This window comes from Stenotrophomonas sp. Ker107b (assembly GCF_053847245.1).
Genome location: NZ_JBSPHX010000001.1, coordinates 732,713 through 844,658, shown reverse-complemented (window position 1 = coordinate 844,658; position 111,946 = coordinate 732,713). Strand labels below are relative to the sequence as shown.

At 66.8% G+C, this 111,946-nt stretch carries 105 protein-coding genes, 1 tRNA gene and 1 other RNA gene (1 of these 107 only partly in view); 37 read left to right on the top strand and 70 right to left on the bottom strand.

Annotated features, from left to right (window positions below):
- Nucleotides 1-112: 112 nt before the first annotated feature.
- Nucleotides 113-322, bottom strand: a complete 210-nt coding sequence (locus ACWV8V_RS04065) for a cold-shock protein (protein WP_017356920.1) — start codon at nt 320-322, stop codon at nt 113-115.
- A gap of 300 nt (nt 323-622) precedes the next feature.
- Between ACWV8V_RS04065 and ACWV8V_RS04060 the strand changes: the two genes are divergently transcribed.
- On the top strand, nt 623-1,099 hold the full coding sequence (locus tag ACWV8V_RS04060) for a YaiI/YqxD family protein (RefSeq protein ID WP_455898995.1): 477 nt from the start codon (nt 623-625) through the stop codon (nt 1,097-1,099).
- A gap of 128 nt (nt 1,100-1,227) precedes the next feature.
- On the opposite strand, the gene ACWV8V_RS04055 is transcribed toward ACWV8V_RS04060, so the two are convergent.
- The gene (locus tag ACWV8V_RS04055) at nt 1,228-2,112 is read right to left on the bottom strand and encodes a pseudouridine synthase (RefSeq protein ID WP_455898994.1); all 885 of its coding nucleotides are present in this window, start codon (nt 2,110-2,112) and stop codon (nt 1,228-1,230) included.
- A gap of 41 nt (nt 2,113-2,153) precedes the next feature.
- Between ACWV8V_RS04055 and ACWV8V_RS04050 the strand changes: the two genes are divergently transcribed.
- From ACWV8V_RS04050 to ACWV8V_RS04040, 3 genes are all read left to right on the top strand, one after another.
- Complete coding sequence (locus ACWV8V_RS04050; RefSeq protein WP_123729025.1) at nt 2,154-2,705, top strand: YaeQ family protein; 552 nt, start codon at nt 2,154-2,156, stop codon at nt 2,703-2,705.
- Nucleotides 2,702-3,886 carry an NAD(P)/FAD-dependent oxidoreductase gene (locus tag ACWV8V_RS04045; RefSeq protein ID WP_455898993.1) on the top strand — a complete coding sequence of 395 codons (1,185 nt, stop codon included), beginning with the start codon at nt 2,702-2,704 and terminating at the stop codon, nt 3,884-3,886. The genes ACWV8V_RS04050 and ACWV8V_RS04045 overlap by 4 nt, the downstream gene beginning before the upstream one ends.
- Before the next feature lie 92 nt (nt 3,887-3,978).
- A complete protein-coding gene (locus ACWV8V_RS04040) occupies nt 3,979-6,048 on the top strand; it encodes an EAL domain-containing protein (protein ID WP_455898992.1) in 2,070 nt (689 codons plus the stop codon).
- A 149-nt stretch (nt 6,049-6,197) separates the two neighbouring features.
- Here the strand turns inward: ACWV8V_RS04040 and fabV are convergent, their stop codons facing one another.
- The 6 genes from fabV to queA form a co-directional block, all read right to left on the bottom strand.
- Complete coding sequence (fabV, locus tag ACWV8V_RS04035; RefSeq protein ID WP_455898991.1) at nt 6,198-7,457, bottom strand: enoyl-ACP reductase FabV; 1,260 nt, start codon at nt 7,455-7,457, stop codon at nt 6,198-6,200.
- Between the two features lie 764 nt (nt 7,458-8,221).
- Nucleotides 8,222-9,196 carry a protein translocase subunit SecF gene (gene secF, locus ACWV8V_RS04030; protein ID WP_121042091.1) on the bottom strand — a complete coding sequence of 325 codons (975 nt, stop codon included), beginning with the start codon at nt 9,194-9,196 and terminating at the stop codon, nt 8,222-8,224.
- Between the two features lie 19 nt (nt 9,197-9,215).
- On the bottom strand, nt 9,216-11,069 hold the full coding sequence (gene secD / locus ACWV8V_RS04025; protein ID WP_455898990.1) for a protein translocase subunit SecD: 1,854 nt from the start codon (nt 11,067-11,069) through the stop codon (nt 9,216-9,218).
- A gap of 58 nt (nt 11,070-11,127) precedes the next feature.
- The gene (gene yajC, locus ACWV8V_RS04020) at nt 11,128-11,472 is read right to left on the bottom strand and encodes a preprotein translocase subunit YajC (protein ID WP_019183141.1); all 345 of its coding nucleotides are present in this window, start codon (nt 11,470-11,472) and stop codon (nt 11,128-11,130) included.
- A 154-nt stretch (nt 11,473-11,626) separates the two neighbouring features.
- A complete protein-coding gene (tgt, locus tag ACWV8V_RS04015; protein WP_121042085.1) occupies nt 11,627-12,757 on the bottom strand; it encodes a tRNA guanosine(34) transglycosylase Tgt in 1,131 nt (376 codons plus the stop codon).
- A gap of 66 nt (nt 12,758-12,823) precedes the next feature.
- The gene (gene queA / locus ACWV8V_RS04010; protein WP_455898989.1) at nt 12,824-13,891 is read right to left on the bottom strand and encodes a tRNA preQ1(34) S-adenosylmethionine ribosyltransferase-isomerase QueA; all 1,068 of its coding nucleotides are present in this window, start codon (nt 13,889-13,891) and stop codon (nt 12,824-12,826) included.
- A gap of 212 nt (nt 13,892-14,103) precedes the next feature.
- On the opposite strand from queA, the gene ACWV8V_RS04005 reads away from it, so the two are divergent.
- Together ACWV8V_RS04005 and ACWV8V_RS04000 are read left to right on the top strand one after the other, a co-directional pair.
- Nucleotides 14,104-15,600, top strand: coding sequence for an aminotransferase class III-fold pyridoxal phosphate-dependent enzyme (locus ACWV8V_RS04005; RefSeq protein ID WP_455898988.1), 1,497 nt, complete (start codon nt 14,104-14,106; stop codon nt 15,598-15,600).
- A gap of 188 nt (nt 15,601-15,788) precedes the next feature.
- Nucleotides 15,789-16,382 carry an LOG family protein gene (locus tag ACWV8V_RS04000; RefSeq protein WP_123729018.1) on the top strand — a complete coding sequence of 198 codons (594 nt, stop codon included), beginning with the start codon at nt 15,789-15,791 and terminating at the stop codon, nt 16,380-16,382.
- Between the two features lie 21 nt (nt 16,383-16,403).
- On the opposite strand, the gene ACWV8V_RS03995 is transcribed toward ACWV8V_RS04000, so the two are convergent.
- Nucleotides 16,404-19,283, bottom strand: a complete 2,880-nt coding sequence (locus ACWV8V_RS03995; protein WP_455898987.1) for an EAL domain-containing protein — start codon at nt 19,281-19,283, stop codon at nt 16,404-16,406.
- Between the two features lie 203 nt (nt 19,284-19,486).
- Between ACWV8V_RS03995 and ACWV8V_RS03990 the strand changes: the two genes are divergently transcribed.
- From ACWV8V_RS03990 to ACWV8V_RS03970, 5 genes are all read left to right on the top strand, one after another.
- A complete protein-coding gene (locus ACWV8V_RS03990; protein ID WP_259260448.1) occupies nt 19,487-20,041 on the top strand; it encodes an RNA polymerase sigma factor in 555 nt (184 codons plus the stop codon).
- Nucleotides 20,038-21,006 carry a hypothetical protein gene (locus tag ACWV8V_RS03985; protein WP_455898986.1) on the top strand — a complete coding sequence of 323 codons (969 nt, stop codon included), beginning with the start codon at nt 20,038-20,040 and terminating at the stop codon, nt 21,004-21,006. The genes ACWV8V_RS03990 and ACWV8V_RS03985 overlap by 4 nt, the downstream gene beginning before the upstream one ends.
- A 44-nt stretch (nt 21,007-21,050) precedes the next feature.
- On the top strand, nt 21,051-21,659 hold the full coding sequence (locus ACWV8V_RS03980) for an IMPACT family protein (protein WP_259260397.1): 609 nt from the start codon (nt 21,051-21,053) through the stop codon (nt 21,657-21,659).
- The gene (locus tag ACWV8V_RS03975) at nt 21,652-23,418 is read left to right on the top strand and encodes an ABC transporter transmembrane domain-containing protein (protein ID WP_259260396.1); all 1,767 of its coding nucleotides are present in this window, start codon (nt 21,652-21,654) and stop codon (nt 23,416-23,418) included. The genes ACWV8V_RS03980 and ACWV8V_RS03975 overlap by 8 nt, the downstream gene beginning before the upstream one ends.
- Before the next feature lie 67 nt (nt 23,419-23,485).
- Nucleotides 23,486-23,680 carry a hypothetical protein gene (locus ACWV8V_RS03970; protein ID WP_259260395.1) on the top strand — a complete coding sequence of 65 codons (195 nt, stop codon included), beginning with the start codon at nt 23,486-23,488 and terminating at the stop codon, nt 23,678-23,680.
- Between the two features lie 147 nt (nt 23,681-23,827).
- Here ACWV8V_RS03970 and ACWV8V_RS03965 read toward each other — a convergent pair whose 3' ends face one another.
- The 6 genes from ACWV8V_RS03965 to hrcA all read right to left on the bottom strand — a co-directional run bounded on the left by ACWV8V_RS03965 (nt 23,828) and on the right by hrcA (nt 31,105).
- On the bottom strand, nt 23,828-24,940 hold the full coding sequence (locus tag ACWV8V_RS03965) for a prephenate dehydrogenase (RefSeq protein WP_455898985.1): 1,113 nt from the start codon (nt 24,938-24,940) through the stop codon (nt 23,828-23,830).
- Entirely contained in the window at nt 24,937-25,845 is a 909-nt protein-coding gene (gene pdxY / locus ACWV8V_RS03960; RefSeq protein ID WP_455898984.1) for a pyridoxal kinase, read from the bottom strand. Before pdxY ends, ACWV8V_RS03965 begins: the two co-directional genes overlap by 4 nt.
- A 189-nt stretch (nt 25,846-26,034) precedes the next feature.
- Nucleotides 26,035-27,171, bottom strand: coding sequence for a molecular chaperone DnaJ (gene dnaJ / locus ACWV8V_RS03955; protein WP_121042065.1), 1,137 nt, complete (start codon nt 27,169-27,171; stop codon nt 26,035-26,037).
- A 164-nt stretch (nt 27,172-27,335) separates the two neighbouring features.
- The gene (gene dnaK / locus ACWV8V_RS03950; protein ID WP_123729010.1) at nt 27,336-29,264 is read right to left on the bottom strand and encodes a molecular chaperone DnaK; all 1,929 of its coding nucleotides are present in this window, start codon (nt 29,262-29,264) and stop codon (nt 27,336-27,338) included.
- A 175-nt stretch (nt 29,265-29,439) separates the two neighbouring features.
- On the bottom strand, nt 29,440-29,955 hold the full coding sequence (gene grpE / locus ACWV8V_RS03945) for a nucleotide exchange factor GrpE (RefSeq protein WP_259260392.1): 516 nt from the start codon (nt 29,953-29,955) through the stop codon (nt 29,440-29,442).
- Nucleotides 29,956-30,037: 82 nt separating this feature from the next.
- Nucleotides 30,038-31,105: a heat-inducible transcriptional repressor HrcA gene (gene hrcA / locus ACWV8V_RS03940; protein WP_088433152.1), complete on the bottom strand. Its 1,068-nt coding sequence runs from the start codon at nt 31,103-31,105 to the stop codon at nt 30,038-30,040.
- 125 nt (nt 31,106-31,230) lie between these two features.
- On the opposite strand from hrcA, the gene recN reads away from it, so the two are divergent.
- Nucleotides 31,231-32,892: a DNA repair protein RecN gene (recN, locus tag ACWV8V_RS03935; protein WP_455898983.1), complete on the top strand. Its 1,662-nt coding sequence runs from the start codon at nt 31,231-31,233 to the stop codon at nt 32,890-32,892.
- Between the two features lie 125 nt (nt 32,893-33,017).
- On the opposite strand, the gene fur is transcribed toward recN, so the two are convergent.
- The gene (gene fur, locus ACWV8V_RS03930) at nt 33,018-33,425 is read right to left on the bottom strand and encodes a ferric iron uptake transcriptional regulator (protein WP_070470227.1); all 408 of its coding nucleotides are present in this window, start codon (nt 33,423-33,425) and stop codon (nt 33,018-33,020) included.
- A gap of 104 nt (nt 33,426-33,529) precedes the next feature.
- On the opposite strand from fur, the gene ACWV8V_RS03925 reads away from it, so the two are divergent.
- Complete coding sequence (locus tag ACWV8V_RS03925) at nt 33,530-33,922, top strand: outer membrane protein assembly factor BamE (RefSeq protein WP_123729007.1); 393 nt, start codon at nt 33,530-33,532, stop codon at nt 33,920-33,922.
- A 16-nt stretch (nt 33,923-33,938) separates the two neighbouring features.
- Here the strand turns inward: ACWV8V_RS03925 and ACWV8V_RS03920 are convergent, their stop codons facing one another.
- Together ACWV8V_RS03920 and ACWV8V_RS03915 are read right to left on the bottom strand one after the other, a co-directional pair.
- Entirely contained in the window at nt 33,939-34,199 is a 261-nt protein-coding gene (locus tag ACWV8V_RS03920) for an RnfH family protein (protein WP_259260390.1), read from the bottom strand.
- A 3-nt stretch (nt 34,200-34,202) separates the two neighbouring features.
- Nucleotides 34,203-34,631 (bottom strand): type II toxin-antitoxin system RatA family toxin, encoded by a 429-nt coding sequence (locus tag ACWV8V_RS03915; RefSeq protein ID WP_026069778.1) that lies wholly within the window; start codon nt 34,629-34,631, stop codon nt 34,203-34,205.
- Between the two features lie 57 nt (nt 34,632-34,688).
- On the opposite strand from ACWV8V_RS03915, the gene smpB reads away from it, so the two are divergent.
- Nucleotides 34,689-35,192, top strand: coding sequence for an SsrA-binding protein SmpB (smpB, locus tag ACWV8V_RS03910; protein ID WP_123729005.1), 504 nt, complete (start codon nt 34,689-34,691; stop codon nt 35,190-35,192).
- Between the two features lie 58 nt (nt 35,193-35,250).
- Here the strand turns inward: smpB and ACWV8V_RS03905 are convergent, their stop codons facing one another.
- On the bottom strand, nt 35,251-35,976 hold the full coding sequence (locus tag ACWV8V_RS03905; protein ID WP_455898982.1) for a hypothetical protein: 726 nt from the start codon (nt 35,974-35,976) through the stop codon (nt 35,251-35,253).
- A gap of 191 nt (nt 35,977-36,167) precedes the next feature.
- Here ACWV8V_RS03905 and ACWV8V_RS03900 point away from each other — a divergent pair, with 191 nt between their 5' ends.
- The gene (locus ACWV8V_RS03900) at nt 36,168-36,521 is read left to right on the top strand and encodes a hypothetical protein (RefSeq protein WP_121042052.1); all 354 of its coding nucleotides are present in this window, start codon (nt 36,168-36,170) and stop codon (nt 36,519-36,521) included.
- A 107-nt stretch (nt 36,522-36,628) separates the two neighbouring features.
- Nucleotides 36,629-37,031: a transfer-messenger RNA gene (gene ssrA / locus ACWV8V_RS03895) on the top strand.
- Between the two features lie 89 nt (nt 37,032-37,120).
- Here ssrA and ACWV8V_RS03890 read toward each other — a convergent pair.
- The 4 genes from ACWV8V_RS03890 to ACWV8V_RS03875 all read right to left on the bottom strand — a co-directional run bounded on the left by ACWV8V_RS03890 (nt 37,121) and on the right by ACWV8V_RS03875 (nt 40,489).
- Nucleotides 37,121-37,972: an alpha/beta hydrolase gene (locus ACWV8V_RS03890; RefSeq protein ID WP_455898981.1), complete on the bottom strand. Its 852-nt coding sequence runs from the start codon at nt 37,970-37,972 to the stop codon at nt 37,121-37,123.
- Nucleotides 37,973-38,060: 88 nt separating this feature from the next.
- Nucleotides 38,061-38,357, bottom strand: a complete 297-nt coding sequence (locus ACWV8V_RS03885) for a hypothetical protein (protein ID WP_455898980.1) — start codon at nt 38,355-38,357, stop codon at nt 38,061-38,063.
- 70 nt (nt 38,358-38,427) lie between these two features.
- Nucleotides 38,428-38,979, bottom strand: a complete 552-nt coding sequence (locus ACWV8V_RS03880) for a TetR/AcrR family transcriptional regulator (protein ID WP_455898979.1) — start codon at nt 38,977-38,979, stop codon at nt 38,428-38,430.
- A 4-nt stretch (nt 38,980-38,983) separates the two neighbouring features.
- Nucleotides 38,984-40,489, bottom strand: coding sequence for an MFS transporter (locus ACWV8V_RS03875; RefSeq protein ID WP_455898978.1), 1,506 nt, complete (start codon nt 40,487-40,489; stop codon nt 38,984-38,986).
- A 277-nt stretch (nt 40,490-40,766) separates the two neighbouring features.
- Here ACWV8V_RS03875 and ACWV8V_RS03870 point away from each other — a divergent pair, with 277 nt between their 5' ends.
- Nucleotides 40,767-40,970 (top strand): hypothetical protein, encoded by a 204-nt coding sequence (locus tag ACWV8V_RS03870; RefSeq protein ID WP_455898977.1) that lies wholly within the window; start codon nt 40,767-40,769, stop codon nt 40,968-40,970.
- A 4-nt stretch (nt 40,971-40,974) separates the two neighbouring features.
- Here ACWV8V_RS03870 and ACWV8V_RS03865 read toward each other — a convergent pair whose 3' ends face one another.
- Complete coding sequence (locus tag ACWV8V_RS03865; protein ID WP_260232182.1) at nt 40,975-41,310, bottom strand: hypothetical protein; 336 nt, start codon at nt 41,308-41,310, stop codon at nt 40,975-40,977.
- 160 nt (nt 41,311-41,470) lie between these two features.
- Between ACWV8V_RS03865 and ACWV8V_RS03860 the strand changes: the two genes are divergently transcribed.
- Together ACWV8V_RS03860 and ACWV8V_RS03855 are read left to right on the top strand one after the other, a co-directional pair.
- Nucleotides 41,471-41,881, top strand: coding sequence for a g-type lysozyme inhibitor (locus ACWV8V_RS03860; protein WP_455898976.1), 411 nt, complete (start codon nt 41,471-41,473; stop codon nt 41,879-41,881).
- A gap of 55 nt (nt 41,882-41,936) precedes the next feature.
- Nucleotides 41,937-42,605, top strand: a complete 669-nt coding sequence (locus ACWV8V_RS03855; protein ID WP_455898975.1) for a hypothetical protein — start codon at nt 41,937-41,939, stop codon at nt 42,603-42,605.
- On the opposite strand, the gene ACWV8V_RS03850 is transcribed toward ACWV8V_RS03855, so the two are convergent.
- Nucleotides 42,568-43,155, bottom strand: coding sequence for a GNAT family N-acetyltransferase (locus ACWV8V_RS03850; protein ID WP_455898974.1), 588 nt, complete (start codon nt 43,153-43,155; stop codon nt 42,568-42,570). The genes ACWV8V_RS03855 and ACWV8V_RS03850 overlap by 38 nt on opposite strands.
- Nucleotides 43,156-43,341: 186 nt before the next feature.
- Here ACWV8V_RS03850 and ACWV8V_RS03845 point away from each other — a divergent pair, with 186 nt between their 5' ends.
- Nucleotides 43,342-44,214: an endonuclease/exonuclease/phosphatase family protein gene (locus tag ACWV8V_RS03845; protein WP_455898973.1), complete on the top strand. Its 873-nt coding sequence runs from the start codon at nt 43,342-43,344 to the stop codon at nt 44,212-44,214.
- 81 nt (nt 44,215-44,295) lie between these two features.
- Here the strand turns inward: ACWV8V_RS03845 and ACWV8V_RS03840 are convergent, their stop codons facing one another.
- The 6 genes from ACWV8V_RS03840 to ACWV8V_RS03815 all read right to left on the bottom strand — a co-directional run bounded on the left by ACWV8V_RS03840 (nt 44,296) and on the right by ACWV8V_RS03815 (nt 52,328).
- Nucleotides 44,296-44,568 carry a hypothetical protein gene (locus ACWV8V_RS03840; protein ID WP_455898972.1) on the bottom strand — a complete coding sequence of 91 codons (273 nt, stop codon included), beginning with the start codon at nt 44,566-44,568 and terminating at the stop codon, nt 44,296-44,298.
- A gap of 160 nt (nt 44,569-44,728) precedes the next feature.
- A complete protein-coding gene (locus ACWV8V_RS03835; RefSeq protein WP_259260372.1) occupies nt 44,729-46,159 on the bottom strand; it encodes an efflux transporter outer membrane subunit in 1,431 nt (476 codons plus the stop codon).
- Entirely contained in the window at nt 46,153-46,890 is a 738-nt protein-coding gene (locus ACWV8V_RS03830; protein WP_455898971.1) for an SDR family oxidoreductase, read from the bottom strand. Before ACWV8V_RS03830 ends, ACWV8V_RS03835 begins: the two co-directional genes overlap by 7 nt.
- A gap of 25 nt (nt 46,891-46,915) precedes the next feature.
- Nucleotides 46,916-50,086, bottom strand: a complete 3,171-nt coding sequence (locus tag ACWV8V_RS03825) for an efflux RND transporter permease subunit (RefSeq protein WP_123728991.1) — start codon at nt 50,084-50,086, stop codon at nt 46,916-46,918.
- Between the two features lie 160 nt (nt 50,087-50,246).
- Complete coding sequence (locus ACWV8V_RS03820; RefSeq protein WP_455898970.1) at nt 50,247-51,461, bottom strand: efflux RND transporter periplasmic adaptor subunit; 1,215 nt, start codon at nt 51,459-51,461, stop codon at nt 50,247-50,249.
- Nucleotides 51,462-51,554: 93 nt separating this feature from the next.
- Nucleotides 51,555-52,328 (bottom strand): SDR family NAD(P)-dependent oxidoreductase, encoded by a 774-nt coding sequence (locus ACWV8V_RS03815; protein ID WP_123728989.1) that lies wholly within the window; start codon nt 52,326-52,328, stop codon nt 51,555-51,557.
- Between the two features lie 366 nt (nt 52,329-52,694).
- Between ACWV8V_RS03815 and ACWV8V_RS03810 the strand changes: the two genes are divergently transcribed.
- Entirely contained in the window at nt 52,695-53,717 is a 1,023-nt protein-coding gene (locus tag ACWV8V_RS03810; protein WP_121041912.1) for a LysR family transcriptional regulator, read from the top strand.
- A gap of 242 nt (nt 53,718-53,959) precedes the next feature.
- Here the strand turns inward: ACWV8V_RS03810 and ACWV8V_RS03805 are convergent, their stop codons facing one another.
- The gene (locus ACWV8V_RS03805) at nt 53,960-54,655 is read right to left on the bottom strand and encodes an OmpA family protein (RefSeq protein ID WP_123728987.1); all 696 of its coding nucleotides are present in this window, start codon (nt 54,653-54,655) and stop codon (nt 53,960-53,962) included.
- 151 nt (nt 54,656-54,806) lie between these two features.
- Complete coding sequence (locus ACWV8V_RS03800) at nt 54,807-56,222, bottom strand: cryptochrome/photolyase family protein (RefSeq protein ID WP_259260366.1); 1,416 nt, start codon at nt 56,220-56,222, stop codon at nt 54,807-54,809.
- 167 nt (nt 56,223-56,389) lie between these two features.
- Between ACWV8V_RS03800 and ACWV8V_RS03795 the strand changes: the two genes are divergently transcribed.
- Nucleotides 56,390-57,019, top strand: coding sequence for a superoxide dismutase (locus ACWV8V_RS03795; protein ID WP_259260365.1), 630 nt, complete (start codon nt 56,390-56,392; stop codon nt 57,017-57,019).
- 31 nt (nt 57,020-57,050) lie between these two features.
- Nucleotides 57,051-57,377, top strand: coding sequence for a tetratricopeptide repeat protein (locus tag ACWV8V_RS03790; RefSeq protein ID WP_455898969.1), 327 nt, complete (start codon nt 57,051-57,053; stop codon nt 57,375-57,377).
- Between the two features lie 24 nt (nt 57,378-57,401).
- On the opposite strand, the gene ACWV8V_RS03785 is transcribed toward ACWV8V_RS03790, so the two are convergent.
- From ACWV8V_RS03785 to ACWV8V_RS03770, 4 genes are read right to left on the bottom strand one after another with little or no spacing between them, the layout of a single operon-like run.
- On the bottom strand, nt 57,402-58,037 hold the full coding sequence (locus ACWV8V_RS03785; protein WP_455898968.1) for an inorganic diphosphatase: 636 nt from the start codon (nt 58,035-58,037) through the stop codon (nt 57,402-57,404).
- 49 nt (nt 58,038-58,086) lie between these two features.
- Nucleotides 58,087-59,436, bottom strand: coding sequence for a metallophosphoesterase (locus ACWV8V_RS03780; protein ID WP_455899602.1), 1,350 nt, complete (start codon nt 59,434-59,436; stop codon nt 58,087-58,089).
- A 32-nt stretch (nt 59,437-59,468) separates the two neighbouring features.
- A complete protein-coding gene (locus tag ACWV8V_RS03775; protein ID WP_455898967.1) occupies nt 59,469-60,593 on the bottom strand; it encodes a phytase in 1,125 nt (374 codons plus the stop codon).
- Nucleotides 60,593-63,163, bottom strand: coding sequence for a TonB-dependent receptor (locus tag ACWV8V_RS03770; protein WP_455898966.1), 2,571 nt, complete (start codon nt 63,161-63,163; stop codon nt 60,593-60,595). The genes ACWV8V_RS03775 and ACWV8V_RS03770 overlap by 1 nt, the downstream gene beginning before the upstream one ends.
- Before the next feature lie 162 nt (nt 63,164-63,325).
- Here ACWV8V_RS03770 and upp point away from each other — a divergent pair, with 162 nt between their 5' ends.
- Nucleotides 63,326-63,961, top strand: coding sequence for a uracil phosphoribosyltransferase (gene upp, locus ACWV8V_RS03765; RefSeq protein ID WP_455898965.1), 636 nt, complete (start codon nt 63,326-63,328; stop codon nt 63,959-63,961).
- Between the two features lie 194 nt (nt 63,962-64,155).
- Here the strand turns inward: upp and ACWV8V_RS03760 are convergent, their stop codons facing one another.
- From ACWV8V_RS03760 to rsmD, 6 genes are all read right to left on the bottom strand, one after another.
- Entirely contained in the window at nt 64,156-65,043 is an 888-nt protein-coding gene (locus tag ACWV8V_RS03760; RefSeq protein WP_259260356.1) for an MBL fold metallo-hydrolase, read from the bottom strand.
- 96 nt (nt 65,044-65,139) lie between these two features.
- Nucleotides 65,140-66,876: a gamma-glutamyltransferase gene (gene ggt, locus ACWV8V_RS03755; protein WP_455898964.1), complete on the bottom strand. Its 1,737-nt coding sequence runs from the start codon at nt 66,874-66,876 to the stop codon at nt 65,140-65,142.
- Nucleotides 66,873-67,157, bottom strand: a complete 285-nt coding sequence (locus tag ACWV8V_RS03750; RefSeq protein ID WP_123728977.1) for a YfhL family 4Fe-4S dicluster ferredoxin — start codon at nt 67,155-67,157, stop codon at nt 66,873-66,875. Before ACWV8V_RS03750 ends, ggt begins: the two co-directional genes overlap by 4 nt.
- Nucleotides 67,158-67,282: 125 nt before the next feature.
- Complete coding sequence (locus tag ACWV8V_RS03745; protein ID WP_019183240.1) at nt 67,283-67,774, bottom strand: hypothetical protein; 492 nt, start codon at nt 67,772-67,774, stop codon at nt 67,283-67,285.
- Nucleotides 67,775-67,821: 47 nt separating this feature from the next.
- Nucleotides 67,822-68,331, bottom strand: coding sequence for a pantetheine-phosphate adenylyltransferase (gene coaD / locus ACWV8V_RS03740; protein WP_123728976.1), 510 nt, complete (start codon nt 68,329-68,331; stop codon nt 67,822-67,824).
- Nucleotides 68,332-68,338: 7 nt separating this feature from the next.
- The gene (gene rsmD / locus ACWV8V_RS03735; RefSeq protein WP_259260352.1) at nt 68,339-68,941 is read right to left on the bottom strand and encodes a 16S rRNA (guanine(966)-N(2))-methyltransferase RsmD; all 603 of its coding nucleotides are present in this window, start codon (nt 68,939-68,941) and stop codon (nt 68,339-68,341) included.
- A gap of 429 nt (nt 68,942-69,370) precedes the next feature.
- Between rsmD and htpG the strand changes: the two genes are divergently transcribed.
- On the top strand, nt 69,371-71,269 hold the full coding sequence (gene htpG / locus ACWV8V_RS03730) for a molecular chaperone HtpG (protein ID WP_455898963.1): 1,899 nt from the start codon (nt 69,371-69,373) through the stop codon (nt 71,267-71,269).
- Nucleotides 71,270-71,360: 91 nt separating this feature from the next.
- On the opposite strand, the gene ACWV8V_RS03725 is transcribed toward htpG, so the two are convergent.
- Nucleotides 71,361-71,657, bottom strand: a complete 297-nt coding sequence (locus tag ACWV8V_RS03725) for a hypothetical protein (RefSeq protein WP_259260350.1) — start codon at nt 71,655-71,657, stop codon at nt 71,361-71,363.
- Between the two features lie 172 nt (nt 71,658-71,829).
- On the opposite strand from ACWV8V_RS03725, the gene ftsY reads away from it, so the two are divergent.
- The 3 genes from ftsY to ACWV8V_RS03710 all read left to right on the top strand — a co-directional run bounded on the left by ftsY (nt 71,830) and on the right by ACWV8V_RS03710 (nt 74,851).
- Complete coding sequence (gene ftsY / locus ACWV8V_RS03720) at nt 71,830-73,305, top strand: signal recognition particle-docking protein FtsY (RefSeq protein ID WP_455898962.1); 1,476 nt, start codon at nt 71,830-71,832, stop codon at nt 73,303-73,305.
- Nucleotides 73,306-73,437: 132 nt separating this feature from the next.
- Nucleotides 73,438-74,577, top strand: a complete 1,140-nt coding sequence (mutY, locus tag ACWV8V_RS03715; protein ID WP_455898961.1) for an A/G-specific adenine glycosylase — start codon at nt 73,438-73,440, stop codon at nt 74,575-74,577.
- 4 nt (nt 74,578-74,581) lie between these two features.
- Nucleotides 74,582-74,851 carry an oxidative damage protection protein gene (locus tag ACWV8V_RS03710; RefSeq protein WP_019183247.1) on the top strand — a complete coding sequence of 90 codons (270 nt, stop codon included), beginning with the start codon at nt 74,582-74,584 and terminating at the stop codon, nt 74,849-74,851.
- Between the two features lie 103 nt (nt 74,852-74,954).
- On the opposite strand, the gene ACWV8V_RS03705 is transcribed toward ACWV8V_RS03710, so the two are convergent.
- The 10 genes from ACWV8V_RS03705 to ACWV8V_RS03660 form a co-directional block, all read right to left on the bottom strand.
- Nucleotides 74,955-75,419 (bottom strand): DUF6491 family protein, encoded by a 465-nt coding sequence (locus ACWV8V_RS03705; RefSeq protein WP_259260346.1) that lies wholly within the window; start codon nt 75,417-75,419, stop codon nt 74,955-74,957.
- 104 nt (nt 75,420-75,523) lie between these two features.
- Nucleotides 75,524-76,237, bottom strand: a complete 714-nt coding sequence (gene lolD / locus ACWV8V_RS03700) for a lipoprotein-releasing ABC transporter ATP-binding protein LolD (RefSeq protein ID WP_121041874.1) — start codon at nt 76,235-76,237, stop codon at nt 75,524-75,526.
- Nucleotides 76,230-77,471: a lipoprotein-releasing ABC transporter permease subunit gene (locus ACWV8V_RS03695; RefSeq protein WP_088432207.1), complete on the bottom strand. Its 1,242-nt coding sequence runs from the start codon at nt 77,469-77,471 to the stop codon at nt 76,230-76,232. Before ACWV8V_RS03695 ends, lolD begins: the two co-directional genes overlap by 8 nt.
- A gap of 23 nt (nt 77,472-77,494) precedes the next feature.
- Complete coding sequence (locus ACWV8V_RS03690) at nt 77,495-77,854, bottom strand: hypothetical protein (RefSeq protein ID WP_455898960.1); 360 nt, start codon at nt 77,852-77,854, stop codon at nt 77,495-77,497.
- A 40-nt stretch (nt 77,855-77,894) separates the two neighbouring features.
- Nucleotides 77,895-78,143 carry an FAD assembly factor SdhE gene (locus tag ACWV8V_RS03685; protein WP_019183252.1) on the bottom strand — a complete coding sequence of 83 codons (249 nt, stop codon included), beginning with the start codon at nt 78,141-78,143 and terminating at the stop codon, nt 77,895-77,897.
- Nucleotides 78,144-78,293: 150 nt separating this feature from the next.
- Nucleotides 78,294-79,079, bottom strand: coding sequence for a succinate dehydrogenase iron-sulfur subunit (locus ACWV8V_RS03680; protein WP_088432210.1), 786 nt, complete (start codon nt 79,077-79,079; stop codon nt 78,294-78,296).
- A gap of 163 nt (nt 79,080-79,242) precedes the next feature.
- Nucleotides 79,243-81,033, bottom strand: a complete 1,791-nt coding sequence (gene sdhA / locus ACWV8V_RS03675) for a succinate dehydrogenase flavoprotein subunit (RefSeq protein WP_121041870.1) — start codon at nt 81,031-81,033, stop codon at nt 79,243-79,245.
- 31 nt (nt 81,034-81,064) lie between these two features.
- Nucleotides 81,065-81,451, bottom strand: a complete 387-nt coding sequence (sdhD, locus tag ACWV8V_RS03670) for a succinate dehydrogenase, hydrophobic membrane anchor protein (protein WP_123728966.1) — start codon at nt 81,449-81,451, stop codon at nt 81,065-81,067.
- Nucleotides 81,448-81,840 (bottom strand): succinate dehydrogenase, cytochrome b556 subunit, encoded by a 393-nt coding sequence (sdhC, locus tag ACWV8V_RS03665; protein ID WP_046273608.1) that lies wholly within the window; start codon nt 81,838-81,840, stop codon nt 81,448-81,450. The genes sdhD and sdhC overlap by 4 nt, the downstream gene beginning before the upstream one ends.
- 56 nt (nt 81,841-81,896) lie before the next feature.
- Nucleotides 81,897-82,070: a DUF1674 domain-containing protein gene (locus ACWV8V_RS03660; RefSeq protein WP_080341549.1), complete on the bottom strand. Its 174-nt coding sequence runs from the start codon at nt 82,068-82,070 to the stop codon at nt 81,897-81,899.
- A gap of 39 nt (nt 82,071-82,109) precedes the next feature.
- Here ACWV8V_RS03660 and ygfZ point away from each other — a divergent pair, with 39 nt between their 5' ends.
- A complete protein-coding gene (ygfZ, locus tag ACWV8V_RS03655) occupies nt 82,110-82,979 on the top strand; it encodes a CAF17-like 4Fe-4S cluster assembly/insertion protein YgfZ (protein WP_455898959.1) in 870 nt (289 codons plus the stop codon).
- An 86-nt stretch (nt 82,980-83,065) separates the two neighbouring features.
- Here the strand turns inward: ygfZ and ACWV8V_RS03650 are convergent, their stop codons facing one another.
- Nucleotides 83,066-84,157: an ABC transporter ATP-binding protein gene (locus ACWV8V_RS03650; protein ID WP_259260340.1), complete on the bottom strand. Its 1,092-nt coding sequence runs from the start codon at nt 84,155-84,157 to the stop codon at nt 83,066-83,068.
- Nucleotides 84,158-84,477: 320 nt separating this feature from the next.
- Here ACWV8V_RS03650 and zwf point away from each other — a divergent pair, with 320 nt between their 5' ends.
- The 5 genes from zwf to ACWV8V_RS03625 all read left to right on the top strand — a co-directional run bounded on the left by zwf (nt 84,478) and on the right by ACWV8V_RS03625 (nt 90,464).
- Nucleotides 84,478-85,917, top strand: a complete 1,440-nt coding sequence (gene zwf / locus ACWV8V_RS03645; RefSeq protein WP_123728963.1) for a glucose-6-phosphate dehydrogenase — start codon at nt 84,478-84,480, stop codon at nt 85,915-85,917.
- Nucleotides 85,914-86,921, top strand: a complete 1,008-nt coding sequence (gene glk, locus ACWV8V_RS03640; protein WP_259260338.1) for a glucokinase — start codon at nt 85,914-85,916, stop codon at nt 86,919-86,921. The genes zwf and glk overlap by 4 nt, the downstream gene beginning before the upstream one ends.
- A complete protein-coding gene (gene pgl / locus ACWV8V_RS03635) occupies nt 86,918-87,640 on the top strand; it encodes a 6-phosphogluconolactonase (RefSeq protein WP_123728961.1) in 723 nt (240 codons plus the stop codon). The genes glk and pgl overlap by 4 nt, the downstream gene beginning before the upstream one ends.
- Before the next feature lie 45 nt (nt 87,641-87,685).
- On the top strand, nt 87,686-89,602 hold the full coding sequence (edd, locus tag ACWV8V_RS03630) for a phosphogluconate dehydratase (RefSeq protein WP_259260337.1): 1,917 nt from the start codon (nt 87,686-87,688) through the stop codon (nt 89,600-89,602).
- 202 nt (nt 89,603-89,804) lie between these two features.
- Nucleotides 89,805-90,464, top strand: coding sequence for a bifunctional 4-hydroxy-2-oxoglutarate aldolase/2-dehydro-3-deoxy-phosphogluconate aldolase (locus ACWV8V_RS03625; protein ID WP_019183264.1), 660 nt, complete (start codon nt 89,805-89,807; stop codon nt 90,462-90,464).
- 55 nt (nt 90,465-90,519) lie between these two features.
- On the opposite strand, the gene ACWV8V_RS03620 is transcribed toward ACWV8V_RS03625, so the two are convergent.
- From ACWV8V_RS03620 to ispG, 3 genes are all read right to left on the bottom strand, one after another.
- Entirely contained in the window at nt 90,520-91,167 is a 648-nt protein-coding gene (locus tag ACWV8V_RS03620; protein ID WP_019183265.1) for a response regulator, read from the bottom strand.
- Between the two features lie 222 nt (nt 91,168-91,389).
- A complete protein-coding gene (locus ACWV8V_RS03615) occupies nt 91,390-92,097 on the bottom strand; it encodes a phosphatase PAP2 family protein (RefSeq protein WP_259260336.1) in 708 nt (235 codons plus the stop codon).
- Nucleotides 92,078-93,343: a flavodoxin-dependent (E)-4-hydroxy-3-methylbut-2-enyl-diphosphate synthase gene (gene ispG, locus ACWV8V_RS03610; protein ID WP_259260335.1), complete on the bottom strand. Its 1,266-nt coding sequence runs from the start codon at nt 93,341-93,343 to the stop codon at nt 92,078-92,080. Before ispG ends, ACWV8V_RS03615 begins: the two co-directional genes overlap by 20 nt.
- Nucleotides 93,344-93,487: 144 nt before the next feature.
- Between ispG and ACWV8V_RS03605 the strand changes: the two genes are divergently transcribed.
- Nucleotides 93,488-94,714 carry an ATP-binding protein gene (locus tag ACWV8V_RS03605; RefSeq protein WP_455898958.1) on the top strand — a complete coding sequence of 409 codons (1,227 nt, stop codon included), beginning with the start codon at nt 93,488-93,490 and terminating at the stop codon, nt 94,712-94,714.
- Nucleotides 94,711-95,295 carry a response regulator transcription factor gene (locus ACWV8V_RS03600; protein ID WP_019183269.1) on the top strand — a complete coding sequence of 195 codons (585 nt, stop codon included), beginning with the start codon at nt 94,711-94,713 and terminating at the stop codon, nt 95,293-95,295. Before ACWV8V_RS03605 ends, ACWV8V_RS03600 begins: the two co-directional genes overlap by 4 nt.
- Before the next feature lie 84 nt (nt 95,296-95,379).
- Here ACWV8V_RS03600 and ACWV8V_RS03595 read toward each other — a convergent pair whose 3' ends face one another.
- The 8 genes from ACWV8V_RS03595 to pcnB all read right to left on the bottom strand — a co-directional run bounded on the left by ACWV8V_RS03595 (nt 95,380) and on the right by pcnB (nt 105,631).
- A complete protein-coding gene (locus tag ACWV8V_RS03595) occupies nt 95,380-96,942 on the bottom strand; it encodes a sodium/sugar symporter (RefSeq protein WP_259260334.1) in 1,563 nt (520 codons plus the stop codon).
- A 98-nt stretch (nt 96,943-97,040) separates the two neighbouring features.
- Complete coding sequence (locus ACWV8V_RS03590; RefSeq protein WP_455898957.1) at nt 97,041-99,647, bottom strand: glycoside hydrolase family 3 protein; 2,607 nt, start codon at nt 99,645-99,647, stop codon at nt 97,041-97,043.
- Nucleotides 99,648-99,981: 334 nt separating this feature from the next.
- On the bottom strand, nt 99,982-101,496 hold the full coding sequence (gene pgi, locus ACWV8V_RS03585; RefSeq protein WP_265310061.1) for a glucose-6-phosphate isomerase: 1,515 nt from the start codon (nt 101,494-101,496) through the stop codon (nt 99,982-99,984).
- Nucleotides 101,493-101,873, bottom strand: a complete 381-nt coding sequence (gene panD, locus ACWV8V_RS03580; RefSeq protein WP_019183273.1) for an aspartate 1-decarboxylase — start codon at nt 101,871-101,873, stop codon at nt 101,493-101,495. The genes pgi and panD overlap by 4 nt, the downstream gene beginning before the upstream one ends.
- A gap of 212 nt (nt 101,874-102,085) precedes the next feature.
- Complete coding sequence (gene panC / locus ACWV8V_RS03575) at nt 102,086-102,928, bottom strand: pantoate--beta-alanine ligase (RefSeq protein WP_346467491.1); 843 nt, start codon at nt 102,926-102,928, stop codon at nt 102,086-102,088.
- Nucleotides 102,925-103,740, bottom strand: a complete 816-nt coding sequence (gene panB / locus ACWV8V_RS03570; protein ID WP_455898956.1) for a 3-methyl-2-oxobutanoate hydroxymethyltransferase — start codon at nt 103,738-103,740, stop codon at nt 102,925-102,927. Before panB ends, panC begins: the two co-directional genes overlap by 4 nt.
- A gap of 31 nt (nt 103,741-103,771) precedes the next feature.
- Nucleotides 103,772-104,260 carry a 2-amino-4-hydroxy-6-hydroxymethyldihydropteridine diphosphokinase gene (folK, locus tag ACWV8V_RS03565; RefSeq protein WP_455898955.1) on the bottom strand — a complete coding sequence of 163 codons (489 nt, stop codon included), beginning with the start codon at nt 104,258-104,260 and terminating at the stop codon, nt 103,772-103,774.
- A gap of 3 nt (nt 104,261-104,263) precedes the next feature.
- Nucleotides 104,264-105,631, bottom strand: coding sequence for a polynucleotide adenylyltransferase PcnB (pcnB, locus tag ACWV8V_RS03560; protein ID WP_123728947.1), 1,368 nt, complete (start codon nt 105,629-105,631; stop codon nt 104,264-104,266).
- Between the two features lie 50 nt (nt 105,632-105,681).
- Here pcnB and ACWV8V_RS03555 point away from each other — a divergent pair.
- Nucleotides 105,682-105,756: transfer RNA gene (locus tag ACWV8V_RS03555), tRNA-Glu, on the top strand.
- Between the two features lie 150 nt (nt 105,757-105,906).
- On the opposite strand, the gene ACWV8V_RS03550 is transcribed toward ACWV8V_RS03555, so the two are convergent.
- The 4 genes in view from ACWV8V_RS03550 to ACWV8V_RS03535 are tightly spaced (at most 31 nt apart) and all read right to left on the bottom strand, a layout consistent with a single transcriptional unit that may run on beyond the window.
- Nucleotides 105,907-107,337: a sugar porter family MFS transporter gene (locus tag ACWV8V_RS03550; protein WP_259260327.1), complete on the bottom strand. Its 1,431-nt coding sequence runs from the start codon at nt 107,335-107,337 to the stop codon at nt 105,907-105,909.
- Nucleotides 107,338-107,368: 31 nt separating this feature from the next.
- Nucleotides 107,369-108,709: a xylose isomerase gene (xylA, locus tag ACWV8V_RS03545; protein WP_123728945.1), complete on the bottom strand. Its 1,341-nt coding sequence runs from the start codon at nt 108,707-108,709 to the stop codon at nt 107,369-107,371.
- Nucleotides 108,706-110,229: a xylulokinase gene (xylB, locus tag ACWV8V_RS03540; protein ID WP_455898954.1), complete on the bottom strand. Its 1,524-nt coding sequence runs from the start codon at nt 110,227-110,229 to the stop codon at nt 108,706-108,708. Before xylB ends, xylA begins: the two co-directional genes overlap by 4 nt.
- Nucleotides 110,226-111,946, bottom strand: the 3' portion of a protein-coding gene (locus tag ACWV8V_RS03535; RefSeq protein ID WP_455898953.1) for a glycoside hydrolase family 95 protein. 658 nt of this gene lie beyond the right edge of the window; 1,721 of the gene's 2,379 nt are visible here — the last part of the coding sequence; its start codon lies off the right edge, out of view — the gene reads right to left on this strand; it ends in the stop codon at nt 110,226-110,228. Before ACWV8V_RS03535 ends, xylB begins: the two co-directional genes overlap by 4 nt.

Below are 111,946 nucleotides of genomic sequence, written 5' to 3'. Positions count from 1 at the left end.
ATGACGTCTTCAACGTGTGCTGCGGTGGCGATGGCCGAATGCCGCCCAATAAAAAACGCCGGAAGCTTTCGCTTCCGGCGTTTTAGGCGACCTTACGGTTGCGGGGGGTCGATTAGACCGCCTGCACCTGGTCAGCCTGCATACCCTTCTGGCCCTGCACGGCGACGAACGTCACCTTCTGGCCTTCCTGCAGCGACTTGAAGCCGGTGCCCTGGATCGCGCGGAAATGCACGAAGAGGTCCGGGCCGCTTTCCGGGGTGATGAAGCCGAAGCCCTTGGCGTCGTTGAACCACTTCACGGTGCCCTGCTGACGATCAGACATGTACTAACTCCTGAAACAATAGTTGAAATAATCGCGGCCGCCGCGTATCGGAGCCGAGACTGAGTTGCAGGCGTTGGTAAAGCGGATCGATGAGCAGATCGTGAGATCAACTGCACCAGGCCACGATTCACGGTGACCCTAGCAAACACAGTGTGGGTGACGATACTCGTGTTTTACCGAAAAAGCGATAGCTGGTTTATTCAGCCATCCCCCCTTCCCGCCTGACAGGACAAGGGGTCGGGCGATCCTACACGAAATTGCGGCCCCTATTCAGATTTTTCCTACCTTAAGATCAGCCAAATGACTGACGTACCGACCCCTAAAGTTCACATCTGGGTGGACGCCGACGCCTGTCCGGCCGTCATCAAGGAGATCCTGTTCCGGGCCGCCGAGCGCGCCGGAATCGGGATGACCCTGGTCGCGAACCACTGGCTGCGGACCCCTCCGTCCCGTTTCATCCGCGCGATCCAGGTCCCACCGGGCCTGGATGTGGCCGACAGCGTGATCGTCGAACGGGTCCAGCCAGGCGATCTGGTCGTCACGCAGGACATCCCGCTGGCGGCCTTGGTGTTGGACAAGAAGGCCGTCGCATTGAACCCGCGCGGCGACCTGTACACCCCGAACAACATGGCCGAGCGGCTGTCGATGCGCAATTTCATGGAGGAATTGCGCGGCTCCGGTATCCAGACGGGTGGCCCTGCGCCGCTGCATGCGCGCGACAAGCAGGCCTTCGCCGCGCAGCTGGACCGTTGGCTGGCCAACCGTTCGGCAAGATGAACGGACGGATGGCCGGTCGAGGGTCCGGCGTGGCGGAGAGTCGCGGCCCGGTAGTGCCGGCCGCCGGCCGGCTCCTCCGTAGCGCTTGGTGACCACCACTCACCCCGGCAGCCGGCCAGCGGCCGGCCCTACAGGTGAAGCGACAACCCGCTGGTGAACGTGCGCCGCTCCCCGGTCAACGGGTCATCGAACGCCAATTCCTTGGCCAGCAGCTGCAGCGGCGCGTCCGCCGGCGCATCCGCGTGCAGCTCCGGGTACAGATCGTCGCCCAGGATCGGCGCGCCCAGCCCCGCCATGTGCACGCGCAGCTGGTGCTTGCGGCCGGTCACCGGGTGCAGTCGGTAGCGCCAGACCGGTCCGGTGCCGCCGATCACCTCGATGCGGGTCCGCGCATTGGGCTCGCCGGCCGCCTCGGCCATGCGGAAGAACGGCTCTCCCGGGACCAAGCGGGTCTGCCGCTCCAATGGGAACGGCAGTTCGGGCAGTCCCGGCGCCAGCGCTTCGTACACCTTCTCAATGCGCCGCTCGCGGAACAGGCGCTGGTAGGCATCGCGGCTGTCTGGCCGGGTGGAGAACAGCACCAGCCCGGCGGTCAGCCGGTCCAGGCGGTGCAGCGGCACCAGGTCGCGGTTGCCAGTGCGCGCCACCAGCCGCGCCAGCAGCGTCTCGCGCACGTAATCGCCGGCGGGCGTGACCGGCAGGAAGTGCGGCTTGTCGGCCACCAGCAGGTGCGCGTCCTGGTGGACGATGGCCTCGGCGAAGGGAATCACCGGCTCATCGGCCACTTCACGGAAATACACGATCTCCAGCCCCACCTGCCAGGCCTGATCCGGCGCGAGCGCCCTGCCCTGCGCGTCCTGCACCCGCCCCCGGGCGAAGCGGTCTGCCCACTGCGCGCGGTTGATGCGCGGAAAGCGCGCGCACAGCCCGTCCAGCAGGCTCGGCCAGTCGCCGGGGGGCAACTGCAGGCGGCTGGGTGCGGGGGCAGCGAGGATCGGATCGGACGGGCTCATGGCGAACCATTATCATGGCGCTCTTTGTTTCAGGTATCCCCATGGCCCTCACCGCCACCATCCGCAAGGCCGAACTGCAGATCAGCGACATGGATCGCGGCTATTACGCCAGCCATACGCTGACGCTGGCCCAGCACCCGTCCGAGACCGACGACCGCCTGATGGTGCGCCTGCTCACCTTCGCCCTGAACGCCGATGACCGGCTGGAGTTCGGCCGCGGCCTGAGCGTGGACGACGAGCCGGACCTGTGGCGCCGCGATTACACCGGTGACGTCGAGCTGTGGATCGAACTGGGCCAGCCCGACGAGTCGCGCCTGCGCAAGGCCGCCGGCCGCGCGCGTGCGGTGCAGCTGGTCACCTACGGCGGCCGCGCCGCCGATATCTGGTGGGACCGCAACGCCTCCGCGCTGAAGAAGCTGTCCACGCTGGAGGTCATGGACCTGCCGGGCGAGTTCGTCACCGAATGGGGAGCGCAGATCGAACGCACGATGCAGTGGGACGTGCAGATCCAGGACGGCGAAGTGCAGTTGACGTCGGACAAGGCGCAGCTCAGCGTCATCCCCACCTGGCGCAAGCAGAAGCCGCAGGCGTGAGTGTGATCCGCTGTGATGTGCTGGTCATCGGGGCCGGCGCTGCCGGACTGATGTGTGCGATGACCGCCGGCAGGCGCGGGCGCCTGGTGCAGGTGATCGACCATGCCAACAAGGTGGGCAAGAAGATCCTGATGTCCGGCGGCGGGCGCTGCAACTTCACCAACACCGGCACCACGGCGGCCAACTTCCTGTCGGCCAATCCGCACTTCTGCAAATCCGCGCTGGCCCGCTATACGCCGTGGCATTTCATCGAGATGGTGGAGCGGCACGGCATCGCGTATCACGAGAAAGAGCTGGGCCAGCTGTTCTGCGACATCTCCTCCAAGCAGATCGTGAAGATGCTGGTGGACGAATGCCAGGCCGCCGGGGTGCAGATCCGCACCGACTGCGGGGTGCAGAAGGTGGAGCGCGGCGCGGACGGCTTCCACGTGCACACCGCGCAGGGGCACTTCCATGCCGCCTCGCTGGTGGTGGCCACGGGTGGCCTGTCGATCCCGAGCATGGGCGCGACCGGCTTCGGCTACGAGCTGGCCCGCCAGTTCGGCCATGAGGTCCTGCCGACCCGCGCCGGGTTGGTGCCGCTCACCCTGAGCGGCACGCACCAGGAGCGCTTCAACGATCTCAGCGGGGTGGCGCTGCCGATCACGGCGCGCTGCAACGAGGTCGAGTTCCGTAATTCCATGCTGATCACCCACCGCGGCATCAGCGGCCCGGCGATCCTGCAGATCTCCTCCTTCTGGCAGCCCGGCGATGAGCTGCGGCTGGACCTGCTGCCGGGCCAGGACGCGCTGGAGTGGCTGCGCCGGATGAAGGCCGAGCGCGGTGCCGCCGAGCTGCGCACGGTGCTCTCGGAGGTGCTGCCGCGCCGGTTGGCGCTGCGCCTGTGCGAGCACTGGCTGCCGGACCGGCTGGTGCGCCAGATCGACGAGCCCCAGCTGCGCCAGGCCGCGGAACTGCTGCAGAATTTCCCGCTGGTGGCCAGTGGCACCGAGGGCTACCGTACCGCCGAGGTGACGCTGGGCGGGGTCGACACCCGCAAGGTGTCCTCCAGTACCTTTGAATCGCAACTGGTTCCCGGCCTGCACTTCATTGGGGAGGTGCTGGACGTGACCGGCTGGCTGGGGGGCTACAACTTCCAGTGGGCGTGGGCCTGTGGCCATGCCGCAGGCAGCGTGGCCTGAGCCGGAACCAGCGTTCCGTGATCGGCTACCGTTTGCCGCATGGACGTAGTCACACGCATCGTGTATCAAGTTTGCAGTCCGGGGAGTAGTGAATGCAGAACGCGAATGACATGACGGTCCGCCTGCTGATCGTGGACGACAGCGGCGAGAACGCCGAGACCATCGTCAGCACGCTGCGCAACAGCGGCATCGCGGTGCGCCCGATGCGCCCGCAGCACAGCGAGGAACTGGCCCAGGCACTGGGTACCCAGCCGATCGACCTGGTGCTGGTCGCCGCCGCGCAGAGCATCCCGCTGCTGCAGGTGACCCAGCAGATCGCGGCCAGCGGCAAGGACATCCCGATGATCCTGCTGGCCGAATCGATCGATGAGAACGAGTGGGTCGAGGCCGGCGCCAACGGCATCCGCGCCATCGCCCTGCGCCACCGCCCCGAGCACCTGCTGGCGGTGGTCCGCAACGAATGGATCGATCTGCACGCGCGCCGCGGGCTGCGCCGGATCGAGGCGCAGATGCGCGAGACCGAGCGCCGCTGCGATGCGCTGATCTCGTCCTCGCGCGACCCGATCGCCTACATCCACGAAGGCATGCACATCCGGGCCAACGAGGCCTACCTGGAGATGTTCGGCTACGAGACCTTCGACGATGTGGAAGGCATCTCGCTGCTGGACATGGTCGCCCCCCAGCACGTGGACGGTTTCAAGCAGCTGCTCAAATCCATGAGCAAGGGCGATGCGCCGCCGCCGCAGTACCAGGTGGATGCGCGCAACCAGGACGGCGCCGTGTTCGCCGCGACCATGGAGTTCACCCAGGCCAGCTACGAGGGCGAATCCTGCCTGCAGGTGGTGTTCCGCCGGCGCATGGAGTTCGATCCGGAACTGGCGCGCGAGGTCGAGGATCTGCGCCAGCGCGATCAGGTCACCGGCCTGCTCAACCGCCCGACCTTCATGCTGCATGTCGAAAACGCGGTGGCCCAGGCCGGCCGCAGCGAGGGCCAGTTCGGCCTGCTGCTGATCGAGCCGGACCATTACGCGCGCCTGCTGCCGGAGATCGGGCTGGACTCGGCCGATGCGCTGATCGGCGCCCTCGCCCGCGTGCTGGCCCAATCGGTTGGCGACACCGCACAGGTGGCCCGCTTCGGCGAGCACAGCTTTGCCGTGCTGACCGAGGCCCCCTACGCGCAGACCGTCGCCCTGGCCGACCATATCCGTGAGGCCTTCGCCGCGCAGGTGTTCAGCATCGGAGAGCGCTCGGCCACCGTGACCGTCAGCGTGGGCGGTGTGCAGGTGGGCGAGAAGATCGCGAGCATCGGTCAGGTGTTGGCGCGCGCGACCGAGTGCACCCAGGCCGCACTGGAACTGGGCAACACCACCCGCGTGTTCGATCCGGCCGCGGTGGACCGCGTGGAAGAAGAGCGCATCCAGCACTGGGTGACCCGCATCCGGCAGGCACTGGACGGCGATGGCTTCCAGCTGCACTACCAGCCGGTGCTCAGCCTGCAGGGCGAGGCGCTGGAGTTGTACGAGGCCTACCTGCGCCTGGACCACAACGGTGAGCTGCTCAGCCCGAACGCGTTCCTGGGTATCGCCGAGGACCATGGCCTGCTGGCCGACATCAACCGCTGGGTGGTCACGCACGCGATCGGCATGCTCGCCGCGCGCAAGCGCGAGGGCCATGTCACCCACATGATGGTCAAGATCACCCCGGAGTCGTTCAACGACCCGCAGATGATCGCCACGCTCCGCCGCGAACTCGAGGCGCAGGGCGTACCGGGCGAACAGCTGTGGCTGCACGCGCCGGAGGCCAAGGTGTTCACCCACCTGCGCAATGCCCAGCAGTTCCTGGCCGCGGTCGCCCCGTTGGGCTGCCGGATCGGTCTGGAGCAGTTCGGCTCAGGACTGGATTCGTTCCAGCTGCTGGCGCACTTCCAGCCGCAGTTCCTCAAGCTGGACCGCGACTTCACGTCCGACTTCGCCCGCACCCGCGAGCACAGCGAGAAGATCAGCGAGATCACCGCGCGTGCGCAGGCCGCCGACATCCGGACCATCGCCGAATTCGTCGCCGATGCCAACTCGATGAGCCTGCTCTTCAGCGCCGGCGTGGATTACGTGCAGGGTGAGTTCGTCGGCCCGGCCGGCCCGGTGATGAACTTCGATTTCAGCTGAGGGGAAGCGTCACGACCCACGGTCGTGACCTGCCGTCTCCCGCGCATCAGGGGCCGCACCGCCCGGGCATCAACGGACGCGCCGCGCGGCCATCCGGGCACGCACCGCACCGGTGGATGCCGACCGTTGGTCGGCATCCCTCCTTCCGGTCAGGCCATCTCGACCAGGTTCGGAATCTTCACGTCGGTGGCAACATCGGCGTCGTAATCCACGCCTTCCACGCCGAACCCGAACAGACGCAGGAAGTCGGCCTTGTAGCCGGCCAGATCGCTGATCTCGTACAGGTTCTCGTTGGTCACCTGCGGCCACAGCGCGACCACTTCGCTCTGCACCTCCGGCGCCATTTCCTTGTAGTCCGCGCGCAGGCGGCCGGCATCATCGATCAGCTCGACCTTGCGGCCGCCATCGGTGACCAGATCGTGGCGCAGGCGCTCGGTTGCGATGCCTGCGTCCTTGCCGCCATAGAGGATGTCGTACAGCGTATCGAGCTGCTCGATGCAGCCTTCATGCGTGCCCTTGGCCTTCATCACCTTGAACAACAGCGACAGGTACAGCGGCATGGTCGGAATCGCCGAGCTGGCCTGGGTGACCACCGCCTTGAGCACCGACACGCGCGCATCGCCACCGATCGGGGCCAGCTTCTGGCGCAGGCCGACGACCTTCTCGTCCAGATCCTTCTTGGCCGCGCCGATGGAGCCGTTCCAGTAGATCGCCTGGGTGATTTCCTCACCCACGTACGTGAAGGCCGTGGTGGTCGCGCCCTCGGCCAGCACACCGGCCTCGAGCAGCGCATCGATCCACATCTGCCAGTCTTCGCCACCCATCACGGCAACGGTGCCGGCGATCTCTTCCGGGCTGGCCGGCTCGATCGTGGTCTCGGTGATCACTTCCTTGTCGGTATCCAGGCCGCGCAGCGTGATCGGCGCACCGATCGGCTTGAGCGTGGAGCTGATCACTTCACCGGTCTTGGGATGCTTGCGGCGCGGCGCGGCCAGGCTGTACACCACCTGGTCGACCTGGCCGAGGTCCTGCTTGATCAGCTCGATGACCTTGGCCTTGACCTCATCGGAGAAGGCATCGCCATTGACGCTCTTGGCGTACAGGCCGGCCTGCTCGGCGTACTTGTGGAACGCGGCGGTGTTGTACCAGCCGGCGGTGCCGGGCTTGGTCTCGGTGCCCGGACGCTCGAAGAACACGCCCAGCGTGGCGGCATCACTGCCGAAGGCGGCGGTGATGCGCGCCGCCAGCCCGTAGCCGGTGGAGGCGCCAAGCACCAGCACCTTCTTCGGGCCGTTGGCGATCTTCGGCTTGGACTGGATGTAATCGATCTGCTGCTTGACGGCCGCATCGCAGCCGACGGGATGGGTGGTGACGCAGATGAAGCCGCGCACACGCGGTTTGATGACCATGTAAACCTCGAGGGGGACTGGCGCAGGGCGGACCGGCGCGATGAAAAGGGAGGTCGCGCGCCACCGGAGCGGCTGCGCGGAACGCAAGGGATCGTAGTGCGCAGCGCTGCGGAGTACAACCGACGGGGGTGTATGTTCCTTGTGGCCTGGGACCAGTGAGGGCAGGACGGGACGCGCCGTAAATCCGTCCGTGGAGGCTCGACACCCGCATCCATGCGGGTGACGGTCCCGCCCTGCCCTCACCGGCCCCTGCCTGACACACGGCCGCTGCGGACGGGAGAGCCGCCACGCATGGCGTGGCTCTACACGGAACACCTGGCGTCATGACGAGTGCATTGGATGCTGAATCCTGGAGATTGGCCGACTGTCGCCGAACCAGGATCGCGCGTGCAGAGAGTCAGCAATGCCAAGACCGATTCTTGCCCCACGTGGATCCACGCCAGCGCGGGTGCCGTTGCTTTGCTTTGCTTTGCTTTGCTTTGCTTTGCTTTGCTTTGCTTTGCCTTGCTTCGCTCTGCCCTACCAACCGTCATCCAGCCCCCTGCCTGGAGGGTGACGGATAGCGATGTGCAGGACCGTTGGAGCGCCATGGATGGCGCTCACGAGCCCCCAGGGATGGGTTTACGGCGGGTCCAGCACAGCGCTATCCGTCGCCCTCCAACAGTGAGCACCCAAGGCGCCGCTCTGGCTCTGGCTCTGACCCCGAACAAAAAGAAAGGCCGCGCAATGCGCGGCCTCCCGGATGTTTCAAACCACCAGAAACCTTACGGACGACGCTCCAACGCTTCCACGTCCTTCGCCTTCGGCAGCAGATCCTGCTTGGTCACCGCCAGCGCGCCCATCGTCAGCAGCGGGCAGGCAATGAAGATCGACGACAGCGTACCGATCACCGCACCGATCATCTGGCTCAGCGCCAACCCTTCCAGCGAACCACCGCCGTACAGATACAGCGCCAGCACCGACAGGAAGAACACCAGCGAAGTGATGATCGTGCGCGACAGCGTCTGGTTGATCGACCGGTTCATCACTTCCAGCGGCTCCACACGCAGGCTGCGGAAGTTCTCACGCACACGGTCGAACACCACGATGGTGTCGTTGATCGAGAAGCCCATCACCGACAGCAGACCTGCCAGCACGGTCAGATCGAACTCACGGCCGCTCAGCGAGAAGTAACCCGCCACCACCAGCACGTCGAACAGCGTGGTGATGATCGCCACCATCGCGAACTTCCACTCGAAGCGGAAACCGATGTAGATCAGGAAGCCGATCAGCACGAACAGCGCCGCGTACAGGCCGTTCAGCGCCAGCTCTTTACCGACCTGCGGGCCGACGAACTCGGCGCCCACGATGGCGGCCTGGTTGCCCTCCATCGAGATCGCCTTCTGCACGGCCTCTGCGGTGCGGTTGTTGGCCTCACCGGCGTTCTCGCCTTCGGCCATTTCCTGCGGCTGCAGACGGATCAGCAGGTTGCTGCCGCTGCCGAAGCTCTGCACCTGGGCACCGGCATAACCGGCGCCTTCCAGATGCTCGCGCACGGCATCGACGTCAGCGGGCTTGTCGAAGCGGACTTCGACCACGGTGCCGCCGGTGAAGTCCAGCGCGTAGTTGAAGCCCTTGAAGGCAATGCAGCCGATGGCGGCAATGAACACCAGCGCCGCCAGACCGATGGCCACCCAGCGGGTGCGCATGAAGTCGAACTTGGTGTCGTTCGGGATCAGATGCAACGGGAAAAGTTTCATGGTTTCTATTCGCTTCCCGTCAAATGGCCAGGGTCTTGAGCTTCTTGCGGCGGCTGTAGACCAGCACGGCAAGGGCACGCGAGACGGTGATTGCAGTGAACATGGAGGCCAGGATGCCGACGATCATCGTCACGGCGAAGCCCTTCAACGGACCGGTACCGAACGCATACAACGCCACACCCGCCAGGATGCCGGTGAGGTTGGCGTCCAGGATGGTCCCGGAAGCCTTCTCGTAACCGGCCACGATGGCCGTCTTGGGCGGCATGCCGGCCCGCAGCTCTTCACGGATACGTTCGTTGATCAGCACGTTGGCGTCGACCGACAGGCCGATCGACAGCGCCAGACCGGCGAAGCCGGGCAGCGTCATCGTCGCGCCGAACAGCGACATCACCGCCACCACGATCAGCAGGTTGAACAGCATGGCCACCGAGGTGATCACGCCGAACATGCGGTAGTACACGGTGAAGAAGACCAGGGTGAACAGGAACGCGAAGCCGACCGCGGTCACGCCGCGCTCGACGTTCTCCGCACCCAGGCTCGGGCCGACGATGCGTTCTTCAACGAAGTCCATCGGTGCAGCCAGCGAACCGGATTTCAGCAGTTTGGCCAGATTTTCCGCCTCGGTCTTCTCAAGGCCGGTGGTCTGGAAGTTCTTGCCGAACACGCCGTTGATATTGGCGACCGAGATCACTTCTTCCTTGACGCGGAAGCTGCGCACTTCCTTGCCATCGACCACGTTCACGGTCGGGATGCGCTCGGTGTAGACCACCGCCATCGGCTTGTTGACGTTGGCGCTGGTGAAATCAAACATGCGCTGGCCGCCGACATTGTTCAGCGTCACGCTCACCGCCGCGGCGCCGTTCTGGTCGGTGGTGGCCTGTGCGGCGACCATCTGGTCACCGGTCACGATCACGCGCTTGTTGAGCAGGATCGGGCCGCGATTGTCACGCTGCTGGTAGACCTTGGCCTCCGGCGGGATACGGCCGCTGGTGATCGCGTCCTGGGCATTGCCCTCGACCACGGCGCGGTACTCCAGCGTCGCGGTCGCACCGATCATGCGCTTGGCTTCGGCGGTGTCCTGCACGCCCGGCAGCTGCACGACCACGCGGTCGGCGCCCTGGCGCTGGATGATCGGCTCGGCCACGCCAAGCTGATTGACACGGTTGCGCAGCGTGTTGACGTTCTGCTCGATAGCGCCGTTGGCGATCGCGGTCAGTTCCGCCTCCGGCATGCTCACGGTGATGCGGTTGCCCGCCACCTCGTAGCCCAGCGTCGGCTGCGCCTTGACCATCACTTCGCGGGCACGCGTGGCGGCATCGGCACCGGCGGACGGGCTGATGCTCGCCACGATGGTGTTGTCGCCACGGCGTTCGACCGACTGGTAGGCAATGCGGGCATCGCGCAGGCTGGTGCGCACGTCTTCGGCGTAGGCGTCCAGACGCTTGTCCAGTGCGGCCTTCTGGTCGACCTGCAGCACGAAGTGCACGCCGCCCTGCAGATCCAGGCCCAGCACCATCGGCTTGGCGCCGAGGTCGCTCAGCCACTCCGGCACGGTGGAGGCCAGGTTCAGGGCAACCACGTAGTCCTCGCCCATCTCGTCGCGCAGGGCGTCGTTGGCGGCGGTCTGCGCCTGCAGCGTCGGCAGGCGCACGATCAGGCTGTCGCCTTCCTTGGCCACCGACAACGGCTCCACGCCGGCCTGCTTGAGGTCACCCAGCACGCGGTCGCGCAGGGCGTCGTCGATCTGCCCGCCACGGTTGGCGGTGATCTGCACGGCAGGGTCCTTCTGGTAGATGTTGGGCAGTGCGTACAACGCACTGACCGCCAGCACGATCAGGATGAGGAAATACTTCCAGCGTGGAAATTCGAGCATTGCTTGGGTCCCGCGCGGTGCCCGTCCCGGCACCGCGGTTGAACGGAAAGGGAGTGGATCAGTTGGCCGACTTCAGCGTGCCGGTCGGCAGCACATTGCCCACGGCGCCCTTCTGCACGCGGATGCGCACGTTCTCGGCCACTTCGATGGTGATGAAGTTGTCGCCGATGTCGGTGACCACGCCGGCGATGCCGCCGTTGGTCAGCACTTCGTCACCGCGCTTGACCTTCTCCAGCATGGCCTTGTGTTCCTTCTGGCGCTTCATCTGCGGGCGGATCATCAGGAAGTACATGATCGCGATCAGGATGATCGGGAACAGCAGGGTGGTCAGACCCATGCCCTGCGGCTGGCCACCGGCGGCCTGGGCGTTGGCGGTGGGAATGAGGAAGGCGAGCAGGTTCATAGTGTGTCCTTGGGTTGGGAGGCGCCCTGCCCCTTGAAGGGTCAGGGAGTCGCCGCGAAACGGGGGTCAGCCTCGAAGTATGCCATGGCCCCGGGAGTTCGTCCTTGGGCCGTTTGGCAGGGTCGGCGCGCCGGATCGGCCGGCGGGGGTCACTTTACAGCGCAGGCGTGACCGCTCCACGAGCCGCGTAGAAAGACTCGCGGAAGGCGGTAAAGGTTCCCGCCGCGATCGCGGCACGCATGTCGGCCATCAACGTCTCGTAGTAATAGAGGTTGTGTATGGTGCCCAGCATCGGTGCCAGCATCTCGTTGCAGCGGTCCAGATGGCGCAGGTAGGAGCGCGTGTAGCCGCTGGTGCAGGCATGGCAGCCGCAGCCCGGCTCGATGGTGTCCATGTCGCGCTCGTAGCGGGCGTTGCGGATGCGTACCGTGCCGAACGAGGTGAAATAGTGGCCGTTGCGGGCATTGCGGGTCGGCATCACGCAATCGAACATGTCCACGCCGCGGGCGACGCCTTCGACCAGGTCTTCCGGTCGCCCGACGCCCATCAGATAGCGCGGGCGATCGGCCGGCAGGATCGGGTGCATGTGGTCGAGCATGGCGTTGCGTTCGTGCTCGGGCTCGCCCACGGCCAGGCCGCCGATGGCGTAGCCGTCGAAGCCGATCTGCTGCAGGCCCTCGGCCGAGCGGCTGCGCAGGTCGTGATGGACGCCGCCCTGGACGATGCCGAACAGCGCCGCGTCATTGCCCAGTTCATCGTGCGCGTTGCGGCTGCGCTGCGCCCAGCGCAGGCTCAGTTCCATCGAGGTGCGCGCGACCGGCTCGGTGGCCGGGTACGGGGTGCACTCGTCGAAGATCATCACCACGTCCGAATCGAGCACCTTCTGGATGCGCATGCTCTCTTCCGGGCCCAGGAACACGCGGGCGCCGTCGGTCGGCGAGGAGAAGGTCACCCCCTGCTCGGTGATCTTGCGGCGGTGGGCCAGCGAGAACACCTGGAAGCCGCCGGAGTCGGTCAGGATCGGGCCGTTCCAGCGCGCGAAGCCATGCAGGCCGCCGTGGTCGGCGATCACGTCCAGGCCCGGGCGCAGGTAAAGATGGAAGGTGTTGCCCAGGATGATTTCCGCACCCAGCGCGCGGATCTGCTCCGGCAGGATGCCCTTCACCGAGCCATAGGTGCCCACCGGCATGAAGGCCGGGGTTTCCACGGTCCCGCGCGGGAAGGTCAGGCGGCCGCGGCGGGCGCGACCGTCGGTGGTCTGGAGCTGGAACTGGAGTCGGGACATGGAGCGGTCATTCGGGCAGATAGTCTGCCATTGTCGCCGAAAACGGCCGCGCCTGCCCCGCTGCCCTCATTCCCCCTGCGGGAACAGCAGCATCGCATCGCCATAGCTGAAGAAGCGGTACTTCTCCGCGATCGCGGCCTGGTAGGCCTCAAACACCCGGGCCTGGCCGGCAAACGCGGAGATCATCATCAGCAGCGTGCTTTCCGGCAGATGGAAGTTGGTCACCATCGCGTCCACGCTGCGGATCCGGTAGCCCGGGGTGATGAAGATCTGGGTTTCCCCGGCATACGGCAGCAGTTCGCCCTCGCGCATGGCGCTTTCCAGTGCACGCACCACGGTGGTCCCGACGCCGATCACCCGTCCGCCGGCAGCCCGGGTGCGGCGCACCTGCTGGACCAGCTCGGCGCCGACGTTCAGCCATTCGCGGTGCATCACGTGTTCTTTCAGATCGTCCACGCGGACCGGCTGGAAGGTGCCCGCGCCCACGTGCAGTGTCACGTGACCGAAGTCGACGCCCTTGTCCTTCAACGTGGCCAGCAGGGCCTCATCGAAGTGCAGGCCGGCGGTCGGGGCGGCCACCGCGCCGATCTCGCGCGCGAACACGGTCTGGTAGCGCTCGCGGTCATCCACGCCCGGCTCGCGCTGGATGTAGGGCGGCAGCGGCAGCCGGCCGGCATGCAGCAACCATTGCTCCAGGGCCTCGGGCACGTGGAACTGCAACACATAAAACTCGCCGTCGCGGCCCAGCACCTCGGCCTCGCCACCGCCGTCGAGCGCGATGCGGCTGCCCGGCTTGGGCGATTTACTCGCGCCGACCTGGGCACGCGCCTGCTGGCCACCGAGCAGGCGCTCGATCAGGATCTCGACACGGCCGCCGCTGGCCTTCTGGCCGAACAGACGGGCCGGGATCACGCGGGTGTCGTTGAAGACCAGCAGGTCGCCTGCGCGCAGCAGATCAGGCAGATCGCGCACCTGCCGGTGTTCGAAGGCAGCCGGGGCCGGCGGCACCACCATCAGGCGGCTGGCCGAGCGTTCGGCAAGCGGCGCCTGGGCAATCAGTTCAGGCGGGAGGTCGTAGTTGAAATCGGACTTCTTCAAGGCAGCGCACGGCAACGTGTAGGCAATGTCGGCCATTGTACGACTGGCCCTCGGTGGCAACGCAGAATTCGGCAAACGTCGCGCAAAATGCTGCTATGCAACAGCGTTTTGCGGGGTTATCGCGCGAAAAACCGCGTGCTAGCATCGAACCGGAAGTCTGATGCACGAGCAGGAATGCCCGAAGCGCGCGCGAATAAACGCGCGTTTTGCTTTTCCGCCGTGCCGCCAATCGTTTCAGGAGATCTGCAATGAGCTTCATCGAACGCCTCGCCCCCCTTCGCGCCCAGCCCGGCACCCGCCTGACCACCGGCCTGGATGACGCCACCCTTGAACGCCTGGCCGCCGGCCACCCCGCCCTGGTCGCTGCCATTGAGGCTGCCGCTGCGGAGTTCGACCGCGTGCGCGCCGAGCTGGGCGATCTGCTGGCCCTGGACGAACGCGCCCAGATCGAGGCGATGCAGGACGGTTTCGTCAATTTCTATGCCGATGATGCGGTCACCCCGTACGTCGCCCTCGCCGCCCGTGGCGCGTGGGTGGTCACCTTGAAGGGTGCGGTGCTGTACGACGCCGGCGGCTACGGCATGCTGGGCTTCGGCCATACCCCCGAGGCGGTGATGGAGGCGATGGCCGCGCCGCAGGTCATGGCCAATGTGATGACCCCCAGCCTCTCCCAGCAGCGCTTCATCCAGGCCCTGCGCAAGGAAATCGGCCACCGCCGTGGCGGTTGCCCGTACAGCCACTTCATGTGCCTGAATTCTGGTTCGGAAGCCGTGGGCCTGGCCGCCCGCATCGCCGACGTCAACGCCAAGCTGCAGACCGATCCGGGCGCCCGCCACGCCGGTGCGAAGATCAAACGGGTGGTGGTGAAGGGCAGCTTCCACGGCCGCACCGACCGCCCGGGCCTGTATTCCGATTCCAGCCGCAAGACCTACATGCAGCACCTGGCCAGCTACCGTGGCGAGGACACGGTCATCGCGATCGCCCCGTATGACGAAGACGCGCTCAAGCGGGTGTTCGCCGAGGCCGAGCAGAACCACTGGTTCATCGAGGCGGTGTTCCTGGAGCCGGTGATGGGCGAAGGCGACCCGGGCCGCTCGGTGCCGCCCTCGTTCTATGCGCTGGCCCGCGAACTGACCCGCCAGCACGGCAGCCTGTTGCTGCTGGATTCGATCCAGGCCGGCCTGCGCGCGCACGGCGTGCTCTCGATCGTGGATTACCCGGGCTTCGAAGGCCTGGACGTGCCGGACATGGAGACCTATTCCAAGGCGCTCAATGCGGCCCAGTTCCCGCTCTCGGTGCTGGCCGTGACCGAACATGCCGCGCAGCTGTACCGCAAGGGCATCTACGGCAACACCATGACCTCCAACCCGCGGGCGCTGGACGTGGCCTGCGCCACGCTGTCGCTGCTGACCCCGCAGGTGCGCGAGAACATCCGCGTGCGCGGCGAGGAAGCCGTGCGCAAGCTGGAACAGCTCAAGACCGAGCTGGGCGGGCTGATCACCAAGGTCCAGGGCACCGGTCTGCTGTTCTCCTGCGAGCTGGCCCCGCAGTTCAAGTGCTACGGCACCGGCTCCACCGAAGAGTGGCTGCGCAACCACGGCATCAACGTGATCCATGGCGGCGAGAACTCGCTGCGCTTCACCCCGCATTTCGGGATGGACGGTGAGGAACTGGACCTGCTGGTCGGCCTGGTCGGCCGCGCGTTGAAGGAAGGTCCGCGCCGGGAGCAGTCGCAGGCGGCCTGAGTTTGGCCTCCGTGCGGGCCTGAACCCGCACGGAGGGCACCGGCGCCCGATTGGCCCCCGCGCCCGAAACGCGCGATAATCCGCCACCGCACCTGCGGAACGACACCCCGTCACGAGACCAGCGCACCGGTCATCGGCGGGGCTTTTTCGTTTCCGGTCGCTACAGATTCGGACAACAGGAAGATCCAATGAAGTCGATTTGCGTTTACTGTGGTTCCAACCCCGGCAGCAAGCCGGTCTACACCGAGCGCGCCATCGCGCTGGGTGACCGCATCGCCCGCGACGGCCTGCGCCTGGTCTACGGCGGCGGCAACGTCGGCCTGATGGGCACCGTGGCCAATGCCGTACTTGAAGGCGGCGGTGAAGTCACCGGCGTGATCCCGCAGCAGCTGGCGGACTGGGAAGTGGCCCACCGCGGCCTGACCGAGCTGGAAATCGTCGGTTCGATGCACGAGCGCAAGTCGCGGATGTTTGATCTGTCCGATGCGTTTGTCGCCCTGCCCGGCGGCTTCGGCACCATGGAAGAAATCTTCGAGATGCTGACCTGGCGCCAGCTGGGCATCGGCAACAAGCCGTGCGCGTTCCTGGATGTGGACGGCTTCTACGCCCCGCTGATCGGCATGATCGATCGCATGGTCGAAGAGCGCTTCCTGCACCCGGCCCAGCGCGCGGACCTGTGGTACGGCTCGGACATCGACGAGATGCTGGCCTGGATGCGCGCCTACGAGCCGGCGCAGGCCTCCAAGTGGATCGACGAAAAGCGCGCCAACGCGCTGCGCTGATCCACCCGCTGCCGTAGCGGTTCAGGCCGCTGCGGCAGCGTCCATCGGGGCCGGACGGCCGAGCAGATAGCCCTGGCCGTAATCGCAGCCGAGCTGCAGCAGCGTGTCGTGCTGGGCCTGGGTCTCGATGCCCTCGCCGATTGTTTCGATGCCCAGCGTGCGCGCCAGCGACAGCACGCCCTGCACCAGTGCGTGCGTGCTCTGCATGTCCTGCCCGTGCAGACCGGCAATGAAGGACTGGTCGATCTTCAACGTCGAAATCGGGAACCGGTGCAGGTAGGACAGCGCCGAGAAGCCCGTGCCGAAATCATCCAGCTGCACCAGCACCCCGCGCTCGCGCAGCGTCTGCAGGATGCGCAGCGTGCGTGGACCATCGTCCAGCAACGCCACCTCGGTGATTTCCAGCCGCAACCGGTGCGGGTCGGCACCGGCCGCCTCGATCAGCCCGAACAGCCGCGTGCTGAAATCGGCCGAGCGGAAGTGCCGTGGCGACACATTGACCGAGAGGTAGCCGCGGCCGCCACGGGCCAACTGGGTGATGACCTGCTCGTACAGCAGCCAGTCCACCTGCTCGATCAGGCCACTTTCTTCGCCCAGATCGAGAAACGCACTCGGCAGCAGCAGCCCGCGGCGTTCGTGCTGCCAGCGCAGCAGCGCCTCGTGGCCGACCAGCTCACCGTCGCTGAGCCGCATGATCGGCTGGTAGTACGGCACGAAATCCCGGTTGATGATGGCCCGGCGCAGGTCCGCCTCCAGATCCAGGCTGCGCAGCGCCTGCTCACGCATGGCCTCATCGAACACCGCACAGCGTTCATTGCCCTGCGCCTTGGCGCGGTACATCGCCGCATCCGCGTCTCGCACCAGCTCTTCGCCATTGCGGTAGCGCGGGTTCCACATCGCAATGCCCAGGCTGCCGGAGGGGAACAGTTCGCGCCCTTTCACCCACATCGATTCTTCCAGCGCGACCAACATGCGTTGTGAGAACTCCAGCGCCGACGCCAGGCCATCGCCACACTGGAGCAGGATCGCGAACTCATCACCGCCCAGCCGCGCGACCACGTCCTGCGCGGACATCATCGACACGATGCGCTTGGCCACCTCCACCAGCATCTGATCGCCCGCAGCATGTCCGATGCTGTCGTTGACCAGTTTGAAGCGGTCCAGATCCAGGAACAGCACCGCGAAACCGTGACCCTCGCTGCCACGCGCGCGCGCGATCGCATCTTCCAGCCGATCCAGCAGGTGCAGCCGGTTGGGCAACCCGGTCAGCGCATCGTGCATGGCCTGGTGGGTCAGGCGCTGCTCCGCACGCAGGCGTTCGCCGATCTGGCCCAGCAGCTTGTCGTTGACGTCGGCCAGCTCGCGGGTGCGCTCGTCCACGCGCTTTTCCAGGTCGGCATGCGCGTTGCGCAGCTGCTCCTGGTCGCGCTGGCGCGCCAGGCCGTTGCCGATGTTCTGTGCGACGAACGTCAGCAGGCGCTGATCGTGTGCAGTGAACACCACCTCCGGCGAGTAACTCTGCACCACGATCACGCCCACCACATCGTCATCGCTCAACAGCGGCACGCCGAGCCAGCACTGCGAACGCGCACCGAACTCGCGGACAACACCACTGTCGCGCAGCGCATCGATGCGCTCACGATTGGCAAGCAGCGGCTGGCGGTTGCGCACGATGAACTCGGTCAGCCCCTCGCTGAACGGTCGTGGCGCGCGCGAGGGGTTGTATTCGTCCACGGAGTAGACGAACTCCAGCCCATCGCCGTTCTCGTTGACCAGCGCGATATAGAAATTGCGCGCGTCCAGCAGCGTGCCGACCACGCCATGCACCTGACCGTAGTACTGCGACAGCGACGCGGCGCTCATCGCCAGCTCGGCGATGTTGAACAGGGCCATCTGCAGCTTTTCGGCGCGGCGACGTTCGACCACTTCGTCCTGCAGGTTACGATTGGCGCGCTGCAGCTCCAGCGTGCGCCTTTCTACCTGACGCTCCAGCTGGACCTGCGCCTGGCGCCGGTCCATCGCAGTAAGGATGTGCTGGGCGACATAGCCCAGCAACGTGCGATCGGCCTCGCCATAGCGCGCGCGGTGCTCATAGCTCTGCACCACGATCGCACCGCAGACGCGGCCGTCGCGGAGCATCGGCACGCCCAGCCAGTCCAGGCTTTCCGGCCCGCGCTGCCCCTGCTCACCCTCCATTTCGGCCAGCAGCTCACTGGACGGACCGCTCAACGGCTCGCCATGCCGCAGCAGCGCGAAGGTCAGGCTGCGCGGCATTTCGTGTTCTTCGTAACTGCGGTCCGGATCGGCGACGAAGTCGTCCTTCTGGTCGGCGAAGTACAGGAACCGCACCCGATGCCGGATATCGTCGTACTCGACGATGAAACAGTTCTGCGCGTACATCAGGGAATTGAGCACGCGATGGAAATGCCGCAGCATCTCGGCCATTTCCAGATCCGCACCGGCCAGATCGGCGATTTCGTACAGGGCCTGCTGCAGGCGTTTGGATTCCTCCAGCGAGGCGATTTCGCGGCGCTGCCGGGCCAGCGACAACGTGCCCTGGAACAGACTGCGCGCGGCCGCCCACCAGCTGTCGGCAGGCGCGTCGCCGCAGGGCAGTGTCACGCTCAGCGTCAACTCGGCGCCGATATGCGTCCAGGATTGCTGCGAGGCCATCGCGGCAGCGGGCTCATGCCGGCGTGCCGGGGCCGGGTCTGCGCCGTGGCGATCCCCGTCTGGATGGCATTGGGTGCCCTCGCCGAGGACCGGATCCGACCAGGCCAGCGCGACCACGGCGCCACCGGGCAGCAGGGCGCACAACGCCCTGGCGACGGCGGCAGGGATCACCGCATCACCATCGCATTGCACTGCAGAGGTCATCATCTGACTGGACACGTTGCTCATCCCTACGGGTACCGGCTGCACGGCACCTCCCCTGCCTGCGAGCATAACGCGCCGACCGGGGGGAAATGGAAGCGCATCAACCCCATCGGCCGCCGATGGACGTTGTTCCTGTTGTCTCCCAGGCCATCCCCATGCCCCCCAGCAACCTCGCCCGGCTGCCCATCGACTATGCGAACACCCCCGCAGCGCTTACTCTGTGCGGCGTGGACGCCCTTGCCCTGCCGACCGATGAAGCACTGATGCTGGCCTGGGCCGGTGGCGACCTGCGTGCGTTCGAGGCGCTGTACGGCCGGCACCGCAGCCGCCTGTACAGCTTCCTGCTGCGCCAACTGCGCGATGGTGCGCTGGCAGATGAGATGTTCCAGGATGTCTGGCAACGCGTGATTGCCGCCCGTGCCGGCTGGCAGCCCGAAGCCGCTTTCACGACCTGGTTGTTCCGGATCGCCCACAACCGCCTCAACGACCATTGGCGCGCCGCACGGCACCGGCCGTCGGCCCCGATCGACGCCGATGAACGTGTCGCGGCGATCACCGATGCGCGGACGCCGGAAACCCAGCTGTCCGAGTTCGAGCAACGCCGTCAGCTGCAGTTGGCGATGGAACAGCTGCCGCCGGAGCAGCGCGAGGTCCTGCAGTTGCGCCTGGAACAGGAACTGAGCCTGGAAGAGATCGCCGAGATTACCGGCGTCGGCCGTGAGACGGTCAAATCGCGACTGCGCTATGCCATGGACAAACTACGTGCGGGGTTGAGCGGATGAACCGCCCGGATTCGCTGACCCCGGAAGAACGCGAACTGGCCCGGCTGCTGGGTCGGCCGAGCGCGACCGGTCCCGCACCTGCGATCGACGAGGCCGTGCTCGCAGCCGCGCGAACGGCCGTGGAAGCACCGGCCGCCGACGCGGCGACCTGGAAGCTGCCGTCGGCTGCGCCGGTGCGGGCAACGCGCCCGCGTTCGCGTCTGCCGGCGGTGTTCGGCCTCGCCGCCTCGGTGATCTTCGCGGTCGGCATCGCCTGGCAGCTCAAGCCCGAGGATCCGCCAGCACCACCGCTGGCCGAACCGGTTGCCGCACCCGTGCCGGGCGCCGCCGCATCGAGCACCGCAAGGACGGAGGCTGCGCCGGCACTGGACGCCGCACCGCCACCGGCCCCGGTCGCTGCACCGCCCGTGGTCCAGCAAGAGCGCATTGCGAAAGACCCAGCGGCCGCCACCGCGCCAACCTCGGCGCCTGCGCCCGAGCGTGCGCAAGCGGTCGCCCCGCCCCGCCCGGAAGTGATCGCCGTCCCTGCGCCGCCTGCCCCCGCGCCCGCACCGGCGCCGATGATGTCCGCCCCGGCACCCGAAGCGGCCTCGGCCCATGCCATGGACGCGAGCGAGCCCGCGCTGGACAGCGTGGTGGTGACCGGCTCCTCGATCGACCGCGCAGCACCGCGTGGGTCGCTAAAAAGCGCCGCGCCGGCCAAGCCTGCACCCGGTGCACCCGGCGTGATGCGCCGCGCCGCCGCGCCGATGGCGGCCCCCGCCTCGGCAGACGACGCCGTACGCGCGTTGCATCAGGCGGTCGCTGCCGATGCCAGCCTGCCGCGCAAGCAATGGCTCAAGCGCATCCGCGAGCGACGCGATGCCGGCGATGTGGATACCGCACGTGCCAGCCTGGAGCGTTATCTGCAGCAGTACCCGGAAGTGCGCATCCCGCGCGATCTCCGCCAGCTGCTCGAGAACTGACGCGGCGCGTACGGTGATCAGGCATCCCCACTAGAATGGTGGGAATGCCCGATACGCTCGCCACCCCCGTCAGCCACAGCCTGGAGATCAAGCACAGCCGCTTCATCGCCCATGCCGCGCCGATCCAAAATGCGGCGGCCGCGCTGGAGTTCCTGCAGCAGGTCGCCGTCGCCGATGCCACCCACAACTGCTGGGCCTACCGCTACGGCAACGACTACCGCTCCAGCGACGATGGCGAGCCGTCCGGCACCGCCGGGCGCCCGATCCTGGCCGCCATCGATGGCCAGGGCTTCGACCGGGTGATGGTGGTGGTGACACGCTGGTACGGGGGCATCAAGCTGGGTGCCGGTGGCCTGGTCCGCGCGTATGGCGGGACCGCCGCCGAGTGCCTGCGGGTGGCCCCGCGGGTGCCCCTGATCGCCATGGCCGAGCTGGACGTGCAGGCCGGCTTCGAGGATCTGGGCCCGCTGCATGCCGCCCTGGGCGCCCATCTGGCCGAGAAAGTGGACGAAGCGTTCACCGCCGACGGCGTGAACCTGCACCTGCGCTTGCCGGCCGATCAGGTCGAACCGTTGAAAAACCGCCTCCGCGACGCCACTCGTGATCGTGTCCGTATTGAATCCCGCATCGAACCAGGCCCATCGAATGACTGACGCACCCGTTCCGAACGACACGCCGATGCGCCGATTGGGCAGCTTGAACACCTTGTGGCCGTTCGTGCGCCGGCACGTCGGACTGTTCAGTGCCTGGCTGGTGGCCTTGGCAGTGTCCTCGGTGGCCACCCTGAGCCTGCCGGTCGCGGTGCGCCAGATGATCGACCACGGCTTCACCAGCGGCGGCCAGATCAACAAGGCGTTCGCGCTGCTGTTCCTGGTCGCGGTGGTGCTGGCGCTGGCCACCGCCGCGCGCTTCTTCTTCGTCTCGCTGCTGGGCGAAAAGGTGGTCGCCGATCTGCGCAGCCGTCTGTATGCCCATCTGATCACGCTCGGCGCCGGCTTCCACGACCGCAGCCGCAGCGGCGAGCTGGTCTCGCGCCTGACTGCCGACAGCGAACTGCTGCGCAGCGTGATCGGCTCGACCATGTCGGTGGCCCTGCGCAGCAGCGTGACCGTGGTCGGCAGCCTGGTGATGCTGTTCGTCACCAGCCCGCATCTGGCGGCATGGTCGCTGGTCGGCATTCCGCTGGCGGTGTTGCCGATCATCATCGGCGCCCGCCGCCTGCGCAACATCGCGCGCGCCAGTCAGGACCGCATCGCCGATGCCAACAGCCTGGCCTCGGAAACGCTGGGCGCGGTACGTACCGTGCAGGCCCATGCGCGCGAGCCGTATGAACGCGGCCGCTTCAATGCGGCGCTGGGCGATGCGATCGGTGCCGCGCGCCGTCGCATCCGCGCCCAGTCGATCGTCACGGCGAGCGCGATCGTGCTGGTGTTCGGCGCCATCGTCGGCGTGCTGTGGCTCGGTGCGCACGAGGTGATCGACGGCAACATGAGCGCCGGTACGCTGGGCCAGTTCGTGCTGTATGCGCTGATCGGTGGCGGCTCGGTCGGTGCGTTGGCCGAGGTCTGGAACGAACTCCAGCGTGCGTCGGGCGGCATGGGCCGCATTGCCGAGCTGCTGCAGGAAGACGTGGAGATCACCGCCCCGGCCCATCCCACCCCGTTGCCGCAGCCACTGCGCGGCGAAATCCGTTTCGAGGATGTGGTGTTCCACTACCCGCAGCGCCCGGATACCGCCGCGCTGGACCATGTGGACCTGCACGTGCGTCCGGGTGAAACGGTCGCGCTGGTCGGCCCGTCCGGCGCCGGCAAGAGCACCATCCTGTCGATGCTGCTGCGCTTCCACGATCCGGCGGCCGGTCGCATCCTGGTCGATGGCGTGGATCTGCGCGAGGTCGATCCGGCGCAGCTGCGCGAACAGCTGGCACTGGTGCCGCAGCAGCCGACCCTGTTCGCCAGCAGTGCGTTCGAGAACATCCGCTACGGCCGCCTTGAAGCGACCGACGAAGAAGTGCAGCGCGCGGCCGAAGCCGCCGAGGCCGATGAATTCCTGCAGGCCCTGCCCGAAGGCTATGCCAGCGAGCTGGGCGAGCGCGGCGCGCGCCTGTCCGGCGGCCAGCAGCAGCGCATCGCGATCGCGCGCGCCCTGCTCAAGAACGCACCGATCCTGCTGCTCGATGAAGCCACCAGTGCACTGGACGCACAAAGCGAGCGCGCGGTGCAGCAGGCGCTGGAGCGGTTGATGGCCGGCCGCACCACCTTGGTGATCGCGCACCGCCTGGCCACCGTGCTGAAGGCTGACCGCATCGTGGTGATGGACCACGGCCGCATCGTCGCCCAGGGCACGCATGCCGAGCTGCTGGCCGAGGGCGGTCTCTACGCGGAACTGGCGCGCCTGCAATTCATCGATTGATGACGGCCCGGTAACACCGGCCATCGCATCCTGCAGCCCTCACTGGACGCGCTGCAGGAGGTGTTTCATGTCGTTCCGACAGTTCCCCGCCACCGACGCCAATGGCGACGATTACGTCATCATCGAGTTCAAGGATGAGCAGGCCGATGCCGCTGCAGGCACCGGCGAGAGTGCGCGCTATGAGCTGGCCGATGGCCGCCGTCTGATCCGCGACGGCCGCGAGTTCCGCACGGCGGGCGGCGAGCTGACCCTCGTCACCTGAGGCGTTGAAAAAAAGTGACGCGGATGTTGGTCAATTTTTGACCAAGCATCTTGACAGCCTTTTACTGCAAGGCGCGTACGCACTTATCCACACGTTTGTGCGCAGATCATCCACACCCCCTGTGGATGAATGCTGCAGCGCACCGTGTCAGCGCACCAGCACGCGGCCGATACCGGAGGCATCGATCTCGATGGCCGCGGCCTGCAGCGCGAGGGCATCGCTGCCTGCCACGAAGCCCACCCGGAAGTGCACCTCACCGGCCGGCGTACGCGAGGAATGGATCGAGGCCAGGCTGACCCGGTGCCGTTCGAACACATGCAGCAACTCGCGCAACGAGCCGGGCCGGTCTTCGGGCAGGTGCACACTGATCGCGTTGCGTTCGGTGAGATCGGCCAGCAGGTAGCCGACCCGCTCGAAGGTGTAATTGCCGTCGGCCAGCACCTCCGCGCCCAGGCTGTCGCGGTTGTCCAGCAGCAACTGCTGGCGGAACGCCGCGCGCGCCGCGTCATCGCCCTGCTCCAGCTGCGATCGCAGCTGCTGCAACTGGGCCAGCAACCGGTCCAGCATCGGCGCCACGTGCGGGTTGCCGAACTGGATGTCTTCGTAGATCGCCGGATTGAGCGAGAGGATGCGCGCGATGATCGCGGTATCCAGCTCGAACGAGGCCGAGCGATACGGCATCAACGCCGGCAAGGCACCGAGGATCGGCGCGTATTCGCGCAGCACACCGGCCTGGGCCAGATGCGTGGCATGCACCATCGCCTGCACCAGTGCCATGACCTGGTCGTGATGCTCCGGCGTGGCGCGTACGCACTCCGCTTCCAGTGCCTCGCACAGCTGCTGCACGAACGGCTGCCACCGCGACAGGCGCGCCTCGCAGACCACCATCACCCTGCCCTTCAGCGTCGGCGCCTTGGGCGGGGCCGTCATCGGATGCAGGCCCACCACCTCCGCCTGCGAGGCAAGCATCGCCTCCACCGGGGCCGATTTCACCGAGGTGACATCCAGCCACAGGCGACCGGCTTCACGACCGGCCGAGCGGGCCACGTAGTCGGCGATCAGCGCGGGCGTGTGCCGGATCGGTGCCGAGAAGATCAACACCTCGGCGCGATCAAGCAGCGTTTCCGGATTGTCCGACGATGCGTCGGCCGGGTCATGGCCGATCACCTCCAGACCCAGACGCTGCTCCAGGAAGCCGCGCAGCCAGCGCCCGTAGGCACCGTCGCTGCCGACGATGCCCACCACCGGCGTCAGACTCACGCCAGACGCTCGGCGACGAAGCGATCCGGCAGTGCCAGCGCCGCCGGCGCCGCGGCCAGCACATCGAACTCTTCGTGGCCGTTGGCCAGCGTGGTCTCCAGTGCGACGTGCACGCCGGCGATGGCACGCGAGATCGCCTGTTCGAAGGTTTCCCCCCGCAGCAGGAAGGCGACCAGCAGCGACATCAGCACGTCACCCGTGCCCGCCACATCCACTGGCAGGTGCGGTGAGGACCAGCGCCAGATCGCGTCGCGGCTCACTGCAAGCGTGACCAGTTGGCCCGGATCGCCGCCGACGCTGTGCGCCAGCACCCACTTCGGCCCACGCGCCAGCAGCGCCTGCGATGCGGCGATCGCATCGTCCTGGGCCAGGCTTGGCATGCCGGTCAGGCGGCCGAGTTCAAACGCATTCGGCGTCACCAGCCAGGCATGCGGCAGCAGCCGTTCGGCGAAGACCTTTTCCAGGCCCGGCTCGACATAAGGGCCGGTGTGGGTGTCGCCAATGACCGGGTCCAGGCAGTAGCGCAGCTGCGGCGAGGACGGCAGCACCGCATCGAGCCAGTCGGCGAAGGCTGCACCGTTGCCGACGCTGCCGAAGTAGCCGGACACCAGCATCCGCGCCCGCTGTGGCAGGCCGCGCTCACCGGCGCCGAGCAGCAGGTCGGCAAACCAGTCCGAAGGCAGCACGCGGCCGCGCGTGGTCTCATAGAACGGCGCGTTGCTGAGCAGCGTGGTGGGGATTTCGGCCACGCGCACGCCGAGCGCACGCAGCGGCGGCACGGCCGCGCTGTTGCCGGCATAGCCGTAGACCAGCTGGGACTGCACCGAGATGACGTCGACCGGCGACGGACCGTCCGGGCGCTGGCGGCGGCCGTGGACCAGGTGGCTTTCGAGGGATTCGTTCATGCCGACATTTTACGCCTGCGAGTCGCTCCAGGCGCGGCGGAAGGTGGGTCGAGCGGTGGACCGTGTCGAGAGCACCGGCGGCCCAGAGAGGCCCGTTTTTCCGCGCGCGGACCACACACGTACGGCCGCGCACAAAAAAGGCCCCCTGTCGCCAGGGGGCCTTCGGTAGTTCACGGCAACACGTGACGCTTACGACGTCATGCGATCCCAGAAGCCCTTCACCCCATCGATGAACGTCGCCGACTTCGGCGAATGCTTGCGCGCTTCCTCACCGGTGAAGGTGGTTTCGAACTGTTCCAGCAGCTTGCGCTGCTCCGGGGTGAGGTTGACCGGGGTCTCCACCACCACGCGGCAGTACAGGTCGCCTTCGCTGCGGCTGCGCACCGAACGCACGCCCTTGCCACGCATGCGGAACAGTTTGCCGGTCTGGGTCTCGGCCGGGATGCGGATTTCGGCGTAGCCGCCCAGCGTGGCCACACGGACGGTATCGCCCAGGGCCGCCTGCGAGATGCGGATCGGCACTTCGCAGTGCAGGTCGTCGCCATCGCGCTGGAAGATCGCGTGCTCACGCACCCGCACTTCCACGTACAGATCGCCTGCCGGGGTGCCGGCCGGACCGGCCTCGCCTTCACCGGACAGACGGATGCGGTCGCCGGTGTCGACGCCCGCAGGCACCTTGACCGACAACACCTTGTCTTCCTCGACACGGCCATTGCCGTGACAGGTCTTGCAGGGGTTCTGGATGATCTGGCCACGGCCGTTGCAGTGGTGGCAGGCCTGCTGCATCGCGAAGATGCCGCGCTGGATGCGCACCTGGCCCTGGCCACGGCAGACCGAGCAGGTCTCGACCTTGCCATCTTCCGAGCCGCTGGCGTTGCAGTCATCACACTCGACCAGACTCGGAATCTCGATGCGGCGTTCCACGCCCATCACCGCTTCTTCCAGGTCCAGCTCCATCACGTAACCGATGTCGGCACCGCGACGGGCCTGGCGCGGACCACCACCGCCGGCGCCACCGCCGAAGATGTTGCCGAAGATGTCCCCGAAGATATCGCCCATGTCCGGGCCACCCGGACCACCGCCACCGCCGCCCATGCCGTGCTCGAACGCGGCGTGGCCGTGGGCATCGTACATCCGGCGCTTGTTGCCATCGGACAGGGTTTCGTAGGCTTCCTTGCATTCCTTGAAGGCGGCCTCGGCCTCGTTGTCACCCGGATTGCGGTCCGGATGGAACTTCATCGCGCAACGGCGATAGGCCTTCTTCAGTTCTTCATCGCTGGCGGTGCGGGACACGCTCAGCACTTCGTAGTAATCGCGCTTGCTCATAACTTGAATCGGGTTCCGGAAGTCGGGATTCGTCAAAACGGAAGAGCGGCACCAGGTCCGCTCTTTCGCCGGGCGCCCCGACAGGCCGGGATACGGCTGTCAGGACCAGAAGGGGGATATGACAACGGGACGTTGCCTGCGCAACGTCCCGTGTCATGGCCGGATCAGGACTTCTTGTCGTCCTTGACTTCGGTGAACTCGGCGTCGACCACATCGTCGTGCGCGCCGCTGTTGCCACCGGCATCCGGGCCCGGTGCCGCGCCGCCCTGCTCGGCTGCCGCGGAGGCCGCGAACAGGGCCTGGCCGGCTTCTTCCAGCACCTTCGACTTGGCTTCGATCTGGGCCTTGTCGTCGCTCTTCATCGCGGTTTCCAGATCGGCCAGGGCCGACTCCACCTTGCCGATCACATCGCCACCGACCTTGCTGCCGTGCTCGGTGATCGCGGTACGGGTACCGTGGATCAGCGCGTCAGCCTGGTTGCGGGCCTGGACCAGCTCATGGAACTTCTTGTCTTCTTCGCGGTTGGCTTCCGCGTCGGCGACCATGCGTGCGATCTCGTCCTCGGACAGACCCGAACCGGCCTTGATCTCGACCTTCTGTTCCTTGTTGGTCTTCTTGTCCTTGGCCGACACGTGCAGGATGCCGTTGGCGTCGATGTCGAAGGACACTTCCACCTGCGGCAGGCCGCGCGGCGACGGCTCGATGCCGGAGAGGTCGAACTTGGCCAGCGACTTGTTGAAGCGGGCCTGCTCGCGCTCACCCTGCAGCACGTGCACGGTCACGGCCGACTGGTTGTCCTCGGCGGTGGAGAACACCTGCGAGGCCTTGGTCGGGATGGTGGTGTTCTTCTCGATGATCTTGGTGAACACGCCACCCAGGGTCTCGATGCCCAGCGACAGCGGGGTCACGTCCAGCAGCAGCACGTCCTTGACGTCGCCACCCAGCACGCCGCCCTGGATCGCAGCACCCAGTGCCACGGCTTCGTCCGGGTTGACGTCCTTGCGCGGTTCCTTGCCGAAGAACTCGGTCACCGCCTGCTGCACCTTCGGCATGCGGGTCTGACCGCCGACCAGGATCACTTCACCGATGTCGCTCGACCGCAGGCCGGCATCGTTCAGCGCGATGCGGCACGGCTCGATCGACTTCTTGATCAGGTCTTCCACCAGCGCTTCCAGCTTGGCGCGGGTCAGCTTGATGTTCAGGTGCTTCGGGCCCGACGCGTCAGCGGTGACGTACGGCAGGTTCACTTCGGTCTGCTGGCTGGTGGACAGCTCGATCTTGGCACGCTCGGCGGCATCCTTCAGGCGCTGCAGGGCAAGCGGATCCTTGCGCAGGTCGATGCCCTGGTCCTTGTTGAACTCGTCGACGAGGTATTCGATGACGCGGTTGTCGAAATCTTCGCCGCCCAGGAAGGTGTCACCGTTGGTGGCCAGCACTTCGAACTGCTTCTCACCGTCGACGTTGGCGATCTCGATGATCGACACGTCGAAGGTGCCGCCGCCCAGATCGTACACAACGATCTTGCGGTCACGGCCGTCACCCTTGTCCAGGCCATAGGCCAGGGCAGCAGCGGTCGGCTCGTTGATGATGCGCTTGACTTCCAGACCGGCGATGCGGCCGGCGTCCTTGGTGGCCTGGCGCTGGCTGTCGTTGAAGTAGGCCGGCACGGTGATCACGGCCTCGGTGACGGTCTCACCCAGGAACGCTTCGGCGGTCTTCTTCATCTTCTCCAGCACGCGGGCGGAGATTTCCTGCGGGGCCATCTTCTTGCCGTCGCTGGTCTGCACCCAGGCATCGCCATTGTCATGGGCCAGGATGCCGTAGGGCACGTGCGCGATGTCCTTCTGGACTTCAGCGTCGGTGAACTTGCGGCCGATCAGGCGCTTGACGGCGTAGAAGGTGTTCTTGGGGTTGGTTACGGCCTGGCGCTTGGCCGAGGCGCCGACCAGGACTTCGCCGTCCTTGGTGTAGGCAACGATGGAGGGCGTGGTGCGATCGCCTTCCGCGTTTTCGATGACGCGGGCCTTGCCGCCGTCCATGATCGCCACACACGAGTTGGTGGTGCCGAGGTCGATACCAATGATCTTGCCCATGAGGGAGACTCCTGAAAGTTCTGGGTACATCCGGCAGCTGCCGGGTTATGAATGGGATGTGTGGGACGCTGCGGACACTTTCAAGCCGTCCATCAAACACAGTGTCCGATGGCGACCCAACGCGTTCAGCGTCCGGCCGAGCCGCCGGGCCTGGCCCGGCGGACCGACCTGTGGATCAGTCGCGGGCGACCACGACCAGCGCCGGCCGCAGCAGGCGGTCGTTGAGCAGGTAGCCCTTCTGGAACACCTGGACCACGCTGCCGGGCGCCGCGCCGGGCGCGTCGACCTGGCTGATGGCCTGGTGGTGGTCCGGGTTGAAGGTCTGGCCGGTCGGGTCGAGCAGGGTCAGGCCATTGTCGGCGGCGACCTTGAGCAGCTGCTTGTAGGTCAGTTCGAGACCTTCGCGCAGCGGGCTCGGCTCGCTGCCGGCGGCATTGAGGCCGGCGTCGAGGCTGTCGAACACCGGCAGCAGTTCGCCGAGCAGCTTCTCATTGGCGAAGCGGCGCGCCTGTTCCACGTCGCGGGCAACGCGTTTGCGCTGGTTGTCCAGGTCGGCGCGTTCGCGCAGCGACTCCGAACGCAGCAGGGCCAGCTCGTTGTGCAGGCTGTCCAGCTGCTGCTGCAGGGACGGCTCAGCGGCCGGCTCGCCGGCGGGATTCTGGGATGCGATATCGGGCTGATCTTGGTTCATTTCCGGATCCTTGGCGGTGACTCTCCGCCTCCACCCACCCCTATGTGGGCGCGGCTACGGGATTCAAGAGTCCAGGGCCGCTTTATGCGCGATCGCGGGACAATCCGCCGCCAGCAGGCGAGCCCAGCGCGGCCCCCAGCACCTGGGCGGTGGCTTCCACGAGCGGGATCATGCGGTCGTAGGCCATCCGCTTCGGGCCGATCACCCCCAGCACCCCCAGCACCTGGCCGTCGGCCGAGTACGGGGCGGTGACCAGCGAGACGCTTTCCAGCGGCATCACCCCGGTCTCCTCGCCTATGAAGATGCGCACCCCCGGGGCCTGGATGGTGCGCTCGAGCAGCTGCAGGATCTCGCGCTTGCTGGCGAACACATCGAACAGCTCGCGCAGGCGCTCCAGATCGGACAGGTCCTGCACGCCCATCAGGCGGGTCTGCCCGGCCAGCACCATGTCATCGGCCGGCGGCACCATCGCCTGCTCGGCCAGCTCGATGCTGTGCGCCAGCAACTGCTCCATTTCCGACTGCGCATCGCGCAGCTCCAGCAGCAGCCGGGCCCGGATCTCAGCCAGCGGCCGACCGGCGCAGTTGGCATTGAGGTAGTTGGCGACCTGCTCCAGCTCGCCGGGATTGAAGCCGCGGCGCGGCTCGATCACCCGGTTCTGCACCTCGTTGTCGGCAAACACCAGGATCGCCAGCACCCGGCGCGCGTCCAGCGCCACGAAATCGATATGCCGGAACGCGAACTGCTCCCGGCGCGGGGCGCTGACCACCCCGACGAAATGGCTCATCGCCGAGAGCAGCTCCGAGGCACTGCCGAGCAGGGCCTGGGTGCCGGTGCCGGTGGCCAGCTCGGTGCGCAGGCGGCTGAGCTCGCCCTCGCCCGGCGGCTGCATCTTGACCAGGCTGTCCACGAACACCCGGTAGCCGTGCGCGGTCGGCACCCGGCCGGCCGAGGTATGCGGCGAGCTGAGCAGGCCCAGGTCTTCGAGGTCGCCCAGGATGTTGCGGATCGTGGCCGGGCTGACATCCAGGCCAGCATGCCGGGCAAGGGTCTGCGAGCCGACCGGTTCGCCATCCTGGATGTGGCGCGCGATCAGCGTCCGCAGCAGATGGCGGGCACGCGGGGCGAGATGGGACGCGGAAGGATGCATGGAATCAGCCTGTGAGACGCCCACTTAGATAATGGCTGCACGGGGCGTTGGCAAGTCATTGGAGACGCCCCCCGCCCATGCTAGCGTGCGCGGCTTGGAGACGCCCCTCGTGTACAACGTAGACCATGCTTAGACATCTATCGATCAAGGATTTCGCGGTCGTCCGCGCCACCGAGCTGGAATTCGGCGCCGGCATGACCGTGGTCTCAGGTGAAACCGGCGCGGGCAAGTCGCTGATGGTGGACGCGCTGGGCTTTTTGTCCGGGCTGCGCGCCGACAGCGGCGTGGTCCGCCACGGCGCTGCGCGCGCCGAGCTCTCGGCCGAATTCGCGCCGCTGGCCGACGCCCCTGCCCGCCAGTGGCTGCGTGACAACGAGCTGGACGACGAAGAACAGTGTCAGTTGCGACGGGTGATCCGCGCCGACGGTGGCTCGCGCGCCTTCATCAACGGCCGCCCGGTGACGCTGACCCAGCTGACCGAGCTGGCCAGCATGCTGGTCGAGATCCACGGCCAGCACGAACAGCAGGCCCTGCTCTCGCGCCCCTCGCAGCTCTCGCTGCTGGATGCCTTCGCCCGCAACGATGCCGAGCGCGCCCAGGTCCGGCAGACCGCGGCACGCTGGCAGACGCTGGTCGATGAAGCCGAGGCGCTGTCGCGCCAGGGCGACGTGAGCGACCGGATCGGCTATCTGGAACACCAGCTCAGCGAGCTCAAGCGCGAAGACCTGGACCCGGCCTCGATCGCCACCCTGGGCAGCAGCCACCGCCGCCAGGCCCATGCCAGCGCGCTGATCGGCGCCTGCGACGTGGCGGTGAGCCGCCTCAACGGCGATGACGAGGTCTCGGTCCTGCAGCTGCTGCAGCAGACCCGGCATGATCTGGCCCGCGTGGCCGAACACGACAGCCGGCTCGGCGAGGTCGATGCCCTGCTCGACAGCGCCGCCATCCAGCTGGACGAAGCGTTGTCCCTGCTCGACCGCGTCCATGACGACCTGGATGCCGACCCGGAGCAGTTCGAGGATATCGAGCGCCGTCTCGGCCGCCTGCACGACCTCGCGCGCAAGCACCGCGTGCCGATGGAAGCGCTGGGCGAGCACCGCGACGCCATGGAGGCCGAAGTCGAGCAGCTGCGCGGTGCCGACGAGCGCCTGCAGGCCCTGGCCGGCGAGATAGACCGTGCCGCCGGCCAGTGGAAGACCGTGGCCGAGGTGCTCAGCGCCAGCCGCCGGAAGGCCGCCAAGGCCCTGTCGGACACCACCACCACCCTGATCGGCGAGCTGGGCATGGGCGGCGGTCAGTTCCTGATCGATATCGAGCCGCAGACCGTGGTCAAGCCGGACCCGAACGGGGCCGAACGGGTCGAGTTCCTGGTCGCCGCCAACGCCGGCCAGCCGCCGCGCGCCCTGCGCAAGGTCGCCTCGGGCGGTGAACTGTCCCGTATCTCGCTGGCGATCGAAGTCGCCGCGCTGGGCCTGGATGCGGTGCCGACCATGGTCTTCGACGAGGTCGATTCGGGCATCGGTGGCGCCGTGGCCGACATCGTCGGGCAGAAGCTGCGCGCCTTGGGCGAGAAGCGTCAGGTGCTGTGCGTCACCCATCTGCCGCAGGTCGCCTCCAAGGGCCACGCCCACTACCGGGTCAGCAAGGCGCCGGTGGACGGCATGACCCAGAGCGCGGTCGAAAAGCTCGATACCAAGGCCCGCGAGGAAGAGCTGGCCCGGATGCTGGGCGGCGTGGAAGTCAGCAAGGAAGCCCGGGCCGCGGCGCGCAAGCTGCTCCAGGCCTGAGGCCCCCGTGATCGGTAGTGCCGGCCGCTGGCCGGCGCCCCGCCGGAACCGGCGCCTCACCCTGAAAACGAAAACCCCGGGCATGCCCGGGGTTTTTTGATCGCATCCGGGCAGCCTGCAGGCCGTTACCGACGCTTCTTGCGGACGTACAGCACCAGCGAGTGCTCTTCCAGCTCGTAGCCGTGGTCGGCCGCGATCTTGCGCTGCAGTTCCTCGATCTCGTGGCTTTCGAACTCGATGATCTTGCCGCTGTCCACATCGACCATGTGGTCGTGGTGACCGCCGCGGTCCAGCTCGTAGACGGCCTGACCGCCTTCGAAGTTGTGCTTCAGCACCAGGCCGGCGGCCTCGAACTGGGTCAGCACCCGGTACACCGTGGCCAGGCCGATCTCGTCGCCGTGCTCCAGGAGCTGGCGGTAGATGTCTTCGGCTGTCATGTGGTGGCTGGCATTGCGCTGCTCGAGCAGCGCCAGGATCCGCATACGCGGATGGGTCACCTTGAGGCCGACTTTGCGCAGGTCGTGGGTTTCCATACTTCTCCGTTCATTGGCGATTTAGCGCCAGCTGCCTCGGATTGGGTCGCGGCGACACGTCAGGAGTGTATCATCGACTCGATTTCCCCAAACGCCATTCCCCGATGCGCAATCTCCTGCTGGTCGCCGCCGTTGCCCTGTCCACCACGGGCTGCGGCATCATTTACAAGCAACCCATCTATCAGGGCAACCTGATCCGGGAGCAGGCCGTCGGTCAGCTGCAGGTGGGCCAGAGCAAGCAGCAGGTTGGTGCCCTGCTTGGTACGCCCTCCATCGCGGACCCGTTCCACGCCCAGCGCTGGGACTACACCGCCAGCCAGCGCGTCAACCGCGTGGGCAAGACGGAAGTGAAGAACTTCACCGTCTACTTCGAAAACGACGCGGTCACCCGTTGGGACGGCGAGTACTTCGCCAGCGACGACGCCGAGCTGGCCCGCAGCACGCTGCGCCAGTTCGGCCGCAACCTGCCCAAGGACAAGAAGAAGCGCGGCCGCTGAGGCCCGCCTTCTTCACTCAGCTGCCGGCGCGTGCGCGCCGGCGGCGGTTGTCTTTCGGGTCGGCCAGCAGCGGACGCAGCAGCTCGACCCGGTCGCCCTCGCGCAACGTCTGATCCGGCCTGGCCAGCAGGCCATGCACGGCCACGGCCGGGCATTGCGCGCTGCCGTCGATGCCCGCGGCTTCTATGGCATCGGCGACAGTGACCCCCTCAGGCAGGGTCAACCTCCTCGCGTCGACGCGATCAGGCCAGGCCAGCACCACCTCGACCGTGATCACGACTCAGTCCTGGGCGTCGGCGACGCGGACGAAATCATTCACCATGCGGTCGGCCAGCCCCTGGAAACCCAGCGCCAAGGCCGGACCCAGCAGGCGTGAGGTCGGTTCGAACTCCAGCGTCAGCGTGACCTTGCAGGCGTCCTCGGCCAGCGCGTGGAACTCCCAGCGCCCGTGCAGGCGCTTGAACGGCCCGTCCTTGAGCTGCATATCAATGCTGTGCGGGCGCTGCAGCGTGTTCTCGGTCATGAACCAGGTCGAGAACGACCCAAAGCCCAGGTCCAGGCGCGCGACCAGTCGGTCCGGGCCGGACTCCAGGATCTGCGAGGCCGAACACCAGCGGAAGCGGCGCGGATAGGCGTCAATATCATTGACCAGGTCGAACATACGGGCAGCCGAATGTTCGACCAGGGCACTACGTCGGATAGTTGGCATGCGATACAGATGTCGGATGAATCGACCGGGCGTGCCCGAATCGGAGACAATAGGGAAATGAGCAAGAACAGCGGCAAGGATAAAGCAAAGGGCGCGACGGCCAACAAAACCATCGCGCTCAACAAGCGTGCCCGTCACGAGTACCACATCGAGGATCGCTTCGAAGCCGGCCTGGCCCTGCAGGGCTGGGAGGTCAAGTCGATCCGCGCCGGGCGCGGCAACATCATCGATGCCTACGCCTACGTGCGCGATGGCGAGATTTTCCTGATCGGGGCGCAGATCACCCCGTTGATCCAGGCCTCCTCCCACATGGTGGCCAACGACCGTCGCGAGCGGAAGCTGCTCCTGCATCGCAGCGAGATCGACAAGCTGATCGGCAAGGTGCAGCGCGATGGCTACACGATCGTGCCCACCGCGATGTACTGGAGCAAGAACAACATCAAGCTCGAGATCGCGCTGGCCAAGGGCAAGCAGACCCACGACAAGCGCGATGCCGAGAAGGACCGCGACTGGGCGCGCGAGAAGTCGCGCACCATGCGCCGGCACAACCGCGACGCGTGATGACGCGCGTGGCGGGCCTGTATCTGCGCAAGCGGCGATGATGCCCTGCCCCGCGCGGTCAGCGCTGGGTATCGTCCGGATCCACCTGATACGGGCGCATCTCCACCGGCGGCGGGTCCACACCGTGCTTCTGGCGATACAGCGCATTTAGATGCAGATTCAGGTGCAGCGCCTCGGCCTCGGCCAACAGGCGCTGCTCGCTGGTCAGTCGTCCCCCCAGCATCATTTCCCGGTGCAGCGCCGTGGTGAGGTCGCCGCGCATCTCGGCCACCCGGGATATCGCGTAGGCCTCGGGGATCCCTGCCGCATTGGCGCCCGCCTTCCAGGACGACAGCAGGCTCAGCGCGAACAGGTCGCCCTCCGCGCCGGAAGCCAGCAAACGGCTTTCAGCCGTCGGATCGGCGCCCAGCCGCCGCGCATCGAGCATCGTGGCCGCCACCGTGTCGCCTGCCCGTACCGCTTGGTCGAGCTCGGCGTCGGAGGCCTGCTGATAGCGGGTCCATTGCGCGCCATTGGGGAAGCCGTGCTGGTCGAGCCAGCGCCGCTCCTCTGGGTGACCGCTGCTGAAGGGGTCCTGGGCGATATCCAGGCTCTCCCGTGTGCGGGCGAGATCGGGAAAGGGGTGCGGCGGTCTGGTCGAGGCGGTCGGCGCCGCTTCAACCGAAGGCGTGGCCGCCTGTCCGCTCGGTGTCGACGCCTGCCCTGCCCAGCCCGGCGCCTGCGCACCCGACGTCGACCGCCAAACGCTGGCTGCCCCGAGCATTGCCGCCGCCAGCATCGCCATTGCGATCCACACCTGCCTCTTCAACGCGCCGTCCTTGTCTGTAACCACTCTTCTGGGGCCGGATTGTAGTCCGCCGGTGCGCCAGGGCGCCCGCCCCACCTGACCCGCGGACGCCAGCGGGACAACGATCTTTCCCCGCCAACCCCGCACAGCTGTCAGAATCCCCGCATTGATACGGAAAGGATCCGCGCGTGACTCTCGAAACTACCCCGGCACCCGCACTGGCGGCGGACGAACTGACCACCCTGCGCGCCGACGTGGCGGCGCTGGAGTTCATCTTTGACGAACTCGCCCGCGCCATGGACCCGGCCGCGCTGCTCAAGGTGCTGACCTACCTGATCCGCAACGCCAAGCGCGTCGCCTCGGAAACCCAGAGCTACGACAGCCTGGAGCACCGCCGCCTGGTGGCCCAGGTGGAATCGCTGATGGCCCGGGTCGAACCGCAGGCCAAGAAGCAGGCGATGACCGTGCGCAACGAGCACAACCGCCTGAAGAAGGAAAAGGCCCGCCACAAGGCCGACAGCCGCCGCCAGCTGCAGAAGTAAGTCCTTGGCGGGCAAGGTGACTGTTCAGCTGGATTGGAGTAGCATCCAACCCGTCAAGTAGAGTTCCGGTGCTGTTTTCCGGATGACGTGCGGTTCTTGAAGAAACCGGGGGTGCATTGGTTTCGACGGGGGTTGTGAAGTTACTTGGTGCATGCCGAGGGGGCAGCTTTCCTCGTTAATCCAGCAGCAAACTTTTAGTTGCCAACGACGACAACTACGGTTCGAACGACTTCGCAATCGCTGCCTAAAAACAGCTTTAGCGTTTAGTTCTACAGCCGCCTTAGGCGAACCCCCGAACCTACTTGTGCCCGTGCTCGTAGATGTAGGGTCATTATCACGGAACCGGTTGTGATGGCTGCCTGTCAGTCACGACTTAACTAAAGCAGGCTGGTCCTGGGGTGCGCTTTGCACACCGTGCTGCCACAGGATGAGATTTAACGGTGAGCTAAGCATGTAGTACCGGGGATGGAGTGCCTTCGGACGGCGGTTCAATTCCGCCCACCTCCACCATTAGACGGTCCCGCAAGGACCACAGAAAGCCGGAACCTCCCGTCAAACAAGGGGTTCCGGCTTTTTTGTTGTCTGTCGTCAGGCCCTGCTCATGGCAAAGCAGGCGCCGGCGCCGGAAACATCGCGCGCAACGCCTGCAGGGCCGCCGGGTGATAGATCGTGGCGTGGGTCTCGTCCGGCATCGGCTGGTACTTCACCAGCAGCGAGGGCGAGGCCTGCTGCAACAGTGCCGAGAACTGCGGCGTGCTGGCCGCCAGTTGCGGCTGGCCACTGCTGGCCAGGAACACCCGGGGCTGCGCCTGGCGGGCGGCCGCCAGTTGCTTCGGCGCATCGGCCAGCAACTGCCCCCGGTTCCACCACAGGCTGGGGTCGAGCGCGATATAGCTGTTGAACAGCGTGGGTTCCTGCAGCAGCGTCTCCACCACGAACAGCCCCGCCAGCGATTCTCCGATCAACGCACGCTCGTTGGTGGTCGCATAGCGCTTGCGCACCTCCGGCATCAGCTCATCGCGCAGGAACGCCCGGTACGCCGCCGACCCACCGATGCGTGGTGCGATCTTCCGATCCTCTGGATCATTACTGGGGCCGGTCATATCGCGGCGACGCTCAGTGTTTTCGATGCCGACCAGCAGGAAGGGACGTATGCTGCCGTTGCCGGACAACACCTGCACCAGCCCCGCCACGTGCAGGAAATCCTCGTCGATGCCGCCGTCGGGCATGTACAGCACCGGTAGCGGCGCGGCCGCGTCCAGCCCCCATGGCCGTGGGCGGTACACGTTGATCCGGCGGGTCTCCCCCAGGACCGTCGACTGCATGGTGAATGTTTCGCCAATGACCAGCGGTGAACTGGGTGCGGACGGCATGGACGGCGCCAGCTCGGCAGCCAGCGAGGGTGCGACGGACGTAGCAAGCAACAACAGGGGCAGCACGAACATGCGCATGACGCGATCCATCACTGTGTATCAGCGAGCATAGCCGCCGGAGTACCGCAATCGGAAATGCCGGATCGGCAGCTGGAACGGCAGCCCCTCACGGCAACGTAAACTTCCGCGCCATCCGCAGCGGCCACACCGAAGTGAACTGCGCACCACCCACCAGCCGGTACGCCGCCGACACATTGTGCAGCACGCCCATCCCCTCCAGCACATCCTTGGTCTTCCGGAACGTCGGGCGCGGATCCGCAGTGAACATGAAAAGGTTGATCTCTTTCGCGCTGACGTCGTAGCCGTCCAGCGTGGCCGCCTTGCCAAGCGCCGTGGTCAGCTCGGCCTCCAGCGTGGCCAGAAAGGCCTCGTCGTCCAGCGACTTTCGCCAGAACTTGATCACAAGCTGGTAATCCATCAGGCGTTCCCGTCGTTCAAGAAGTGAACCGCCAAGGGTACCCGCATGGCAGGCATCACGCTGTCTTTGAGGCGGCCGCGATCGTCTGCGCCAGCCGGTCGGCGATGGCCTGCCGCACCTCCGGCGCCAGCCGCGAGCGCGATAGCGCTTCGAACACCCACATGCCGTCGGCGGCGAGCTTGGCGATGAACAGGTCCAGCGCGGCCGGGTCGCTCAGGTCCTTCGGCGTGGGCGGCGACCAACGCTCCACCACCGTGGTCCAGGGCTGCATGTTCTCGTCGGTGGCGGCTGCATCGAACATCAGCTGCAGCTCGGCCCGGCTCGCGGTCTGGGCACAGGTGAGTGCGTAGGCCTGGTAGCGTTCAGTCGCAGCCGCGGCCTCGCCCGGTTTGCCGGCCGCATCGATCATGCTCGCCTCCCACACGCCGGCCAGGTGCTGGTGGATGCCCTGCAGCAGCGCATCGCGCGAGGGGAAGTGGTACAGCAACCCGCCCCGGGCGATGCCGGATTCGGTGGCGACCGCTTCGAAAGTGAGCGCGGTGATGCCGTCGCGTTCGATCACGCGGACGGCGGCATCCAGGATGTTGGTTCGGTTGCTCGGGCGCATGGGCTCAGTGGGCGTGGGAGACGGTGGTGGCCGTGCCGGGGCCATGGCGGCGCAGCAGTACGCCGGTGGTGACGGTGCCGACCAGCAGCACCCCGGCAATCACATACAGTACCCAAACGTAGCTGGCGTCGTACGCGGTGCTGGCCGCTGACAGCCACCCGGCGTCGCCGCCAGGTTGTGCGGCCAGTGCAAGCGCCTGCTGGATGCTCTGGCCCGCACCGGCGTCCACGCCGTCCGGCAGCGTCACGGTGGCCGAGTACAGCGCGGCGATCAGGCTGCCCAGCAGGGACACCGCGAACAGGCTGCCGAACTCATAGGACACCTCCTCCACCGAGGAGGCCATGCCAGCGCGGTGCGGGGGCACGTTGCCGATGATCGCGGTGGAAGCCACGGAGATGGTGGCGCCCATGCCCAGCCCGGTCAGCAGCAGCCCGGCGAGGGTCCAGCCGAGGTGGCCGCCAAAGGTGGCCGCGACCAGCACCACACCGGCGGTGCCCACGCCCAGCCCACCGGTGATCAGCGGCAACAGCCCGACGCGGTGCAGGAACATGCCGCCGAAAATGGCGCTGGGCAGGCACCCGATCGCCACCACGGACACCAGCAGGCCAGCCTGCAAGGGGGTGTAGTCGGCGACCAGCTGGAAGCGCTGGGTGGTCAGCAGCTGCAGGCCGGCAATGGCAAACATCGCGAACGCGGCCGAGAGCACGCCGGCCAGGAACGGCGCGTTACGGAAGATGGCCACGTCGAGCATGGGGTATGGCAGACGACGCTGGCGGCGCAGGAACAGCACCAGGCCGACAACAAAGATCAGCGCGGCCCCACCGGCCAGTGGCCCGTTCGGCGGCGCGTGCGCGACCTCCTTGATCGCCACCACCAGCCCGGACAAGGCGACCAGGCTGAGCAGCGAGGAGATCAGATCCCAGGGCTTGCCTGCATCGGGCGTGCCGTGCGGCGCGAACAGCACCGCCCCGACCATGGCCAGCAGCACGATCGGCACATTGATCAGGAACACCGCGCCCCACCAGAAGTGGGCCAGCAGCACGCCGCCAACGATCGGGCCGATGGCGCTGCCGATGATGGAGATACAGCCCCACACCGCGATCGCCAGATTGCGCTCGCGCTCGTCTTCGAAGGTCAGGCTGATGAGCGCCAAGGTGGCGGGCATCATCGCCGCCGCGCCCACGGCCAACAGCGCGCGGGCGGCGATCAGCAGATTGGCATCCGGCGCGAACGCGGCCAGCAGCGAGGCGATACCGAAGATCGCCAGGCCGATCAGGAACATGCGGCGGTGCCCCAGGCGATCGCCCAGCGTACCGGCACCCAGCAGCAGGCCAGCCATCACCAGGGGATAAGCGTTGATGATCCACAGACCCTGCAGCGGGGTCGCGCCCAGTTCCTTGGTCAGCGTGGGCAAGGCGGTGTAGAGCACCGAGTTGTCGAGGGTGATCAGCAACAGGCCGGCGGCTACGGTGAGCAGCAGGCTCCAGCGCTGGGTCTTGGTCGGGGTCATGGGGCGTCAGGAGGGGCAACGGAATCGTAACTATACAGGACGTCCTGTTTTGTTTGGCCCGTGTACCGCCGACGCGTTCAGCCTGCGGCGACGCACCGTGTGCGCACTGCGCGCTGGCCGCTGCGCCGCCCCAACTGCGTTTACCTCATTGCAGGGGGCTCACCCGGGCAGGCGGGCGCCTGTCCGGTATGGACTGTGTTCGGGGAACGCTATGGACGGACAGAAAGAGGCTTTTCGGCTGGCGCAGGCCGAGTTGGCGCAGTGCTGGGCAGGCGGGATGTCAGCCGCTAAGCGCTGGGCGGTGTATGACGCGATCCACGATCGACTGATCGCGCAATGGCCTGCCGAGGCCCATCGCATCGTCGGCATGATGGTGATGTGGGTGACCGAGATCCGCGGCTCCTGCCCGGCTCCGTATCGCACGGCAGATGCGGGCATGAGTGACAGCGCGCTGCTGCGCGCGTGCCGTATCGATTCGTGAGGGGCTACGGCGCCGTCGGCTGGAACGGATCGGTGTGGCCGGCCACTTCCATGTTGATGGCATTGATCAGGGCCGACACGGCGGTCGCCAGGCGGCGGCTGTCCGAGATGGAGCCGAAGAACAGAATCGAGGTGCCGTCGAGTTCGACACCGGCCAGCCCGAGTTCGCCCTTCAGCGCGGCCACCCGTTCGTCGAACAGCTTCAACCAGTGGGCATCGGGAACAACATCGAGCATGGCCACAATGGCCTCGTCCGCGCCGTGATCGACAATGGTCTGCAATGTCGGGACGTCAAAACCCAGCAGGCGCGGCACGCTGCTATCTGGTACGGGGATGCTCATGCGGGCATGGTAGCCGGTCAGCCGGGCCAGTGTTGGAAGACGTTCAGTCACACGCGCTTGACCCGTCGGCGGTGAACCGCGCAGCCTCGACAATTCCTTGATCGGGTCGCGCTCATGCTCAATACGAAACGCCCCTGTCGGGGACCACCAAGGACATGCCATGACGCCGCTCCGCTCGCTGCTGCTGACCACCCTGCTCGCCCTGACGCCGATCCTGGCCACCGCAGCGGACAAGGTCACCACCACGCCCGTGCACTTCACCAAGGGCGCCAGCAGCGCCACCCTGCGCGGCACGTTGTCCGGCTATGACACCGTTCGGTACACGATCGCCGCACGGGCCGGCCAGACCATGGCGGTGACGATCGACGGCAGTCCCAACGCCAACTTCAATGTGTTTGCCCCCGGCGTGACGCCCGGCCAGGGTGAGGCACTGGGCAGCAACGACGAGAAGCGACGCTGGAGCGGCACCCTGCCGACCACCGGCACCTATGTCGTGCAGGTCTACCAGATGCGTGCCCAGGCGCGTCGCAACGAAAAGGCACCGCACAGCCTGACGGTTGCGATCCGCTGAGCCCTCTCCCGGGTATCCTCGGCGGTGCTGGCTTCCCCCTCGCAAGGACCCCGGGATGGATTTCCTCAAACTGCTGCGGTCGCTGGAAGAGTTCCTCTACGAGCTGTGCACCTGGTTCCTGTTTTTCCCACGCACGCTGTACCGCGTGATCGTGTATCCACGGCGGATGGCCCAGTACGTGGATACCGAGCTGAAGGAAAAACTGGACCGCCAGTTCGACGATGCGATCAGCCCGCCCATGTTCCTGATGCTGGCGGTGCTGGTCGCGCACGGGGTGGAGCTGATGCTGCACCAGCAGGTGGTCGGCACCGGGGCGCTGTCGCGCTCGATCTTCGGCAATGAAGAGAGCCTGCTGCTGTACCGCTCGATCACGTTCGCGATCTGGCCGCTGGTGACCACCACGCACCTGTTGCGGCGCAAGCACGTGCCGATGACCCGCGAGTCGCTGCGCCGCCCGTTTTTCATGCAGTGCTACCTGACCGCACCGTTCGCGGTGGCCCTGTCCACCAGCATGGTGTTCGTGCGGCTGCCGGGCCAGCTGTCGACCACGCTGGGCATCGCGGTCGGTGTGCTCGCCGCGCTGTGGTATGCGGTGGTCCAGGCCGGGTGGCTGAAGGTCGCGCTGCAGCGCTCGTGGCTCAACACGATCCTCTCGACCCTGTGGGTACTGGTACTCGGCGCTGCGATCAACATGACGATCGGCGTGATCCTGCTGTCGAATTGAGTGCGTCGGTGGGCGCCTCCGGAAGACACGAATAGAGGTCGAAATCGCGCGACACGCCCGCGACCAGACGGTACCGGCGAAGCCGCCCCTCATGCTCGAAGCCACAGCGGCGAAGTACACCCGCCGAGGCGACATTGGTATCCAGTACCGAAGCCTGGATCCGATGCCAGCCGAACTGCCTCCACGCCCACGCTACCACTTCGTTGCACACGGCACTGGCGATACCGCGTCGCCAGTACTGCGGCGCAAGCTCGTAAGCTATCTCGGCCGTTCCATGCTGAGCATTGATACTGTGGAAACCGATGCTGCCTGCCAGCACACCCTGGGCGTCAAGGATGCCTAAGCGGACCTGAGATGCGGATGCATCGTCGCCGCAGGCCTCCAGGATCGGCATCAGATCCTCGGCCGAGGACAGCGACCAGCTGGTCTGGGCGGTCACCTCAGGCAAGCGCAACACCGCATACCACGCATGGGCGTCTTCGGGCCGTAACCAGCGCAGGGAGACGCCGGGCAGACCAATGGAGGGCAAGGCAACAGGCGACGGGGTCACAGCGTTCTCCAGCGAGGCATGGCACCATTCAAGCGAACAGCAGCGCCGTGTACAAGCGTACAGGCGCACACTTCATGACGCCGGACCCGGCCTGTTCCCCCGACCAACCGCCATGTCCCGCATATCCTTCCCCCGCCCTTCCATGCGACCCTTTGGGAACGTTTTCATGGAATGGAGGGATTCCACATGCTGTCTCGTTTCCATCGGCCCGCGCTGCTGGCCCTGATGATGCTCGCGGCCCCGCTGGGTACCGCCTGGGCGCAGGCACCGGCTGCGTTGAAGGTGATGTCCTTCAACGTCCGCACACCGGCCGACACCGATCCGGGCAAGCGCTGGGAAGACCGCCGCGATGCGATGGTCACGCTGATCCGCGAGCAGAAGCCCGAGGTCATCGGCACCCAGGAACTGGTCAAAAAACAGGGCGACTATCTGGTCTCGCACCTGCCCGGCTATACCCTGTTCGGCAGGGACCGGCGCGGCGGCAGTGGCGATGAACACATGGGCGTGCTGTACGACAACACGCGCCTGAAGGTGATCGAGTCAGGCGACTTCTGGCTCTCCGATACACCGGACGTGCCGGGCAGCATCACCTGGGGCAACCTGTTCCCGCGCATGGTGACCTGGGCGCTGTTCCAGCGTCAGGCCGACGGCCAGCGTTTCTATCTGTTCAACACCCACCTGCCCTACCGCGATGAGGATGAGCCACGCCGCGTGCTCGGTGCCAAGCTGATCGTCTCCCGTCTGGCTGCACTGCCCAAGGACATCCCGGTGGTCGTCACGGGCGATTTCAATAGCGAGCCGGGCAGCGACACCTACACAGCCTTTACCGCCGCGTTGGGCGATGCTCGCAAACTCGCTGCGAAGGTCGATGGCCCGCGCCTGACCTTCCATGATTTCACCGGCAAGCCCACGGTAGAGCTGGACTGGATCCTGGTGCGCGGCTTCAGCGTGGACAGCTTCAGCACGCTGGACCAGAAGCCCGGTGGCGTATTGCCGTCGGATCATTACCCGGTGCAGGCGGAACTCCGGTTCCCCGCGGGCACGACGACGGGCAAGTAAGGAAACGCGCGATGGGCGGTCACAGCACCGTCCATCGGCTTCAGCATGGCCGCCCGGCGGCCATGCGCGTCCATCACCGCATCATGTCTGCCGCTCATCGATCTGCTGCAGCAGCCGATACAGGGCCTGATGCTGCTCACGTGCCTGGCAGATCCGCGCGCCGATGGCGATGAACACACCGGTGGCGATCAGGCCGATCTCGAACAACCCTTCGGTCAGGCAACAGAATCCCATGACCACCGCAACGATCGCCACCACCAACAGCGCGATCACGCCACGGGAAAGTCCCGCGCCGGATGCAGGTCCCGGGTCGTGCAGATGCAGGCGGACAGGACGCCACGGATTGGGTTGCATGCGGGCCACTCCAGAAAACGACCCACGCTTTTAGCACCGTGCGCAGAAACCGTGCAGAGGCAAAGCCGTCAACCGCGACGCACTGCGCAGCGGAAGTGACGGCTGTTGCTCATTCCTTCCCCGGGACGGCGCCCTCGCCGCCCCGAGACCCACGCGGCGGTCAGCGTTGCGTGACCGCCACCGGGGCGTTGGCCGCATCCTGCTGCTGGCCCCAACCACCCAAGGCCTTGTAGACACCGACCACGCTGACGTTGACCGTGGATTCGGCCTCGGCGAGCGCATCATTTGCGGCCAGCTGCGTGCGCTGTGCATCCAACAGGGTCAGGAAGTCTTCCGAGCCCTCGCGGAAGCGGATCTGCGCCAGCTCCTCGGCGCGGCCTGCCGCCTGGGCCTGCTCGGCGACAATCGCCAGGCGGGCCTGCTGCTTGGCGTAACGCGTCAGCGCGTTCTCGGTGTCTTCCAGTGCCAGCAGCACGGCCTTTTCGTACTCGGCCGCAGCGCCGTCAGCCTGCGCCTTGCTCGCGCGCAGACGTGCCTTCACCGTGCCGAAATCGAACGCGGCCCAGCTGATCGACGGGGTCACCGACCAGGCTTTGTTGCTGCCGTTGACCAGCCCGCTGGCATCGCCGGAGAGGAAGCCGACAAAGCCGCTCAGGCTGATCCGCGGGAACAGGTCAGCCGTGGCCACGCCAACGCGCGCGGTCGCCGCAGCCAGCCGACGCTCGGCCACGCGCACATCGGCGCGCTGACGCAGCAGATCGGTGGTGTCACCGAGCGGCAACGCCTTGGCGTACGGCCGCATCTCGCGCGGCTGCAGCAGGCTGTCCAGTGCATCCGGGCGCTGGCCCAGCAGCACCGCCAAGCGATGACGCGACTGCACTTCGGCCACTTCCAGCAGCGGGATGTCGGCCTCGATCGCCTTCAGACGCGCGCGGCTGCTCTGCACATCCAGCTCGCTGCCGGCGCCCAGTTCCCACCGGGTTTCGGTGAGCTTCTGGGTGTCGCGCAGGTTGACCAGCGTGCGTTTTGCCACCGCGATGCGCTTCTGGGTACCACGCAGTTCGAAGTAGTTGCGGGCCACTTCGGCAGCGACGGTGACCTGTGCATCGGCGAGGTTGTCCTGCTCGGCGCCCAGGTCCGCGCGCGCTGCTTCGGCGGCACGGCGCTGGCGGCCGAACAGATCCAGTTCCCAGCCGGCATCGAAGCCGAGCTGATAACTTTCGCTGAAGACACGCTCGCCACCCACCGTTGCATCGGGCTGCTTGCGACGGTCGTAGCTGCCGCCGCTGGTCACGTGGGGCAACTGGTCCAGGCGCTGCTCGACAAACACCGCGCGGGCCTCACGCACGCGCGACATCGCGATGCGCAGGTCCAGGTTGGTGCCCAGTGCTTCATGTACCAGCTGCTCCAGCACCGGGTCGTCGAACTGGGCCCACCAGCTCGCCACCGGCGAGGTGGTGGTGAACACCGGCGCGGCGGCGCCCTGCAGGGTCACCGGCTCGGCCGGCGGCGCCTGGTAGTTGGGGCCGACGCTGACGCAGCCGGCCAGCAGCGCGCTGGTCACGGCCACGGTCAACAGGCGGATCACCATGGCAGCACCTCGCCGAGGTAGGTGAAGCTGCCGTTCGGGCCATCGGCATCGATCAGTGCCATACCGACGCTGGAACGCGCGCCGTCGCTGATCTCGATCTCACCCTCGCCACCGTTCATGTCGGTTTTGACGTAGCCCGGATGCACGGTGTTGACCTTGGTGGTGCTCTCGCGCAGCTCATAGGCCAGCTGCACGGTCCAAGCGTTCACCGCGCTCTTGGAGGCGTTGTAGGCCGGCACCGCGAAGCCGTAGATCGGCGAGCCCGGTTGGCTGTGCAGGGTCAGCGAACCCAGGATGCTGGACACGTTGACGATGCGACCGGCCGACGAGGCGTTGAGCAGCGGCAGGAACGCCTGGGTGACAGCGATCACCGCGAACACGTTGGTGTCGAAGGTATCGCGCCAGGTCTGCAGGGTCTGCGCCGAGGGGGCCAGCTTGATGTCGTCGAGCAGGATGCCGGCGTTGTTGACCAGGATGTCCAGACGGCCGTGACGCTCGGTCACGGTCTGCACGGCGGCGGCGATGCTGGCGGCATCACCGACGTCGAGCTGGATCGCTTCCACCGGCAGGCCCTCGGCCTGCAGCTTCAGCGCCTCGGCCACGGCGACGTCGCGCTTGCGCCCGGCCAGCAGCGTATGCACGCCGGCCTGGGCCAGCTGACGGACGGTTTCCAGGCCGATGCCGCGGGTGGCGCCGGTGACCAGGGCGATCTTTTGGGTAGCGGTATTCATAGGAAAAACCTCGCGGGGGAAGGAATCAGTGGTGGATGGTCGGTTCGCCGTGGGTCACCAGCTGCCCGCCGCCATTACGGCTGACGAACTTGCGCAGGGCCACGTAGAACACCGGGGTCAGGAACAGGCCGAACAGGGTGACGCCCAACATGCCGGCGAACACCGTGATACCGGTCACCGAGCGGACTTCCGCACCGGCGCCATGCGAGATCACCAGCGGAATGGTGCCGGCGATGAACGCGATGGAGGTCATCACGATCGGGCGCAGACGCAGGCGGCACGCTTCCAGTGCAGCCTCCACGATGCCCTTGCCGCCCATTTCCAGTTCTCGGGCGAACTCGACGATCAGGATGGCGTTCTTGCATGCCAGGCCCATCAGCACCACCAGGCCGACCTGCACGAACACGTTGTTGTCACCGCCCGTCATCCATACGCCGAACAACGCAGACAGCAGGGTCATGGGGACAATCAGGATCACCGCCAGCGGCAGCGACCAGCTTTCATACAGCGCAGCCAGCACCAGGAACGCCAGCAGGATCGCTACCGGGAACACGATGAAGGCGGCCTTGCCCTGGGTGGCCTGCTGGTAGCTCAGGTCGGTCCACTCGGTCTGCATGCCCACCGGCAGCACCTGCCCGGCAATCTCGGTCAGCTTGGCCATGGCCTCGGCCGAGGACAGCATGCGCGGATCGGCTTCGCCGGCCAGATCGGCCGCCGGGTAACCGTTGAAGCGCAGCACCGGATCCGGACCGTAGGTTTCCTTCACGGTGACCATCGAGCCGATCGGCACCATCTCGCCACGGTTGTTGCGGGTACGCAGGCGACCGATGTCTTCCACGCTGTCACGGAACTGGCCGTCGGCCTGGGCAATCACCTGCCAGGTACGACCGAACTGGTTGAAGTCATTTACGTACGACGAGCCCAGGTAGGTCTGCAGGGTGTCGAACAACTCGGTCAGTTCCACCCCCTGGGCCTTGGCCTTGACGCGGTCCACTTCGGCATCCAGCTGCGGCACGTTGGCCTGGTAACTGGTGATCGGGAACGCCATGCCCGGGGTCTGCGCGACGGCACCCTGCATCGTGCTCACCGCGGTCTGCAGTGCGCCGTAACCGAGGTTGCCACGGTCCTGGATGAACATCTGATAGCCGTTGCCGTTGCCCAGACCGAGGATCGGCGGCGGCATCATGGAGAACGCGAAGCCCTCCTGCAGCCCGGCGATCTTGGCGTTGATCTCGGCATTGATCTGCGCGGCGGTGCGGCCCTTGCGCTCACTGAACGGCTTGAGCGGAACAAACGCCACACCGGTGTTGGGCGTATTGGTGAACTGCAGCGCGTTCAGACCCGGGAACTGGATCGTGTGCGCCACGCCATCGGTGTTGCGCGCGATCTCGGCGACCTTGGCCAGCATGGCGTCGGTCCGTGCGATCGAGGAGCCTTCCGGCAGCTTCACACCGGCGATCAGGTACAGCTTGTCCTGGGTCGGGATGAAGCCGGCCGGCACCGCCTTGAACATCAGACCGGTGGCCAGCAGCAGGCCCGCGTAGACCACGAATACCAGGCCACGGCGGCCCAGCAGGCGGCCGACCGAACCGTGGTACTTCTCCGAGCTGGTCTTGAAGAAGCGGTTGAACGGACGGAAGATCCAGCCGAACAGACGATCGATCAGACGGGTCAGGCCATCCTTCGGTGCACCGTGCGGCTTGAGCAGGCGTGCGGCCAGCGCCGGCGACAGGGTCAGCGAGTTGATCGCCGAGATCACGGTCGAGATCGCGATGGTGACGGCGAACTGCTTGTAGAACGCACCGGTCACGCCCGACAGGAACGCCATCGGCACGAACACCGCGCACAGCACCAGCGCGATCGCCACGATCGGCCCGGACACTTCTCGCATCGCCTGGTGCGCCGCGGCCAGAGGGGTCAGGCCTTCTTCGATGTTGCGCTCGACGTTCTCCACTACCACGATCGCGTCATCGACCACGATGCCGATCGCCAGCACCAGCCCGAACAGGGTCAAGGTGTTGATCGAGAAGCCCAGCACGTACAGCGCCGCGAACGTACCCACGATGGACACCGGCACGGCGATCAACGGAATGATCGAGGCGCGCCAGGTCTGCAGGAACAGGATGACCACCAGCACCACCAGCGCGATCGCTTCCAGCAGCGTGGAGACCACCGCCTTGACCGAGTCACGCACGAAGATGGTGGTGTCATACACCGCTTCGTACTTCACGCCGGCCGGGAACTGCTTGGTCAGCTCGTCCATCGTATGGATCACCGAGTCACGGATCTCCAGCGCGTTGGCACCCGGGGCCTGGAAGATACCGATGCCGACCGCGTTCTTGCCGTCCAGCTGCGAGCGCAGCGTGTAGTCACCGGCGCCCAGTTCCAGGCGGGCGACATCGGACAGGCGCACCACTTCACCGTCGTCACCGGCCTTGAGCACGATGTCGCGGAACTCCTGCTCGCTGCGCAGGCGACCCTGGGCGTTGATCAGGGTCAGGAAGTCGCTGCTGGGCATCGGTTCGGCGCCGAGCTGGCCGGCCGAGACCTGCACGTTCTGTTCGCGCATCGCACGCACCACATCGCTGGCGGTCAGGCCACGGGCGGCGATCTTGTCCGGGTCCAGCCACGCACGCATCGCGTAATCACCGCCGCCGAACATCTGCGCATCGCCGACGCCCTGCAGGCGTGCCAGCGAATCCTTGACGTGCAGGCGCGCGTAGTTGCGCAGGTACAGCGAGTCGTACTTGCCGTCCGGCGAGGTCAGGTGGACCACCATCAGGAAGGTCGGCGACTGCTTCTGGGTGGACACACCCTGGCGGCGCACGTCTTCAGGCAGGCGCGCCTGCGCCTGGGCCACACGGTTCTGCACCTTGACCGCGGCTTCATCCGGGTCGGTGCCGGGGCGGAAGGTCACGGTCATCTGCAGCACGCCGTCGGAGCCGGCGACGGACTTGATGTACATCATGTCCTCCACGCCGTTGATCGCTTCTTCCAGTGGCGTGGCCACGGTTTCAGCAATCACCTTGGGGTTGGCGCCCGGGTACACCGTGCGCACCACCACCGAGGGCGGCACCACTTCGGGGTATTCGCTGATCGGCAGCATCGGAATCGCGATCAGGCCGGCGGCGAAGATCACGATCGACAGCACCGCCGCGAAGATCGGCCTGTCAATGAAAAAACGGGAAAAGTCCATGGGTGGATTCCTGGGGTTTCACCAGCGCCGGCGTGCACGACCCCGGCCGCTGTCGCAGGCGACAGCGGTGGCGGGTTCCCCTGCACGGGGCGATGGCAGTCACGGTAGAGCCGACCGTTGGTCGGCTGCTATGTAGAACCGACGGTCAGTCGGCTGCCCTTCAATTCTTTGCAACAGCCGGCGCGGCTACCGGTGCGCCAGCCGGCTGCATCGCAACCGCCTTGGCCTGGACCGGCATGCCGGGCATGAAGACTTTCTGCACGCCGTCGATGATCACGCGGTCACCGGCCTTCAGGCCCTGCTCGACGATCCGCAGGCCGTCGGCCGTACGGCCGAGTTGGATATCGCGGCGCTGTGCCTTGTTGTCCTTGTCGACCACGTAGACGAACTTGCGGTCCTGGTCGGTCAGCACGGCCTTGTCATCGATCAGCATGGCCTGGAACTGGCCGCTGCCGAGCAGCTGCACGCGGGCGAACAGGCCCGGGGTGAAGGCACGGTCGGCATTGTCCAGCAGCGCGCGGACCCGGATGGTGCCGGTGCTGCGGGTCACCTGGTTGTCCAGGAAGTCGACCTTGCCTTCGTGCGGGAAGCCCTCTTCACCGGACAGGCCGACCTTCACCGGCAGTTCGCTGTCGCGCTCGCTCGGGCGTTCACCCTTGCGCGCCATCTGGGCGTAGCGCAGGAAGGTGCCTTCATCGGCATCGAAGTACACATGCACCTTGTCCAGCGAAACCAGCGTGGTCAGCACGCTGGCGCTGTCGCCGGCGGTGACCAGGTTGCCGGCGGTCACCATCGCGCGGCCGGCGCGGCCGTTGATGGGTGCGCGCACCTGGGTGAACTCCATGTTCAAGCGCGCTGCATCGACGGCGGCCTGAGCAGCCTGCACCTGCGCCAGGGCCTGCTCGGACACGGCACGGCGCTGTTCCCAGGTCTCGGTGGAGATGGCCTGCTGGTCGGACAGGCGGCGGGCACGGTCGGCTTCGCTGCGGCTCACCTGGGCCTGGGTGCGGGCGCGGTTGAGCTCGGCAGTGGCGCGGTCCAGCTCGGCGCGGTAGCTGCGGGCATCGATGGTGAACAGCACATCGCCCTTCTTGACCTCCTGGCCTTCGACATAGTTGACCTTGTCGATGTAGCCGGAGACACGCGGGCGCAGTTCAACGCTTTCGACCGCTTCAACGCGGCCACTGAAATCGTCCCACTGGCTGACCTGCTTGACCAGCACCGGGGCGGCACTGACCGAGGGCGGCGGCGGCATGCCGGCTTCTTCAGCATGGCTGCCGCTGCAGGCGGTCAGCACCGCGGCGGCAAGAATCGACACGCCGGCCAAGGCCAGCCGTCGGGTGAAACGGTGCGGGGTGGAAGAGGAAGAAGTCATGACATGCATCCGTACGTAGGGGTGGTGATACAGGGAAATCGAAGAGACGGGGCGACGTGGGGGCGTAGCCTGGGACCTGAACCTAGGTGAAGGTCAAGCGGTGCCGGCGGTGTTGCGCGACAGCGAGGGAGGCCAATCCAGATGCAGCAGTCCGCGCGGCAGTTCGGCATCGCGCGCGTCGCAGCGGACGATGGCGCGGTTGTCGGCGCAGTTGTCGAGCAGGGAAACCACGCGACGGCCGACCAGCAGCGCGCTCGGCCATTCGATGCAGGCTTTGGCTGCATTGGCGGGAGTGCAGACCGGGTCGGACACTTCCAGCATCTGCGCGCGCACGCCCAGCGCCTGGGCTTCCTGGTGAAGCACCTGCGCGTACATGCGCGTGGCCGACATGGTGATGGAGGACTCACCGTGCCCGGCCCACGGCTTGAACCCGGCCGGACCGCCGACGAGCACATAGCGGCGGGTCTGCGCGCCACCGCGCAGCAGCGGCAGCAGATGCCGACCGGCGTGCACATGTGGCATCACATCGGCCTGCAGCGCCTGCAGCAGCGCATCGCCGCTGCGGTCGGTCACGCGGCCGCGGTTGTACGGGCCGCCCATCGCATCGACCACAGCCGCCAGCGTGCGCCGACGCCCGGCCAGGCGCTGGGCCACGGTGCGCGCCGAGCCGTCATCGCCCAACGAGCCGAGCAGCACTTCCAGCCCCGGCTCATCGGCGAACTGCTCCTGCAGCGCGGTCAGCCGTGCGGGATCGCGGCCGACCACCAGCACGGGGCTTCCGGCCTCCAGCAGCGCAGCCACGATGCCCTGGCCCACGCTGCCGGTGCCACCGAGCACCAGCACCTCGGGGGCCAATGTCCCATTCATGGGACTTTCACTCCCGTCGCCGGGATAATCCCAATTCGCCCCAGTCGGTCACCGCCGCGGGCGCCAAGGCGAATGCTGCCACCACGCTGCATGTTGGCAGGCGGCGTGAATTCCCGGAAAGCCTTGCGGGACAGGGATTCCAAGCGGGGTTCCACGGTCAGCGCCAGGTCCAGCGGGGCGTTTGGGCCGCTACGCAGGCGGCCAAGAATGTTTCGCAACCACATGGTTGTCGTCCTTCATATCTGGAATGGCGCCAGATTAGTCCTCAAACTCCCCCTTGATTAGTCCGGATTTAGGGGAATAATCATCCCGTGCCCGGCACAATCATTTGCGGCACTCTCTCCTCCCCCGACCTTGGATCCCGTCATGGCCCACGATCTCAACGACACGCTGATCTTCGTCAAAGTGGTCGAGCAAGGCAGCTTCATTGCCGCCGCCACTGCACTGGGGCTGCCCAAGACGACGGTCAGCCGCAAAGTGCAGGAACTGGAAACGCGTCTTGGCGCACGCCTGCTGCACCGGACCACCCGCCGCCTCGGGCTTACCGAAGCGGGCTCGGTGTATCACGAGCACTGCCAGCGCATCGCGCGCGAACTGGAAGAAGCCGAAGGCGCGGTCAACCAGCTGCAGTCCGGCCCGCGTGGCTGGCTGCGCTTCACCGTGCCCTACTCGATCGGCATCACCTGGATCGCGCCGCTGCTCGGCCAGTTCCATGCGCAGTACCCCGAAATCCAGCTGGACATGCACCTGGGCAACGAGAAGCTCGACCTGATTGCCGGTGAAGCGGATCTGGCGCTGCGCGTGGGCACCCTGCCCGACTCCAACCTGGTGGCGCGCAAGCTGGGCAGCCTGCGCACGCAGGTATTCGCCAGCCCGGCCTACATCGAACGCTACGGCGAGCCGCTGCATCCGGATGAGCTGCAGTTCCACCGCATCCTGGCGATGCGCAAGGCGCGCAACCTCAACAACAACCGCTTCTTCTGGCAGTTGGGTGAGAATGGGGGCGAGCTGCTCGATTTCCCGGTGAATCCGCTGCTGGTGGCCAATGATCCGTCCGCGTTGAACGGTGCACTGGTGTGCGGCGAAGGGTTGCTGTTGACCGGTGACGTGATGGCCAAGCCGTTCGTCGAATCGGGCATGGTGCGCCGTGTACTGGCCGGCTGGACCGGGCCGGAAGTGGACTTCAACGCCGTGTTCGCCGGCGGCAGGCTGGTCTCGCCGAAGGTGCGCGCCTTCGTTGATTTCCTGGTCGAGAAGATGAACTTCGACGCCAACTACATGCTGGCCCAGTGCCCGGCCGCGAAGCTGGCCAAGCAGCAGCAGACCCAGGTGGAAACGGAGCTGCAGGCGGCCGGGAAGCGGATTCTGGAGACGGTGACGGCGGGGTGATGCTGGCGATGCTTCATCAGCGCAGTGCCGTATGAACGACAACGCCGCCCTTGGGCGGCGTTGTCGTTTCGGCGGTGCGGTCGTTTGGGCGGTGCGGTCGTGTGGGTGTGCGAGCGGACGGCGTTGTTCCGGGCGTACCAGAAAACGTCCGGTACCTACAAAAAATGCCGCCTGTAAGGGCGGCATTTTTGTGTTGCAGACCTGCGGCTCGCAACACGCAGTAACAGCGCGCTGGCGCGCTGTTACTGCTGCAACGGAATCACACGGATCTCGACGCGGCGGTTCTGCGCGCGGCCGGCATCGGTGTTGTTGTCGGCAATCGGGTAGGCCTTGCCGGCACCCAGGGTCTCAATGCGGGCGCGCTGCACACCTTGGCCGGCCAGGTAGGCGGCGACGGAGTCGGCGCGTTCCTTGGACAGGCGGTTGTTGACCGCGTCGCTGCCGATGCTGTCGGTGTGGCCGACCACTTCGATGATGGTCTGGTTGTACTCGGCCAGCGTGCTGGCCACGCCGTTGAGCGAACCGTAGAACTGCGGCTTCAGCGTGGACTTGCCGAAATCGAAGGTGATGCCGTCCGGCAGGTTCAGGACCAGGTTGTCGCCATTACGGGAGACGTCGATACCGGTGTTGGCGGTACGTTCGCGCAGCGCGCGTTCCTGACGGTCCTGGTACTGGCCCACGGCCGCACCGCTGAGTGCGCCGATACCGGCACCGATCATGGCGTGCTGGCGGCGCTCGGTGGCGCTGTTGCCGCTGAGCAGGCCGGCGGCGACGCCGACCGCGGTGCCGATCAACGCGTTGCGGCCGGTGCGGTTCTGCTGTTCAACGGGGTTGCCGTACTGGTCACTCTGCACGTAGGAGCCACCGGTGGCGCAGGCCGTCAGGGCGGCAGCAGTCATCAGGGCCAGGGCCACGTTGCGGGTTGCGGGTCGAATCATGAGGTTTCTCCTTGGTTACCGGACGGCGCCGGCGTGCGGGCCGTGAAGAGCATAAACAGCCCAACGCGATGCCGGCATGATGAATGGCACGCCCGGCAGCTCCCTGTTCAGGTAAACGGTTACGGCGAAAGCGACCTTTCCGGGACGCCGGTCACGCCCCGCCGGTATGCCGATACGCTGCCAACGCGGCATCCCGACCCTCGCTCAGATCCACCAGTGGCAATGCCGGGTAGCCCGGCGCGAGCTCGGCCAGCAGCTGCGGCGATTGCCACGGTGCGAAGCGGGCCTTCAACGGAAGCGCTTCCAGTTCCGGCACCCAGCGGGTGATGTAGCGCGCCTGCGGGTCGAACTTCTGCGACTGCGTGACCGGGTTGAAAATCCGGAAGTACGGCGCCGCGTCCGCACCGGTGCCGGCAACCCACTGCCAGCCCATGGTGTTGTTGGCCAGGTCTGCATCGACCAGCGTGTCCCAGAACCAGCGCGCACCTTCGCGCCAATGCTGGCGCATGTGCTTGCACAGGTAGCTGGCGACGATCATGCGCACGCGGTTGTGCATGTAGCCGGTGGCCCACAGCTCGCGCAGGCCGGCATCGACGATCGGGATGCCGGTGCGGCCCTGCTGCCACGCCTGCAATGCCGCCGGGTCCGGTGTGGCCCACTGGAACTGATCGAAGCGTGGGTTGAGATTGTGGTCCGGGGTCTGCGGGAAGTGATGCAGCAGGTGGTAGGAGAACTCGCGCCAGCCCAGCTCGCGGATGTAGCCATCGATATCGGCATCGCGGCTGGCACTGCGCTCGCCCTGCAGCCGGCGCGCGATCTGCCACGGGGTGATCTCGCCAAAATGCAGGTGCGGCGACAGCAGCGAGGTGCCGACCCGGTCCGGTAGATCACGCTGCTCGCGATAGCCGTTGAGCGCCCCATCGATGAAGACGGTCAGCGCCTCGTGCGCGCCCGCCTCGCCCGGTTGCCAATGGTCCCAGAACTGTCGATCCCACGGAATCGACGGTGCCAGGCCGAGCGTGTCGAGGCTCTCGCCGCTGGCGCTGTGCGCGGGCAGCCGATCCGGCAATCGGGTCGGAGCCGGCAACTGCAGACGGGTCAGCGCATTGCGCCAGAATGGAGTGAACACCTTGTACGGCCCGCCCTGCTGGGTCGCCACATCCCACGGTTCGAACATCAGGCTGCCGTTGTGGCTTTCGGCCTCGATACCCTGCTCGCGCAGTTCCCGCTTGATCTTCGCGTCGCGGGGCTGCGTGGCCGGCTCGTACTTGCGGTTCCAGTACACCGCGACTGCACCGGTCTGCTCGATCAGCTGCTGCAGCTGTGCCTGGCTGTCGCCCTGGCGCAGCACCAGCGACGAGCCGCGCGCACGGAGGTCCGTGTCGAGCGCGGCCAACGAGCGGTGCAACCAGGTGTTCGACGCGCCACCGGGCGCCCAGTCGCCTTCTTCGTGTGGCGCATGGATGTAGACCGGCACCGGCACATGGCCGGCATCCAGAGCGGCCTGCAGGGCCGGGTTGTCCTGCAACCGCAGGTCACGGCGAAACCACACCAGCGCTACCGACACGAGACTACCCCGGAAGATTCTTGAGGCAATGATAGCCAGTGCAGGTGAAGGACAGGCAGCGATCGCGCGGAATGGCCCGTACTGTTCCACATCGCCGCGCTTGACCTCAATCACGCTTGAGGTCCTATCGTGGCGTCCTCCCTCCCGCTTCCCCTCTGGAGATGCACATGGCCTACACCCTCCCCGCCCTGCCCTACGCTTACGACGCGCTCGAACCGCACTTCGATGCACGCACGATGGAAATCCATCATGCCAAGCACCACCAGACCTACATCACCAACCTCAATGCCGCGCTCGCCGATGCCGGGATCCAGAGCACGGATATCGATGCACTGATCGCCGATATCGGCTCTCTGCCCGAGGGGGTGCGCAACGCCGTCCGCAACAACGGCGGCGGGCATGCCAATCACAGCCTGTTCTGGACGGTGCTGACCGCCAACGGGAGCACGCCGGAAGGCACGGTGGCTCAGGCGATCGAGCGCGATCTCGGCGGCTACGCCGCGTTCAAGGAGGCCTTCACCAAGGCCGCGCAGACCCGCTTCGGCAGTGGCTGGGCGTGGTTGACGTTGAACCGGGACGGCACACTGCAGGTGGAAAGCAGCCCGAACCAGGACAGCCCGTTGATGGGCGAGTTCGCGGGCCTCTCGGGCGGCACCCCGATCCTCGGGCTGGATGTGTGGGAACACGCGTACTACCTGAACTACCAGAACCGCCGCCCGGACTACATCGCCGCCTTCTTCGAGCTGATCGACTGGGCCGAAGTGGCACGCCGTTACCAGGCCGCCGGCGGGCGTTGATGGGCGCCGGTACTGCACAGTAGAGACATCGATGGATATCCCCGCACTGCAACGTCTGCTCGAGCGTGGTCGCGACAGCGCCCTGCTCCGCTTCGGCCTGGGCAAGGCCCTGCTCGACGCGGGCGACACCGCGGAGGCAGTCATCCACCTGCAGCGCTGTGTGGCGCAGGATCCGGGCTACTCGGCGGGCTGGAAATGGTTGGGCAAAGCGCATCTGGCGGCCGGCGACATCGACGCGGCGGCACAGGCGTGGCACCAAGGCAGTACGGTCGCCGGGGCCAACGGCGACAAGCAGGCAGTCAAGGAGATGGCCGTGTTCCTGCGGCGGCTGCAGAAGGCGACTGCGGGCCGGGCGTGATCGCCCGGCATCGCACGTGGCTGATCAATCGCCCTTCGCGCGCCGCTGCTGCGCATCGAAGCGTTGCATGGACGCACGGATCAGCGCCTTGGCCTCGGCGGCATTGCCCCAGCCGTTGAGCTGGACCGGATTGCGGCCGGCCGGCAGGTCTTTGTAAACCCGGAAGAAGGCTTCGATGCGCTGCCGTTCGATCAGCGGCAGGTCGTCCAGATCGCGGATGTTGGCGTAGGTCGGGTCGATCTTGTCGGTCGGTACACCGATGACCTTTTCATCCTGCTCGCCGTCATCGACCATCTTCAGGTAGCCGATCGGACGGAACCGCACGATCACGCCGGGATGCAGTGGCTCGCGGGTCAACACCAGTGCGTCCAGCGGATCGTTGTCGCCGGCCAGGGTGCGCGGCATCGAGCCGTAGTTTGTCGGGTATGCCACCGGCATCGACTGGAAGCGGTCCACATGGACCAGACCGTCGTCCTTGATCTCGTACTTGGTGAAGCTGCCGGCCGGGATCTCCACGGCCAGATGCACTTCGTCCGGCGCGTTCTTCGGCTGCGCGGCGAGGAAGGGGTGCAGGACTGCATTGCCGGCCACGCTGGCACCGGCGAGCAGCAGCAGCGAGGTGGCCAAGGCGGCCCGCGCAATGGAACGGCGATGGATCATCTCGATCTCCACAGAAGGCCGGGCGCGCCGCAGCGGCCCGGCCGGTCGGTCATTCCCAGCAACGGTCGGCGCGGCCCTTCAGGGTCTGGGCGCGCGTGCAGTCACGGGGGGCGATGCGTCCCTGCGTCAGTTCGGCTTTCTGTTTGCGGCCATCGGTGCCGCGTGTCAACTCGAAGCCGTCGTACAGGCGGCCGGTGACGGTGCGCGCCTCGTAACGCAGGTGGCTCGGATCGATCTTCAACACCTGGAACAGCTGCGTGTCCTCACCCACCGGTGCCATGGTGGCACGGGCTTCATCCGAAAGCCGGTACTGCTTCGGCCCGGCGACGGTCACCACAAACTGCGGCGTCGCACCCTGCCCTTCGCCACGGCGGCCATAGGTATGGTCATGCCCCTGCAGGACCAGATCGACCTGGTGGCGACGCACCACGGGCAGCAGCACATCGCGCAGTTCGGTGTTCTCGCGGCCTTCGCGCGGGGAGTAGAACGGCTGGTGCAGCAGCACGATGCTCCACGGGTGCGGATTATCGGCCAGCACCGTGTCCAGCCAGGCGGCCTGCGCCTTGGCGGTGCCGAGATCGAGCGCGGAGGTGCCGTCGAGCACGGCGATGCGCACGCCCTGGTAGTCGAACCAGTAGGTGCTGGTATCCGCGGCGTCCACACCATTACGAGGCAACGCGAACGTCACCGGCCAGTGACGGCCGAGCACGCGGCGCTCCTGCGGCGTGTCTTCGAACTCCTCGAAGTACTCATGGTTGCCGATTGCCGGGGCGACTGCGGTTTCCTGCGGCAGCCAGCCGGCGGCGGCGAACCACTCGCCCCACTCGCTGTCGTCCTGCCCGTCGCCACCGCTGACCAGGTCACCGGCGAACAGGCTCAGGCGTGCATCCGGGGCGGCCTTGATGCCGGCCCGCATGACGCGCGAAACATGGCTGAGGTTCTTGTTCTGGGTGTCACCGAAGTACAACAGCGTGAGCGGCTGGTCGGCACGGCCGGCGGTGCGCAGCTGGTTCCAGGCACTCCAGGTGTTCTGACCCTGCACGCGCCACAGGTACAGCGTGTCCGGCTGCAGGCCGGTGATGTCGGCACGATGATGATGGGACGCGCCCAGTTCGGTGGTCAGCGCCTGCGTGGTGGCGGTGATGCGGGTGGGCGTCCCCACATCCGGCGAATCACCGGCCAGTACCCATTCCAGCACCGGCGCCTTGACCGAGGTGTCGGTCCGCCACGCAACCGAGAAGCCGCGGGCAGCGTCCTGCGCCGGCGAAGCGACCAGGCGATCCGGGAAGCCGGTCCCCGCGTAGTGACGGCTGCCGGCCGGCACCTGGGTGTTGGGCTCGGCACCCGTCTCGGCGTCCTTCTTTGCCCAGGCGCTGCCACTGCACAGCAGCAGCGCCATCGTCAGCGCGGTCAGGGCGGCAGGAACGCGGCTCACGCGCCACACTCCAGCGGCAGCGACAACTGCTTGGCGATGCTCGCCCAGTCGAACGCCACCACGCCCTGGTCATCGTGCACGGCGTAGAGCGCGCCATGCGGGAAGCGCGCGGACGGTGCCTGCGTCGACCAGATGCCGTCGGTGTTGGCCACCGTATTGCCCTGGAATGCACCGACATGCTTCAGGCTGTGCCGGTCGAACAGATGGAACACGCTGCGCTGCTTGCCCTGCTCGGTGGTGATCCACCAGCCGTCCTTGCCACAGGTGCGCAGCATCACGCCTTCGGCCTGGGCCTGGAAGGCATCGCGGCCGAACGTGGTGCCGCTGAAGCGGCCTTCCAGCGTATAGACCTTGAACTCGCTGGCGTACGTTTCGTCTTCTTCAGCGATCAGCAGGCGGTCGTTGGCCGGGTCGCCCCAGATCGATTCGACCACCCGCAGCGCGCCGGCCTCGGTGGTGTCACCGAAACTGGCCGTCAACGTAGCCTGCGCCTTGCCGCCCTGCACGGTAAGCGCGTAACGGCGCACGCGCTTGTCCAGCTCAGCCAGCGGCGGCAGCACGTCGTTGCCCTGCGCATCTTCGCCCGCATCGTAGGAATCGGTGACGTACACGTCGTAGCCGTTGCCCTGCTTGTTCACCCACAGCCCGTACGGTTTGCGGAGGTCATCGGCGGCGAACACACCCAGCGGGGTGAAGTCCGGCAGCTGCAGGACCTGCACGCGGTGGTTGTCGCGCTCCACGATCAGCACCAGGTCATCGACCACGACGATGCCGTTGGGGCGATCGAACTGACCCGGGGCGGTGCCGAGGCTGCCGACGTCACGCAGCTTCGCCCCGGTCTGCCCGTCGTAGACCACCAGCTTGTCGGTGGCCTTGGCGGTGGCGATCAGCCAGACCTGGCCGTCGGGCGTGGTCCAGCTGGCCGGCGAGTCGATGTTGTCGTCCGGGGTCATCGGAGTGAGGAACGCTTCGGCGACGGTGGCCACATTACGTGCCGTGGAGGCGTCGGTGCCGGTCTGTGCGACCACCGGGGCCGGCGCCGCTGCGTTGGGCGCGGCTGCCGGCCTGCAGGCAGTCAGCAACGCCAGTGCGAGCAGGCTCAGACCATGGGACGCGCGCATCACAGGGCCACCTTCAGGCCGAGGGCGTAGGTGCGACCATATTCTTCGTTCTGCAGGGTGCGCGAACGCACGCCCTGGTACAGCTCCAGCGGCTTGTCGAGCAGGTTCTGCGCTTCGACGTAGACGCTGACGTTCGAGGTGATCTTGTAGTCCATGCTGAAATCGAGCTGGGTGTTGGGCGCCACATAGATGTCATAAGCGCGGCTGTCGCCGAGTGAATCCAGGTACTCGCTGCGGTAGACCGCGGCCACGCGGGTGCTGAAGCCGGCCTTTTCATAGCCGATGTGCGCGCTGTACACGTGCTTGGAGGCACGCGGCAGCATGAAGTCGTCGCGCTCGCGGCCTGCCACACCGGGGTCGAAATCGGTATCCAGCCAGGTACCGCTGGCACCCACCAGCAGGCCATCCCAGCCGGCCGGCAGGAAGGCGAGCTGCTGCTGCCAGTTGAACTCGGCGCCCTTGACCGTGGCCTTGTTGCCGTTGATCACCCGGGTGACCTCGAAGTCCGGATACGCCGGATCGTTGTTGCTCACCGTGTTGACGATGTAGCCGTCGATCGACTTGTGGAACACGCCCAGCGAGACGATGCCGGTGCTGCCGATGTACTTTTCGAGCGACAGGTCGATGTTCCTGGATTCATACGGATCCAGCTGCGGATTGCCGATCCGGACTTCCTCGTCACCCCGGCTCAAGCCGACCCGCGGCGCCACATCGCCGAACGACGGGCGCGAGACGGTCTTGTTGGCGGCCGCACGCAGCACCCAGTCATCCCCCGCGTCGTAACGCAGGTGCAAGCCGGGCAGCACGTTGGTGTAGCTGCGGCTCACGCTCAACGGGGTTACCGTGAAGCTGCGGCCGTTACCGGCCACCTCGACGCTGTTGCCGGTGGCGCTGAACTGGGTGTTCTCCACGCGGACACCGCCGATGATGCGCAGCGCGCCGACATCCCAGGTGCCCATCGCATAGCTGGCGAAGATGTCTTCGCTGGCGGTGTAGTCCTCTTCCAGCGAGGTCAGCGCATTGCCGCCGGCATCCTGGGGGCGGGCGCTGTACTGACCACCAGACTGCGCCCAGTAGCGGCGCATGGCATCCGAGCTCATGCCCTGGCCGAGGCTGCCGCCGCGGTGATCGGGGGTGGAGGTGGTCCAGTCGGACAACGCCACGTCCGGGCCGACGCGCAGTTCGCGCTCATCGACATTGACGTCGCGGTCGCGCCAGCGGCCGAGCAGGCCAAACTTGATGCTGGAGGAATCGCCATCGAAGCGCACGTTGATCTGCGCACTGCGTTCGCTGTCGTTGACCTGCTTGGGCGAGACCACGAAGCGATCGAAATCGTAGTTGCCGTTATCCATCCACTCCGCGCTGGTCAGGCTGTAGCGCGGGATGCCACTGTTCTGATCGACGCGGGCGCCGAGGTCGTCGCCGTTGTACTCGAAGCGCGCCTCCATCTCATCGTTGACGCGCTCTTCGGTACGCGTGTAACCGACCTTGTAATCGACCACCGCATTGGTCAGGCGGTTCTCGCCGCCGGCGCTGGTGGTGAAGGTGTTTTCCTTCTTGGTGCGGTAGCGCATGCGCTTCTGGATGGCATCGGCCGGCAGGTCATCGACACGGTACTGATTGCTGCCCAGCGCGGTGACGTCGCCATCGCCGAAATTGAAGATCGTGCGCTGGCGGGTCTCGGCATCATCGAACTGGCTGTACAGCGTGCGCAGGTAGTAGCGGCTGTCGTCATCCGGGTGCCAATCCAGATTGAGGTTCGCACCGATGCGCTTGCGCTCGATCTCGTACTTGCGCTGCTGCAGGCTGTTGGCGAAGAGGTCGTCCTCGGCGCCGCCGTCGAACTCGCCGTACTCCACTTCGGTGTTGTCCGATTCGAACTTGCGGTTCTGGTAGTTCACCCCCAGCGCCACGCCGAAGGTATCGGCGAAGACTTCGCTGTAGTTGATCGCGGCCTTCGGGCTGGTGTTGCCGGAGAGCTGCTGATGGCTGGCTTCGATCTTGCCGCGCAGGTTGCGGCCTTCGCGGTCGAACGCCGAGGCGGACTCGACCAGGATCGCACCGCCGATGGCGTCGCCTGGCATGTCCGGGGTGGGCGACTTGACCACGCGCAGGCGCTCGGTCGAGTCGGAGGGAATCACGTCCAGCGGGGCCGCGCGGCTGGAGTCTTCCGGGGTACCAATCGCGATGCCATCGACGCTGACGCTGTTGAGATTGGCATCCAGGCCACGGATGACCACGAAGCGCCCCTCGCCCTGGTCACGGGTAACGCTGACGCCCGGCAGGCGCTGCAGCGACTCGGCCACGTTCTGGTCCGGGTAGACGCCCATGGCATCGGAGGACACCGCATCTTCAATCGCATCGCTGCTGCGCTTGAGGTCGACCGCGCGGGTCTGCGACTCCAGCTGCGGGCGGACTTCGACCCGGTCCAGATCGATGGCGGCGGCACTGGCAGCGGCGCTGCCGGCCACCGTGCCGCCATCGGGCGTATCGGCAGCATGGGCCGACGGGGTGATCACCGCCAGCAACGAAAGGCTGATCGCCAGGCCCAACGGACGCTTCTTCTGCACTGCCTTCCCCAATCTGTGTAAAGAATGGGTCAGCACGGTATGTCCGGGAGGTTGCATGGGGATGACACCGGGGACATCGAACGGTCGGTGCGGCGTCGGCTTTTGGCTTCGGTGGGGTGTTGCGGCACACTATCGGCCTCTCGTTTGCCAGTCATTCCCCCCATGAAAATCGTCGAAGTGCGCCATCCGCTGGTGCAGCACAAGATCGGCCTGATGCGCGATGCGTCCCTGAGCACCAAGGACTTCCGCGAGTTGGCCAACGAGCTCGGTGGGCTGCTGGCCTACGAGGCCACCGCCGATCTGGAGACAGAGGCCCACACCATGGCCGGCTGGGCAGGCCCGGCGACGGTGCAGCGCATCGCCGGCGCCAAGATCACCGTGGTGCCGATCCTGCGCGCCGGCCTGGGCATGCTCAGTGGCGTGCTCTCGCTGATCCCCGCCGCGCGCGTCAGCGTGGTCGGCCTGCAGCGCGATGAGGAAACCCTGCAGCCGGTGCCCTACTTCGAGCGCCTGACCGGCCGCCTGGAAGAGCGCGATGCGCTGATCCTGGACCCGATGCTGGCCACCGGTGGCACCCTGATCGCCACCATCGACATGCTCAAGCGCGCTGGCGCACGCCGGATCAAGGGCATCTTCCTGGTCGCCGCACCGGAAGGCATCGCGGCCGTGCAGGCTGTGCACCCGGATGTGGAGATCTTCACTGCGGCCATCGATGCCCAGCTCAATGAGAAGGGCTACATCCTGCCGGGCCTGGGCGACGCCGGCGACCGGATTTTCGGGACCCGCGTGGTCGGTTGATTCCGACATTGCGACCGGCGGCCCTCAACGGCCGTCGGTGCTTCACATGGCCTGGCCATGCCCGGGCGTCGCACCGGCTTCATGCCCGGTAGAGAGGGACACCGTGGGTGCCGTGCCGACCAACGGTCGGCGCCTACCGGTGCGGTTGCGCAGGCGGCAGTGCCGGGCGGTGCGCGGCCGGGCCAAGCCTGGCGTTACGCCAGCGCGCGGGCCTTCAGTTCGCCCTGTTCGTGCACGGTGCCGAAGCGGCCCTTTTCATCGCGTGACACCTGCGCCAGCGCGCACTGCGGGTCGTGGGTGAAAAACAGATGGACGTTGCGGGCCAGTTTGTCTTCCAGAAAGCTGCGCTTCTCGTCGATCAGCAGTTCGGCATTGCGGTCGTAACCCATGGTGATCGGCACATGCACCCACGACCGGCCCGGGATCAGGTCCGCGCAGAACACCACGCCACCCCGCGTCTGGCCGTCTACTGTTTCCGGCCCGATGATCTCGGCCAGCATCAGGCCCGGGGTATGCCCGTCGCTGAAGCTGAAACGCACACTGTCACCCAGGGTGGTCGAGTACGGGCCGTCGACGATTTCCAGCCGCCCACTCGCCTCCAGCAGGCCGGGAAGCTCCGGAATGAAACTGGCCCGGTCGCGCGGGTGCGGATGCAGCGCACGCGCCCAGTGTTCGGCACCGACCAGGAAGGTTGCATTCGGGAACAACAGTTCCGGCGAGCGCCCTTCGCTCCACGGTGCCAGCAGGCCGCCGGCATGATCGAAGTGCAGGTGGCTCAGCACCACCACGTCGATGTCTTCGTGCTCGAACCCCGCCTCGCGCAGGGATTCGATCAGCACGTGGCTGGGTTCCTGCACGCCATAACGGTCCCGCAGTTTCGGCTCGAAGAACGCGCCGATACCGGTTTCGAACAGCACCGTCTTGCCGGCCAGCGGGCTGGCAAGCAATGCACGACACGCCAGTTCGATCCGGTTGAGATCGTCCGGTGCCGCCCATTTTTCCCAGACCGCGCGCGGCGCATTGCCGAACATCGCGCCGCCGTCGAGTTTCTGGGAGTTACCGCGGATGGACCATAGTTTCATTCGCAAATTATCCGGCGGCGTACGTTAAATATTCGCTAGCCGTCGCCCATGAAAAAACCCCGCCACTGGGACGGGGTTTCTCGTTGCTGCGATCAATCAGTGCGCTTGGCTGACCGCGGCGCTGCCGACCGGGTTGCGCGGGTCGCTGCCACCGCTGAGGACATTGCTGCGGCGGTCCCATTCCACCGTCTGCAGGTTGCCCCAGACATGGCTGGAGCCGCGACCGCCCGCGGCGGTATCGCCGGGCAGATCGATCTTGTGGCCCATCGCCTGCAGCTGCTTGATGGTGTCTGTATCGAAGGTACCGTCCTCGGCCTCGATGCGGTCGGGCAGCCACTGGTGGTGGTAGCGCGGCAGCGCGGCGACCTGCTGCGCGGTCAGGCCGTCGTCGTAGCCGAGGATGCCCAGCAGCGCCATGGTGATGATGCGGCTGCCACCGGGCGTACCGAGCACCACGACCTTGTCGGCGGACTCCATGAACGTCGGGGTCATCGAGCTGAGCATGCGCTTGCCCGGCTTCGGCGCATTGGCCGCATAGCCCATCACGCCGAAGGCGTTGGGGGTGCCCGGCTTCAGCGCGAAATCGTCCATTTCGTTGTTCAGCAGCACGCCGGTACCCGACGGAATCAGGCCCGAGCCGTACAGCAGGTTCACGGTCTGGGTGGCGCCGACGCGGTTGCCCTCGCGGTCGATGATCGAGAAATGCGTGGTCTCGTCATCTTCCAGCGGCGTCGGATTGCCCGACAACAGGTCGCTCGGGGTGGCCTTTTCCGGATGGATGGTGGCGCGCAGGCCCTGCGCGTAATCCTTGCTGGTCAGCACTTTCTGCGGGATATCCACGAAGTCCGGATCCCCCAGGAAGAAGGTGCGGTCGCGGTAGGCACGGCGCATCGCTTCCACTACCAGGTGGGTGCGGTGGGCCTGGTCCATCGACTTCAGATCCCAGCCTTCCAGGATCTGCAGCATGGCCGCCAGTGCGATGCCGCCGGAAGACGGCGGCGAGGCGGTGGTGATGGTCCAGTCGCGGTACTTGAAGGCGATCGGCTCGCGCAGCTTGACCCGGTAGCCGGCCAGTTCCTCGGCGGTCCACTGGCCGCCGGCCTGCTTCACGCCCTTGAGCAGCAGCTTGCCGGTCTCGCCACGGTAGAAGCCATCAAAGCCCTGGTCGGCCAGGCGCTCCATGGTCCTGGCCAGTTCCGGCTGGCGAAACACGTCGCCTTCGGCGATCGGCTTGCCGTTGCGCTCATACACCTCGCGCGTGCCAGGGTAGCGCTGCATCACCTCACGCCGGGACTGATAGCCCTTGGCCATGCGTGCATACACCGGGAAGCCCTCGCGCGCGATGCGCATGGCCGGTTCCAGCGAGGTCTTCAGCGGCAGCTTGCCGTGCTTGGAGGACAGCTCCACCAGTGCTGCCGGCAGGCCCGGAATACCGGCCGACCAGGCACCATTGACCGAACGGTCGCGGTCCAGCTCGCCTTTCTTGTCGAGGAACGCTTCGGGGGTGGCGGACTGCGGCGCGGTTTCGCGCGCGTCCAGCATCACGTCCTTGCCGGTGGCCGCATCGTGCAGCAGGAAGAAGCCGCCGCCGCCAAGGCCGGAACTGATCGGCTCGACCACCGCCAGCGTGGCCGAAACCGCGACGGCCGCATCGAACGCGTTGCCGCCCTTGGCCAGGATTTCCATGCCGGCTTCGGTGGCCAGGTGATGGCCACTGGCGACGGCGGCACCGTCAGGATGTTTGGCCAGGGCCGCGTGCGCGGGTTCCGCGGCCCAGGCACCCGGGGCCACCAGCAGGACAAGCAGCAACCAGCGACGCGACAGCGTTCTCATTTGGGCACAAACTCCGTGACATACAATTCGGGATGATCGCGCTGCAGCCCATGCAATTTGGCCAGCAGAGCGTCCTGGGTTTCCGGAATGTCCGGATCGGGATCGATGCATTCGACCGGGCAGACGACCACGCACTGGGGTTCGTCGAAATGCCCCACGCACTCTGTGCAGCGGGCCGGATCGATCACGTAGATGGTTTCACCCATCGAAATGGCCTGATTGGGACAGGCCGGCTCACAGACGTCACAATTGACGCAGAGCTCATTGATTTTCAGCGACATGGCGTTACTCCACGCCCGCGCCGGCGGATGAGAACCGGCCCACGCGGGCGCGCGGGCCGGTCATCGGTGACGCCCCTGCGGGCGCCACCCGGGCCGCGCACGAGGCGCAGCCGCCACTGCACGGGTTACTTGGCTTCGACGAAGATGTACTCGGCGCCGGTCGGTTGGATGATCGACTGGACGCGGGCGTTGTCGGCAGCCTTGCCGATGAACACCACGCGCACACCCTTCATCGAGTCCGGCGAGACGTCCTTGAACACGGCCTGGATCATGTCGGCCATCTTGGCCGAGGCCGAGGAACCGAAGGCCAGCATGTTGCCCGGCTGCACGCCACGGCCCACGGCCTGGGTGGCGCTTTCGACCTGACGCTCATACTTGGCCGCGAACTCCGGATCCGATTCCGGGGCGAGGTAGTACAGGTACGGGCTGTTGCTGATGTTGCCCATGTTCTGCACGGCCACGGCCTGCAGATACTTCTTCCAGCCGGCATCGTCATCGGCAGCCGGGGCGACCAGCGCCTGCTGGGCTTCGACGACCGGCGCGGCCTCTTCCTTCTTGCAGGCGGTGAAGGCCAGCGCGAACGACGCGATCAACATGGCACGCATGGTGTTGTTCATGGAATTCCTCCCTTGGTGATTCTTGGTATGTATGGGTCTTGCAGGTACTACGCTTGGGCCGACTTCGCTTCACGGACCTTGCGCAGCGCCTCAAGCACAGCGGACGGCACAAAGCCGGACACGTCGCCGCCCAGACGGGCGATCTCGCGGACCAGCGAAGACGAAATGAAGCTGTGTTGCTCGGCCGGGGTCAGGAACAGGGTCTCGACCTCCGGGATCAGATGGCGGTTCATGCTCGCCATCTGGAATTCGTACTCGAAATCGGACACCGCGCGCAGGCCGCGCAGCAGGATGCCGCCCTGCACCGAACGCACGAAATGCGCCAGCAGGGTATCGAAACCACGCACTTCCACGTTGCGGTTGTGGCCCAGCGCATCGCGGGCCAGCTGCACGCGCTGCTCAAGCGGCAGGGTCGGCCCCTTGGACGGGCTCTGCGCCACGCCCACCACCACCTTCTCGAACAGGGGTGCAGCGCGGTTCACCAGATCGATGTGACCATTGGTGATCGGATCGAAGGTGCCCGGGTAGACAGCAATGCGGCGGTTGGCCACGGTCATACGTCAGCTACGCGTGTTGGTCTGGTGAAAGTGTAGCAGTGGCGCGCCGATACAGGGCAAAACGGACCTCCCGGGTGCCCCCCTCACGGTGCAGCAGCCACGGCGCGGGCATCTTCGGCGCCTGATCGGCCGGGGACTCCACGTACAGCCAGGCATCGGCGGCCAGATGCGACGGCAGCCCGGCGATCACCGCCTCCCACAGCCCATCGGCGAACGGCGGATCGATGAACACGATATCCGCCAGCGCCCCGGCCGGCTGCCGCAGCCACTGCAGCGCATCGGCCTGCACCACCGCGATCTGGTCCTGCGCCCCCAGCTTGGCGACCGACTCACGCAGCTGCCGGGACAACGCGACATCGCGCTCCACCAGCGTCGCCTGCGCCGCCCCCCGCGACACCGCCTCCAGCCCCAGCGCCCCGCTCCCGGCGAACAGATCCAGCACCCGCGCCCCACCCAGCCGCGGCATCAACCAATTGAACAGCGTCTCGCGCACCCGGTCACTGCTGGGCCGCAGCCCCGGTGACAGCGGCACCGGCAGCTTCGTATTGCGCCACTTGCCGCCGATGATCCGCACCTGGCCCACGGCGCCCGCCGGCTGACGCGGCGTCATGCGTGGCTCCGGCGACAGACGGAAACGGGATGGGCGAACGGGCGGAAGAGAGTCATGGGCACGGATGGCAGGCGGTTCAGGACGACATTCTAGGTTGTAGCGGTAAGAGCCGCCTCGTCCTCGGACCAAATCATGTGCCGGGGCAACGACGTCCATGTACCGCACGGATCCAACCGCACCACACGCGCCCCCTGACAGGAGGGTGGCGGGTACGGGGGGCCGGGACCGTTGGGCAGCATGGATGCTGCCCACGAGGCCCCATGGAGGGGTTCACGCCGCGTCCCGGCACCCCGTACCCGCCGCCCTCCCCACGCAGACAGACAGGCGCCGTGCCGGACCGCGCGGCCTTGAATTCGGGACAATCCACCCCTACCCCTTGAGCCAGCCGCCGCGCCGGGCGCGGCAATGCCCCAAGGAGCAACACGACCCATGACCGTGCAGACCCCAAAAGAAACCCTGGGCTTCCAGACCGAAGTCAAACAGCTGCTGCAGCTGATGATCCACTCGCTGTACTCCAACAAGGAAATCTTCCTTCGCGAGCTCATCTCCAACGCCGCCGACGCCTCGGACAAACTGCGCTTCGAAGCGCTGACCCAGCCGGCCCTGCTCGAGAACGACGGCGACCTGCGCATCCGCGTCAGCTTCGACGCCACCGCCAACACCCTGACCATCGACGACAACGGCATCGGCATGAGCCGTGACGAGGCGATCGCGCACCTGGGCACCATCGCCAAGTCCGGCACCGGCGACTTCCTGCGCCAGCTCTCCGGTGACCAGAAGAAGGACTCGCAGCTGATCGGCCAGTTCGGCGTCGGCTTCTACAGCGCCTTCATCGTCGCCGACCAGGTGGACGTGTATTCCCGTCGCGCCGGCCTGCCCGCCAGCGAGGGCGTGCACTGGTCTTCGCGCGGCGAAGGCGAGTTCGACGTGGAAAGCATCGACAAGCCCGAGCGCGGCACCCGCATCGTGCTGCACCTGAAGGACGACCAGCGCGACTTCGCCGATGGCTGGCGCCTGCGCGGCATCATCAAGAAGTACTCCGACCACATCGGCCTGCCGATCCAGATGGTCAAGGAACACCACGGCGAAGACGCCCCGGCCGAGATCGAATGGGAAACCGTCAACCGTGCCAGCGCGCTGTGGACCCGCCCGCGCACCGAGATCACCGACGCCGAGTACCAGGAGTTCTACAAGCACGCTGCGCACGATCATCAGGATCCGCTGGCGTGGAGCCACAACAAGGTCGAAGGCAAGCTCGAGTACACCTCGCTGCTGTACGTCCCCGGCCATGCCCCGTTCGATCTGTACCACCGCGACGCGCCCAAGGGCCTGAAGCTGTACGTGCAGCGCGTGTTCGTGATGGACCAGGCCGAGCAGTTCCTGCCGCTGTACCTGCGTTTCATCAAGGGTGTGGTGGATTCCAACGATCTGTCGTTGAACGTCTCGCGCGAAATCCTGCAGTCCGGCCCGGTCATCGATTCGATGAAGTCGGCGCTGACCAAGCGCTCGCTGGACATGCTGGAAAAGCTGGCCAAGGACAAGCCGGAGATCTATGCCGGCTTCTGGAAGCAGTTCGGCCAGGTGCTCAAGGAAGGTCCGGCCGAAGACTTCAACAACCGCGAAAAGATCGCCGGCCTGCTGCGCTTCGCCTCGACCCATGATGCCAGTGGCGAGCCCAGCGTCTCGCTGGCCGACTACGTGGGCCGCATGATCGAGGGCCAGGACAAGATCTACTTCCTGACCGGCGACAGCCACACCCAGGTCAAGGACAGCCCGCACCTGGAAGTCTTCCGCAAGAAGGGCATCGAAGTGCTGCTGCTCACCGACCGCATCGACGAATGGCTGATGGGGTACCTGACCGAATTCGACGGCAAGTCGTTCGTCGATGTCGCGCGTGGCGATCTGGACCTGGGCGCGCTGGAAAGCGCCGAAGACAAGCAGGCGCAGGAAGCCGTCGCCAAGGACAAGCAGGCGCTGGTGGACCGCATCAAGTCCGCACTGGGTGAGGACGTCGCCGACGTGCGCGTCTCGCACCGCCTGACCGATTCCCCGGCGATCCTGGCGATCGGCGAGCAGGATCTGGGCCTGCAGATGCGCCAGATCCTGGAAGCCAGTGGGCAGAAGGTGCCGGACAGCAAGCCGGTGTTCGAGTTCAACCCGGCCCATCCGCTGATCGGCAAGCTGGACCAGGAAGGCGATGCCGCGCGCTTCGACGACCTGAGCCGCGTTCTGTTCGATCAGGCCGCGCTGGCCGCGGGCGACACGCTGAAGGACCCGGCCGCGTATGTGCGCCGGCTCAACAAGCTGCTGCTGGAGCTGTCGGCGTAAGTCGTGCGGCAGAGGGGTGCCGGCCACGGGTCGGCGCCCACCGCGGTTGATGATGCATGGCGCCGCGCGGCGGTCAGCGCGCGCGCTTGGCTCAGGCCCAGCGGTCGAGCAAGGTGCCCAGCATCTCGTCCTGACGCCGGACCACGGTCGCGTTGGCGGCAAACGCCAGCGCAGCCTGCTTGGCCGTGAGCATATCCGCGATCGGCGCGTTGGCATCGTCGGGGGCGGCGACCACGGTGGCGGTAACTCCGCCGCCTGCCGTTGCGGCCTGCGCCACACCCAGGCGTGTGGAATCAGCCACCGGCAATCGCGCCACGTTGGAGGCGGCCGCCTGTATGCCCAGCGAAGCGGCACGCATGCCGGCGCTGGCAATGGACATCACGTTCATCGTTCACCGTTTCCCGTTTCGCTGTCCCGGCCGCGCCCGCATGGCGCAGCCCTTCACAACCGGTAACGGCCGCATCGGCCATTACTTGAGTCCCGCCCCACCGCACCTGCACGCCCATGGGCATTCGGGGCGCAGTGGTAGCATAGCCCTCTGATTTCAGCGTCTTTTGCCAATGCTCAGCTTCTTCCGTCGCAAAAAGCCCCAGGACGCCCCGCAAGAGGCGGCCAAGACCCAGCATTACTCCGCGGAGGAGCTGGCTGCCGCGTTCCCGCAGGCCAAGACCGAGCCTGCTGCACCGCCTGCGCCTGCGCCGCTGCCGCCCGTGGTGGATGCTCCGCTGCCTGCTGCCGAGCCGGTCGCACCGGTAGAGCGCGTCATCGCGCCGCCCCCGGTGGTTGCTGCGCCGGTTGTGCCTGCGCCTGTGGTGCCTGCTCCGGTGACCCCGGCGCCAGCAGCCCCTGCACCTGCGGTGGCCGCGCCAGTTGTTCAGGAGCCTATCGGCCCCGTCCCGACGGTGGCTGCACCGGCTCAAGAGCCGCCGCTGGAGGCCCGTGTCGCGCCCGCCGCGCCCACCCCGATTCCGGCCGCTCCGGTGAGCGCACCGGCGCCAGCCGTCATTGCGCCGTCGGTTGTTCCAGCTCCAATCGCTCCCGCTGCCCCGGTTGCCCCGGTCGCCCCCACCATCGTCACCGAGCGCCCGTCCTCCCAGGACATGGCCCCCGCCGCCGCCGGCAAGAGCGGCTGGCGCGAGCGCCTGCGCAACAGCGTGATCGCACGCAGCTTTGGCGGCCTGTTCTCGCGCAACCCCAAGCTCGATGACGACCTGCTCGACGAACTGGAAACCGCGCTGATCACCGCCGACGTCGGCGTCGGCGCGACCACCGCGCTGGTCGAAGGCCTGCGCAAGCGCATGAAGGCGCGCGAGTTCACCGATGCCAACGCGCTGCTCACCGCGCTGCGCGCCGAGCTGATCGCGATCCTGCAGCCGGTGGCCAAGCCGCTGGTGATCGACCGCACCGCCAAGCCCTTCGTGGTGCTCACCGTCGGCGTCAACGGCGTCGGCAAGACCACCACCATCGGCAAGCTCGCCAAGCGCTTCAAGGACGACGGCCACAGCCTGATGCTGGCCGCCGGCGATACCTTCCGCGCCGCTGCCGTCGCGCAGTTGCAGGCCTGGGGCGAGCGCAACGGCGTGGCCGTGGTCGCGCAGGGCCAGAATGCGGATGCGGCCTCGGTCGCCTTCGATGCACTGCAGGCCGGCAAGGCCCGCGGTACCGAGGTACTGATCGCCGATACCGCAGGCCGCCTGCATACCCAGGCCGGCCTGATGAACGAGCTCGGCAAGATCCGCCGCGTGCTTGGCAAGATCGACGCCGATGCGCCGCATGAAGTGCTGATGGTCATCGATGGCACCACCGGCCAGAACGCGCTCTCGCAGCTGCGTCAGTTCCATGCCGCGGTCAACGTGACCGGCCTGGTGGTGACCAAGCTGGACGGCACCGCCAAGGGCGGCGTGGTGTTCGCGCTGGCGCGAGAATTCGGCATTCCGATCCGCTTCTGCGGCATCGGCGAGCGCCCCGAAGATCTGCGCGTGTTCGATCCGGAAGCCTTCGTTGGCGCGTTGCTTCCGGAAGCACTCGGCGCCTGATCACCGCCGGGCCAGGCAGCGGCGTCACTTGTAGAGCCACCCCATGGGTGGCTGCTTCATCTCCGTGACCAGCACCCCCGGCTGCCGATGCAGCCACGCATGGCGTGGCTCCCCACTCCCTCCGGAACCTGCATGACCCGCCAGCCTCCCGCCAGCGCCCCGTTGCCAACCGACGATGTCTTTGTCACGCGGCTGCTGTACTGGTTCGATGACCACGGCCGGCATGACCTGCCGTGGCAGCACCCGCGCTCGCCGTACCGGGTGTGGCTGTCGGAGATCATGCTGCAGCAGACCCAGGTCAGCACGGTCATCCCGTACTTCCTGAAGTTTCTCGCAGTGTTCCCGACCCTGCCCGACCTGGCCGCCGCCAGCAACGATGCGGTCATGGCGCAGTGGGCTGGATTGGGGTACTACGCTCGTGCACGCAACCTGCATGCCGCCGCGCAGCGCTGCGTGGAACGGCATGGCGGCGAGCTGCCGCGCGATTTCGATGCATTGCATGCGCTGCCGGGCATCGGCCGCAGCACCGCCGGCGCGATCCTCAGCCAGGTCTGGAATGATCGGTTCGCGATCCTGGATGGCAACGTCAAACGCGTGCTGACGCGCTACCACGGCATCGAGGGCTTCCCCGGCCTGCCGGTGATCGAAAAACAGCTGTGGGCGGTGGCCGAGGCCCACGCCGACCATGTGCCTGACACGCGCATGGTCGATTACACCCAGGCACAGATGGACCTCGGTGCCAGTGTCTGCAGCCGCAGCAAGCCGGCCTGCGTGATCTGTCCGCTGCAGGCCACCTGCGTCGCCCGTCGCGAGGGGCGTACCGATCAGCTGCCGACGCCCAAACCGGGCAAGACCTTGCCCGAGCGCGAGGCGGTCGCGCTGCTGCTGCGCGATGCGCGCGGCCGTGTGCTGCTGCAGAAGCGGCCGGACACCGGCATCTGGGCGCAGCTGTGGACCCTGCCCCAGGCCGACAGCGGAATCGCGTTGCAGGACTGGTTCGATGCGCACATCGACGGCTCGCTGGACGATGCCGAGTCGTTGCCGGTGTTGGAGCACACCTTCAGCCACTACCGGCTGCATCTGCAGGTGCTGAAGGCAACGGTACAGGGGCTGCGTGACGAGAGGGCGGACCTGCGTTGGGTCGCTGCCGAGGCGCTGGCCACGCTGGGCCTGCCTGCACCGATCCGCAAGTTGCTGGAGACCGGTGCACCGCCCGCTCAGCCCAAGCGCCGTACAATGCGGCGCGCAGCATCATCCCAAGACATCGAGTAACGCTATGCCCCGCACCGTTTTCTGCCAGTACGAACAACGCGACGCCGAAGGCCTGGACTTCGTGCCCTACCCCGGCGAACTGGGCCAGCGCATCTTCAACCACATCGGCAAGCCGGCGTGGGCCGCGTGGTTGGCGCATCAAACCATGCTGATCAACGAAAACCGGCTGTCGCCGCGCGATCCCAAGCACCGCGCGTTCCTGGAAGAGGAGCTGGTGAAGTACTTGTTCAGCGGTGGCGCGGAGAAGCCGGCCGGGTTCGTACCGGAGGCCTGATCGCCTGTGATACCGACCAACGGTCGGTATCTACCGCGAGGATGTGGCGACCGGCAGATCGCGGTGCCATCGTCGATACGCCTTGGCCGGCCAGCGGCCGGCACTACCGGGTTGGCGACTGCTGGCCTTCTTCGCGCTCCTGCAGCTGCGCCTGGCGCAGCGCCTGTTCCGAGCTGCGCAGGGCCTTGGTGTCCAGCTTGCGGATGCTGCTGATGAAGCACGGCATGTTCATCGGCCCGGGCGTGGGATCGCGCACAAGCACCTTGTCGAAGCGCGCCGAGACACGGCCGACGCGGCTGGTCAGGCCGATCGCCGGGGCGTAGTCCAGCCCCTGGCATGGGCCGGCCAGCTCCAGCAGATAGCCTTCGCTCGGGCGTGTCCACACCGCCAGCGCGCTGTCGCCCAGCTCGGTCCAGCCGGACAACGAGCCGTACAGCGGCATGTCCTGCTGCGGCGGCCCGGCGTGGGCGCGGTAGAGATCGAGCTTCTGCGCGGTGGACAACCGGCCGGTACTGGCACACGCGGCCAGGCCGAGGCACAGGGTCGCGATGGCAAGGGTCTGCTTCATGACGCCTCCTGCTGGGGACTGTGTGGCGATCATGCGCCGCCCGGCGTGGTCCCGGCGAGAGGACCCCGCCGGGTGTTCAGCGATCAGGCGGCAGCGACGCCCGCTCAGACCTCGCTGTGCGCGAGGCTGTGCAGCCGCCCTTCGCGCAGCTCCAGCACGCGGTCCAGCTTGCGTGCCAGGGAGCGGTCATGGGTCACCAGCACCAGGCTGGTGTGGTGCGCGCGGTTGAGCTCAAGCATCAGCTCGAACACGGTCGCGGCAGTCTTGTCGTCCAGGTTGCCGGTCGGCTCATCACCGAGCACGCAGGCCGGGCGGTTGACCAAGGCGCGGGCTACGGCCGCACGCTGGCGCTCACCGCCGGACAGCTCGCCCGGCTTGTGGTCCAGGCGATGGCCCAGGCCGACCGATTCCAGCAGCGCCTGCGCACGGGTGCGCGCGTCGACCACTTCTTCGCCACCGAGCAGCACCGGCATCATCACGTTTTCCAGCGCGGTGAATTCGGGCAGCAGGTGATGGAACTGGTACACGAAGCCGAGCGCGCGGTTGCGCAGCTGGCCGCGCTGGCTGTCGGACAGGCCGGACATGCGCTGGCCGGCCACGTAGACCTCGCCCGCCGTCGGCGTATCCAGCCCACCGAGCAGGTGCAGCAGGGTGCTCTTGCCGGCGCCGGAGGCGCCGATGATGGCCACGGTCTCGCCGGCCGCTACGCGCAGGTCCAGCCCGTTGAACACGGGGGTCTGCATGCGGCCTTCGGCATAGGTCTTGGCCAGGGCTTCGGCGCGGATGACTTCCTGGCCCAGGGTGAGTGCTTCATTCATAACGCAGGGCCTCCGCCGGCTGGGTACGTGCCGCGCGCCAGGCGGGATACAGGGTGGCAAGGAAGCTCATGACCAGCGCCACGGCGGTGATCACGATGATGTCCGGGGTCTGCATGTCGGTCGGCAGGCCGGTGATGTAGTACACGTCCTCCGGCAGCAGCTTGACGTTGAACAGCGTCTCGATCGCGCCGAGGATGCGCTCCAGGTTCAAGGTCAGGGTGATGCCACCGATCACGCCGAGCACGGTGCCGAAGATGCCGATCAGCGAGCCCTGCACCATGAACACCTGCATGACGCCGCCCGGGGTCAGGCCCAGGGTGCGCAGGATCGCGATGTCGGCCTGCTTGTCGGTGACCAGCATCACCTGCGAGGAGACCAGGTTGAACGCGCCCATGGCGATGATCAGCGAGAGCAGGATGCCCATCACCACTTTTTCCATGCGCAGCGAGTGATACAGGTTCGCGTTCTGCTGGGTCCAGTCGCTGACCCGGTAGGCACCGGTCAGGTTGTGGGCCAGATCGACGCCGACATCCAGCGCCTTGTCCATGTCATGCAGTTTCAGGCGCACACCGGTGACGCCATCGATGCGCAGTACTTTTTCCAGATCGGCCATGTTGGCGTAGGCCACGCCGCGGTCGACCTCGTTGTAACCGGCTTCGAAGATGCCGCTCACGGTGAAGCGTTTCATGCGCGGGATCGCGCCGATCGGCGTGCCCTGCACTTCGGCCAACGTGACCAGCACGGTATCGCCGACGCCGACACCCAGGTAGATCGCCAGTTCCTGGCCGACCAGCAGGTTGTAGCTGCCTGCGGTCAGGCTGTCGAAGCTGCCTTTCTTGACCTTCTGGTTGATCACCGAGACGTTCGGCTCCAGCGCGGGGTCGATGCCCTGCACGATGGCGCCCTGCACGCGGGGACCGCTGAGCATGGCCTGGATTTCGATGTACGGCGCCGCGCCGGCAACCCGCGGATCCTTCTTGGCCACCTCCACCGCATGCGCCCAATCGGCCATGGGGGCGCCGTCGGTGGTGATGGTGGTATGCGCGGTCATCTGCAGCAGGCGATCGCGGATTTCCTTCTGGAAACCGCTCATGACCGCCAGCGTGGTGATCAGCACGGTCACGCCCAGGGCAATGCCGAGGATCGAGGCCATGGAGATGAAGGAGATGAAGCCGTTGCGGCGTTTGGCGCGCAGGTAACGCAGGCCAATCGAGACAGGTATGGGTTTGAACATGCAGGTACGCCGGACAATTCAGGCTATGGTGCCACTGCAGGGGGTGAACGGGAAATGCAGTGTGCCCGGACGGCTAGTCGCAGTTCACGTGCCTGCGCCGGCGGAAGGGTATCGGGCCAGAACAAGCGCCAATGGCGGCGGCCTTCCCGGCGCCACCCCAGCTGCACCAGCGGCCCGCGGCGCCGCATCTGCAGCGCCTCCACCGGCTCGCCATCCACCTGCGCCGGGTCTTCGTCCGCGGGGATCACGAAGACGCAGCCCGGGCGGCGCGCATATCGCCAGGCCTCCCACCAGGTGCCGGCCATCGCCACCATGCCCAGCGCCAGGCCCCACGGCGCGGGCAGATCGGTCGCCCACAATGCCCAGGGCATCACAGCGCCCATGGCGATCAGTGCGCGGCACTGCCAGCGCGAGGGAGACCACTCACGCTGGAAGGGCGCGGATCCTGGCGATGAGGGCGGCGGGCGCGGCATGCGGGCACTCCTCGTAACCCATGAACCAGCGCCACAACTTATCGTCCTCGCTCTCGAGCAGGAACAGGAAAACCTCGCGCTCGTCTGTCGGTGCCTGCAGCCAGCAACGGTCCAGGTAACGGCCGAACAGCTGGTCCAGCTCGCGCATGCCGCGGCGGCAACGCCAGCGCAGCTTTTTCAGTTCGGTTGCTTCGTCCATTTTTCTGCGTTTCCAGATAAGGCAAAGCCACGCATGGCGTGGCTCTACTGTTTCGATCATTTTCTGCGAAGCCACGCATGGCGTCGCTCTACCGTTTCGATCCTTTGTTGCAGGGCCACGCATGGCGTGGCGCTGCAGGACGCGTCTGGATCAGGCGCGACGCGCCATCATCAGCTTCTTGATCTCGGCAATCGCCAGCGCCGGGTTCAGGCCCTTCGGGCAGGTCCGCGAGCAGTTCATGATGGTGTGGCAGCGGTACAGCTTGAACGGGTCTTCCAGCTCGTCCAGGCGCGCACCGGTGTCCTCATCGCGCGAGTCGATGATCCAGCGGTAGGCCTGCAGCAGGATGGCCGGACCCAGGTAACGCTCGCCGTTCCACCAGTAGCTCGGGCAGCTGGTCGAGCAGCAGGCGCACAGGATGCACTCGTACAGGCCATCGAGCTTCTTGCGGTCTTCCGGCGACTGCAGGCGCTCGCGATCCGGCGGCGGCGGGGTCTGGGTACGGATCCACGGCTTGATCGAGGCGTACTGCGCGTAGAAGTGGGTCAGGTCCGGCACCAGATCCTTGACCACGCTCATGTGCGGCAGCGGGTAGATCGGCACCTCGGCCTTGCCGCAATCGGCAATCGCGCGAGTGCAGGCCAGCGTGTTGGTGCCATCGATGTTCATCGCGCACGAACCGCAGATGCCCTCGCGGCACGAACGACGGAAGGTCAGGGTCGGATCGATCTCGTTCTTGATCTTGATCAGCGCGTCCAGGACCATCGGGCCGCAGGCGTCCAGATCGATCTCATACGTATCGGTGCGCGGATTGCTGTCGTCGTCGGGACTCCAGCGGTAGATCTTGAAGGTGCGGGTGTTCTTCGCACCGGTCTGGGCGGGGAAGTGCTTGCCCTTTCCGATCTTGGAATTCTTGGGGAGGGAAAACTCGGCCATGGCTGTTCTCGTTGGCTCAGGCGGCTCGCGCTGCAACGCAGGCGCGGGTAGCACGGAAGATGAGGAAGTCGACACCACCGGCCCGCGGCGCACGCACCACCCCACCCGTGCGGGAGGTGGCGGTGGCGAGCGCTGCGTGGACGGAGGTCATGCCGCAGGTCTCTTAGTAAACGCGCGGCTTGGGCGGGACGACGTCCACGTCCTTGCTCAGCGTGTACATGTGGACCGGACGGTAGTCGAACTCGCACTTGCCGTTCTCGTCGACGTTGACCAGCGTGTGCTTCTGCCAGTTGACGTCGTCGCGGTCCGGGAAGTCCTCATGCGCATGCGCGCCGCGGCTTTCCTTGCGCTGTTCGGCCGAGTTGATCGTCGCCACCGCGTTGAGCAGCAGGTTGTTCAGCTCGTAGGTTTCGATCAGGTCCGAGTTCCACACCAGCGAACGGTCGGAGACCTTGACGTCCTGGAAGGAGTCGAAGATCTCGGCCATCTTGGTGCAGCCCTCTTCCAGCGTCTTGCTGGTACGGAACACCGCCGCGTCGTTCTGCATGGTGCGCTGCATGCGATCGCGGATGACCGAGGTCGGGGTGTCGCCGTTGGCGTAACGCAGCTTGTCGAGCAGGCCCAGGGCCTTGTCGCAGGCATCGGACGGCAGGGTCTTGTGCGGTGCGCCGGACTTGATGGTGTCGGCGCAGCGGTTGGCCACCGCACGGCCGAACACGACCAGATCCAGCAGCGAGTTCGAGCCCAGGCGGTTGGCGCCGTGCACGGACACGCAGGCCGCTTCGCCGATGGCGTACAGGCCCGGCACGACCGCATCGGGGTTGTCACCGACCTTGCGCACGACTTCGCCGTGGTAGTTGGTCGGGATGCCGCCCATGTTGTAGTGCACGGTCGGGATGACCGGGATCGGCTGCTTGTGCACGTCCACGCCGGCGAAGATGCGGGCGCTTTCCGCGATGCCCGGCAGCTTGTCGTCGATGACGCCCGGGCCGAGGTGGGTCAGGTCGAGCAGGATGTGATCCTTGTGCTCGCCGACGCCGCGGCCTTCGCGGATCTCGATGGTCATCGAACGCGACACCACGTCGCGCGAGGCCAGATCCTTGTAATGCGGTGCATAGCGCTCCATGAAGCGCTCGCCGTTGCTGTTGCGCAGGATGCCGCCTTCGCCACGCACGCCTTCGGTGATCAGGCAGCCCGCGCCGTAGATACCGGTCGGGTGGAACTGCACGAACTCCATGTCCTGCATCGGCAGGCCGGCACGCATGACCAGACCGCCGCCGTCGCCGGTGCAGGTGTGGGCCGAGGTGGCGCTGAAGTAGGCGCGGCCGTAGCCGCCGGTGGCCAGCACCACGCCATGGGCGCGGAACAGGTGCAGCGAGCCGTCGGCCATGTCCAGCGCGAGCACGCCGCGGCAGACGCCTTCGTCATCGAAGATCAGGTCGAGGGCGAAGTACTCGATCATGAAGCGCGCGTTGTGCGCCAGCGACTGCTGGTACAGCGTGTGCAGCATGGCGTGGCCGGTACGGTCGGCGGCGGCGCAGGTGCGCTGCGCGGACGGGCCTTCGCCGTACTTGGTGGTCATGCCGCCGAACGGGCGCTGGTAGATCTTGCCTTCTTCGGTACGGCTGAACGGCACACCGTAGTGTTCCAGTTCGATGATGGCCGGAATCGCTTCGCGGCACATGTACTCGATGGCGTCCTGGTCACCCAGCCAATCCGAGCCCTTGATGGTGTCGAAGAAGTGGTAGCGCCAGTCGTCTTCACCCATGTTGCCCAGCGCGGCGGAAATACCGCCCTGCGCGGCCACGGTGTGCGAACGGGTCGGGAAGACCTTGGTCAGGCAGACCGTCTGCAGGCCCTTGGCGGCAAGACCGAACGTAGCGCGCAGGCCAGCACCGCCGGCGCCGACCACGACCATGTCGTACTTGTGTTCCGTAATCTTGTAAGCGGACATCTAATCTGGATTCCTGTCTTGGTGCCTGGACTCAGGCAACGCCGAGCGTAATGCGGGCGACCGCAAACACACTGACGATCGCGCCGAGCACGGCGATGAACTTCACCGTCGTCTGCAGCGCCAGGGCCAGCAGCGAATTGTGGATGTAGTCTTCCAGCACGACCTGCAGGCCGAGCTGGGCATGCCAGAACATCGCGACCAGGAAGCCGACCAGCAGCACCGCATTCCACGGCTTGGACACCGCGTCGGTGGCGGTCACGTAATCGGCGCCGATCAGGCTCAGCACGAACACCAGGAACCAGATGGTCAGGCCGACCAGCGCGGTGGCGGTCAGGCGCTGCATCACGAAGTGTTCGGTGCCGGTCTTGGCGGCGCCCAGGCCACGCACGTTCTTCAGCGGGGTACGGTACTTGTTCATGCGGCCGCTCCCATGAAGACATAGGCCCAGATCAGGGCGGTGATCACCAGGCTGGCGAAGACCGAGACCCAGCTGCTGCGCACGAAGGCGGGAATGGAGAAGCCGATCGCGAAGTCCTGCACGATATGGCGGATGCCATTGCACAGGTGGTAGGCGAAGGACCAGGTCCAGGCGAACAGGAAGAGCTTGCCGTACCAGCTACCGGCGTGGCCGGTGAAGCAGTTCCAGGATTCAGGACCCATCATCAGGGCGAGCAGGCCGCCGGCAATGATCAGGGCTCCAACAGACAGAAAGATGCCGGTCGCTCGATGCAGGATCGAGGTGGCCATCTGAATCTGCCAGCGATACACCTGAAGGTGCGGGGAAAGGGGACGTTCTCTGGCGGCCATTCGCTGGGCTCGTTATCTCGGCTGGGCGGCGCAATGCCGCGTTGGCTCAATGCTGATCAAAAATCGATGCAGCGTCCGTTTTTTTCCCAATCTCCGTACCGCACCGGATCAAGTCCGCCGCGGCCGCCGATTTCCAAAGGCACTGCCGGCGTCTCGGGGAGCGGCTGCTCCTCCGGTACCAGCGTGCCTTCAGCTTCAGAATCTGGAGTGGGGGTTGTTTGGCCTATCATGGGTGTTCTCGCAACGCACAAATTTTAGACCCCGTTCACGTGCCTGACAACCTGCCCTCCGATTTCGCCGGCTTTTCGCGCCTCCCCGGTCACCAGCTGCTCAGTCTCAGCGGTGCCGACGCGGCTGCGTTCGCCCATGCCCAATTCTCCAGCGACGTCACCGCCCTGCCCCTGCGGCATTGGCAGTGGAGCGCCTGGCTGACGGCCAAGGGCCGCACCATTGCTGTGTTCCAGCTGTTGCGGCTGGAGGAGGAGCGCATCGTGCTGGTGCTCGCCGACGGCGATGCCGATGCGATTGCGTCGCAATTGCAGCGTTTCGTGTTCCGCCGCAAGGTCCGGATCGAGCTGCGAAACGATCTGGCGGTGGTGGCGAGCTTCACCGCGCCGGAATCGGCCTCCGGGGCCGCGATTGCGCAACTTGCCGGCGAAAACCTCGAACTGGACCTGGGCAGCGATGCGCTTCCGCGCAGCCTGCGGATCGGTGCGGTCGATGCCGTGGCCGCTGCGGCCGACAGCGCGGATATCGCGCTCGCCTGGCGTCAGTCCGACCTGCGCTACGGCCTGCCGCGCCTGGATGCCGATCAGCGCGAGCAGTGGACGCCGCAGCAGCTCGGGCTGGACCGCCTGAACGGGTACAGCGTCAAGAAGGGCTGCTACCCGGGCCAGGAAATCGTGGCCCGCACCCATTTCCTCGGCAAGGCCAAGCGCGCCCTGCAGCTGCTGCGGGTCGTGGAGGGCACGACCAGCGGCACGCAGGTGCACCAGAACGCGGCGGCGATCGGCACGGTGGCCTCGGTGGCCGGTGACCTGGCCCTGGCCGTGCTGCCGCTGGAGATCGCGCCGGAGCCGTTGACGGTGGGCGGGGTTGAAGCCGCCCACCTGCCGTTGCTGGACGGTCTGGCGCGGTAAGCATCGCGGTCACGACCAGCGGTCGTGACCTGCCCCCCGGGTAGGCGCCGACCGTTGGTCGGCGAACCCCGTCACCCGTCCGCGCCTTACGCGTCGTTCAAGCGCTCGCCGGTGTCTGCGTCGAAGAAGTGCAGACCCTGCGGCTGGATCGCCACCCGGATCGGCTCACCGACGGACGGCAACGCCTGCGGCGCCACGCGCATCACCAACGGCTGGCCGCCACTGGTCATGTTGACGAAGATCTCGTTGCCGACCGGCTCGATGCCGTCGATCATCGCCTCGAACGCGGTCGCATCACCGGCAGCGGCAGGCTGCAGATGCTCCGGGCGCACGCCCACGGCAATCGCCTTGCCGACCCAGTCCTGCGCGATACGCGCCTGGCCCAGCGGCGCGGTCAGCGCCGTGTCCTGCACCGCAAACCCGTTCCCGGTGCGCTGCAGAGTGCCACGCAGCACGTTCATCGCCGGGCTGCCGAGGAAGCCGGCCACGAACAGGTTGGCCGGACGGTCGTACAGCGCCATCGGGGTATCGATCTGCTGGATGACGCCATCCTTGAGCACCACGATGCGCTGGCCCAGGGTCATGGCTTCGACCTGGTCGTGCGTCACGTAGATCATGGTGGTGCCCAGCTTGCGGTGCAGCTGCGCGATTTCCGTGCGCACGCTGTGGCGCAGTTTGGCATCCAGGTTGGACAGCGGCTCATCGAGCAGGAACACCGCCGGCTCACGCACCAGGGCGCGCCCCAGCGCAACGCGCTGACGCTGGCCACCGGACATCGCCTTGGGCAGCTTGTCGAGCATGTCGGTCAGGCCCAGCGTTTCGGCCGCCTCGCTGACCCGCTTGCTGATCGTCGCCTTGTCGTGGCCGCGCAGCTTCAGACCGAACGCCAGGTTCTCGGCCACGGTCATGTGCGGGTACAGCGCGTAGCTCTGGAACACCATCGCGATGTCGCGATCCTTGGGCGCCACGTCGTTGACCACGCGGTCGCCGATCGTCAGCGTGCCGCCACTGATCTCTTCCAGCCCGGCCACCATGCGCAGCAGTGTGGACTTGCCACACCCCGACGGCCCCACCAGCACCATCAACTCACCATCGGCCACTTCGAAGGTTGCGCCCTGCACGGCCACCTGACCGTTGTCATAGACCTTGCGAACGCCCTGCAGCTGCACTTTTGCCATATCACCATTCCAGTCCGCCCGGTCTCCGGGCTGTTATGCGGAACTGCCTTCGGCCCTCCCGATGGCAGGTCGATGGCGTGGTGCCGCATGACGGCGACCACTGCAATCGAATACAGTCTGCGCATTCTGCCATGTAAACGTTTTCACGTGGCACTATCCGATGGTCGGCCGTGACCTGATTGCCGGGGAGGATGCGAAATCTCTCCCGCCACCGGGTCGGCAGGCCATCATGTCGGGCAGACAAGCTACCCCGCCCGACCCCCGAGAACATAGACGAGAAGCGATTGACAACGATGTCACCCGGATCTGAAACTCGAGCGATGCACGACACCCTTTTCCTGTTTGGCGCCACAGGTGACCTGGCCCAGCGCTATCTGTTCCCCTCGCTGCTGCGATTGCTCGGCGACGGTCTGCTCCCCGAAGACTTCAAGGTCCGTGCGCTGGCATTGTCGCCGCACGACACCGAGGCCTTCCGCGAGATCCTGCGGCCGCGCCTGCAGCAGGCCATGCCGATGGCCAGCCAGGACGACATCCACTCGCTGCTGCAGCGCATCGACTACCGCTCGGTGGACCTGCGCAATCCCGAGTCCGTGGCCGAATCGGTGCATGACCTGGTCGACCGCCACTGCGTGAGCTACCTGGCGATTCCGCCGGGCCTGTACATCTCCACCTGCGAAGGCCTGGCCAAGGGCGGCGCACTGGCCGCACCGCACCGGCTGATGCTGGAAAAGCCGATCGGCAGCGACAGCGCCAGCGCCGAGGAGATCATCTCCACCATCGGCCAGTGGATCGACGAAGACCGCGTGTTCCGCCTGGATCACTACCTGGGCAAGGCCGCGGTGCAGAACCTGATCGCGCTGCGCTTCGGCAACACGCTGCTCGAGGCGGTCTGGAACCGCAACTACATCGAATCGGTGCACATCCTGGTCGCCGAGAGCGAGGGTGTGGATGGCCGTGACGCGTACTACGCCCGCTCCGGCGCACTGCGCGACATGGTCCAGAGCCACATCCTGCAGCTGCTGTGCCTGGTCGCGATGGAACCGCCAGCTTCGCTGGAAGCCGACCGCATCCGCGATGAAAAGGTCAAAGTGCTGCGCGCCCTGCGCCCGCTGGACGCCAAGCACGCCGCACGTGACAGCGTGCGCGGCCGCTACACCGCCGGCACCATCAACGGCCAGCCTGCGCAGGCCTACCAGCCGCCGGAAGGCAGCGACGTGGAAACCTTCGCCGGTGTCACCGCGCATATCGACAACTGGCGCTGGAGCGGTGTGCCATTCCACCTCGTCACCGGCAAGCGCCTGGCCGAGCGCACCACGCGCGTGGTGGTCAACCTCAAGCCGGTCACGCATTGGCTGTTCGAGCGCCCGGCCCGCGGCAACGCCACGCCGAACCGCATCACCTTCCAGCTGCAGCCGCAGGAGAACATCGAGCTGGGCCTGATGAGCTCGCTGGCGGGCCCGGAATGGGGCGCGCTGGAACTGCACCCGCTGGAACTGGAGCTGTCCGTACCCACCGGCCTGCACCGCCGTATCGCCTATGAACGCCTGTTCCTGGATGCCTTCAACGGCAACCATGCGCTGTTCGTGCGCGATGACGAAGTGCGCGCCGCCTGGGCCTGGATCGACAGCGTCAGCGATGCCTGGAAAGCAGCCAGCCTGCCGCTGCAGCCCTACCCGGCTGGCGAATGGGGTCCGCAGGAAGCCGCTGGCTTCCTGCCGGCCGATGTGGATGCCGAGGCCGGCCGCGGTGGCCAGGCATGACGCTGGTGTCCCAACCGGTCCTCGTGGCGGACATCGGGGGTACCAACGCACGCTTCGCGCTTGCCGATACCTCACTCGATGCCCCGCTGCAGCAGGACAGCATCCGCGAGTTCCGCGTCGCCGAGTTCCCCTCGCTGGGTGAAGCGGCACGCCATTACCTGGAAGAGATCGGCGCGCAGGCCAAGCGCGGCGTGTTCGCCGTGGCCGGCCGCGTGGACGGCGACGAGGCGCGCATCACCAACCACCCGTGGGTGATTTCGCGCATGCGCACCGCGCACATGCTCGGCTTCGACGAACTGCACCTGATCAACGACTTCGCCGCGCAGGCGATGGCCATCTCGCTGCTGCAGCCGCAGGACGTGATCCAGGTCGGCGGCGCAGCATGGGTGCCGGGCAAGCCCGGCCAGCCGCGCAACTATGCGGTGATCGGTCCGGGCACCGGGCTGGGCGTGGGCGGGTTGATCCTGCGCCACGGCCGCTGCTATCCGCTGGAAACCGAGGGTGGCCACGTCAGCTTCCCGCCCGGGACGCCGGAAGAGATCCGCATCCTGGAGATCCTCTCCGAGCAGTTCGGCCGTGTCTCCAACGAGCGCCTGATCTGCGGCCCGGGCCTGGTCAACATCCATCGCGCCGTGTGCGAGATGGCCGACATCGACCCGGGCCAACTGCAGCCGGTGGACGTCACCGCGCGTGCGCTGCATGGCGACCCGCAGGCGATGCGGACCGTGGATGTGTTCTGCGCGGTGTTCGGCGCGATCGCCGGTGACCTGGTGCTGATGCAGGGTGCCTGGGATGGCGTATTCCTGACCGGCGGCCTGGTGCCGAAGATGCTCGATTCACTGCAGCATTCCGGCTTCCGCCAGCGCTTTGAACACAAGGGCCGCTTCTCTTCGATCATGTCCAAGGTGCCGTCACTGGCCGTGATGCACCCCAGCCCGGGCCTGCTCGGCGCGGCCGCGTATGCGGCGGATGTGGAACGCGATCTGCCGGGAGGCACCGCATGAATACCCTGGATACGTCCGACCGTTTCACCTTGATCCGTCACGGCGATGCCGATGGCTGGATCGAGGCCGTGGCCGCCGAAATGGCCGCCGAGCTCAACCGCGACATCGCCGAGTTCGGCCGGGCGCGCATGTTGCTCTCCGGCGGCACCACGCCGGCGCCGATCTACCAGGCACTGGCCGAGCTGGATGTTCAATGGGACCGGGTGGAAGTGAGCCTGGTCGATGAGCGCTGGCTGTCACCGCAGGATCGCGACAGCAATGCCTGGCTGGTGCGGGAGAGCTTCCTCACCCGTGCCGAAGGCGCGCATTTCGATCCGCTGGTGCGGGTCGGCAAGCCGCTGCCCGAATGCGTCTACAGCGCCAACCTGCAGGCCCAGCACAGCCAGCGGCCGTGCCTGAGCGTGATCGGCATGGGCAACGACGGCCACACCGCCTCGCTGTTCCCGGGTTCGAAGGATCTGACCCGCGCCCTGGAAAGCACCCTGCCCTACGCGGCGCTGGATGCCACCGGCTGCCCCGGTGCCAATCAGTGGCCGCTGCGCATCACCCTTACGCCGCATGGCTTGAAGCAGAGCCGCCAGCGCCTGTTGCTGCTGCGTGGCAAGCAGAAGCTGGAAGTGCTCAAGCACGCGCTGGAAAGCAACAATCCGCAGCTGTATCCCATCCTCAATGCGATCGATCTCGACGGCGCGAAACTGCGCGTCCACTGGTGTGACTGAGTTGCCCCGGTGTTGTTCCGTTCGCCTTCTCATAGCCGGTAGCCAATGAGCCTGCATCCCAAACTCCATGCCATCACCGAGCGCATCGTCCAGCGCAGCGTCGCCTCCCGCGCCGCTTACCTGGCCGGTGTCGACGCGGCACTGCGCGACGGTCCGTTCCGTTCGCGCCTGAGCTGCGGCAACCTCGCCCACGGGTTCGCCGCGTGCGGCCCGACCGACAAGTCCCGCCTGCGCGGCGGGGTGACGCCCAACCTCGGCATCATCACCGCGTACAACGACATGCTCTCGGCACACCAGCCGTTCGAGCACTACCCGGAGATCCTGCGCGAGACCGCGCGCGAACTCGGTGCGACCGCACAGGTTGCCGGTGGCGTGCCGGCGATGTGCGACGGTGTCACCCAGGGCCGCGGCGGCATGGAACTGTCGCTGTTCTCGCGCGATGTGATCGCCCAGTCGACCGCAATCGGCCTGAGCCATGACATGTTCGACGCCAGCGTTTACCTCGGCGTCTGCGACAAGATCGTGCCCGGCCTGCTGATCGGCGCGCTGGCCTTCGGCCATCTGCCGGCGATCTTCCTGCCGGCCGGCCCGATGACCCCGGGCATCCCGAACAAGCAGAAGGCCGAAGTGCGCGAGCGCTATGCGGCCGGCCAGGCGACCCGCGAGGAACTGCTGGAAGCCGAAGCCGCTTCGTACCATGGCGCCGGCACCTGCACCTTCTACGGCACCGCCAATTCCAACCAGACCCTGCTCGAGGCGATGGGCGTGCAGATGCCGGGCGCCTCGTTCGTCAATCCGGATACACCGCTGCGCGACGCACTGACCCGCCACGCGGCCGTGCGTGCGCTGGAGATCAGTGCCCTGGGCGACGACTTCCGTCCGCTCGGCCGTCTGATCGACGAACGCGCGATCGTCAACGCCGTGGTCACGCTCATGGCCACCGGCGGTTCGACCAACCACACCATCCACTGGATCGCCGTGGCGCGTGCGGCCGGCATCGTGCTGACCTGGGACGACATGGACCAGCTCTCGCAGCTGATCCCGCTGCTGGCCCGGGTCTATCCGAACGGCGAAGCGGACGTGAACCGCTTCGCCGCGGCCGGCGGCACCGCGTTCGTGTTCCGCGAGCTGATGGAGGCCGGCCTGATGCATGCCGACCTGCAGACCGTGGCCGAGGGCGGCATGCACCAGTACGGCCAGGAGCCGGCGCTTCGCGACGGCAAGCTGACCTACATCGATGGCGTGCGCGAGAGTGCCGATCCGGATGTGGTGCGTGGCGTGGCCAATCCGTTCGAGTCGCAGGGCGGCCTGCGCCTGCTGCGTGGCAACCTCGGCCGCTCGCTGATCAAGCTGTCGGCGGTGAAGCCGGAGTTCCGCACGATCGAAGCACCGGCGGTGGTCGTCGATGCGCCACAGGTGCTGAACAAGCTGCACGCCGCCGGTGTGCTGCCGCACGATTTCGTGGCGGTGGTCCGTTACCAGGGCCCGCGCTCCAATGGCATGCCGGAGCTGCATTCGCTGGCGCCGCTGCTGGGCCTGCTGCAGAACCAGGGGCGCCGGGTGGCGCTGGTCACCGATGGTCGTCTGTCCGGTGCCTCGGGCAAGTTCCCAGCGGCAATCCATATGACGCCGGAAGCCTCGCGTGGCGGTCCGCTGGCACGGGTGCGCGAGGGCGACATCATCCGTCTGGATGGTGAGGCCGGCACGCTGGAGCTGTTGGTGGATGCGGCGGAATTCGCGGCACGTGAGCCGGCGCCGAACACCGCACCGGCGGCGCATGATCTGGGCCGCAATCTGTTCGCGATGAGCCGCCGTCTGGTGGGTCCGGCCGATCAGGGGGCGATGTCGATTTCGTGTGGGCCGGCGGCCGATGACGGCAGCATCTGGAATTACGATGCGGAATACGAGCTTGGGCATGATGCGGCGGCTGCGGAAGCGCCGCATGAGGGTAAGGACGCGTGAGCTGACGCAAAAGCGGCGGCCGGGTGTTCTGGTTGAGGCAGCGGGATGGCCCCAACCAGGACGCGCCGTGAACCCATACATGGGGGCTCGTTAAGCGGCATCCATGCCGCTTGACGGTCCTGGTTGGGGCCATCCCGCTGCCTCCGGACACTTTTCGGCGCGTTGTTGGCGTCGTACTTTTTGGAATAAGGATTGAAAACGCATGAGCATCGCCGAACATCAGAAACGCGCTGAAACCCTGTTGAAGGCTGCCGGCATTCTGCCGGTGGTGACGGTGCATACGCTGGATCAGGCCCGTGCGGTCAGTGCGGCGTTGTTGGAGGGCGGGCTGCCGGCGATCGAGCTGACGCTGCGTACGCCGGTGGCGATGGAGGCACTCGCCATGCTCAAGCGAGAGCTGCCGGATGTGGTGGTGGGTGCGGGCACGGTGTTGACCGTGGAGCAGATGCAGCAGTCCATCGATGCGGGTGCGGATTTCCTGGTCACGCCGGGTACGCCGGCGCACATGGCCGATGCGTTGGCGCAGGCACCGCTGCCGGTGGTACCGGGTGCGGCCTCGCCGACGGAAATGCTGGCGCTGTATGCGCGCGGCTTCCGGGTCTGCAAGTTGTTCCCGGCCTCGGCCGTGGGCGGGCTGGCGATGATCAAGGGTCTGGCCGGTCCGATTCCGGATCTGAAGCTGTGCCCGACCGGTGGCATCACCGAAGATACGGCGGCCGAGTACCTGGAGCAGAAGAACGTGGTCTGCATCGGCGGTTCGTGGATGGTGCCGGGCGGTTGGATCGAGCGCGGCGAGTGGGACAAGGTGCGCGAGAGTGCGGCCCAGGCCGCGAAGATCGTGGCGCGGGTCCGCGCGCACTGAACGAAAACGCCCGGGCATGCCCGGGCGTTTTTTTCATCCGCCGCCAGAACGCGGGTTACATCGGGCGTGCCGGATCCACCAGGCCGTACTGGCTGGCCATGCGCGCGAGCGCGATGTTGTCGTTGATGCCCATCTTCTCGAACAGGCGGGCCTTGTGCGTATTGACGGTCTTCGCGCTCAGGCTCAGGCGCTTGGCGATGTCTTCCTGGCGCAGGCCTTGGGTGAGCAGCAGCGCCACTTCCAGTTCGCGCGGGGACAGGGTGTCGAACGGCGAATGGTTACCTTCCACGTTCGACAGCGCCAGGTTCTGCGCGATGCTGTTGCCCAGGTAACGGCGGCCGAGTGCGGCATCACGCACCGCGCGCAGCAGTTCCTGTGCATCGCAGGCCTTGCCGATGTAACCGGACGCGCCGGCTTCGAGCAGGCGCTTGGGCATCGGGCCATCTTCAAGCACGGAGACGATCACCACGCGGGTGCCGTGATCGCCACGGACCACGCGCTCGGTGACTTCCATGCCACTCACGCCCGGCAGGTGCAGATCGCACAGCACGACGTCGGGCCGCAGACGGCGGATATCCGGCAGCGCATCTTCACCGCTCTCCGCCTCACCGACGACCTCGATGTCGGTCTCGTTGGAGAGGATCATCTTCATGCCCGTACGCACCAGAGCATGATCGTCCACCAGATACACTCGAATCGTCATCCGCCAACCTCGTCAAACACTGTGAACGGGGGCAAGCCTAGCCGCGGGATGTGGCGATCACAAGGAACCGGGTTCCCCATCATCGCGTTCTGGTCCGCGCATCACAGACGTGCTGTCCTGCCCCTCCCCCTACGCCTCTCATCCTAGCCTGTTCCAAAGGGACGGCCTATCGATGCGGCCGGCCTTCATGCCGTTTTCGGCCAGTTTACCGCCGTAATGCCCTCAGTGGCGGTGCCGCCACGGATGCCGGCGGCGGAACATGACCAGGAAGCACCCGACCACCCACACCAGGGCGGCACACCAGCCGGCCAGGATGTCGGAGGGGTAATGCACCCCCAGGTACATGCGCGAGATGCTCACCAGGACCGCAAAGGTAAGTGCAGCAAGGGCCACCGGCCAGCGCCAGCGGGTGTTCCAGGCCAGCAGCACCAGCGTGACGGCCAAGGTCATCGAGCCCATGGCGTGGCCGCTGGGGAAACTGAAGGTGCTCTCCGGGGCGATGGACTCCCACAGGCTGGGCCGGTCGCGCTGGAAGAAGCGCTTGCTGCCCAGATTCAACAGGGCCGAGCCGGCAAAGCAGATTGCGACGAAACTAGCCTCGCGCCAGCGTTTGCGCCACGCAAGCAGGCCCACGATCAGCACGTCGGCCGGAATCAGGAACCACTCGTAGCCCAGCTTTGAGAGCAGCACGAAGAACCGGTCCAGGCCCGGCGAATGCAGGGCGTGCAGCTTCCACAACAGCAGGTCGTCGAAGTAGATCGCTTCCAGCTCGTGCACTTCATCGGCCAGGGCCACGAAGCCCGCCAATGGCAGCAGCACGCCGACGAACAGCAGCACGAAGCGCCAGGCGTTGCGGCCCATCCAGTGGCGGACGCCGGCGGCCGGCTCCGCTGCGGCCAGCACCGCCGGCTTATCCAACGCGTCGGACATAGGTGCGTTCGACGTACTCATCGATCAGCGTGACGAAGTCCTGGGCGATGTTCTCTCCACGCAGGGTGACCGTCTTTTCGCCATCCACGAACACCGGCGCGGCCGGCGTTTCACCCGTGCCCGGCAGCGAGATGCCGATGTTGGCGTGGCGCGATTCGCCCGGGCCGTTCACGATGCAGCCCATGACGGCCAGGGTCATGTTCTCCGCACCCGGGTGGCTCACCTTCCAGACCGGCATTTTCTCGCGCACGTGGTTCTGCACGACCTTGGCCAGCTCCTGGAAGAACTCCGAGGTGGTCCGGCCGCAGCCGGGACAGGCCGTGACCAGCGGGGTGAAGGCCCGCTGCCCGGTGGTCTGCAGCAGCTCCTGGGCAACGATCACTTCGGCCGTGCGCGACTGGCCCGGTTCGGGCGTCAGCGAGATACGGATGGTGTCGCCGATGCCTTCCTGCAGCAGCACGGCCAGCGCCGCCGAGGAGGCAACGATGCCCTTGCTGCCGATACCGGCTTCGGTCAGGCCCAGATGCAGCGCGAAATCCGAGCGCTGGGCCAGGTCGCGGTACACCGCGATCAGCTCCTGCACACCACTGACCTTGGCCGAGAGCACGATGCGGTCGCGCGGCAGGCCCAGCTCTACGGCGGTCTCCGCCGAATCCAGCGCCGAGCGGATCAGCGCTTCGCGCAGTACCCGACCGGCATCCCAGGGCTGCGCGCGCTTGCTGTTCTCGTCCATCAGGCGCGCGGCCAGGGACTGGTCCAGCGAGCCCCAGTTGGCGCCGATGCGGACCGGCTTGTTGTAGCGGATCGCAAACTCGATCAGCTGCGCGAACTGGGTGTCTTTCTTCTTGCCGAAGCCGACGTTGCCCGGATTGATCCGGTACTTGGCCAAGGCTTCGGCGCAGGCCGGTTCCTGGGTCAACAGCTGATGACCGTTGTAGTGGAAGTCGCCGATCAGGGGGACATCGATCCCCATCATCTGCAGCTTCTCCACGATCCGCGGGATGGCCGCGGCCGACTCGGGATTGTTGACGGTCAACCGCACCATCTCCGAGCCTGCCCGCCACAGTTCGGCCACCTGCTTCACGCTGGAGGCGACATCGGCGGTGTCGGTGTTGGTCATGGACTGCACCACCACGGGATGGCCCCCACCCACGACCACGCCGCCGATACGGACGGGCTGGGTCTGGCGGCGGGCCCACACGGCGGAGTCGGCGGGTTGGGTCGGTCGGGTCACGGCGTCATGCATCCGCCTATTTTAGCGCGCCCAGCGCGCGGGTAGGTGCCCGCCGTTGCTTGGCACTCATGTTCCGTACCGCCCGCGCGCCGCGCGCCCCCGATGCGGCCGATTGTCGCAGGCAGGTCCGGTCCGGAGCGCATACGATGTGCGGACATGACCGGTACCGACGCCCCCTTTCTCCGCACCCTGTGCAGCCTGCGCTGGCTGGCCGTGGCTGGCCAGGCCGCCACCATCCTGGTCGCTACCTGGGTGCTGGGCCTGGAGTTGCCGCAGCTGCCGCTCTGGGCCGGCGTCGCCGCGCTGACCCTGTTCAACCTGTACGCGCAGCTGCGCGTGCAGGACCCGGACACCGCACCGATCACCGCCTTCGGCCACATCCTGGTGGATGTCATCGTACTGACCTGGATGGTCGGCTGGAGCGGCGGCGTCGCCAATCCTTTCGGTTCCTTGTTCCTGATCCTGATCGCACTGGCCGCACTCGCCCTGCCCCTGCGCTGGACCCTCGCCGTGGCGGCCGCCTGCCTGATCGGCTATGCGGCAAGCGGGGTGTTCGGCCTGCCGCTGCCGAGCGGCTATTTCACCGGCGCGCAGATGCAGCAGTGGGGCGTGGTCTGCAACTTCCTGCTGTCGGCCACGGTGGTGCTGGTGTTCGCAACGCGGCTGGCGATCGCCCTGCGCCAGCGCGAACACGAGCTGGCCATGCTGCGCGAGCGCTTCGTGCGCAACGAGGGCATCGTCGCGCTGGCCACCCACGCCGCCTCGGTGGCGCATGAACTCAATACCCCGCTGGCGACCATGACCCTGCTCGCCGACGATATCGCCGACCAGACTGAAAGCAGCGAGGTCCGCGATGACGTGGAAACCCTGCGCGAGCTGCTGGTGCAGTGCCGGGAACGCGTACTCGCCCTCGCCCGCCCGGCCGCCGGCGACGCCCCCGGCCGCGATGCGGTGACCTTGCCGCAGGTGCTGGAACAGTGGCGGCTGGTGCGTCCGACCATCGCGCTGAAGCGCAATGAGGACGCCCCGCTCACCCTGCCGCTGGACCCGGGTATCGGGCACCTGCTGATGGTGCTGCTCAACAATGCCGCCGACGCCGGCGAGAAAGCCGACCGCCCGCAGGTGGATCTGTCGCTGCGTATCGAAGGCGATGACCTGATCGGCGAAGTGCGCGATTACGGCCACGGCTTCGATGCCCGCCAGGCCGTACTGCCCGGCACCTTGTTCAACAGTGGCAAGACCGACGGCATGGGGGTCGGCCTGGCCCTGTCCCACGCCACCATCGAACGCCTGGACGGCGAACTGTGGATGCGCCCGGCCAATGGCGCCGGCACGCGCGTCGGCTTCCGCCTGCCCTTGTCCCCACGGGAGACTTCCGCATGACCGCTTTCACCCCCGCGCCCGGCCAGGCCAGTCACGGCCTGCTGGTCGATGACGACGAACTGTACCTGCGCACGCTGCAGCGCAGCCTGGCCCGTAAAGGGCTGGAAACCGTCACCGCCAGCGACACCGCCTCGGCCCTGCTGCTGGCCCGGCAGCAACCGCCGGCCTACGCGCTGATCGACCTCAAGCTCGGTACCGAATCCGGCCTTGCGCTGATCCAGCCGCTGCGCGCCCTGCGCGAAGACATGCGGATCCTGCTGGTGACCGGCTATGCCAGCATCGCCACCGCGGTGGAAGCGATCAAGCTTGGCGCCGATGACTACCTGCCCAAGCCGGCCACGGTGCCGATGATCCTGCGCGCGCTCGGCGAAGAAGACGATGGCCCGGCCGACGATGGCGACATGGAACCGCCGGATGCGATGACCCCGATCAGTCGGCTGCAGTGGGAGCACATCCAGCAGGCGATGCATGAAACCGGCGGCAACGTGTCCGCTGCGGCGCGGCTGCTCGGCATGCACCGGCGCTCGCTGCAGCGCAAGTTGGCCAAGCGGCCGAGCCCGGAGCGCGATCCGAGCCGGTGACGCCTCGCTCGCACCACGCGGCATGAAACAGAAACGGCGACCGGAAGGTCGCCGTTTTCGTTTACCACAGGTGGGCGACCGCGGTTACCAGAACACCGTGTACAGCGCGATCAGAATCGCGATGACCGCGGCACCGCCGATGTTGAAACTCATCGGCGTGGCATAGCGCACGTCATCGGTACGGATCAGATCCTGCCCGGTACGCGCCGGCTTCCACAGCGAGATCAGCACGGCCAGCACCAGCGCCAGCAGGAACACCAGGCCGACACGGTCGATGAAGGGCAGCGACGGCCACGCCAGTTTCAGCACGATCGACAAGGCGAACGAGCCGATCGCCGCGGCCAGTGCACCGGCTTCGCTGGCCTTCTTCCAGAACAGGCCCAACAGGAAGATCACCGTGATGCCCGGGGTGAAGAAGCCGGTGAACTCCTGGATGTACTGGAAGCCCTGGTCGAAGCTGCCCAGCAAGGGGCGCGCCGTGGCGATCGCCACCAGCACCGCCACCGTTGCTGCGATGCGTCCCACGCGCACCAGCGTGGTCTGGCTGCTCTGCGGGCGCGCCTTGGCGTAGAAGTCCAGGGTGAAGATGGTCGCCACCGAATTGATCTTCGACGCCAGCGACGCCACGATCGCCGCCACCAGCGCGGCGAAGACCAGACCGAGAATGCCGCTGGGCAACAGACTCATCATGGCCGGGTAGGCGCGGTCCGGCTTGCCCAGATCCGGCGCCAGCACCACCGCCGCGATACCGGGCACCACGACCACCAGCGGCACCAGCAGTTTCAGGAAGGCCGCGAACAGCACGCCCTTCTGCGCTTCGCCGATGTCCTTGGCCGCCAGGGCGCGCTGGATGATGTACTGGTTGAAGCCCCAGTAGCTCAGATTCATGATCCACAGCCCGCCGATCAGCACGCTCAGGCCCGGCAGGTCTTTGTAGAACGGATTGTCGGGGTGCAGGATCATCTGGAAGTGCTCCGGATGCTGATCCCACAGTTTCTGGAAGCCGCCGAGAATGCCAGCGTCGCCCCCCACCGCGTTGAGGGTGAGCGCGGTCACCAGCAGGCCGCCGAGGATCAGCAGCGAGACCTGCACGATGTCGGTCAGCGCCACCGCCTTCAGCCCGCCGTATAGCTGGTAGAGCAGCGCGAACACGCCGATCAGCACCAGCGCCAGCATCTGGTCCATGCCGGTGACCTCGGTCACCGCGATCGAACCCAGCCACAGGATCGAAGTCAGGTTGACGAAGACATACAGCCCCAGCCAGAACACCGCCATCAGCGTGCGGATGCGGTTGCCGTACCGCTGCTGCAGGAACTGGGGCATTGTGTAGATGCCATTGCGCAGGAAGATCGGCAGGAAGTACTTGCCGACGATCAGCAGGGTAAGCGCGGCCATCCATTCGTAGGAGGCGATGGCCAGGCCGATCGCGTAGCCGGAGCCGGACATGCCGATGATCTGTTCGGCCGAGATGTTGGCCGCGATCAGCGAGGCACCGATGGCCCACCACGGCAGCGAGCGCCCGGCCAGGAAGTAGTCTTCGGCACTTTTGCTGTGCCCGGCCTTCTCGCGCGAGACCCATTGCGCCAGCACGAAGATGCCGGCCAGGTACACCAGCACGATTGCCACATCGAGTGTTGCCAATCCCACGTCATGCTCCTTATGCAACGTTGCACCGCCCCGCCTGCCGGCAAACGCGGCGCGCGGTGGTGATCAGCCCCTGCCGCGGCGGCAGGGGCCCGTGTGGCTCATCGGGTCGCGCAGGCGACCACGGTCTTGGCGTCGTTGCCGGTGCCCAGCGCGATCCGCGACACCGACAGGTCCAGCGCAGTGGCAGACTCCAGCACCGGCAGGCGCTCGATCTTCGACAGGTCCGCGCCGGCCGTGGCGAAACACTTCAACGGCACGCCGATCGTCTGCCATTCGCCCTCGCCGATCCCGCCCAGCGTGGGGGCCAGATCGACCCTGCCTTCGCAGCCCTGGCCGCAGCCGATTGCCAGCCCCACCGGCCCGGCGATCGCGCCGGTGCGACGCACGGTCAGCAGCAGCTGCACATCGCCATTGCTCTCGCGGGTGAGGTCCAGCGGGCGCGTGGACAGCAGCGCCATGTTCGCCTTGCCACTGCCCGACCACTGCAGGCGACGCGCATCTTCCTGCGCCTTGTGATCGATCGCGGACACCTTGAGGCTGGCATCGCTGAGCACGGCCGGGAACGTCACTGCCGGCAGTTCCGACTGCTTGACCCCGCTCAGGCGCATCGCCAGCCCGGCGGTCGGCTTGCCCTTGTTGAAGTACACACCGGCATCGCCCTGCTCACCGGTGATGCCCGAGACCTCCGGCAGCGCGGCGAGGTTGCCGTTGTCGGCATAGCGCAGGCCGAAGCCGAAGGCGAACTGCGGGTCGTAGTCCTTCTGGCCGACATTGTTCTGGTACTGCACGGCGGTGCGCGGCCAGGAGAAGCTGAGCGTGCCCTTGAAGTCGTGCTGCACGCTGCCGTCGGGCCTGCGCAGCAGCACATCGGCGATGCCGGCACCTTCCGAGCCCGGCAGCCATGCGGCAACGAAGGCATCGGACGCATTGATCTCACGGTTCACCCACAGCGGGCGGCCGCTGAGGAACACCGTAACCACCTTGATGCCCTCGCTCCTGAGCCGCTTGATCAGCTGCAGATCGCTGTCATCGCCCGGCTTGTAGGCCAGCGTGGCGATGTCGCCCTGGAATTCGGCGTACGGGTTCTCGCCGACCACCACCACCGCGACATCCGGCTTGGTGCGGTACCTGCCGTCGATCGCCAGCTCGGCACTGCCACCGGCGGCGGTGACCTGCTGCTTCAGCCCGTCCCAGATGCTGTCCGCATTCGGGTAGTCGGCACGCTTGGTGCCGGTGCCCTGCCAATTGAGCGTCCAACCACCGGACTGCTTGCCCAGATCATCGGCACCGTCACCGGCGACCAGCACGCGCTGCTTCGGCGCCAGCGGCAGGACGCCGTCCTGGTTCTTCAGCAGCACCAGCGATTCGCGCACGGCCTGGCGCGCGATCGCGCGATGTCCGGGCGCGCCAAGCAGCTCGAACTTGCCACCGAGCGGGCGCGTGGACGGCTTGCCGGCCTCGAACAGGCCCAGCCGCAGCTTGACCCGCAGGATGCGACGCACCGCTTCATCCAAGCGTTCCATGCTGATCACGCCGGACTTCACCGCGGCGACATTGCTCTCATAGATGCCCTTCCAGCTGTCGGGCGCCATCAGCATGTCCACCCCGGCGTTGAACGAGGCCGGGCAGGTGTCGTTGGTGCAGCCGGCCACTTTGCCGTGGCCGTTCCAGTCGCCGACCACGAAGCCGCCGAAGTGCATGCGCCCCTTCAACACGTCGGTCAGCATCGGCTTGTGGCCGTGCATGGAGACGCCATTGAAGCTGTTGAACGAGGCCATCACGGTCTGCGCACCGGCCTGGATGGCAGGCGGATACCCGGCGGCGTGCACATCGCGCATGACTGCTTCGCTGACCTGGGTGTCACCCTGGTCCTTGCCGTGCGTGGTGCCACCGTCGCCGGCGTAATGCTTGACCGAGGCGATCACGTGGTGGCCGTCGAGAAAGCCCGGCTGGCCCGGCACACCCTGCAGGCCTTCCACGACCTTGCCGGCGAAGCTGGCTACCACCTCCGGCGATTCGGAATAGCCTTCGTAGGTGCGGCCCCAACGATCATCCTGCGGCACCGCCACGGTGGGCGCGAAGGTCCACTCCATGCCGGTGGTGCGCGTTTCGACCGCGGTGACCTGGCCGATCTGCCGCATCAGGTCGGGATTGCGGGTCGCGCCCAGACCGATGTTGTGCGGGAACAGCGTGGCGCCGACGATGTTGCTCTGGCCGTGCACCGCATCGATACCGAAGATGATCGGGATGCCGGGGCCGCCGCTGGCGGGATCCATCGAGGCCGCGTAGTAGGCATCGGCAAGCTTCAGCCATGCCGATGGCGGCGCATCGTACTTGCCATCCGGATCCGAGTTGCCGCCGGCCAGCACCGAGCCGATGTGATACCGGCGCACGTCATCGGGGGTCATGCTGGCGATGTCGCCCTGCACGGTCTGGCCGACTTTCTGTTCCACGCTCATGCCGGCCATCAACGCATCGATGCGCTTTTCCAGCGCCGGGTCATCGGCCAGTGGCCAGGTCAGTTCCGGCCAGTCCTGCGGATGGATCGCGTTGGCATCGGCCTTGGCGGCCGGCGCCGGTGCCTGCGCAGTCGTGGCAGGCGTAGTGCCGCCGCAGCCGGCCAGCAGCAACACCGTGGCCGAGGTGGCCAGCGCAAGGGCGTGGCGGATCGACCGCCGGTTGGAACGAAGCGAAAGCAACGGCATGTACCCTCCCAGGTATTGCACAGGCAGCAGACGGATGGCACGACTCCCCGCGCCATGACGGCCTACCTTTGGCGTTGCGCGCCACGCTGTCAATCCACCGCGCGGCTATGCCGTCGGCGCAGGCTGGTATGGGATTGGGCTATAGCCAAACCGATGCCCCACCCTGCAATCACGGTGGTTTACGGCATACCTGGGCCGAGCGCCACGGCGATCCGTGTTGCGTTGCAGTATCCGGTGCCGCGCGCACTGCGCAGAACGCATTGCGGTCCGAAGGCCACAACGCAGAACCGCCGGACAGGCCGGCGGTTCGTGATGGCACAGCCTGCGCCGATGCTCAGCCCTTGAGCCGGCCCAGCAGCTCCAGCGTCACCGGATCGGTGATCGCATGCGCCTGGCCCTGCAGCGCGGGCAGCAACTGGCTGGCCAGCTGCTTGCCCAGCTCCACGCCGAACTGGTCGAAGGCGTTGATGTTCCAGATCAGCGACTGCACGTACACGGCGTGTTCGTACATGGCGATCAGCGCGCCGAGCGACTGCGGGGTCAGCGCGTCGAGCAGGATCAGGGTGCTCGGACGGCCACCGGGATACTCGCGATGGGGATCCTCGCTGCCCTGGCCATTGGCCAGCGCCTCGGTCTGCGCCAGCAGGTTGGCCATCAGCGCCTGGTGGTTGACCACGTAGGGATCATCGTTGTGCACGCAGCCGATGAAATCGGCCGGGATCACGCTGGTGCCCTGGTGCAGCGCCTGGAAGAAACTGTGCTGCACATCGGTGCCTGCCCCGCCCCACCACACCGGCACGGTGTCGCTGGCGACCGGGCTGCCATCGAGCTGCACGCGCTTGCCCAGGCTTTCCATCACCAGCTGCTGCAGGTAGGCCGGCAGCAGCGCCAGGCGCTGGTCATAGGTCATCACCGCATGCGTGGCATGGCCGAGCAGGTTGCGGTTCCAGATATCGGTCAGTGCATGCAGCACCGGCAGGTTCTGCGCCAGCGGTGCGGTCAGGGCGTGTTCGTCCATCTGCGCCGCGCCCTCGAGCAGCTGCTCGAAACGCGTGAAGCCGATCGCCAACGCGATCGGGAAACCGACTGCCGACCACAGCGAGTAGCGCCCGCCCACCCAGTCCCACATCGGCAGCACGCGGCCGGCGGCGATCGAGAAGGCCTTGGCCGCACGCTCCGGGTTGGCACTGACCGCATACAGACGCTCGCTGCCGCCCAGCCAGTCGTGCAGGATCTGCCCGTTGAGCAGGGTTTCCTGGGTGCCGAAGGTCTTGGAGATCAGGATGCCGGCCGTGGTCGCCGGGTCCAGCGTGGCGAGCGTGCGCTGCATCGCGGCACCGTCCACGTTGGACACGAAATGCACGCGGAAGCGCGCCCCGGAGACCGGACGCAGCGCATCGGCGACCAGCCGCGGACCCAGGTCCGAGCCGCCGATGCCGACGCTGACGATATCGGTGATGTTGGTTGCTTCCAGCGCGGCGATCAGCTCGCCCATCTGCTGGCGCACCTGCGCGGCGGTGGCGAAGGCCTCACCGGCCACCGGCGCGCCGCTGGCATCGCCGCGCAGCGCGGTGTGCAGCGCCGCACGGCCTTCGGTCACGTTGACCGTTTCACCACGGAACAACCGCTGGAAACCGCCGGCGACATCGCGCTCGGCGGCCAGCTGCAGCAGTGCGTCCAACGCCGCGCGGTCGTATTTCTGCCGCGCGAAATTGACGTACAACGGACCGACCCGCAGCCCCAGCGATTGTGCGCGGCCCGGTTCGGCGGCGATCAACGAAGGGATGCTCGCGCCACGCAGGCGCTGGGCATGGGAATGAAGCGGGTCGAATCCGTTGTGCTGTGTCATGCGGCCTGTGTCGGGATCGTGTCGTTGGTGTGGGAGATCTGGTTCTTGCCGTCCACATATACCAACTTCGGCTTGAAGCTGTCAGCTTCTTCTTCGCTCATGCTGGCGAAGGCGGCGATGATGATGATGTCGCCCACCTGCACGTGACGCGCGGCGCCACCGTTGAGCGAGACCACCCCGCTGCCGGCTTCGGCGCGGATGGCATAGGTCGAGAAACGCGCACCGTTGGTGACGTCCCAGATGTGCACCTGTTCGAACTCACGGATGCCGGTCGCAGCCAGCAGGTTGTCATCGATGGCGATGGAACCTTCGTAGTTCAGCTCGGAATGCGTAACGGTGGCGCGGTGGATCTTGGTCTTCAGCAGGGACAGATGCATGGCAACGGGACAACGGTAAAGGAAAGGGAAATTCTAGCACCCGGGGGGCGGACGGCAGCGGCTGGCGCGCGCGCCCACGCCGGGGGCTGCCAGCGGTTCAGCATCGTCACGACCCCACCCGGCCCGGCGTAGAGCAACCCCATGGGGGGCTGCACGTCCGGCATCGCCCAGCAGCCACCCATGGGGTGGCCCTACCCGGCGGGGCGCAGCCCTCAGAACTCCAGGTTGTCGATCAACCGGGTGTTGCCGATCCGGGCGGCGATCAGCGCCACGCGGGTGCCGTCATTGGCATCGGCCGGCTCGGACAGGTCCGGCAGGCGGACCACGGCGTAGTCCACCTGGAAGCCGGCGGCCTGCAGCGCGGCGGCCGCTTCGGCCTCGATCAGGCTGCGGGTCTTGCCGGCGATGAAGCCTTCGCGCATGCCCAGCAGCACCTGGTGGATGGTGGTCGAGACGCTGCGCTGCTCGGCGTTGAGGTACTGGTTGCGCGAGCTCATCGCCAGGCCGTCGTCTTCGCGCACGATATCGCCGCCGACGATCTGGATCGGGAAGGCCAGGTCTTCCACCATCTGGCGGATCACCGCCAGCTGCTGGAAGTCCTTCTTGCCGAAGGCTGCCACGTCCGGCTGGACCTGGTTGAACAGGCGCGACACCACGGTGCAGACGCCATCGAAATGGCCCGGGCGGTGTGCGCCTTCGAGCAGACCGCTGATGCCCGGCACGTTGACGCTGGCCGCCAGCTCCACGCCGAACGGGTACATCGATTCAACGGTGGGCAGCCACAGCACATCGCAGCCGGCCTGCTCCAACCCGGTGGTGTCGGCTTCGGGCGTGCGCGGGTAACGGGTGAAATCCTCGTTCGGCCCGAACTGGGTCGGATTGACGAAGACGCTGGAGACCACGCGGTCGGCGTACCGCCGCGCCAGCGTGACCAGCGAGTAGTGCCCGGCGTGCAGGTTGCCCATGGTCGGGACCAGCGCAACGCGCAGCCCCTCCCGCTTCCAGCCATTGACGACAGCGCGCAGGCGGGACAGTTCGGTGACGGTATCGATCATGAGGCGTAGGCGTGTTCTGCGTCGGGGAAGGAGCCGTCGCGCACGGCGTCGGCGTAGGCACGGACCGCACCGGCAACCGACCCGCCTTCGGCAAGGAAATCCTTGACGAACTTGGGACGGCGATGGCCGCTGTCCAGACCGAGGAAATCATGCAGCACCAGCACCTGGCCATCGCACTGCGGGCCGGCACCGATGCCGATGGTGGGCACGCTGATGTCCGCGGTGACCTGGGCAGCCACCGGCGTAGGCACGCATTCGAGCACGACCAGGCTGGCGCCGGCGGCGACCGCGGCCTTGGCGTCATCGCGCAGCTGCTGGGCGGCATCGCCACGACCCTGCACGCGATAACCGCCCAGGCGAAGCACCGACTGCGGGGTCAGGCCCAGGTGCGAGCAGACCGGAATCTCGCGCTCGACCAGGTAACGGATGATGTCCAGCTTGAAGCCGGCACCTTCGATCTTGACCATCTCGGCACCGGCCTGGAGCAGCCGCAGCGAGGCATCCAGTGCGCGCTCCGGGGTGGCATCGGCGCCGAACGGCAGATCGGCCACCAGCAGCGCACGCTCCAGCACCCGGGCCACGGCGCGGGTGTGATAGACCATGTCGTCGGTGGTCACCGGCAGGGTCGAATCGTGCCCCTGCACCACCATGCCCAGCGAGTCGCCGATCAGGATCAGGTCCACGCCGTTGGCATCGAAGCTGCGGGCGAACCCGGCATCGTAGGCGGTCAACATCACCAGCTTCCGCCCCGTGCGCTTGGCCTCCGCCAATGCGGGGACGGTCCAGGGCTTGCTGTCTGCGTGGGTACTCATGAGCTGATAACCGGTGGCGATAAGCCCCCCATTATCCTCCTATTGGCGAGATCCCGCAGGGGTCGACCCGCATCACAGCATCCCGCACGCGACCATGGCCGGGAATCGTGGCCTCCGGCGCGATCTCGGCCAGGGGCAGCAACGCGAACGCACGTGCATGCAGATACGGGTGCGGCACCTGCAGCTGCGGCAGATCGATCACCTCTTCGCCATACAGCAGCACGTCCAGATCGAGTGCACGCGGCCCCCAGTGCACGGCCGGATCGCGTACGCGGCCGAAACGGCGCTCGATCTCCAGCAGGGCCTCCAACAGCGCGGGGCCGGGCAGCGCAGTCTCCAGCACGGCGGCGGCGTTGACGAACGCCGGCTGGTCTTCGTTGCCCCAGGCCGGCGTGCTGTACAGCTGCGAGCGGGCCCGCAGCGTGGTCTGCGGCAGGGCCGCCAGCGCCTGGAACGCCTCACGCAGGGTCTGCGCGGCGTCCCCCAGATTGGCGCCCAATCCGATACAGGCCAGGGTCACGGCTTACTCGCCTGCCACTCCACCGGGACGACGGCGGCGGCGACGACGCTTGCGCGGTGCACCGTCTTCGCCCTCACCGTCGGCCTGGGCGGCATCCAGCGCCGAATCCAGCTCGGTGCCGGACTGCAGCTGGGCCTCGCGCCAGAACGCCACGTCGGCTTCATGCTCGCTGGAGGCGACCTGGCGCAGGACCAGGAAGTCGTAGGCGGCGCGGAAGCGCGGATGGGTCAGGGTCCGGATCACGCGCTTGCGCTGGCGCGAGCTGAAGCGGCCCTGCAACAGCCAGATTTCCTGCATCGGCAGCGAGAAGCGGCGCGGCAGGGCGATCGTGCTCAACTGGTGCAGGGTCACGCGGTCCGCGGCGCGGCGCTGCGCCTCTTCCAGTGCGACGCCCTGCTTCTGCAGGCTGGCCAGGGCGCGGCAGAAGGCCGGCCACAGCAGCAGCGCGAACAGGAACGACGGCGACACCGGTTCATCATTGGCTACACGCAGATCGGTATTGTGCAGGCCTTCGATGACCATGCGGCGCAACGCGCCACTGCGATTGCTGCGCAGAGCGGCGGCGCTCTCGGGGAACATGACGTCGAGCAGGCCATACCGCTCCAGGCCCTCGAAGCTGGCCACGCCGTGCCCGGACAGGAACAGCTTGAGCACTTCCTCGAACAGGCGCGCCGGGGCAGCCTCGGCCAGCAGATTGGCCAGGCGCGGCAGCGGTTCGGCGGTCGCGTCTTCGATCTGGAAGCCCAGCTTGGCCGCCAGGCGCACCGCGCGCAGCATGCGCACCGGGTCTTCGCGGTAGCGCTGTTCGGGTTCACCGATCAGCTTCATCAGGCGCGCCTGCACATCTTCAAAGCCACCGGTGTAATCGCGGACCGAGAAATCCTCGATCGCGTAGTACAGGGCGTTGCAGGTGAAGTCGCGGCGGATCGCGTCGTCTTCGATGCTGCCGTACACGTTGTCGCGCACGAGCATGCCGTTTTCCATCTCACGGTCGCCGCTGCCATCGTCGATATTGGCGCGGAAGGTGGCGACCTCGATGATCTCGCGGCCGAACACCACGTGCGCCAGGCGGAAGCGGCGGCCGATCAGCCGGCAGTTGCGGAACAACTGCTTGACCTGCTCGGGCGTCGCGTCGGTGGCGACGTCGAAATCCTTGGGGTGGCCGTTCACCAGCAGATCGCGGACGGCGCCGCCGACCAGGTAACCGGCAAACCCGGAATCACGCAGCCGGTACAGAACGCGCAGGGCGTTGGGGCTGATGTCCTTGCGGGAGATGTTGTGCTGATCGCGCGGGATCACGCGCAGGCTGAACGGTGATGTAGCAGAGGAATTGATGTTGGCGCTTCCGGTTGAGTTTTCGGGATTGCCCAATGGCATCTAGGTCCATATACTAGCGCGCTGCGCAGTTCGCGACAAAGTCTGCTCCCTTCGTCTAATGGTTAGGACGTGGCCCTCTCAAGGCTAAAACAGGGGTTCGAGTCCCCTAGGGAGCACCAGTCGCGGTGCAGAAAGCCAAAAACCCCGCCACGGCGGGGTTTTTTGCGTTCAGGGCCCAGGGGCTGCGGCGCCTGTCCTGCCAGGCCCGGACCGGGGAGCGCACTCCCCGACCCGGCCCCTGCCCTGCGCGCAGGGCCATCCGGAGCGGCTCAGCCCTCCATCTGCTCCAGTTCCTTGCCCTTGGTCTCCTTGACGAAGCGCAGCACGAAGAACACCGAGATCACCGCCGCCACCGTATAGATGCCGTAGGCACCGGCCAGGCCGATGCTCCCCAGCAGGATCGGGAAGGACACGGTGATGGCGAAGTTGGAGGTCCACTGCGCCGCGCCGGCCACCGCCAGCCCCGAACCGCGGATCTGGTTGGGGAACATCTCGCCCAGCATCACCCACATCACCGGACCCCAGGACATGTTGAAGAAGATCACGTAGACGTTGGCCGCCACCAGCGCCAGCACGCCCATGTTGTCGGTGAGCTGAAGCTTCCCGGCGGTATCCAGCGAGCCACTGGCGAAGGCAATGGTGACCAGCGCCAGCGAGATCGCCATGCCGACCGAGCCGACCCACAGCAGCGGCTTGCGGCCGATGCGGTCGATCAGCACCACGGTGATCAGGCACGCACCGATGCTCAGCGCGCCGGACAGCACGTTGATCAGCAGCGCGTCGTTCTCCGAGAAGCCGACCGCCTGCCACAGCACCGCGCCGTAATAGAAAACGACGTTGATGCCGACCAGCTGCTGGAACACCGCCAGGCCGATGCCGATCCAGACGATCGGGCGCAGCTTGCCGGTGGTCTTGCTGATCAGATCCGAGAAGGTCGGGCGGTGCTGGTCCTGGGACAGCGAGCCTTCGATTTCGGTGATCTTGGCCTGCGCCTCGGCCGGGCCGTACAGACGGGTCAGCACCGCCAGGGCCTGGTCACGGCGCCCCTTGACCACCAGGAAGCGCGGGCTCTCCGGGATCACCAGCAGCAGGCACAGGAACAGCAGCGAGGGAATGGCCTGCATCCAGAACATCCAGCGCCATGCCGCCTGCCCCAGCCACAGTTCCTGGGTGGAGGCACCGGCCGCCTTGGCCAGCAGGTAGTTGCTGAGGAAGGCGCAGAACAGGCCGCTGATGATCGCGATCTGCTGCACCGTCGCCAGCCGGCCGCGGTAGCGGGCCGAGGCCACCTCGGCGATATAGGCCGGCGACATCACGCTGGCCGCACCGACCGCGAAGCCACCGATCACCCGGGCGATGATGAACACCGTGGAGCTGTGTGCCGCCCCTGCCCCCAGGGCGGAGAACAGGAACATCACCGCGGCGATGATCAGCACGCCGCGACGGCCGAGCCGGTCACCGAGGCGGCCGGCGAAGAACGCACCGATCGCGCAGCCGAGCAGCATCGAGGCGACCTCGAAGCCGATCCCGGCCGAACTGGACTGGAAGGTGTCCTTCAGGCCGTCGACGGTGCCGTTGATCACGCCGCTGTCGAAGCCGAACAGGAAGCCACCGATGGTGGCCACGCAGCTGATCAGGACGATGAAGCCGGTGTTCTCGCCGCTGCCGGCGCGGGTACTGCTGAGCGAAGCACTGGACATGGGAACCCCTGGGTTGAAGGGAAGCTGCGGATCAGCGCAGCAGGTACTGGTTGATCAGGTTCTCATACCTTTCCTGGCGGCCGCTGCGCTGCTGCGGCTCGCCCTGGGCAAGGGCCAGGCTGCGCAGGGCCTCCAGGCTGCTGCGACCGGCGGCGAACTCGGCACCGGCGCCACTGCTGAAGCTGGCATAGCGGTCCTGGCGCCAGCCTTCCAGCGGCGAGGACTCGATCAGGGCATGGGCCACTTCCAGGCCGCGCGCGAACGCGTCCATGCCGCCGATGTGGGCCTCGAACAGGTCTTCCGGCGCGGAGGACTCGCGACGCACCTTGGCATCGAAGTTGAACCCGCCCGGGGCCAGGCCGCCCTGGCGCAGCACCACCAGCATCGCCCCGACCGTGTCGTACAGGTCGGTCGGGAACTGATCGGTGTCCCAGCCGTTCTGCGGGTTGCCGCGGTTGGCATCGATGCTGCCGAGCAGGCCGGCATCGGAGGCCACCTGCAGGTCATGGGCAAAGGTGTGCCCGGACAGCGTGGCGTGGTTGGCCTCGATGTTGAGCTTGAAGTCCTTGTCCAGGCCGTGCTCGCGCAGGAAGCCGACCACGGTGGCGCTGTCGAAATCGTACTGGTGGTTCATCGGCTCCATCGGCTTGGGCTCGATCAGGAAGTTGCCCTTGAAGCCGATGCTGCGCCCATGGTCGCGGGCCAGCGTGAGGAAGCGCGCCATGTTGTCCTTCTCGCGCTTCATGTCGGTGTTGTACAGGCAGGCATAGCCCTCGCGGCCGCCCCAGAACACGTAATTCTCGCCGCCCAGGGCCACGGTGGCCTCCAGCGCGGCCTTGACCTGCACCGCGGCGCGGGCGACCACGGCGAAGTCCGGGTTGGTCGAGGCACCGTTCATGTAGCGCGGGTGCGAGAACAGGTTGGCGGTGCCCCACAGCAGCTTGACCCCGGTGGCCTTCTGGCGCTCGCCGGCGATGCCGACCATGTGCTGCAGGTTGGCCTCGTACTCGGCGATGTCGTCGGCGTCCGGCGCCAGATCGATGTCATGGAAGCAGTAATACGGCACGCCCAGCTTGGTGATGAACTCGAACGCGGCATCGGCCTTGGCCTCGGCACGCGCCAGCGGCGTGTTGCCGGCATCCCACGGGTACACCCGGGTGCCCGGGCCGAACGGATCGTGGCCGGTCGCGCAGAAGCTGTGCCAGTAAGCCACCGCGAAACGCAGGTGCTCGGCCATGGTCTTACCGCCGACGCGCTTGTCTGCGTCATAGACCTTGTAGGCCAGCGGATTGTCCGAGTCGCGCCCCTCGAACGGGATGCGGCCGATGCCGGGGAAGTATTCCTTTGCGCCGATGTAAACGGAGGTGCTCATTGCTCGGATCCTTGCGGTGGTGACGGGGCGGTGCGCAGCAGCGGACCGACCTCGGAAAGATGGTGGAGGAAACGCCGGTACTGTTCTGCGTAGCGCGGCACAGTGCGGCGATCGGGCGTAGCCGACAGCGCGTCATCGAAGCGCACGTGCGCATCGACTGTAGCCGCCAGGCATTGCTCACCGCCCTGCCCGCGCTGCGCGGCCCACAGCGTCTGCAGGGCGGCGCCGAACGCCGCACCTTCGGCCTGGGTGGGCACCTTGACCGGCAGATCGAAGACGTCGGCAATCAATTGCCGCCACGCGGCACTGTTGCTGCCGCCGCCGGTAAGCAACACGGTGTCGAACGACAGGCCGGCACTGGTGAAGGCGTCGTAGCCGTTGCGCAGGCTGTACGTGGCGCCTTCCATCGCGGCCCGATAGAAGTGCGCCGGGGTGGTGTTGTGCAGGTCCATGCCGTGCAGGCAGGCACGCGCGTCGGGCAGGTCGGGGGTGCGCTCGCCATTGAAGTACGGCAGCATCACCAGGCCGCCCGCGCCTGGCTCGGTCTGCGCCATCAGCGCCTCGCCACCGCCGCGCGGGATGTTGAACAGCGCGGCCATGCGCTCGGTGGCGACGGTGCAGTTCATGGTGCAGATCAGCGGCAGCCAGCCGCCACTGGAGGAACAGAACGCGGCCCAGCGGCCGTCGTCGTCCACCACCGGGTGATCGGCATACGCGAACAGCGTGCCGGACGTGCCCAGGCTCATGGTCAGCCGCCCTGCGGCCACGTTGCCAGTGCCCAGCGCGGCCATCATGTTGTCACCGCCGCCGGTGGAGACCTGCACGTCGGTCGGCAGATCCAGCAGCGCGGCGATCCGGGGGTCCAGGGTGAAGGTCGCTTCCAGCGGTACCAGCGGCGGCAGCAGCGCGGCCAGGTCGCGTTGCGGGTCGATTGCCTGCAGCAGCTCCCGCGACCAGCAGCGGTTGCGCACGTCCAGCCAGCCGGTGCCGGAGGCATCGCCGTACTCGGCGTAGCGCTGACCGGTCAGCCAGAAGTTGATGTAGTCATGCGGCAGCAGGATGCCGTCCAGCTCCGCGTACGCCTGCGCGCGATGGCGGCGCGTCCACGGCAGTTTGGAGGCGGTGTAGCCGGCGAGGATGGGATTTCCGGCCAGTGCGATGCAGGCGGCAGCGCCACCCACCGCGGCCATGATCGGCGCACAGTCGGCGGCGGTGCTGGTATCGCACCACAGTTTCACCGGTGCGATCACCTCACCGCGCGCGTTGATCGGCACGAAACCGTGCTGCTGGCCGGAGACGCCGATCGCACGGATGCGGCCGCGCAGCGCCGGGCCCAGTTCGGCGAAGCAGGCGACGATGCCATCGATCCACCACTGCGCCTCCTGCTCCCGGGTGCCATCGTCGTGGCTGACCAGCTGCATCGGCCGGGCGATCGTGGCCACCACTTCGCCGAGCGACGGGTCATAGGCCAGCAGCTTGACGCTTTGCGTCCCGACATCCAGCCCTACGTACAGACTCATTGCTTCACCAGTTGATTGCCGCGCAGGCCGATGCGCTGCTGGCCGCCAGCGCGCAGCGCCACGGTCAGCGTGCTGTGGCCATGCACGAGTTGATAGGTGCCCCCGCGCTCACTGCGCAGCAGGGCCGAGTGCAGCTGGCCATCGCGCCATTGCAGGTCCACGCCGGCGGCATTGCGTACGCGCAGGCCGCGTACCGCGCCGTCAGGCCAGGCCGACGGCAACGCCGGCAACAGGAAGATCGACCCGCCCCAGCTCTGCAGCAGCATCTCGGTGATGCCGGCGGTGCCGCCGAAGTTGCCATCGATCTGGAACGGCGGATGCGCGTCGAACAGGTTCGGATACGTGCGCTCGGGCGAGAGCAGCATCTTCAGGATCTGCAGCGCATGCTCGCCGTCGCCCAGCCGCGCCCACAGGTTCAGCCGCCAGCCGATACCCCAGCCGGTGGCTTCATCACCGCGGATCTGCAGCGAGCGTTTGGCGGCCGCCGCCAGTGCGGGAGTATCGCGGCGGTTGATCTGGCTGGAGGGGTGCAGCGCATACAGATGCGAGACGTGTCGGTGGTGCATTTCCGGCGCCTCCATGTCCCAGTCCTGCTGCCACTCCTGCAACTGCCCGGCCTTGCCGATCCGGTCCGGTGGCAGTTGCGCGCGCAGCGTCTTCAACTGCGCGGCAAACGCAGTATCAACGCCGAGCGCTGCGCTGATCTGGATGCACTGCGCGAACAGATCGCGCAGCAGCTGCGAGTCCATCGCCGGCCCGGCGCAGACCGCCGCACCGAACGGATGCTGGTTCTCCGGCGAGATCGAGGGGTTGGTGACCATCGCGCCGGTGGTCGGGTCGCGCTGCAGGGTGGCCACGAAAAACTCGGCCGCCCCCTTGAACAGCGGATGGATACGGCGCAGATACGCCGGATCGCGGCCATAGTCCCAGCGGTCCCACAGCTGCTGCAGGAGCCAGACACCGCCCATCGGCCACAGGCTCCACTGCGCGCCGTCGATCGGCCCGGCCTGCCGCCAGAGGTCGGTGTTGTTGTGTACCACCCACCCTGGCGCATCGTAGATCCGCCGCGCGGTGACCGCGCCGGTACGGGCCAGATCGAACAGCATGTCTTCCAGCGGCTGCACGCATTCGTGCAGCGCATTGGCCTCGCTGGGCCAGTAGTTCATCTCGGTGTTGATGTTGATCGTGTACTTGCTCTCCCACGGCGGGGCCATGAGGTCGTTCCACACGCCCTGCAGGTTGGCCGGCTGCGAGCCGGGCCGCGAACTGCAGATCAACAGGTAGCGCCCGTACTGGTGATACAGCGCCGCCAGCGCCGGATCGTTGCCGCTGGCGAAAGCGTGCACGCGTTGATCGGTGGGCAGCTGCGCGGCCGGCGTGCTGCCGAGATCGATCGACACACGACGGAACAGCGTCTGGTGCGCGGCCAGATGGCGCGCCAGCAGCGCCGGATAATCGTGGGCATCGGCCTGCGCCTGGTGCGCCGCGGTGAGCGCCTGCGGATCCCCACTGACATCATCGAAGCGGCGGAAACTGGTGGCGGCCGTCAACACCAGCACCAGCTCGTCGGCACCGTCAACATGCAGGCGATCACGCGCCACCCGCAGCGTGCCACCGCGCAGTCGCGGCTGCACCCGCAGCGCGAAGCGGAGCTTGCCCTCGATACCGGCGAAATCCGCGTTGCGCCCGTCGAACAACAGCCCGTTCGCGTCCGCCT

Bases quoted from the DNA above. Each gene is read 5' to 3' on its own strand.
- ACWV8V_RS04065 (WP_017356920.1), bottom strand. From the start codon at position 322: ATGTCTGATCGTCAGCAGGGCACCGTGAAGTGGTTCAACGACGCCAAG.
- ACWV8V_RS04060 (WP_455898995.1), top strand. From the start codon at position 623: ATGACTGACGTACCGACCCCTAAAGTTCACATCTGGGTGGACGCCGAC.
- ACWV8V_RS04055 (WP_455898994.1), bottom strand. From the start codon at position 2,112: ATGAGCCCGTCCGATCCGATCCTCGCTGCCCCCGCACCCAGCCGCCTG.
- ACWV8V_RS04050 (WP_123729025.1), top strand. From the start codon at position 2,154: ATGGCCCTCACCGCCACCATCCGCAAGGCCGAACTGCAGATCAGCGAC.
- ACWV8V_RS04040 (WP_455898992.1), top strand. From the start codon at position 3,979: ATGCAGAACGCGAATGACATGACGGTCCGCCTGCTGATCGTGGACGAC.
- fabV (WP_455898991.1), bottom strand. From the start codon at position 7,457: ATGGTCATCAAACCGCGTGTGCGCGGCTTCATCTGCGTCACCACCCAT.
- secF (WP_121042091.1), bottom strand. From the start codon at position 9,196: ATGAAACTTTTCCCGTTGCATCTGATCCCGAACGACACCAAGTTCGAC.
- secD (WP_455898990.1), bottom strand. From the start codon at position 11,069: ATGCTCGAATTTCCACGCTGGAAGTATTTCCTCATCCTGATCGTGCTG.
- yajC (WP_019183141.1), bottom strand. From the start codon at position 11,472: ATGAACCTGCTCGCCTTCCTCATTCCCACCGCCAACGCCCAGGCCGCC.
- tgt (WP_121042085.1), bottom strand. From the start codon at position 12,757: ATGTCCCGACTCCAGTTCCAGCTCCAGACCACCGACGGTCGCGCCCGC.
- queA (WP_455898989.1), bottom strand. From the start codon at position 13,891: ATGGCCGACATTGCCTACACGTTGCCGTGCGCTGCCTTGAAGAAGTCC.
- ACWV8V_RS04005 (WP_455898988.1), top strand. From the start codon at position 14,104: ATGAGCTTCATCGAACGCCTCGCCCCCCTTCGCGCCCAGCCCGGCACC.
- ACWV8V_RS04000 (WP_123729018.1), top strand. From the start codon at position 15,789: ATGAAGTCGATTTGCGTTTACTGTGGTTCCAACCCCGGCAGCAAGCCG.
- ACWV8V_RS03995 (WP_455898987.1), bottom strand. From the start codon at position 19,283: ATGAGCAACGTGTCCAGTCAGATGATGACCTCTGCAGTGCAATGCGAT.
- ACWV8V_RS03985 (WP_455898986.1), top strand. From the start codon at position 20,038: ATGAACCGCCCGGATTCGCTGACCCCGGAAGAACGCGAACTGGCCCGG.
- ACWV8V_RS03980 (WP_259260397.1), top strand. From the start codon at position 21,051: ATGCCCGATACGCTCGCCACCCCCGTCAGCCACAGCCTGGAGATCAAG.
- ACWV8V_RS03975 (WP_259260396.1), top strand. From the start codon at position 21,652: ATGACTGACGCACCCGTTCCGAACGACACGCCGATGCGCCGATTGGGC.
- ACWV8V_RS03970 (WP_259260395.1), top strand. From the start codon at position 23,486: ATGTCGTTCCGACAGTTCCCCGCCACCGACGCCAATGGCGACGATTAC.
- pdxY (WP_455898984.1), bottom strand. From the start codon at position 25,845: ATGAACGAATCCCTCGAAAGCCACCTGGTCCACGGCCGCCGCCAGCGC.
- dnaJ (WP_121042065.1), bottom strand. From the start codon at position 27,171: ATGAGCAAGCGCGATTACTACGAAGTGCTGAGCGTGTCCCGCACCGCC.
- dnaK (WP_123729010.1), bottom strand. From the start codon at position 29,264: ATGGGCAAGATCATTGGTATCGACCTCGGCACCACCAACTCGTGTGTG.
- grpE (WP_259260392.1), bottom strand. From the start codon at position 29,955: ATGAACCAAGATCAGCCCGATATCGCATCCCAGAATCCCGCCGGCGAG.
- hrcA (WP_088433152.1), bottom strand. From the start codon at position 31,105: ATGCATCCTTCCGCGTCCCATCTCGCCCCGCGTGCCCGCCATCTGCTG.
- recN (WP_455898983.1), top strand. From the start codon at position 31,231: ATGCTTAGACATCTATCGATCAAGGATTTCGCGGTCGTCCGCGCCACC.
- fur (WP_070470227.1), bottom strand. From the start codon at position 33,425: ATGGAAACCCACGACCTGCGCAAAGTCGGCCTCAAGGTGACCCATCCG.
- ACWV8V_RS03925 (WP_123729007.1), top strand. From the start codon at position 33,530: ATGCGCAATCTCCTGCTGGTCGCCGCCGTTGCCCTGTCCACCACGGGC.
- ACWV8V_RS03915 (WP_026069778.1), bottom strand. From the start codon at position 34,631: ATGCCAACTATCCGACGTAGTGCCCTGGTCGAACATTCGGCTGCCCGT.
- smpB (WP_123729005.1), top strand. From the start codon at position 34,689: ATGAGCAAGAACAGCGGCAAGGATAAAGCAAAGGGCGCGACGGCCAAC.
- ACWV8V_RS03905 (WP_455898982.1), bottom strand. From the start codon at position 35,976: ATGGCGATGCTGGCGGCGGCAATGCTCGGGGCAGCCAGCGTTTGGCGG.
- ACWV8V_RS03890 (WP_455898981.1), bottom strand. From the start codon at position 37,972: ATGCGCATGTTCGTGCTGCCCCTGTTGTTGCTTGCTACGTCCGTCGCA.
- ACWV8V_RS03880 (WP_455898979.1), bottom strand. From the start codon at position 38,979: ATGCGCCCGAGCAACCGAACCAACATCCTGGATGCCGCCGTCCGCGTG.
- ACWV8V_RS03875 (WP_455898978.1), bottom strand. From the start codon at position 40,489: ATGACCCCGACCAAGACCCAGCGCTGGAGCCTGCTGCTCACCGTAGCC.
- ACWV8V_RS03870 (WP_455898977.1), top strand. From the start codon at position 40,767: ATGTCAGCCGCTAAGCGCTGGGCGGTGTATGACGCGATCCACGATCGA.
- ACWV8V_RS03865 (WP_260232182.1), bottom strand. From the start codon at position 41,310: ATGAGCATCCCCGTACCAGATAGCAGCGTGCCGCGCCTGCTGGGTTTT.
- ACWV8V_RS03860 (WP_455898976.1), top strand. From the start codon at position 41,471: ATGACGCCGCTCCGCTCGCTGCTGCTGACCACCCTGCTCGCCCTGACG.
- ACWV8V_RS03855 (WP_455898975.1), top strand. From the start codon at position 41,937: ATGGATTTCCTCAAACTGCTGCGGTCGCTGGAAGAGTTCCTCTACGAG.
- ACWV8V_RS03845 (WP_455898973.1), top strand. From the start codon at position 43,342: ATGCTGTCTCGTTTCCATCGGCCCGCGCTGCTGGCCCTGATGATGCTC.
- ACWV8V_RS03840 (WP_455898972.1), bottom strand. From the start codon at position 44,568: ATGCAACCCAATCCGTGGCGTCCTGTCCGCCTGCATCTGCACGACCCG.
- ACWV8V_RS03835 (WP_259260372.1), bottom strand. From the start codon at position 46,159: ATGGTGATCCGCCTGTTGACCGTGGCCGTGACCAGCGCGCTGCTGGCC.
- ACWV8V_RS03830 (WP_455898971.1), bottom strand. From the start codon at position 46,890: ATGAATACCGCTACCCAAAAGATCGCCCTGGTCACCGGCGCCACCCGC.
- ACWV8V_RS03825 (WP_123728991.1), bottom strand. From the start codon at position 50,086: ATGGACTTTTCCCGTTTTTTCATTGACAGGCCGATCTTCGCGGCGGTG.
- ACWV8V_RS03820 (WP_455898970.1), bottom strand. From the start codon at position 51,461: ATGACTTCTTCCTCTTCCACCCCGCACCGTTTCACCCGACGGCTGGCC.
- ACWV8V_RS03815 (WP_123728989.1), bottom strand. From the start codon at position 52,328: ATGAATGGGACATTGGCCCCCGAGGTGCTGGTGCTCGGTGGCACCGGC.
- ACWV8V_RS03810 (WP_121041912.1), top strand. From the start codon at position 52,695: ATGGCCCACGATCTCAACGACACGCTGATCTTCGTCAAAGTGGTCGAG.
- ACWV8V_RS03805 (WP_123728987.1), bottom strand. From the start codon at position 54,655: ATGATTCGACCCGCAACCCGCAACGTGGCCCTGGCCCTGATGACTGCT.
- ACWV8V_RS03795 (WP_259260365.1), top strand. From the start codon at position 56,390: ATGGCCTACACCCTCCCCGCCCTGCCCTACGCTTACGACGCGCTCGAA.
- ACWV8V_RS03790 (WP_455898969.1), top strand. From the start codon at position 57,051: ATGGATATCCCCGCACTGCAACGTCTGCTCGAGCGTGGTCGCGACAGC.
- ACWV8V_RS03785 (WP_455898968.1), bottom strand. From the start codon at position 58,037: ATGATCCATCGCCGTTCCATTGCGCGGGCCGCCTTGGCCACCTCGCTG.
- ACWV8V_RS03780 (WP_455899602.1), bottom strand. From the start codon at position 59,436: ATGGCGCTGCTGCTGTGCAGTGGCAGCGCCTGGGCAAAGAAGGACGCC.
- ACWV8V_RS03775 (WP_455898967.1), bottom strand. From the start codon at position 60,593: ATGCGCGCGTCCCATGGTCTGAGCCTGCTCGCACTGGCGTTGCTGACT.
- upp (WP_455898965.1), top strand. From the start codon at position 63,326: ATGAAAATCGTCGAAGTGCGCCATCCGCTGGTGCAGCACAAGATCGGC.
- ACWV8V_RS03760 (WP_259260356.1), bottom strand. From the start codon at position 65,043: ATGAAACTATGGTCCATCCGCGGTAACTCCCAGAAACTCGACGGCGGC.
- ggt (WP_455898964.1), bottom strand. From the start codon at position 66,876: ATGAGAACGCTGTCGCGTCGCTGGTTGCTGCTTGTCCTGCTGGTGGCC.
- ACWV8V_RS03750 (WP_123728977.1), bottom strand. From the start codon at position 67,157: ATGTCGCTGAAAATCAATGAGCTCTGCGTCAATTGTGACGTCTGTGAG.
- ACWV8V_RS03745 (WP_019183240.1), bottom strand. From the start codon at position 67,774: ATGAACAACACCATGCGTGCCATGTTGATCGCGTCGTTCGCGCTGGCC.
- coaD (WP_123728976.1), bottom strand. From the start codon at position 68,331: ATGACCGTGGCCAACCGCCGCATTGCTGTCTACCCGGGCACCTTCGAT.
- rsmD (WP_259260352.1), bottom strand. From the start codon at position 68,941: ATGACGCCGCGTCAGCCGGCGGGCGCCGTGGGCCAGGTGCGGATCATC.
- htpG (WP_455898963.1), top strand. From the start codon at position 69,371: ATGACCGTGCAGACCCCAAAAGAAACCCTGGGCTTCCAGACCGAAGTC.
- ACWV8V_RS03725 (WP_259260350.1), bottom strand. From the start codon at position 71,657: ATGAACGTGATGTCCATTGCCAGCGCCGGCATGCGTGCCGCTTCGCTG.
- ftsY (WP_455898962.1), top strand. From the start codon at position 71,830: ATGCTCAGCTTCTTCCGTCGCAAAAAGCCCCAGGACGCCCCGCAAGAG.
- mutY (WP_455898961.1), top strand. From the start codon at position 73,438: ATGACCCGCCAGCCTCCCGCCAGCGCCCCGTTGCCAACCGACGATGTC.
- ACWV8V_RS03710 (WP_019183247.1), top strand. From the start codon at position 74,582: ATGCCCCGCACCGTTTTCTGCCAGTACGAACAACGCGACGCCGAAGGC.
- ACWV8V_RS03705 (WP_259260346.1), bottom strand. From the start codon at position 75,419: ATGAAGCAGACCCTTGCCATCGCGACCCTGTGCCTCGGCCTGGCCGCG.
- lolD (WP_121041874.1), bottom strand. From the start codon at position 76,237: ATGAATGAAGCACTCACCCTGGGCCAGGAAGTCATCCGCGCCGAAGCC.
- ACWV8V_RS03695 (WP_088432207.1), bottom strand. From the start codon at position 77,471: ATGTTCAAACCCATACCTGTCTCGATTGGCCTGCGTTACCTGCGCGCC.
- ACWV8V_RS03690 (WP_455898960.1), bottom strand. From the start codon at position 77,854: ATGGGCGCTGTGATGCCCTGGGCATTGTGGGCGACCGATCTGCCCGCG.
- ACWV8V_RS03685 (WP_019183252.1), bottom strand. From the start codon at position 78,143: ATGGACGAAGCAACCGAACTGAAAAAGCTGCGCTGGCGTTGCCGCCGC.
- ACWV8V_RS03680 (WP_088432210.1), bottom strand. From the start codon at position 79,079: ATGGCCGAGTTTTCCCTCCCCAAGAATTCCAAGATCGGAAAGGGCAAG.
- sdhA (WP_121041870.1), bottom strand. From the start codon at position 81,033: ATGTCCGCTTACAAGATTACGGAACACAAGTACGACATGGTCGTGGTC.
- sdhD (WP_123728966.1), bottom strand. From the start codon at position 81,451: ATGAACAAGTACCGTACCCCGCTGAAGAACGTGCGTGGCCTGGGCGCC.
- sdhC (WP_046273608.1), bottom strand. From the start codon at position 81,840: ATGGCCGCCAGAGAACGTCCCCTTTCCCCGCACCTTCAGGTGTATCGC.
- ACWV8V_RS03660 (WP_080341549.1), bottom strand. From the start codon at position 82,070: ATGATAGGCCAAACAACCCCCACTCCAGATTCTGAAGCTGAAGGCACG.
- ACWV8V_RS03650 (WP_259260340.1), bottom strand. From the start codon at position 84,157: ATGGCAAAAGTGCAGCTGCAGGGCGTTCGCAAGGTCTATGACAACGGT.
- zwf (WP_123728963.1), top strand. From the start codon at position 84,478: ATGCACGACACCCTTTTCCTGTTTGGCGCCACAGGTGACCTGGCCCAG.
- glk (WP_259260338.1), top strand. From the start codon at position 85,914: ATGACGCTGGTGTCCCAACCGGTCCTCGTGGCGGACATCGGGGGTACC.
- pgl (WP_123728961.1), top strand. From the start codon at position 86,918: ATGAATACCCTGGATACGTCCGACCGTTTCACCTTGATCCGTCACGGC.
- edd (WP_259260337.1), top strand. From the start codon at position 87,686: ATGAGCCTGCATCCCAAACTCCATGCCATCACCGAGCGCATCGTCCAG.
- ACWV8V_RS03625 (WP_019183264.1), top strand. From the start codon at position 89,805: ATGAGCATCGCCGAACATCAGAAACGCGCTGAAACCCTGTTGAAGGCT.
- ACWV8V_RS03620 (WP_019183265.1), bottom strand. From the start codon at position 91,167: ATGACGATTCGAGTGTATCTGGTGGACGATCATGCTCTGGTGCGTACG.
- ACWV8V_RS03615 (WP_259260336.1), bottom strand. From the start codon at position 92,097: ATGTCCGACGCGTTGGATAAGCCGGCGGTGCTGGCCGCAGCGGAGCCG.
- ispG (WP_259260335.1), bottom strand. From the start codon at position 93,343: ATGCATGACGCCGTGACCCGACCGACCCAACCCGCCGACTCCGCCGTG.
- ACWV8V_RS03605 (WP_455898958.1), top strand. From the start codon at position 93,488: ATGACCGGTACCGACGCCCCCTTTCTCCGCACCCTGTGCAGCCTGCGC.
- ACWV8V_RS03600 (WP_019183269.1), top strand. From the start codon at position 94,711: ATGACCGCTTTCACCCCCGCGCCCGGCCAGGCCAGTCACGGCCTGCTG.
- ACWV8V_RS03590 (WP_455898957.1), bottom strand. From the start codon at position 99,647: ATGCCGTTGCTTTCGCTTCGTTCCAACCGGCGGTCGATCCGCCACGCC.
- pgi (WP_265310061.1), bottom strand. From the start codon at position 101,496: ATGACACAGCACAACGGATTCGACCCGCTTCATTCCCATGCCCAGCGC.
- panD (WP_019183273.1), bottom strand. From the start codon at position 101,873: ATGCATCTGTCCCTGCTGAAGACCAAGATCCACCGCGCCACCGTTACG.
- panC (WP_346467491.1), bottom strand. From the start codon at position 102,928: ATGATCGATACCGTCACCGAACTGTCCCGCCTGCGCGCTGTCGTCAAT.
- panB (WP_455898956.1), bottom strand. From the start codon at position 103,740: ATGAGTACCCACGCAGACAGCAAGCCCTGGACCGTCCCCGCATTGGCG.
- ACWV8V_RS03550 (WP_259260327.1), bottom strand. From the start codon at position 107,337: ATGTCCAGTGCTTCGCTCAGCAGTACCCGCGCCGGCAGCGGCGAGAAC.
- xylA (WP_123728945.1), bottom strand. From the start codon at position 108,709: ATGAGCACCTCCGTTTACATCGGCGCAAAGGAATACTTCCCCGGCATC.
- xylB (WP_455898954.1), bottom strand. From the start codon at position 110,229: ATGAGTCTGTACGTAGGGCTGGATGTCGGGACGCAAAGCGTCAAGCTG.